Raw genomic sequence first — 115,343 nt, forward strand, 5'->3', positions numbered from 1 at the left:
GACAAGGGCCTGGCAGCTAAGCCGTGGGTCAAGACCTCCGTTGCCCCCGGCTCCAAGGTGGTCACCGACTACTACGAGAAGTCCGGCCTCACTCCGTACCTGGAGAAGCTCGGCTTCTACATCGTGGGCTACGGCTGCGCCACCTGCATCGGCAACTCGGGCCCGCTGGACGCCGAAATCTCCGAGGCTATCCAGGCCAACGACCTTTCCGTCACCGCCGTGCTGTCCGGCAACCGCAACTTCGAAGGCCGGATCAACCCGGACGTGAAGATGAACTACCTGGCCTCCCCGCCGCTGGTCATCGCCTACGCCCTGGCCGGAACCATGGACTTCGACTTCGACACGGATGCGCTCGGACAGGACGAAGCAGGCAACGACGTCTTCCTGAAGGACATCTGGCCGAACCCGGTTGAAGTCCAGCAGGTCATCGACTCGTCGATCGACAAGGAAATGTTTGCCCGCGGCTACGAGGGCGTCTTCGACGGCGATGACCGCTGGAAGGCCCTCTCCACCCCGGCCGGCGACACCTTCGCCTGGGACGAGAAGTCCACGTATGTCCGGAAGCCCCCTTACTTCGAAGGCATGAAGGCCAAGCCTGAGCCCGTCACGGACATCACCGGTGCCCGCGTGCTGCTCAAGCTCGGCGATTCCGTCACCACCGACCACATCTCCCCGGCCGGTTCCTTCAAGTCGGACACCCCTGCAGGCCAGTACCTGCTGGCAAACGGCGTGGAGCGCAAGGACTTCAACTCCTACGGTTCGCGCCGTGGCAACCACGAAGTCATGATCCGCGGCACCTTCGCGAACATCCGCATCAAGAACCAGCTGCTCGACGGCGTCGAGGGTGGCTTCACCCGCGACTTCACCCAGGCGGACGGTCCCCAGGCGTACGTTTACGACGCTGCCCAGAACTACCAGGCAGCCGGCACCCCGCTGGTGGTCCTGGCTGGCAAGGAATACGGCTCCGGCTCGTCCCGTGACTGGGCAGCGAAGGGAACCGCGCTCCTGGGCGTCAAGGCTGTGGTGGCTGAAAGCTACGAGCGCATCCACCGCTCCAACCTGATCGGCATGGGGGTCCTTCCGCTGCAGTACCCGGCCGGCGAATCTGCCGCAACCCTGGGCCTGACGGGCACGGAAACCTTCGCAGTTGAGGGCGTCACCGCCCTCAACGAAGGCACCACTCCGAAGACCCTCAAGGTCACGGCCACGGCTGAAGACGGCTCCGCCAAGTCCTTCGATGCGGTCCTCCGCATCGATACCCCGGGCGAAGCGGACTACTACCGCAACGGCGGCATCCTGCAGTACGTGCTGCGCCAGATCTCCGGCAACTAGCGGCGAAGGTCACAACCGGCACCGCCTAAAGCCCCGGCCTGTCACTGACAGGCCGGGGCTTTTACGTTGCGGCCGGCCGGTCCCTGCGTCCGGCCCGCTTTCGAGGCGTTAGAGTTAAAAGGCATGTCTACCACCCGAAGGAGGCCCCGTTGGGAATTTTGGACACCATCCGGAATCCGCAGGACCTGAGCAAGTTGACCGAAGAACAGCTGTCCCAGCTGGCTGCGGAGGTCAGGAGTTTCCTGATCGGCAACGTGTCACAGACGGGTGGCCACCTCGGACCGAACCTCGGCGTTGTGGAACTGACCATGGCCGTGCACCGTATTTTTGATTCCCCCCGCGACAGCATTGTCTTTGACACCGGGCACCAGTCCTATGTCCACAAGCTCCTCACCGGACGCCAGGACTTCAGCACCCTCCGGCAGGAAGGCGGCATGTCCGGCTATCCGGACCGTGGAGAGTCCGAGCACGACATCGTGGAAAGCTCTCATGCCTCCTCATCGCTGTCCTGGGCCGACGGCATCTCGCGCGCCCGGCAGTTGACCGGCGACGGCGACCGTTATGTCATTGCCGTGGTGGGCGACGGGGCGCTGACCGGCGGTATGGCCTGGGAAGCGATCAACAACATCGCTGCGGACAAACGCCGCCGCGTGGTCATTGTCGTGAACGACAACGGCCGGTCCTATGCCCCCACTGTGGGCGGCTTCGCCGACTATCTCGCATCGCTGCGCCCGACCATCGATTCATTCCGTGCGGCCCCGGCCTACGAGGGCACCCTTGACTGGTGGAAGCGGAAGCTCCAAAACGGCGGACCAGTGGGCCAGTTTACGTACCGCAGCCTGCATGCCATGAAGAAGGGCATCAAGGACTGGTGGGCGCCGCAGGGCATGTTCGAGGACCTCGGCATGAAATACATTGGCCCTGTGGACGGGCACAACCTCCAGGCCATGGAGCACGCGCTCTCCACCGCGAAGAATTACGCCGGCCCGGTTATCGTGCACGCCATGACGGAAAAGGGCCACGGCTACGCGCCGGCGCGCGCCCACGAAGCTGACCAGTTCCATGCCGTGGGCATCATTGATCCCGAAACCGGCGTGCCCACCGAGGCGGGCGGCGCCCAATCGTGGACGTCCGTTTTCGCCGATGAAATCGCAGCCATTGCCGATGAGCGCAAGGACATCGTGGGCATCACCGGTGCCATGCTCATTCCCGTGGGCCTGCACAAGTTTGCCGCACGGCACCCGGAACGCGTCTTCGACGTCGGCATTGCCGAACAGCACGCGCTCACCTCGGCCGCGGGCATGGCTTTCGGCGGGCTCCACCCCGTGGTCGCCGTCTATGCGACGTTCCTGAACCGTGCCTTCGACCAGCTGCTCATGGACGTGGCGCTGCACAAGGCCGGCGTCACCATCGTCCTGGACCGCGCCGGCGTCACCGGTCCTGATGGCGCCAGCCACCACGGCATGTGGGACATGGCCATGGTGCAGATTGTGCCCGGCCTCCACCTGGCTGCCCCCCGGGACGCAACCCGGCTCCGCGAGGAGCTCCGCGAGGCTGTGGCCATCGAGGACGCGCCCACCGTAGTCCGGTATTCCAAGGGCAACGTGGGCGCCGAAGTGGAAGCCCTGGAGCGCCTCAGCGACGGCGTGGATGTGCTGGCCCGCCGCCCTGCCGGCTCCAGCGAAAACGACGTGCTGATCGTGAGCGTCGGCGCCATGTCCGAACTCGCCCTGGACGTTTCCAACCGCCTTGGAGCCCAAGGCATCAGCTCCACCGTAGTGGACCCCCGCTGGCTGTTGCCGGTCCGGAAATCCATTATTGCGCTGGCTGCCCGCCACCGGTTGGTCATCTGCATCGAAGACGGCGTGCGGGCCGGCGGAGTGGGGTCCCGCATCCGCCAGGAAATGCGCGCCGCCGGGGTGGACACCGCCCTTAACGAAGTGGGGCTGCCCGTGGAGTTCCTGGACCACGGCACCCGTGCGCAGGTTCTGGAACGTGTCGGACTGACCGCCCGCCAGATCACGCACGACGTCGTTGCGCAGGTTCTGGGGACGAAGGTGCCTTTCGCCCGTCCCCTGCCCGGCCAGGAACACCCGACTACGGGCAGCCTGCCGAAACTGTGATTTTGCACGAGGCCACACCCCCGGAGAGCCTCAAACCGGGAGACCTGGTGGTGGCGCGGAACCGTAAATGGGACGGCGGCGCCCACTGGGTGGTACCCGGGAACTACCTCGGCGAGGACGTCCACGGCTGGTGGATCTTCCAGCCCAAGGGGTCCTTCATTTCACGGCCCGGGGCAGCCTTCCATGCCAGGTCCGATGCCGTCCTCCTCGTTCCCCGGACGGGCGACTACGTGGCCACGTTCTACGACGACACCTACCCGGGGGACTTCCGGGTGTACGTGGACCTCGCCGTGGGCCACGGCTGGAACGGCATCCGGCCCGGCACCATGGAATTCCACGTCATTGACATGGACCTGGACGTGATCCGGTCCGTGACCCGCGGTGTGTACATCGACGACGAGGACGAATTCGCGGAACACCAGGTGAGCATGAAGTACCCCCGGGACCTCGTGGACCGCATGCTCGCGGAGACAGAACAGCTTTACCAGGCCGTTAAGGCGCAGCAGGCACCGTTCGACGGCACAGACGCCGAGTGGTTCAGGAGAGGACGGGCATGAGCGGAATTATCAGGGTCTACAAACGCGACGACGAAGGGGTCCTGCTGTTCCGGGAGGCCTGGTTCGATGAGGACTACAGCCAGTTCGTGATGAATCACGGCGTGGTGGGGCACCAGAGCAAGACGGACGAAACGGATGTTGCCGACGCTGCGGCCGCAGAGGGCCTCATGGACGCTTTCGCGGTGCAGTGCGCCGAGGACGGCTATGCCGAGCTTGCCGACGAAGACCAGTTCTGGGTGGTGGCGCAGTACGCCTTGAAGACCAAGGACGGCACGGACCGTGACCGCTACCTGGAAGAAAAAGCCAAGGACGCCCTCATCAGCCACCTCGCCTGGCGCGGCCTCGGCACCGTGGAACGAAGTGAATTCAGCGACGCCAAACTCAATATCTTCTGCCTGTGCCCGGACGTCAACAAAGCTGTCAACGCGATCAAGGTCTGCATCCGCGGCGAGGACCTGGACTTCACGAAACTCAGCATCGCGGCGGCACCGTTCGGAGATCCGGCAGCGTTTAAGCTCAAGCACTCGCCGAAACCGGCTTCGGGCTTTACTCTCTAAGAGGGGGCAACCGACTCACTGGGAGGCATCCGTTATGGCGCCAAAATCCGTTCAACCAGGCCACACCCCGATTCCCCGCGGAATCGGCGCGCCTGCCCGCCGGGCCATGGCCCATGCCGGACTGGAAACGCTGGAACAGGTGGTCCAGTTCGGTCAACGGGAATTGTTGAAATTGCACGGAATGGGCGTCAAGACCATGGCCCAGCTTGAGGACGCCATGGACGAGCACGGACTCGAATTCCCTGTTGCCTGACCAGTCCTCCTGACCCTGGCGCTGCCTTTGACTGCCCGGGCAAGAGGGCGTCCGGACCTTCGTCGCGGCCGTTATAGGCTGATTTCATGACTGAATACCGACGCCTTGGAAATTCCGGTTTGACCGTCTCTGTGGTGGGACTCGGCTGCAACAACCTGGGCCGGGCCAATACCGTGACGGAGTCGCAGGAGGGGACAGACGCCGTCGTTCATGCCGCCCTGGACGCGGGCATTACGCTCTTTGACGTCGCGGACACCTACGGCAGGGAGCCCGGCGTCAGTGAAACCATGCTCGGCAAGGCCCTGGCCGGCCGGCGCGGGGACGCAATTGTCGCCACGAAATTCGGCATGGACATGCGCGGAGCCAACGGCAAGGACTTCGGTGCCCGCGGGTCGCGCCGCTACATCGTCCAGGCAGCCGAAGCGTCACTGCGCCGGCTGGGCACCGACTGGATCGACCTCTACCAGTTCCATACCCCTGATCCGCTGACCCCCATCGACGAGACCCTTGCCGCCCTCGACGACCTGGTGACCAGCGGGAAGGTCCGCTACATCGGCCACTCCAACCGGGCCGGCTGGCAGATCGCCGAGGCAGAATTTGTGGCCCGCGCCCGTGGAGGCGTCCGGTTCATCTCCACCCAGAACCACTACAACCTGCTGGACCGCCGCGCTGAACTCGAAGTCACGCCTGCCGCCGAAGCTTACGGCCTGGGAGTGCTGCCGTACTTCCCCCTGGCCAACGGGCTGCTGACCGGAAAATACGCGCCGGGCAAGGCTCCGGAAGGCTCCCGCCTCAGCCACACGCGCACCAACCTGGTCAATGACGCCGACTGGGAGCAGCTGGACAAGTTCAGCAAGTTTGCCGCCAAGCGGAACCTCAGTGAGATCCAGGTGGCGTTCTCCTGGCTGGCGGCCCAGCCGTCGGTCAGCAGCGTCATCGCGGGCGCCACCAGGCCGGAACAGATCCGTGAAAATGCTGCGGCTGTGGCCTGGGTGCCCGACGCGGACGAACGCGCCGAGCTGGATGAGATCTTCCCCCGCACGCCCAAGGTGGCACTTTTCTGATGCATTCGGTCCTGATGGACGTGGACACCGGGATCGACGATGCCCTGGCCCTGGTCTACCTCCTGTCCCGCCCCGACGTCCGGCTGCAGGCCATCACCTGCACCGCCGGAAACGTGGGCGCACGCCAGGTGGCACTGAACAACCTTGCCCTGCTCGAGTTGTGCGGCACATCAGGAGTCGAAGTGGCGATCGGGGCCGAAGTGCCGCTCGAGATCCCGCTGGTCACCACGGAGGAAACCCACGGACCGCAGGGAATCGGCTACGCCGAGCTGCCGGTGCCCGCGCAACAAATCTCGGAGCGGCACGCCGTGGACGTCTGGGTGGACGAGGTGCGCAAGCACCCGGGCGAGATCACGGGCCTTATCACCGGCCCGCTGACCAACTTCGCCCTCGCCCTCCGCCGGGAACCGGAACTGCCGCAGTTGCTCAAGGGGCTGGTGATCATGGGCGGTTGCTTCTACTACCAGGGCAACACCACCCCGACGGCAGAGTGGAACGTCTCGGTCGATCCGCATGCCGCGAAGGAAGTCTTTGCCGCCTACCGGGGCCTCCCGGAGGACAAGCTGCCGGTGGTGTGTGCCCTGGAGACCACCGAACTGGTCGAGATGCGGCCCGAACACCTGCAGCGACTGGCCGAAGCCGCCGGCACTGGTCCGGAACTCGTCCTTCCGGACCAGCCGGAGGGGCTCCGCAGCAGCTCCGGCAACCCCCTGGTGGCGTGCCTGTCCGATGCCATCCGCTTCTACATGGAGTTCCACCGGCTCTACGACCAGGGCTTCGTGGCCCACGTGCACGACGCCTTCGCTGCCTGTGTGGCCGTGGGCCGGACGGAATACACCGCCCGGCTGGCAACGGTTGACGTCGAGACCGGATCCGCGCTGCTGATGGGCACCACCGTCGCCGATTACCGCGGACTGTGGGGGCTGCCGCCGAACGCCCGGATTGTGACGTCGAACAATCCGAAGCAGTGCTTTGATGAGCTCATCAATTCAGTGGGCGCACTGGCCAGGCGGCTGGCCTAAGATGGTAGCTGCGTCGAGGTGACATAGGCGCACGATTGCCGATCCCGGTACGGGTGTACCCGCGGAACGCAACCCACAGCCTAAGGAACAGCCATGTCACAGCAATCCCGGACCCTCCACGCCCCTGGACAGGCGGCGCCCCGCAGCCGCCGCCTGCTCGAAGCGCTCGGCGCGGCATCCATCGCAGCCACCTTCATCTTCCTTGTCCTGACGCAGCCCGCGGACATCACCAACGGGCTGGCGAGCGGTTCCGCCCTGGTGGCCCTGGGCGGTTTCCTGCTGGGAGCCCTCCTCCTGATCGTGGGCGTGCTGCCCACCCTTCCCACCTCCACGCTGGTGCTGATCCCCGTGGCGCTCGTCCTCAACATCGCCCTTGGCCAGATCATGGGATCCACTGGACTGCCGTTCTACTTCGACGCGATCGGCACGGTCCTCATCGCCGTCCTGGCGGGTCCGGCGGCGGGCGCTGCAACAGGCGCCCTCAGCAGCGTTGTCTGGTCCTTCATCAATCCCACGGTGCTGCCCTTCGCCGCCGGCGCGGCGCTCATCGGTTTCCTGGCGGGCCTCGCCGCGCGCTACGGCCTGTTCCGACGCTTCTACCTGGCCCCGGCGGCAGGCTTCGTGACGGGCATCCTGGCCGGCGTCGTCTCCGCACCTATTGCGGCTTTTGTTTTCGGCGGCACCTCCGGCATTGGTACCGGCGCCATTGTCAGCGCCTTCCGGGCCATGGGCGATTCGCTCCTGTCCGCCATTACCAAGCAGGCACTGATTTCGGACCCCATGGACAAGGCCATTGTCTTCGCAGTAGTTGCGCTGCTGGTGTACGCCCTGCCGCGCCGGACCGCGCTGCAGTTCGCTTTTGTGCGGCGCTTCAACGTGCTGGGCGGCAAGAAGCAGGGAACTCCGGACGCCTGATTCCGTGCCTGCCCCGTCGAGTAAACCCGCAGTGCCGAACGCCCCGTCAGCACTCCACCCCCTGACCGCATTGGCAGCGGCCGTATCGGCCGCGGCCATCACGACGGCGGTGTCCAGTTGGGCGGTTTCCCTTGCCGTGGCCCTTGGCAGCGCCTTGCTGGCGGCGCGGGCCGGGGTTGCAGGGCGGATGGCGCCCGCCGCCGCAGTGATCCTGGCGCCCTTTTGGCTGTCGCTGCTGATCATGCACGGGCTGTTCTTCCCGGAAGGTAAGACAGTGCTGGCTGAGAGGGGCGTCGCACGGGTTACTGCTGAGGGTCTAGGTTTCGCGCTGGACATGGGTATGCGGACGGCCGCCTACGTCATGGTATTCCTGCTCTTTTCGTTCACGGTGCGGGTGCCGGACCTGGTGGCGGTGATGTCAGCGCGCCGTGTGCCTGCGCAGCTCGGCTTCGTCCTGGCGTCCACCCTGACGCTGGCGCCGGCCATCACCGGCAGGCTGGCGCGGATCCGGCAGGCCCAGGAGTCCCGGGGACTGGTCCTCGGCGGCGGCCCCTTGCCGCGGCTGGCGGCGGCACGGCTGCAGATGGTGCCGCTGGTCCTGTCGCTCATCCAGGATGCCGGGGAGCGGGCGCAGGCGCTTGATTCGCGGGGCTTCAACGGCGGCAGGGCGCGCACCAGCTACCGGGAGGTGCCGGATACTGCCGGCCAGCGTGGATTCCGGGCCGTGGCCCTGCTGCTGGCCCTGATCCTGGTGGTGCTGCGGATCTCCGGCCATTGGCCGGATGTCCAGGCGATCGACATCGGGTGGTTCGCCGTCAAGTGGTTGGCAGTCAAGCCGTTCGGGGGAGTCCCCGGATGACGGCAGCTGCGCTGTTGGAAGCCAGAATTGAGGCATTCAGCTACCACGGTGAGGACCGGCCCGTTCTCCACGACTTCGCGGTGGCCGCGGGGCCCGGCACGCTCACCGCCGTGTTGGGCGGGTCCGGAAGCGGGAAGTCGACGCTTGGCAGGCTGTTGGCCGGCTGGCTGTCCGGCGGGAACGCAGGCCGCTTCACGGGCAGCCTGCACCTGCCGGCAGCGTCCCGCGGGGCGGCGGGGGACAGCGGGCCCCTCTACTTCCACGGCGGCGCGGACGATCCCCGTATCAATCCCGCGCTTTGGTCGGAGCAGGTGGGCTTCGTTCCACAGGATGCCGCGGCCCTGCTGTCCACCGTGGCGTCCACGGTTGCCGAGGAACTGGCGTTTGGCCTGGAAAACCGGGGGATGGACAGGCAGCTCATGCGCGCTGAAGTGGCACGTGCCGCCGACGCAGCGGGCCTGACGGCCATGCTGGGACGCGATCCCGCCACCCTCTCCGGCGGCGAACTGCGGCGGCTGGCTGTAGCCTGTTCCGCCATTACACGCCCCGGTGTGCTGGTCCTCGATGAACCGTTCGGCTCACTGGACAACGCCGGTGCGGCGTCGGTCCGCGCGCTGGTCCGCGGCCTCCTGGACTCCGGCACCGCCGTCATCGTCCTGAGCCAGGCCGCAGATGAGCTTGCCTTCTCAGCGGGGCACTGGCTCGTGCTCGACGGCGGCACCGTCACCGCCCGGGGCACGCCCGGCGAGCTGGCAGGCGGCCCCGCGCTGCTGCGATCCGGCGTCGTCGTTCCCGCGCTGGCGGGCTTCCGTTCCGGCCCGCGCCTCCCGGCCGCTGGTCCGCTCCCGGCCGCGGCAAGCTGCCGTCCCGGTGGGGCAGACGCCCCTGCTGCTGTCCTGGACCTGGAGAGTGTCACGTTCGGCTATCCGGCCGAACGCCGGGCACGCCGAGGAACCCGGGAAACGCTGCAGGGTGTGCTGGGCGGGTTAAGCCTCGCTGTAACGGCAGGTGAGATCGTGGCGGTGACGGGCCCGAACGGTGCCGGCAAGTCCACCCTGCTCCGGCATTTCAACGGACTGCTTCGACCGGACCTGGGCTCCGTCCGGATCCAGGGCAAGGACATCGCCGGCATTCCCACGGGAAGGGTCGCAGACCTGGTGGGCCTGCTGTTCCAGCATCCGCGGGACCAGCTCTTCGAGCGGACCGTCCTGCGCGAAGTGCTTTTTGGCCTGGACCGCACGTTCGGGGCGGCGGCGGACACGAAGGCACGGGCTGCCCTGGCGGCAGTCGGGCTCGATGATCAGCTTCATATCCATCCGTATGAGCTGCCGTCCTCCCGCCAGCGGCTCCTGGCCCTCGCCACGGTGCTCGCCCGGGAGCCGCGGCTCCTGGCACTGGACGAACCGACCGTGGGGCTGGACCGGCACGGCCTCGAACGCCTCGATGAAGCCGTGTGCGCCGCGGCGAAGCGGGGCGCCGCCGTCGTAATGGTCACGCACGAGCTCGACTATGCCCGTGCCACGGCCCACCGCATCCTGGACCTCAGGAATGGCACGCTGCGGGAACTGTGACCGCCGCTAAACACAGCAGCGCCGCCGCCCGCACCGGAGTGGTGCGGGCGGCGGCGCCGGCTGACAGCGGAGCCTGTCGCTAGGCCGCGGCCGCCGCGGAGGCGACACCCGGAGCCAGGAACCGCTTGCCGTTGACGCGCTCGGAGGCTCCCACCCGGTCCAGGTACGGGGTGATGCCGCCGAGGAACATCGGCCACCCTGCCCCGAGGATCATGCAGAGGTCGATGTCTTCCGGTCCGGCCACCACGCCCTCTTCCAGCATGAGTCCGATTTCCTCGGCCAGCGCATCCTGCGTCCGGCGCAGGACTTCCTCACCCGTCGAGGGGGACGTGCCGAAGGACAGCAGCGCCAGGGTTTCCGCCGGAATGAACGGCTTGCCGTCCGGTCCCCTGTCCGGCGCCCATATGGATGTCACGCCGTTGTCGATCAGCTTCTGCAGGTTCTGGGAAACGGTGAAGCGGTGTCCAAACGCGGCGTGCAGGGATTCCTGGACGTGCTGCGCCACCGGCAGGCCCACCATCGCGCCAAGCGTGAACGGAGTCATGGGCAGCCCCATCGGGCGCAGCGCATTGTCCGCCACCTCGGCCGGAGTCCCCTCGTCGAACGCGGCGGTCACTTCGCCCATCAGGCGCAGCAGTATGCGGTTGACTACGAACGCCGCTGCATCCTTGACCAGCACTGCGGTCTTCTTCAGGCCCTTGGCGAGCTCAAACGCGGTGGCCAGCACGGCGTCGTCGGTCTTGGGGGCGCGGACTATCTCCAGCAGCGGCATCACGGCCACCGGGTTGAAGAAGTGGAATCCCACCAGGCGTTCCGGGTGGGCCAGGTCCGCAGCCATCGCGGTGACGGACAACGAGGACGTGTTGGTGGCGAGGATGCACTCGGGGGAGACAATCGCTTCCACCTCCGCGAACACCTGCTTCTTGACGTTCAGTTCCTCGAACACGGCCTCGATGACGAAGTCCGCATCGGCAAATGCATCCTTGGAAACCGATCCGGTGACCAGCGCCTTGGTGCGGTTGGCGGCGTCGGCACTGATCCGCTTCTTAGCCAGCATTTTGTCCACTTCAGCGTGGACATAGCCCACGCCTTTGTCCACGCGGGCCTGGTCGATGTCAGTCATCACGACGGGGACCTTGAGCTGCCGGGCGAAGAGCAGGGCAAGCTGGCTGGCCATCAGGCCTGCGCCCACCACGCCTACCTTGGTCACAGGCCGGGCCAGTTTGCGGTCAGGTGCACCCGCCGGACGCTTGGAGCGCTTCTGCACGAGGTCCAGGAAGGCGTAGACCGTGGAGCGGAACTCGTCAGTCTGCATGAGGCCGGCCAGGGTCTCGCACTCGAGCTCCGCCGAGTCAGACTGGCTCATGGTCCTGTTGGCCTCCATGATGTCCAGCACCTTTGCCGGCGCCGGCGACGCGTTGGACGTCTTGGACTCCACGAACCCGCGTCCGGCGGCAACGGCCGCCGCCCAGCGTTCGGCAACGGCCGGGTCGGACGGCTCGACGGCGTTGGGCCGTTCCGGGGCTGCCTCACCCGAGATGACGCCTGCGGCCCAGGCCAGGGACTGTTCCACGAAGTCCGCAGGTTCGAAGATGGCGTCGGCAATTCCCAGGCTGAAGGCCTGCGGACCGGTGAGCGTCCGGTTGTTGCTGAGCGGATTCTCGATCATCACCTTGACGGCGTTTTCGGGTCCGATCAGCCGCGGCAGGATGTATACGCCTCCCCAGCCGGGCACCAGGCCGAGGAAGGCTTCGGGAAGTGCCAGTGCGCCGGCGCCTGTGGACACCGTGCGGTAGGTGGACTGCAGGGCGATCTCCAGCCCGCCGCCCAGGGCCACACCGTTGATGAAGGCGAAGCTGGGCACTCCCAGGTTGGCCAGTGTGGCATAGACGTCATGGCCCAGCTGGGCCATCCAGAGGCCGTGGTCACGGTTGTTGAGGGACTTGACGGCGGACAGGTCCGCGCCGGCCACCAGGTAATAAGGCTTCCCGGTGACGCCGACGCCCACGATCTCGCCGCGGGCGGCACGGTCCTTGAGGCCCTCGAGGACCGTCCCCAGCTCCACGAGGGTGTTCGGGCCCAGCGTGGTGGGCTTGGAGTGGTCCAGTCCGTTGTCCAGGGTGATCAGCGCGAAGGTTCCCGGGCTGGGCCTGCCGCCGGATGCCGGCAGCTGGATGTCCTGCACATACGAATGCGTGACCGTCTCGTCGGGGAAAAGATCGGCAAGCTTACGGAAATCTGCGGCGCTCATGCTGCGGCTCCTTCAGTCTCGGTGGTGGAAGATTCTGCGGCGGCATCGTCCGCTGGTGAAGGGACGCCGCTGTTGTCTGTGTATTCCGAGTGACGCGGGTTTTCCCAGATGACGGTGGCGCCCATGCCCAGGCCGATGCACATGGTGGTCATGCCGTAGCGGACCGAGGGGTCCTCTTCGAACTGGCGCGCCAGCTGGTTCATCAGGCGTACTCCGGACGAAGCCAGGGGATGCCCGACGGCGATCGCGCCGCCATAGCGGTTGACGCGGGGATCGTCGTCGGAAATACCGAAATGGTCCAGGAAGCTCAGCACCTGGACGGCGAACGCCTCGTTGATCTCGAACAGCCCGATGTCCGCGATGCCGAGGCCTGCGTTCTTCAGTGCCTTCTCGGTGGCAGGGACCGGACCGATCCCCATGACTTCGGGTTCCACCCCGGCGAAGGCATAGCTGACCAGGCGCATCTTCACCGGCAGTCCAAGCTCGGCGGCGGCATCCGCCGAGGCCAGCAGCGCCGCCGTCGCGCCGTCGTTCAACCCGGCGGCGTTGCCGGCAGTTACCCGGCCGTGGGGGCGGAAGGGCGTGCGCAGCGAGGCGAGGTCCTCGAGCGAAGTTCCCGGCCGGGGCGGCTCATCAACAGTGTTGACCGTCCAGCCCTGTCCCGGCTTCATCGTGGCCACCGGCACCAGGTCCGGCTGGATCTGGCCTTTTCCGTAGGCAGCTGCCAGCTTGTCCTGGGACGCCACCGCGTAGGCATCCGTGCGGTCCTTGGTGATGGCCGGAAAACGGTCGTGCAGGTTTTCCGCGGTATTTCCCATGTTCAGCGCGGCGGGATCCACCAGGCGCTCGGACATAAAGCGCGGATTGGGATCGGCCCCCTCGCCCATCGGGTGGTTGCCCATGTGCTCCACCCCGCCGGCGATGACGACGTCGTAGGCGCCGAAGGCAATGCCGCTGGCAGTGGTGGTCACTGCGGTCATTGCACCGGCGCACATGCGGTCCACGGCGAATCCCGGCACGGTGCGGGGGAGTCCGGCCAGCAGGGCCGCCGTGCGGCCGATGGTAAGCCCCTGGTCGCCGGTTTGCGTAGTGGCGGCGACGGCCACCTCATCGACGCGGTCCGCGGGGAGTGAGGGGTTGCGGCGCATCAGTTCGCGGATGCACTTGACCACAAGGTCATCAGCACGGGTCCCGGCGTAGATGCCCTTCTCGCCCGCGCGCCCGAACGGGGTGCGGACTCCGTCCACAAAGACGACATCGCGGACGGCGCGGGGGATTCTGCTGCTACTTGCTCCGCTGCTGTCTTTTCCGCTGTGGGCTTGGCTCACGTGATACTCCTCATCGAGACATGGGTGCCGGACGCACGCCTATGGCAGCGGCGGTCCGGGCGGCATTGATCTCAATGTTACTCGTGAGTAACTTAGCTGGCAAGGACCCCGGCGGACTGTTTGCCCGGGGGCCGCCGGCACCAGGCGGGGAGGTCCGGGAAGCCTAGCTTCCGGTGCCGGGAGCGGCCTTGGGTTCCTTGGGTTCCTTGGGTTCCTTAGGCGGCAGGGGCTGCGGATTGAGGAACGCGGCAGTAATCAGGGGAGCCGTCAGTTCGATCTGCCACGGCCGGGCACCGAGTTCACCGAGCTCCTCGGCGATCCCTTCTTCGCTGAGCTCGGCGGGCGGACGCCAGGCCACCCGACGCAGGAAATCGGGCGTGAGCAGGTTTTCGACAGGCAGGTTCAGTTCGTCGGCCTTGTCCTGCAGGAGGGGCCGGGCAGTAGCCAGGCGTTCGGCCGCAGCCGGGTCCCTGTCCGCCCAGACCCGCGGCGGCGGCGGCGCGTTGGTCGGCAGGTGCAGCGGCGGCAGCTCCTCCATTGTCCTGGCCGTTGCGATGCACCGCAGCCAGCGCGGAGCCTCGCGCTGTGCGGCCCGGCCGTGGAACCCCTTGGTGCCCAGCAGCTGCGGCACGGTGGAGGGCATGGCCTTCGCGGCCGCCACAAGGGCTGAATCTGGGATGAGCCGGCCCGGGGCAACGTCGCGCTTGCGGGCCAGGGAATCCCGTTCCAGCCACAGTTCGCGGACCGCAGCCAGCTGGCGGCGGTCCCTGATCTGGTGCAGTCCGGAGGTCTTGCGCCAGGGGTCCACGCGGGGAGGGGCGAGGCCGGCCGCGAGGATGGCGGCGAACTCCTGCTCGGCGTATTCCAGCTTCCCGTCGCCCTGGAGCAGCTCGATGAGTTCTTCGCGCAGCTCCGTGAGGACTTCTACGTCCAGGGCCGCGTACCGCAGCCATGGTTCAGGGAGCGGGCGGGTGGACCAGTCGGCGGCGGAATGTTCCTTCGCGAGGCCGAACCCGAGCAGTTGCTCGATGACTGCTGCCAGGCCCACCCTCGGCAGCCCCGCGAGCCGCGCTGCGAGCTCGGTATCGAACAGTTTGTCCGGCCACATGCCCAGTTCCGACAGGCACGGAAGGTCCTGGCTCGCTGCGTGCAGGATCCACTCGACGCCTTCCAGCGCGTCGTTGATGATCTGCAGGTCACCGAAGGGTTCAGGATCGATGAGCCACGTGCCCGAGCCCTCGCGGCGGATCTGGACCAGGAAGGCCCGTTGCCCGTAACGGAAGCCCGACGCCCGTTCCGCGTCCACCCCGGCCGGGCCCGTCCCGGCGGCTATCGCGGCGGCGCAGCGTTCCAGCCCCGCGGGAGTTTCAATGACTAGCGGTACTCCGTCGCGGGGGGAGTCGAGGTCGATGACCTCGGGGACCAGGCTGTCAAAGCCTTCCACCGTGATGTGGGGAGTAATGTCAGCAGCCGGGACGCCGGCTGTGGTGTGTTCCGGATTTTGAGGGGTCATGATGCCTTCAGTTTACCGACATCGCGCTGGAGGGCGCCCCGCCGTAGCCAGCCATGGTCAGTTGCGCCGCCTGCGGGGCAGGGCGGTGACACCCTCCGGCAGCGGAGGGAGTCCGGCGAACGTGCAGACCATGTCCGACCACGCCTCCAGGTGCGACCGGATATCCGGCCCCTCGGGGGTCCACGACGCCCGCAGTTCGATGTCGATGGAACCCGGCCGGTCGGCGAGGGTGCCGAAGCTTTCGGACAGGATCCTGGTGGCTGTTCCGCCCGCCGCACGGTAGGGGGCCCCGTGGTTTTCCAGCGCCTCGACCAGCCAGGTCCAGGCCACCGAGCCGAGCATTTCGTCGTTGCCCATCTCAGCCTCCAGCTGGGCGCGGATGTAGGTGACGATCCGGAACTCCCCGTCCCAAACAGTCGAGCCGTCTGGATCGTAGAGCAGGATGAACCTGCCGGTGGCGAGTTCCTCAGCATCGTCGTCATTGCTTCCCGTAGCGCGGACCAGGGCGGCGGAAACCGGCCCGTGCACGGCGGCGGGGGCCGGCCCCGGGACCGGACCGATGACCTCTGCTCCGAGGGCCACTGCAAAGGGCGCCAGCCGCGAGGGCGCGGGGATCTCGTCCAGATGCAGCTCACTGCGGCACCGTGCTTTTCGAAGGGATCCCAAAGCGGCAAGGAACTCCGCGGGAACCTGGGCGAGTTCGTTCACATTCGCAGGTTACGCAAAATGTGGCGCCGATCCCGGCAGGCTCGCCGCCCCGGCCGCCTCGGTCAACCGGCCGCCAGCTCCCGCTTGATGGCGGCGACGAACGAATCGACGTCCTCTTCGCTCGTGTCGAACGAGCACATCCAGCGGACTTCCCGGGCGGCTTCGTTCCAATCGTAGAAGCGGAAGGATTCCCGCAGCCGGTCCGCAACGCCTTCCGGCAGGATGGCGAACACTCCGTTGGATTCCGTCTTCTGGGTGGGTTCCACGCCGTCGATCCCGTCGACTGCGGCACGCAGCCGGGCAGCCATCGCGTTGGCGTGCCTGGCCGAGCGCAGCCACAGGTCGCCCTCAAGCAGGGCGATGAACTGGGCGGACATGAACCTCATTTTGGAAGCCAGCTGCATGTTCATCTTGCGGAGGTAGACCAACCCCTGTGCGGCGCCGGGGTTCAGCGCCACCACCACCTCGCCGAACAGCAGCCCGTTCTTGGTGCCGCCGAAGGAGAGGATGTCGACTCCGGCGTCGCGGGTGAACGTCCGCAGCGGCACGTCGAGGTGGGCTGCGGCGTTGGCCAGCCGGGCACCGTCCATGTGGAGCTTCATGCCCTTCGCATGGACGTGGTCGGCTATGGCGCGCACCTCCTCGGGCGTGTAGCAGGTGCCCAGTTCGGTGGTCTGGGTGATGGACACGGCCAGGGGCTGGGCCCGGTGCTCGTCGCCCCAGCCCCAGGCCTCCCTGTCGATCAGCTCAGGGGTGAGCTTGCCGTCGGTGGTGGGGACCTGGAGCAGCTTGATGCCGCCGATCCGCTCGGGGGCGCCGTTTTCATCCATGTTGATGTGCGCCGTCGAAGCGCAGATGACGGCGCCCCAGCGGGGGAGCAGGGACTGGAGCGAGAGGACGTTGGCCCCCGTTCCGTTGAAGACGGGGAAGCACTCGATGCCCGCGCCGAAGTGCTCCTCCAGGAGGACCTGCAGCCGTGCCGTGTAGTCGTCTTCGCCGTAGGAGACCTGGTGGCCCTCGTTGGCGGCTGCCAGTGCCGCCAGGACTTCCGGGTGGACGCCCGAATAGTTGTCGGAGGCGAAACCCCGCACGGCAGGGTCATGGAGCCGGCCCGCGGTGGCGGCAGGGGCAGTTTCAACTGTGGTTGTCATCGCTTTGGTCACGCTTTCAGTCTAGGGATGTGCGCCGCTATCGGCTAAGGACCAGCCGCCGGCCGTTCAGTTCCGCTGCGGGAGCGGTGAAAAGTCCGACGGCGGCAGCGGCCAGGTCGGTAACATCGGTAAAGCCGGGGAAGTTGCGGGACGGGGACCGTTCGCGCATCGCATCATCCACGAGTCCCTTCACCACGAAGATGACCGCGGCGCTGTGCGTCCCCCCGCTGAAGCCCTGGGCAACCGCTAGGGTCCATGCTTCGGCGGCAGCCTTTGCCGCAACGTAGCTTGCGCCCGCCGCCGTCGGGGTTCCAGCAGCAGCGGAGGTCACCATGGCGAAACGGCCGGTTTCCGAGGCCGCGAGGTCGTCGTAGAACACCCGCGTAACGTTCCGCAGTGTGGTGACGGCTGACCGCTCCAGGAAATCCCAGTCCTCGTCGCTTTGGTCCGTGATGCCCTTGGCGCCCCGCCAGCCGCCCACCAGGTGGATGACGCCGTCCACCCTTCCGGCAGTGCCGGAGATGGTGGCGTGCAGCGCCCGGACGTCGGGCAGGCTGGCGAGGTCGCAGGCCAGGGGAGTGACGCCGTCGCCCGCTTCCGCGGCGGCAGCCTCGATCCGGGGACCGTCCGAACCGACCAAAAAGACAGTATGGCCGGCTTCGCGCAGCGCTCGTGCGGTGGCGATCCCGGCCGGACCGCTGCCGCCGGTGACCACCACGTTCAGGGGGTGTCCGCCACTCATCCGGCGTTCAGGGCCCGCGTGTCGCCGGCGGCGCCGCTGCCGGTGTCTGACGATCCGGTGATGCCGGCAGTGGACTCGATGACAGGACGCATCTTCTTCTCAAGTGCTTCGTAGAACATGGACAGGGGGAATTCGTCGTCGAGCACCTGGTCGGTGAGGCCGCGCGGCGGTCCGGCCAGCGGCAGCGCGCCCGGGCCCTTGGCCCAGACTGACGCCGGGTTCGGGGTGACGGTCCCGGAGATCAGTTCGTACGCGGCCAGCCAGTGGGCCATTTTCGGCCGGTCGATGGAGCGCCAGTACAGCTCCTCGATCCTGGCGCCGAGCTCCACCACGACGTCGGCGACCTCGGCCCAGTCAATGCTTAGCTTGCTGTCGGTCCAGTGCAGGACGCGGTGCTGGTGCATCCAGGCGAAGAGCAACTGGCCGCCGAGGCCGTCGTAATTACGGACCCGGCTGCCGGTGATGGCGAAGCGGAAGATCCGGTCGAAGATGACGGCATATTGAACAAGCTTGGCGTGCCGGCGCGCTTCGGGGTCAGCCTCTTCGTCCTTTTCGATCTTCACGGATTCGCGGAAGGCCGTCAGGTCACAGCGGAGTTCCTCCAGTGAGTACAGGAAGTACGGCATGCGCTGTTTGATCATGAACGGATCGAAGGGAAGGTCGCCGCGCATGTGGGTGCGGTCATGGATCAGGTCCCACATCACGAACGTTTCCTGGGTGAGTTCCTGGTTCTCCAGGAATTCTGCCGCCTCTGCCGGGAGCTCCAGCCGGGTGATGTCGGCCGCGGCTGCGAGGACGCGGCGGAAACGGGCTGCTTCCCGGTCCGCGAAGATGGCACCCCAGGTGAACGTCGGGGTTTCCCGGACGGCGACTGTTTCCGGGAACAGCACCGCGGAGTTGGTGTCGTAGCCGGGCGTGAAGTCAAGGAACCGGATCGGGACGAAGAGCTTGTTGGAGTACTCGCCGTCCTCGAGGCCGGCAATGAACTCCGGCCAGATGACCTCGATCAGGACCGCCTCCACGAGGCGGCTGCTGCTGCCGTTCTGGGTGTACATCGGGAAGACCACCAGGTGCTGCAACCCGTTGATGCGGTGCTGCTGCGGCTGGAAGGCCAGCAGTGAGTCCAGGAAATCCGGCACGCCGAAGCCGCCGGCGGCCCACCGGCCGAAGTCGCTGACCAGCAGTTCGAGGTACCGGGCGTCGTGCGGAAACGCCGGGGCCAGTGCTTCCACAGCCGTGCAGAGGGTGCTGACGTGCGCGGCAGCCGCTTCATGGTTGGCGGTATCCGGGACGGACCCGTCCTGGACCTGGAGCGCCTGGAGCGCCGTGGCAGCGGCCTTCAGACGCAGCCACTCCGGGTGGTTTTCGGTGAGCCGGGCAGGGGCGGTGAGAGCGGTCGTAGTCATCGCGGCGATCGCCTTTCTGGTTGCTTGGAGCTTCTACGGCGAGCGTAGCAAGCAAACAGATCTCCTAATGCAAAATCAGCCTGAGCATAAGAAAGACTTGTGCAACTGGATCAGCAGCCCTGCCCCAGCCCTAGCGGGCGCAGGGCTGCCGCTCATCTACCTGGCGTCGTCCGCCTTAACCAGCGTCAGGGAGACGGAGTTGATGCAGAAGCGCTGGTCAGTGGGCGTGCCGTAGCCTTCGCCCTCGAAAACGTGGCCCAGGTGCGAATCGCAGCTCGCGCAGCGGACCTCCACGCGGTCCATGCCCATGGTGCGGTCATGGATGTAGCGGACGGTGCCGTCCGCCAGCGGTGCCCAGAACGAGGGCCAACCGCAATGCGAATCGAACTTTTCATTGCTGGTGAACAGTTCCGTACCGCAGGCGCGGCATTTGTAGACACCGGCGGTGTGGGTGTCCCAGTACTCGCCGGTGTAGGGCCGCTCGGTGCCAGCCTGACGGAGCACCCGGTACTCCTCCGGCGTCAGCTCCTGCCGCCATTCCTCGTCGGTCTTTTCAACCCGCGGACTGGCATGTTCCGCAGCGGCGGCCTCCGGCTGGACCTGGACGGGCGATACTTTCGGCTTGTTGCTAAAGATGCTCATGGATTCAACAACGCTCAGGAGTCCCCGATAAATCCCGAGCCGGCGTACAGGTGCAGCACCGGCAGCCCCAGCTGGTCCTGGGCCTTGTTGGCCCAGTCGGTGTGGAGCGTGTCGGCAATGGCGTGCGGGCGCGTGATGACGACGGCCTGGCCGGCACCGACTTCCTTGACCTTGGCCACCAGTCCCTGCACGGCACCGCCGTCCACCACCTCGCCGGTGATTCCGCCGCCGATTCCTGCCAGTGCGTTGAGCGATACCGCAAGGGTTTCCGCGGCGGCAGCGCGCTCGGTTGCAGGATCCGGGGCGTGGGAGGTCAGTTCGCGGAAGGCCTTCGCGACGTCCAGGAGGGACAGGTTTTCGAGGAAGTCCACCAGGAGGTGCCGTTCCGTGTTGGCCGGGACCAGCACGACGAGGGGCGCGTCACCCCCGTCCACCAGGCGTTCGATGTTTACGCGGTCGTCCGCACCCAGCGGCTCTTCTGTCAGAATGACGATTGGATCGCTCATGCCCCCAGCCTAGTCCCGGCCCGGGGGTTCCCGCACGCTGTCCCTTCGCTGATGGCGTGCCCGAATATGTCCCGAGGGCCGCCAGCAGTAAGAATGGATCCATGGCATCCATCCCGGGGCTGCGCCCGGCCACCCCAGCGAATCCGCCCCCTGCCCTGGACAGGGTCCGAACCGCCGCCGGCGACGGCATGTCTTCCAGCGCGAAGTGGGCCGTGGGCGGAGTCATCGCGGGAGGTGCGGCTGCGGGTCTGCTGGGCGCCGGATCCTCGGCCCTTGCCCTCTATTTCGCCCGCCGCGTCATAACGCCGGTGCGGGTCCGGGACGAGAACCAGGAGGTGCTGGCCGTCATCCGTGCCGGGGACGGCCTCCAGGTCATCCTTGCCGCCACCGACGACGCCACCGTGGAAGGCGTGTACGGCTTCTTCTTCGACGGCGGCCGCGGGCACGCCCGGATCGGCAGGATCGTTTCCTACTCACCTGCGGAACGCACCGTGCTGCGCGAGGTCGAGGCCGTCTATGCCGGCGATCTCACCACGGCCCGCCGTGGCTACTGGAGCGGCGCCGCCTATCCGGATGCCGCGTCCATCGGGCTGTCGGCCGAGGACGTGGAAGTCGACGTCGAGGGAGGGACTGCGCCCGCCTGGCTGGTGCGCGCGGCGGCACCGTCGGACGTCTGGGCCATCATGGTCCACGGCCGCGGCGCCAGCCGGCAGGAGTGCCTGCGCGCCCTGCGCCCGGCCCGGGAGCTCGGCCTGACCAGCCTGGTGATCTCCTACCGCAACGACGGGCTGGCGCCCTCGGCCCCCGACGGGCGGTACGGCCTCGGTTCCACCGAATGGCGCGACGTCGAGGCAGCCATCAGTTTTGCCATAGCCAACGGCGCCAGGGAAGTGGTGCTGTTCGGCTGGTCCATGGGCGGGGCGATCTGCCTGCAGACGGCGGACCTTTCACGGCACCACAACCTGATCCGGGCCATGGTGCTTGACGCTCCGGTGGTGGACTGGGTGAACGTGCTGGCGCACCATGCGCAGCTGAACCGGATCCCCTCTGCCGTGGGACGCTACGGACAGCTGATGATGGGCCACCCGCTGGGCAGGCGCCTGACCGGGCTGGCGGCACCGGTGGACCTGAAATCGATGGACTGGGTCTCCCGCGCCGTGGAACTCAGAACGCCCACGCTGATCCTGCACAGCGTCGACGACGAATATGTACCCTACGGACCCTCTGCCAGCATCGCAGAGAAGAACCCCGAGATGGTCACCTTCGAGACGTTCCAGACAGCCCGGCACACCAAGGAATGGAATGTCGATCCGGAGCGCTGGGAAGGCTTGGTCACCGCCTGGCTCCGCCGGCAGCTGGCGCCGCGCGCCAATCCCGGCGCCCGCACCCGGGGCCCCGACCCCGCCCGGCCCGACGTTAACGGTCCGGAGTAGCTTTCGGCCCGGTTCCGATGCGGGCGGTAATGGCGCCGGTCAGCTTCACCAGGTGGTCCGGGTGCAGTTCGATGTCCAGGCCGCGCCGGCCGCCGGACACCAGGATGCTCTCCTGCCCCAGGGCGCTGTCATCCAGGACAGTGGGGGAGGGCTGGCGCTGCCCCAGCGGTGATATTCCGCCCAGGACGTACCCGGTCCTCCGCTGGGCGGTGGCCGGATCCGCCATGGCGGCCTTCTTGCCGCCCAGGGCAGCGGCAATTGCCTTCAGGTCGAGGTTTCCGTGCACGGGAACTATCCCCACCGCGAGCCGGCCGTCCACGTCCACCATCAGCGTCTTGAAGACCCTGGCGGGATCCACGCCCAAAACTTCGGCGGCTTCCATGCCATAGCTGGCAGCCGAGGGGTCGTGGCTGTACGGATGCAGCACGAAGGGAACGCCGGCCGCAGCGAGTGCTGCTGTGGCCGGCGTTCCCTGGGAAACCTGCTTGCGCGCCACGCCGTGCCCGGGCCTAGGCCGTCGGAGCGGCGGTCGCAGCGACCTTGCGCTTGATGCGTCCCAGCATGGCCGTCATTCCCCGCATGCGCAGGGGAGTGATGGCACGGGTGAGCCCCAGGAGCTCCGGCATGTCGTCCGGAACTGCGAGGATCTCCGGTGCCGTGAGGCCGTCGAGCCCCTCGTGCAGGACACCTGCAAACCCACGGGTCGTGGGTGCCTCCGGCGGCGCCTTGAAGTACAGCCGCACGCTGTCCGGCGAACCGGCGTCGTTCTTTTCCGTCTCAATGGTCAGGAACAGCGGCGACTGGCACTCCACTACCTGTTCCAGCAGTTCCGGATGGTCCTTCAACCGGTCCGGCAATTCGGGAAGCCCTTGCGAGAACTCCAGCAGCAGTTGCAGCCGCTCGGGTTCGGTCAGGGCCTGGAAGTCGTCAACTATTTCCGCAAGGGTGGCGGGAAGGGCGTGGGTATTCATCAAGCCCAGTTTACGCCGGTACCGTTCCGCGCTCGGTTCCCCTGGCGATGGGCACCCGTACAGCGTTGCCCCACTCGGTCCAGGAACCGTCGTAGTTGCGGACGGTGTCGAAGCCCAGCAGGTATTTCAGGGCGAACCACGTGTGGCTGGAGCGCTCGCCGATGCGGCAGTACGCCACCACGTCGTCGCCCTCCGTGAGTCCTGCCTCGCCGAGGTAGAGTGCCTCGAGTTCAGCGCGGTTGCGGTACGTGCCGTCCTCGGCCGCCGCGCGCGCCCAGGGGATGGAGACCGCGGTGGGGATGTGGCCGCCGCGCAGGGCGCCTTCCTCCGGGTAGGCCGGCATGTGGGTGCGCTGGCCGGTGTATTCCTCGGTGGAGCGGACGTCGATCAGCGGCTTGCCGAAGTGGGCCAGCACATCCTCCTTGAAAGCTCGGATGGGGGCGTCATTGCGCTCGACCTCAGGGTATTCGGCCGGTGCGGGGACAGTGGCATCCGTGGTGAGTGCACGGCCCTCGGCGATCCACTTGTCGCGGCCGCCGTCGAGGAGCCTGACGTCCTCGTGGCCGAAGAGCGTGAAGACCCACAGTGCGTAGGCAGCCCACCAGTTGGACTTGTCGCCGTAGATCACCACGGTGCTGTCCCGGGAAATGCCCTTGGCCGAGGCCAGTGCGGCAAACGCCTTGCCGTCGACGTAGTCGCGGGTGACCTCGTCGTTCAGGTCGGTGTGCCAGTCGATCTTGACGGCCCCCGGGATGTGGCCGGTTTCGTAGAGCAGGACGTCTTCATCAGACTCCACCACCACGAGTTTGCCGTCGGCCAGGGCTCCGCCGTCGAGCGCTGCCGCCAGCCACTCGGTGGACACGAGGCGCTCCGGGTGCGCGTACGCTGCGAACTTTTCGTTCTCTTCAACTGGGTAGGACATGTGGATGGCCTTTCACTGAAATGGTCATGGGGCCCGCTGCCGGGAGGCGTCGCTGCGGCCGGGCCAGTTCCAACACTAACCACGCCCCGCCGCTAATGGGCCACTGCGTTCACAGAGGGAAATATGGCCTTGGTCACGTGGGCTCGCCGCGTTATGAGGCCGGTGCTGCATTGCCGGTATCCTTTCTGGGGACACGAGACCAGCAGAACGGACCACCTTGGTACAGATCGAACAGCTCTCCGCGCGGACACCGTCGGTTTCCGTGGATGAACTCCTCAAGGGTTTCTATCCCTCCCCGCGGTTCGGAGAGGTTTCCTTTGCCAGCTACCGGCCCGATCTTTCGCAGCCGAGCCAGGCCGCTGCGGTGACGGCCCTGGAATCCTTCGCAACCGGCGTCGGCGCCAATGGAAACTCCGGACTTTTCAAAAAACTGTTTGCAAAGAAGGACACCTCCCGCGCCGGCATCTACCTGGACGGTGGCTTCGGCGTGGGCAAGACGCACCTGCTGGCGTCGCTCTGGCATGCATCACCCGGGCCGAAGGCTTTTGGCACCTTCGTTGAATACACCAATCTGGTTGGCGCACTCTCGTTCCGTAAGACTGTTGAAGCGCTGAGCAATTACAAGCTCGTGTGCATCGACGAATTCGAACTCGACGATCCGGGCGACACGGTCCTGATGTCACGGCTCATGCGGGAACTGGCTGACGCCGGGGTCAAGCTCGCCGCCACGTCCAACACCCTGCCCGGTTCCCTTGGGGACGGGAGGTTCGCTGCCGTCGACTTCCAGCGTGAGATCCAAGTTCTGGCAGATCAGTTCGACGTCGTCAGGATCGACGGCGAGGACTTCCGCCACCGCGGACTCCCGGCGGCGCCGGCGCCGTTGAAGAATGAAGACCTGACGCACCACATGCAGGCCGAATTCCATGGCAAGACCGTGGCGCGGGATGATTTCAAGACCCTTATCAACCACCTCGCCGGCGTCCACCCCAGCCGGTACCGGCAACTCCTGGCCGGCATCGAGGGCGTTGTGTGGCGTGATGTGGAAACCATCACGGAACAGGCTGTCGCCCTCCGCTTCGTGGTGCTGGCGGACCGGCTGTATGACAAGGACGTGCCCATCCTGGCCAGCGGGGTCCCGTTCGATCAGCTTTTCACCGAAGAGATGATGACCGGAGGCTACACCAAGAAGTACTACCGCGCGGTGTCCCGACTCACGGCGCTGGCACGCGAAGGCCAGAACCACGAACCGTCCTAGCCCTTAAACGCCGAAGGTGCCGGCGCCGCCTCACGGCGGGACCGGCACCTCGCTGACGTTCCTGGGTTAGAGGCCCTACGGCCGGGGTTCCCCGGCTACAGGGGGCTCTCCGGCGACGGGAGGTTCTTCGACCGGAGCCGGGTGCGGCTTCGGGTCGACCTTGTCCACGAGGCCGGCTGCGCCTTTCTGGACGGTATCGATCTTGTCGGCGTACTTTCCGCCGGTCTTTGAGTCGATGAAATCACCGGCTTTGCCGATGCCGTCCTTGATGGCCTGTTCATTGCCACCAACCAGTCGCTGAGCCTTGCCCTTTAGATCGTCAAGAATACCCACGGGCACCTCCCTTCTGTCGCGGAGCCAGATCGCTCCTCCGCTTCCGATCCTATCCGGAGTCCCTGTACGTGCCAAGGGCGCGCGCCGCGACTTGTCTAGGGTCCAGGGGCCCTATTTCGCCGATGTCGGCCGGATCCGGGCAACAAAAAAGCAGCTCCGGAGAGCTGCTTCGTGGTGGGCGATACTGGGATCGAACCAGTGACCTCTTCCGTGTCAGGGAAGCGCGCTACCGCTGCGCCAATCGCCCGCAACCGGAAGGATCCGGAGTGGAATTGTAGAAAAGAGAGCGGACGACGAGATTCGAACTCGCGACATCCACCTTGGCAAGGTGGTGCTCTACCAGCTGAGCTACGTCCGCATTCAGTACACGCCAGCCGGGCCGGTGGTACTTCGACAAGCAAGTTACCTTGCTCTGGTGGGCGATACTGGGATCGAACCAGTGACCTCTTCCGTGTCAGGGAAGCGCGCTACCGCTGCGCCAATCGCCCAAATTGTTCTCCGGAATACACCGGATACCAAGGTTTTCACCGAGGTGGGTACGGGATTCGAACCCGTGTATACGGCTTTGCAGGCCGCTGCCTCGCCTCTCGGCCAACCCACCGTGTAAGCCAGGTTCCGAAAAACCTTTGCTATGACAGTGTCCTGCGAGCGGACGACGAGATTCGAACTCGCGACATCCACCTTGGCAAGGTGGTGCTCTACCAGCTGAGCTACGTCCGCATATTGTCAGCATTTCCGTGCCGCATTCGGCATTTCCTCGCGTTCCAACGAGTAAGAACTCTATAGGAGGTTCTGGGAACTTACAAATCGGGAGGTCGTCATCTGCCACAGATGGCCCTGCTTCGTTGAAATCTAGGGGATTTTGCTAATTACAGGCGTGTAATTCACGCCCCCGGCCATGCGGAGGGTGCCGCTCTCGGAAGCGCCGGAGGCCGCCGCCGGGCAGGTGCACCAGCGACGCGATTCGGTGCCGGCGCGGCGTCGAAGGCTTCGATTTCCAAATGCCGCCCGGGTGGGCTAGCATTCAATGGCATTGGGGCGATTGGCGCAGTGGTAGCGCGCTTCGTTCACACCGAAGAGGTCACTGGTTCGAACCCAGTATCGCCCACCCATGAATGGCCCGTTCCGCTGACTCAGCGGGACGGGCCATTTCGCTTTCCGGTCACGGTTCCTGCGCCCTGCAATCCTGTCGGCCCTTCATGAAAGAGTGTTTGCATGACTGATCCACTCCTTGCCCACGCCACGGAATATGGCCGGATGTATGCACGCTCAACCTCCGAGTCGTTTTCCGTTCCGTCCATAACCACCGTCATCGGCCAGCAGCCGCACGGCCTTGACGGGTGGTTCGGGTACATGGGGGCGAACAGCCTTGCCAGCGATCCGCTGCTTCCCGGGATCCTGGGAAGTCCGGCCAAGGTCCGCCAGGCAGTCAGCCGCGCCGCGAAGGCCGCCGAAACCTACCGAGATGACGCCGCCAAGCGCGGAGACCGCGTGCACAACTACTGCGAACAGGTTGCGCTTCGGGCGCTCGGCCGGCCCCACCAGATGAAGGAAATGCGGGAGGCACTGGCAGCAAACGGCGAGGAAGCGTTCGCGGCGCGCTTTGATGAGTGGTGGGAACTCTTTGGCGTGGAGCCCGTTGCCCCGGAAGTCACCGTCTGGAACAAGACCGTGGGCTATGCCGGCACCCTTGACCTCGTGGCAAGGATCAACGGCCGGACCTGCATCATCGACTACAAGACCAAAGGCACCACCCGGGACGGAACTGTCAAGCCGCTGGACGACAAAGTGGTCATGCAGCTGGTGGCCGGAATGAAGGCGGAGGAAAGCCTCGTTGATCCTGTCGCGGGGGAGTGGGAACCCTGGCAGCACGGCGATTCCCCCATCCTGCTGGCGGTGGCAATCGGGCAGACGGAAGTCCGGCCGATGCGTGCCAACCCGGAGGTGCTTAAGCACCACTGGTGGAAGTTCTGCGCCCTGCGGCGGGTCTGGGAGATGTCGGCGGACACCTCCAGCGCCGGGACCGCCCTCCTTCCGGTGGCGCCGCCATCGTTGCCCGTGGCACCGCCCGCACTGCAGGCTGTGCCCGGCAGGTAGCCGGCCAACTAAACTGGACTGGATCCCGTACCGCCGTTTTACCGAAGGACAGATTGCACATGGCCATTTTGAATATCCGCATCATCGGCGACCCTGTGCTGCGCACAGTGGCCGACCCCGTGACGGAATTCGGGCCGGAGCTCGCAAAACTCGTTGCCGACATGACCGAGACCATGGAGGACGTGGACGGCGCGGGCCTGGCCGCCCCGCAGGTTGGCGTCAGCAAGAGGGTTTTCACTTACCGCATCGGCGGGGTGGAAGGCCACATCATCAACCCGGTGCTGGAAAACAGCGAGGACTTCCAGCCGGACGAAGTGGAAGGCTGCCTGTCCATCCCCGGCCTTGGCTTCCCCGTCCGGCGCCGCCGCGCTACCCGGGTCACCGGGGTCGACCTCCATGGACATCCCGTCACCGTGGACGGCGAGGGCATGCTGGCCCGTTGCTTCCAGCACGAAACAGACCACCTCGACGGCATCCTCTTCACGGACAGGCTCGAAGGCGAAGACCGCAAGGCTGCCCTGCGTTCCATCCGCAATGCCAACTACGACGCGATTACCGAACGGACGACGTCGAAGCGGGCGAAGACTGTTGGTTCCAGTTTCGGGGGCGGCAGCTTCGGCGGCGGCAGCTTCGGCGCCGCCGAGTGAGGGTGCTGTTCGCCGGTACGCCGGCTGTCGCGGTACCGTCCCTGGACGCTTTAGTGCAGGCCGGCTTCGACGTCGTTGCCGTCCTGACCCGGCCGGACGCCCCGGTCGGACGCAAGCGCGTGCTCACGCCGTCGCCCGTTGCGGCGCGCGCCGCCGAACTCGGCATTGAGGTGATCCACGCCGCGAAGGTGGACGCTGAAGTGACTGCCAGGATAGCTGCCGCAGCGCCGGACGCAGCCGCCATCGTGGCCTACGGAGGCCTCATCCCGCGCGCAGCGCTGGACGTTCCGCGGCACGGCTGGATCAACCTGCACTTTTCCCTGCTGCCCGCCTGGCGGGGGGCTGCCCCGGTGCAGCGTGCCGTGATGGCCGGCGACGACATCACCGGCGCCGTGACGTTCCTCCTCGAAGAAGGGTTGGACACCGGCCCGGTTTTCGGGACCCTCACCGAGTCGGTCCGGCCCGATGACACCTCCGGTGAACTCCTGGAACGGTTGTCGCACAGCGGTGCGGCGCTGCTCGCCCAGACGCTTTCCGCCATAGAAGCGGGACGGGCCGTAGCCGTTCCGCAGTCGGGGGACGTGTCCCTGGCTCCCAAACTCGGCATCGACGACGGCCGGATCGACTGGCACGAGCCCGCCCTCGCCATCGGGCGCAGGGCGCGCGGCGTCACGCCTGAACCCGGCGCCTGGACAACGTTGGACGGACAGCGGGTCAAACTCGAACCTGTTGCGCTCCGGACCGATGCGCCGGCGCTGCAGCCGGGCCAGGTGCTGCTTGACGGAAAGAGCGTTTTGGTGGGTACGGGTTCCCATCCCGTTGAACTGACGCGGATACAGCCCTCGGGCAAGAAGATGATGGCCGCCGCCGACTGGGCGCGCGGACAAGTGGCACTGGAAGGCGTGGTATTCGAATGAGCGAGTCCGGAACGGGCGGCAGCGGCCGCGGCAGGGGTCCCCGTCAGGGGGGAGCAAGCGGCGGCGGGCAGTCCGGCGGGTCTTCCTCCGGTCGCCGCCAAGGCAGCCAGCGCGACGCCCAGGGCCGGGAGCGCAACCGCGGGCCGAAGCGGAATTTCAGCGAGAACGCCCCTTCGCAGCGTACGCGGCGTGCCGACCCCGCCCGCCTGGTGGCTTTTGAAGTCCTGCGTGCCGTCGCATCGGAAGACGCCTACGCAAACCTCGTCCTGCCGGCCCGGATCCGCCACCACGGCCTGGACAAGCGGGACGCCGGGTTCGCTACCGAACTGAGCTACGGGGCGCTGCGCGGGCAGGGAACCTATGACGCCGTCCTGGCCCGCTGCGTCGACCGGCCGCTGGACCAGCTGGATCCTGCCATCCTGGATGCCCTGCGGATCGGCGCCCACCAGCTGCTGGCCATGCGAGTGCCCGCCCACGCCGCCCTGGACCAGACCGTTGGACTGGCCCGTGCGGTCATCGGCGCCGGCCCATCAGCCTTGATCAACGCCGTCCTGCGCAAGGTCTCGGCCCACACGCTGGACGAGTGGCTGGAGCTGCTGCTCAGCGACGAGCAGGACGAAACCCGGGTGGCCTCCATCCGCTACGCCCACCCGGAGTGGATTGTCCGCGCCCTGCGGCAGTCGCTGGTGGCGCACGGACGCCCGGTCACCGAAATCAACGAACTCCTTGAAGCTGACAACGCTGCGCCGGTAGTGAACCTTGTTGCGCTGCCCGGACTGGGGAGCCTGGACGAAGCCCTGGAGGGCGGGGCCACGGCCGGTGAACTCGTGGAAGGCTCGGCGCTCTCCAGCGGCGGGGACCTCGGCCGGCTGGCGTCGGTGCGTGAAGGCAGCACCAGGGTGCAGGACGTGGGCTCGCAGCTGGTTGCCCGCGCCATGGCTGCCGTGGACCTGAATTCCGGGGATCTGCATGCCCCGGGTCCGGAGAGTGCGGACGGACAGTCCGGCGCCAAGGGCGGCGAAAAATGGCTGGACCTCTGCGCCGGACCGGGCGGCAAGGCCGCCCTGCTGGGTGCCCTCGCCCGGCAGCAGGGCGCAACCCTGCTGGCCAACGAACCCGCCCCGCACCGTGCCAAGCTGGTCCGGCAGGCCCTGGCCGCGGTCCCTCACGAGGTCTGGCATGTCCGGACCGGGGACGGCCGCGACGTCGGAACTGAAATGGCGGGGACTTTCGACCGCGTTCTCGTCGACGTACCCTGCAGCGGACTTGGCGCCTTGCGGCGCAGGCCGGAGTCGCGGTGGCGGCGCACACCCAAGGACCTCGCGGACCTGGGCCCGCTCCAGCGCGAACTGCTTAAGTCAGCCTTGGATGCCGTCAGGCCCGGCGGCGTGGTGGCCTACGTGACGTGCTCGCCGCACCCCGCCGAAACCACCGCCGTCGTGACCGACGCGCTGCGCAAACGCGACGACCTGGAACTGCTCGATGCCGGCGCCGCCTTGGACAAAGTCAGCCTGCCCGGGCATCTTGAGGCCGGCCACGAAATGACGGCCCAGCTGTGGCCGCATGTGCACCGGACTGACGCCATGTTCCTGGCCCTCATCCACAAGAAATCCTGACACCTTCGCGAATCCTGATCCCTCCGCTCGAGTGAAAGGAGCCGACATGGCTCAGTGCTGCATCAACCCCAGCATTCTCTCCGCCGACTTCGTCAACCTGGAGGCGGAGCTGCACAGAATCAGCAACGCCGATGCCGTCCACGTTGACGTCATGGACAACCACTTTGTGCCGAACCTGACCATCGGACTGCCCGTGGTCCAGCGCATCCAGGCCGTCAGCCCGGTGCCGCTGGATGCACACCTGATGATCGCCGACGCGGACCGCTGGGCGCCAGCCTTCGCCGACGCCGGACTCGCCTCCGTCACGTTCCACGTTGAAGCGTCGATCGCGCCCATCAAACTGGCACGGGAGCTTCGCGCACGCGGCGCCAAGGCCGGAATGGCGCTGCGTCCCGGTACGCCGGTGGAACCCTACCTGGACATGCTGTCGGAACTGGACCTCCTGCTGATCATGACCGTGGAACCAGGCTTCGGCGGCCAGTCGTTCCTGGACCTGACCCTCCCGAAGATCAGGCGTGCCCGGGCGGCGATCGACGGTTCCGGCACCGGGGTGGCGCTGCAGGTGGACGGCGGCATCACCGAGGAGACCATTGTCCGGGCGGCCGAGGCAGGAGCCAACGTCTTCGTGGCAGGCTCGGCGGTGTACGGTGCGGAGGACCCGGCGGCAGCGATTGACCGCCTCCGGGCAGCCGGCTCACGCGCGGTTCCGGCCGTGGCACGCTCTGTTTCGGAATCATGACGGAGTCTGACGGGAATACACGGACCAGTGACTCAGTTGTGACAGAATAACAACACACACTACGTGCTCCGGGGTCGGTGTAAGTCCGAACCGGCGGTGACAGTCCGCGACCCGCGAGCCGGCACAGATCCTCTCCAGGAACTGTTCCGGCGGACGGTTGAACCGGTGAAATTCCGGTACCGACAGTTAAAGTCTGGATGAGAGAAGCACGTACAGCTGTTACTGCACTGCCCTTCGGGCGGTGCGGCATTGCGCTGTCGTATACCCCCGGAGCCCACGCGGTTCTCGAGGGAAGGAACGACGAACGCTTTGACGCCGAAGACAACAGCGCCGCAGACTGCCGACCGGTTCAGTGCTGCCGAGACCGATGCCATGGATGCAGCCCTCGACGCTGCGCTCCTGGGGCCGCGCGGGGCAAACCCGCTGGTTGGCGCCGTCGTCATCGGCCCTGATGGCCGGCAACTGGTGACCGGCTATCACCGCGGCGCCGGGACGGCGCATGCCGAGGCTGACGCCATTGCCCAGGCGGGCAGGCAGGGCCTGGACCTGACCGGGTCAACCATGGTGGTCACCCTCGAGCCGTGCAACCACTGCGGACGGACCGGCCCCTGTGCCCAGGCGATCATCGACGCCGGCATTGCTTCGGTGGTGTACGCAGTAGACGACCCCCATGACCCCGCCGCCGGCGGAGCCGCAACGCTGCGGGCCGCCGGAGTCAGCGTACGTTCCGGCCTGTCCGCCCGCGCCGCGTTCGAGCTTAACCGTCGCTGGTTTGAAGCCGTCCTCGGCCAGCGCCCCTTCGTGACACTCCACATCGCCCAGACCCTGGACAGCCGCATCGCGGCAGCGGACGGTACCAGCCAATGGATCTCCAGCCCGGAGTCCCTCGCGGACAACCACGGGCTCCGCAGCCGGGTGGATGCCATCCTGGTGGGTACGCAAACGCTTCTCGTGGACAACCCCCGGCTCACGGCCCGGGACGCGTCCGGCAAGCCGGCCGGGAACCAGCCGTTGCGCGCAGTCATGGGGCTCCGGGGAATTCCCGACGACGCCGCTATCCACGGCGACGACGGCCGCGTCCTGCACCTGCCCACCCGGGATCCGCACGAGGCACTGGAGAGGCTCTTCTCCGCCGGTGTCCGGCACGTCATGGTGGAAGGCGGATCCAGCATCCTGAGCGCCTTCCTCGCCGCCGGCCTCGTGGACGAACTGATCGTCTATCTGGCGCCCACCCTGCTCGGATCCGGGACTGCCGCCCTTGGCGACCTCGGCATCACGACCCTCGCCGACGCCCAGGCCTGGGACTGGGACCAGGCATCCGGGGGAGCCGTGCAGAGCCTGGGCCGGGACCTTAGGCTCCACCTCTTTCCAGGGAGCGTCGAACCGGCAGCAAGAACGGCCGCGTCCACGGACCCGGCCGAAGCAGATCTGCCGGCAGCACCGGCCGCGCCCGAATCCTTTCTATCCTTGACCAGCTCACCCGAATCCTTACCGCACCGCACCGGCGCGGGCACCGCCACAGGAGGCAACTGATGTTTACCGGAATAATTGCCGAACAGGGCAGGGTCCTGTCCGTTGAACGCAACGGCGACGTCAGCGCCACGGTGCGCCTTCATGCGCCCGGCAGCACCGAAGGGCTGGCCCTGGGCGGCTCGATCGCCGTCAACGGAGTATGCCTGACCGCCACCGCGATTGACGGCAAGGACTTCAGCGTGGACGTCATGGGCGAGACGCTGGTCCGGAGCACCATCGGAGAGCTCGATGCGGGCGACACCGTGAACCTGGAGCGCTGCGTTCCTGCAGGCGGACGCCTGGACGGACATGTTGTCCAGGGGCACGTGGACGGCGTCGGGGAACTCCTCGAGCGCGAGGCACTCGGCAACTGGGACCGCCTGCGGTTCGGAGTGCCCGTGCGGCTTGCCCGCTACATCGCTGAAAAGGGCTCGATCGCCGTCGACGGCGTCTCCCTCACCGTGACGGCAGTCAGCGACGCGTCGGAACCGGCGCCGTGGTTCGAAGTGGGCCTCATTCCCACCACACTGGCTGAAACCGGCCTGGGCGCGAAGAGCCTCGGCAGCAGGGTCAACCTCGAAGTTGATGTGCTGGCCAAGTACACCGAACGCCTGCTCGCCTTCGCCGGCGGCTCCACCAGCGGTGCCGGCACCGCCAACGTCACAGCCGGAACGGGGGACTCCAAGTGAGCCAGCTCAAGAACACACCCAAACTGCACACCGATGAACTGAGCCATCATGAATTTAGCGGTGGACTCGACATCCCTGTGGCAGTGACGACGGGCAGGGTGCTGGACCCGATCGAAGACGCCGTCCGGGCCATGGCTGCGGGCCTCCCCGTCCTTGTGGTGGACAACGAGGACCGTGAAAACGAAGGCGACATCATTTTCGCCGCCCAGCACGCCACGCCCGAACTGATGGGCTGGACAGTCCGCTACAGCTCCGGGGTAATCTGCGTACCGCTCGACGGAGCCCGGGCGGATGCCCTGCTGTTGCCGCCCATGGTCGAGGTCAATGAAGACTCCAAGGGCACCGCCTACACGGTTTCCTGCGATGCGGCCGTTGGCGTCAGCACGGGCATTTCGGCAACAGACCGGGCACTCACCGCCCGGGTCTTGGCAGATCCCGCGAGCCGCCCCGGATCGATCACCCGTCCAGGGCATGTTTTTCCGCTCCGGGCCGTTAACGGTGGAGTGCGTGAACGCCCGGGCCACACCGAAGCGGCCGTGGACCTGTGCCGGCTTGCCGGACTGGAGCCGGTGGGCGTGATCGCCGAGGTGGTGTACGACAACGGAGAAATGATGCGTCTGGACGGACTTCGCGGCTTCGCTGCACAGCATGGTTGCCCGCTGATCTCGATCGAGGATCTGGTGGCGTACCTGGATGCGGGGCGGCCCGACGGACAGGCGCCGGTCCCGGCGGGGAATGAGGAGATGCGATGACGGCTTCAGAGGCACGAAAAGACGTGAAGGCCGGACGCCGGCCGCACCCGGTCAGCGGCGGACCTGTTGTCCAGCTGCCCAGTGAATTCGGGGACTTCGTGGCCCAGGCCTGGACTGACCTGGTGACAGGTGCCGAGCACCTCGCCGTGAGTTCACCCATTCCGCCTGTGGATGGCAAAGCGCCGTTGGTGCGGCTCCACTCGGAGTGCCTTACCGGGGACGTCTTCGGCTCCTACCGCTGCGATTGCGGAGAGCAGTTGGCCTACGCCCTCGAGAAGATCAACGAGGAAGGCGGCACGCTGCTGTACCTTCGCGGGCAGGAGGGCCGCGGCATCGGCCTGGCCAACAAGATCAAGGCCTACGCCCTTCAGGAAGCCGGCTTCGATACGGTCGAAGCCAACGAACAGCTGGGCCTTCCCGTCGATGCGCGCTGCTATAACGCCGCTGCGCAGATCCTGGCCGAGCTGGGACTGCACGAAGTGCGCCTGCTGAGCAACAACCCGGACAAGCAGAACCGGCTGGCGGATGCCGGCGTCACCGTCGTCGAGATGGTTCCCACTGAGGTTCCTTCACGCGAACAGAACATCCGGTACCTGCAGACCAAGAAAGACCGGATGGATCACCGGCTCGTCCTGGGCACCCGGGACGGCGAACCGGTGACGGCATTGCCGGCCGCCGGCCAGGGGCCCTACCAGCACGAACAAGACTGAATCAGCACCAATAAGACTGACGAAACAGAACGAAGCAGGAGACTTTAGATGAGTGGACACGGCGCACCGGAGATTGACCTCACAACCCTCAACCCGGCGGAGACGTCGCAGTTGAAGCTGGCCATTGTGGCCGCCAGCTGGCATACCCAGATCATGGACGGGCTGCTGGACGGCGCGCTGCGCGCTGCCAAGGACGCCGGGATCAGCGAACCGACCGTCCTGCGGGTTCCCGGCAGCTTTGAGCTCCCCGTGGCCGCCGCCCGGCTGGCCAAGCACTTCGACGCCGTTGTGGCCCTTGGTGTGGTGATCCGCGGCGGAACCCCGCACTTCGAGTACGTCTGCGAAGCGGCCACGATGGGGCTGACCGACGTCAGCGTCAACACCGGCGTTCCGGTTGGCTTCGGTGTGCTCACCTGCGACACCGAGCAGCAGGGCCTGGACCGCGCGGGCCTGCCCGGGTCCAAGGAGGACAAAGGCCACGAAGCCGTCACCGCCGCGCTGGCCACTGCAGTCACCCTGAAGCAGTACAGCTAGGCGCCCCTTGCTTGCTCCGGTGCCGCGTTGGCTGTGTGTTGCCTCACGTCGACGCCGTCATGGAACGGCCCGAGAGGCGGGGCCAGGCCCGGAGCAAGTAGGCTGGAGGGCGTGAAGAATTTCGAGACGCTGTTCGCAGAACTGAGTGAGAAGGCAGCCACCCGTCCGGCAGGCTCCCGCACCGTCGCAGAATTGGAGTCCGGAGTCCACGGCATCGGCAAAAAGGTCGTGGAGGAAGCCGCCGAAGTATGGATGGCTGCCGAATACGAATCCGATGAGGCCGCCGCCGAGGAAATCTCCCAGCTCCTGTACCACCTGCAGGTTCTGATGCTCGCCAAAGGCCTGACCCTGGAAGACGTCTACAAGCATCTGTAGCCATGCTGAGCGTGGCCGATTGCCTGTAACCAAGACTTCCTAACCCAGAAAGACCCCCATGCTGCGAGTTGCCGTCCCCAACAAGGGATCCCTGTCCGAAGCGGCTTCGGCCATGCTGTCCGAAGCTGGATACCGCCAGCGCCGCGATACCCGCGAACTGGTCATGGTGGACCCGGACAACGACATTGAATTCTTCTTCCTCCGCCCGCGCGACATCGCCGTTTACGTCGGCAGGGGAACGCTCGACGTCGGCATCACCGGCCGTGATCTCCTCCTCGATGCCGAGGTGGAGGCTGAGGAATTGCTGCCGCTGGGCTTTGCCGCCTCAACCTTCCGGTTCGCCGGTCCCGTGGGTGACTTCACCAAGGTGGAAGAGCTCGAAGGCAAGCGCCTGGCCACAAGCTATGACGGCCTCCTGCGCGGCTACCTCGCCGAGCGCGGCATCAATGCCAAGGTGGTCCGCCTGGACGGCGCCGTGGAATCCTCGGTGCGGCTCGGCGTGGCGGACGCGATTGCCGACGTCGTCGAAACCGGCAACACGCTCAAGGCGGCCGGGATGGAAATCTTCGGCGAACCGATCTTGAAATCGGAGGCGGTGCTGATCCGCCGCACCGGACAGGAAGGCGCCGCGAACGGCACGGCCAAGGAGATCGAGGTCCTGATCCGCCGGCTGCAGGGTGTGCTCGTGGCCCGGCAGTACGTCCTGATGGACTACGACATCCGCAAGGAACTCGTGGAGCAGGCCGCGGCGCTCACGCCGGGCCTGGAATCGCCCACGGTCTCCCCGCTGCGCGACTCCGACTGGGTTGCCGTGCGCTCCATGGTCCCGAAGAAGGAAACCAACCGGATCATGGATGAGCTCTACGACCTGGGCGCCCGCGCCATCCTGGTCAGCAGCATCCACGCTTGCCGGATCTGAGCCTGACCGTTTGGGCCCTGCCCGTTTCTGCGGTCTCCACCGCATCTCCCACCAGCGAAACCCTCAGGAGACATCATGGCTGTAGCAGTGCGCGTCATTCCGTGCCTGGACGTTGATGCCGGCCGCGTGGTCAAAGGCATCAACTTCGAGGGCCTCCGGGACGCCGGCGATCCCGTGGAACTGGCTCACCGCTACGACAACGGCGGGGCGGACGAACTGACCTTCCTGGACGTCACCGCCTCCTCAGGCAACCGCGAAACCACCTTCGACGTGGTCCGCCGTACTGCCGAGGAAGTCTTCATTCCGCTCACCGTCGGCGGCGGCGTCCGCGGCGTGGCCGAGGTGGACAAGCTCCTGCGTTACGGCGCGGACAAGGCCTCGATCAACACGGCGGCCGTCGCCCGGCCGGACGTCATTGACGAAATTACCCGGCATTTCGGGTCCCAGGTCCTGGTCCTGTCCGTGGACGCCCGGCGTACCCGCCCCGGATCAGAGCCCACGGCGTCGGGTTTTGAAGTGACCACACACGGCGGCCGGCAGGGGACCGGGATCGACGCCATCGAGTGGGCGCGCGAAGCCGCGGACCGTGGCGTCGGGGAGATCCTGCTCAACTCCATTGATGCCGACGGAACCAAGGACGGCTTCGACATCGAATTGATCCGGCTGGTACGTGCCGCCGTCAGGGTGCCCATCATCGCCTCCGGCGGGGCAGGCAAGCCCGAACACTTTCCGCCTGCCGTCGCTGCCGGAGCGGACGCCGTGCTGGCGGCGTCGATTTTCCACTTCGGTCCCGTGGACATGATCTCGCAGGTTAAGACCGCCATCCGCGAAGCAGGATTCGAGGTCCGCTAGCCACCACTGGTTGAGCTTGGGCTCTCCGGCGGTTGGGCTTGCCGAAACCTTGATTTCGACCAACTCAACCAACGGGCCGCTGCTAGAGTCCGACTTCGGCTGACTGGAGGAGCGCGACGGCGTCCGGCTGACCTTCGAAGGTCACCAGCGCATGGCGGGTGCGTCCATGGGCGTGCATCAGCAGTTCGCCCGGTTCGCCGACTATGGCCACCGACACGGGAGCGCGTTTGGCGACGTGACGCGGACCGGAAGGCCGCACCAGCACGATGCCCAGGTCCACCCCGCGGTACAGAATGGCTGCGCGTTTGATGAGTTCATCCCACAGGGCGTCGGAGTATTCCTCATCCAGGGCACGCGGTGCCCAGCGGTCCACGGCCCGGCGGACGTCCTCGGTGTGCACAAAGTACTCAATGAGGTTGGAGCTCTCGGCCAGGGCCTTGATCCTCAGCGGCGACAGCGCAGGGGGACCGGCCCGGAAGGTGTTGACCAGCCGGGTGTAGTCCTCGGTGGTCTTGAGTTTGGCGGCAAGCTTCGCGGTGGCCTCGTCGGAGGCTTTGGCCAGGCTCTTGATGATCAGGCCAAGCCCGACGCCTGCCTTGCGTTCGCGCAGGTAGAGGTGTGCGGCGAGATCGCGCGTGCGCCAGCCCCTGCAGAGCGTGGGGGAGTCAGGGCCGGCCGCCAGCAGGGTTTCGGCCAGGACTTCTCGGGACGGATCGACGAAATGCATCACTTGTGAAACTAGCACGAGAGGCCGCGAGTTGCGCAGTGGAAGCGCCGCCGATTTTGACCCTGATCGTCACACTTCGGTGAGGCACTAGACTTGGTCTGATGTCTGAGCAGCCCGCCCCCGCCCCCGTACCTGTCCTGCCTGCCGAAGTGGCGGACGCCCTGAAGCGCGACGCCGCCGGGCTTGTAGCCGCCGTCGTCCAGCAGTTCGACACCAACGAGGTGCTCATGCTCGGCTGGATGGACGACGAGGCACTGCGGCGCACCATGACCTCCGGGAGGGTGACGTTCTACTCCCGGTCCCGCCAGGAGTACTGGCGCAAGGGAGACACCTCCGGCCACGTGCAATGGGTCAAATCCGTTGCACTGGACTGCGACGGCGACGCCCTGCTGGTCCGCGTGGACCAGGTCGGAGCGGCCTGCCACACGGGCACGCGCACCTGCTTCGACGGCCGAGGGCTTCCCGTCGTTGCCGGCGACGCCGGCGCCGCCGGGAACGCCAGCTAGCACCGTTCAGGCAGGGTGCGGCGCAGGCGCCGGACCCCCACCACACGATTCAGGCACCACTCAAGAACAGGCGGAAAACCATAGCCATGCAGGACCTTGGAATCATCAGCCCGGGCCTCGAGGAATTCCGGGAGCTCGCCAGCCACAGCCGTGTCATCCCCGTCCGGCTGAAGGTCCTGGCCGACGCCGAGACCCCCATCGGGCTCTACCGCAAGCTGGCGAACGGCCAGCCCGGCACCTTCCTGATGGAGTCCGCGGCCGTGGGCGGTTCGTGGTCCAGGTATTCCTTTATCGGCGCCAAGTCCCGCGCCACCCTGACCACCAAGGACGGGCAGGCGCACTGGCTGGGAAAGCCGCCTGCCGGCGTGCCGGTCGACGGGAACCCCGTGGATGCCATCCGTGACACCGTGGAAGCCCTGCGCACCGACCGCTTCGAAGGCCTGCCGCCGTTCACCTCGGGCCTGGTCGGGTTCCTCGGCTGGGAAACCGTACGGCATTGGGAAAAACTCACCAGCCCGCCCGAGGACGACCTGGAACTTCCGGAACTGGCCCTGAACCTGGTCACGGACATGGCAGTGCACGACAACATGGACGGCACTGTCCTGTTGATCGCGAACGCCATCAACTTCGACAACAGCACGGAACGCGTGGATGAGGCATGGCACGATGCCGTGGCCCGGGTCAAGGCGCTGCTGGCCAAGGTCAGCACTCCCGTGGAACAGCCGATTTCGGTGCTGGAACCGGCCGCCCTGGACTTTGCCTCCAGTGTCCAGGAACGCTGGAATGAGCCCGACTACCTGGCTGCCCTGGACCGCGGCAAGGAAGCGATCGTTGACGGGGAAGTGTTCCAGGTGGTCATCTCCCGCCGCTTCGAAATGGAGTGCGGTGCCGATCCGCTGGATGTGTACCGGGTGTTGCGGAATACCAACCCCAGCCCGTACATGTACATCTTCAGCCTCGAAGACGCCGCCGGCCGGCAGTACTCGATTGTGGGTTCTTCCCCTGAGGCCCTTGTGACGGTCACCGGCGAGGAGGTCATCACCCACCCCATCGCCGGATCACGTCCCCGGGGCAAGACCGTGGAGGCGGACAAGACCTTTGCCGAGGAGCTCCTTGCCGACCAGAAGGAACGCGCCGAGCACCTCATGCTGGTGGACCTGTCCCGCAACGACCTCTCCAAGGTGTGCGTAGCCGGCACGGTGGATGTCACGCAGTTCATGGAGGTGGAGCGCTTCAGCCACATCATGCACCTGGTGTCCACGGTGGTGGGCAAACTCGCCCCGACCGCCAAAGCCTATGACGTGCTGAAGGCAACGTTCCCGGCCGGTACTCTCTCCGGCGCCCCGAAACCCCGTGCCCTGCGGCTCCTCGACGAGTTGGAACCGCACCGCCGCGGCATCTACGGCGGCGTAGTGGGCTACCTGGACTTTGCCGGCGACATGGACATGGCCATCGCCATCCGTTCTGCGCTGCTCCGCGACGGCCGCGCCTACGTCCAGGCCGGCGGCGGCATCGTTGCCGACTCGGTGAACCCGACGGAAGCCCTGGAAACGGTGAACAAGGCTGCCGCGCCGCTGCGGGCCGTCCACACGGCGGGGTCACTGCACAACATCACGGCCGATTCCGTTGCGGAGCCGGGCGATGCTGCCGGCACAGACACAGCGGCCCGTTGATGGGCGTCATGGCAGACAAGGCAAGCCAACCCGCCAGGAAACGGACCGGCGCTCCGGTGTGGGCGCGGAAGTCCACGCTGGTCCTGGTCATCGCCGCGATGGCCCTGGCCGCCTTCGGCACCACAACCCAGACGTGGCTGACCGTCCACCTGGACCCGGCCCAGCTGGGCCAGGCCGTCAACAGCCAGGACGGCCTGCAGGTACAGGGCAGCAAAGCGGCCACCACAGTCACCGCGCTGGCACTCGTGGCGCTGGCCGGCGGCCTCGCCGCCTCGATCGCCGGCCGGATTGCCCGCTGGATCATCACGGCGATCATTGTCCTGGCATCGGTGGGGATCGTGGCAGCAGCCGTGACCGTGATGGCGGACCCCCTCGCAGCAGCCCAGGGGTCCATCGCCGCCGCCACCGGCATCACCGGCAGCAGCGTCCAGGTGAGCGTCTCAGCCTTCCCGGCACTCGCCGTCGTCGCCGGCGTCCTGCTGGGGCTAAGTGCCCTGCTGATCATTCCGGCGGGCCGGCACTGGAAAGCGCGGACCAAATATGACGCCGCAGCGGCCGATGCATCCGATGGCCCCGCGGACGAGATCGACAGCTGGGACAGGCTGTCCCGGGGCGACGATCCCACGTAAGCCGGGACCGCCGGTGTCCCCGGCCGATGTCCAAGGTGCCGCCAAAAAATGGCAGAATGTAAGCAGTATTCATCCTGAGGAGATTTCCATGAGCAAAGCCACTGTTTCCGCATCCAAATCCGCTGCTGCCCAGAACGTCAACACCGGCGTCGACCACAGCGCAGACCTCGGCCACGGCAACAGCCCGGCCGCCTGGACGTGCGTGATCGTTATGCTGGTGGGCGCCCTCATTGCGTCCATCGCCTTTGTCATCGCCAGCACCCCGATCTTCATTGCCGGCGCGGCAGTTATGGTGATCGGCCTGCTGCTCGGCTGGATTATGCGGAAGGCCGGCTACGGCGTGGACGGCAGCAAGCTGAAGAACTCCGGCCACTAGCAGTGACTGTTCTCGATGACATCAATGCCGGTGCACGGGAGGACATGGAGGCCCGCCGGCGCCTGGTGTCCCTCGCCGAACTGAAGGACCGCGCCGCAGCGGCCGCGCCCGCACGTGACGCCTGGGCAGCCCTGGGCGGGGATGACTCGACGCGGAAGCAGCTGAAGGTCATAGCGGAGATCAAGCGACGCAGCCCCTCCAAGGGCGATTTGGCGAGCATCGCCGATCCCGCCGAGCTGGCCGTCCAATACGCCGACGGCGGTGCGTCCGTTATTAGCGTGCTCACCGAGCAGCGCCGGTTCAGCGGGTCACTCGCCGATTTCGACGCCGTCCGGAAAGCCGTCGACGTTCCGCTGCTGCGCAAGGACTTCACCGTCGACGAATACCAGATCTGGGAAGCGCGGGCGCACGGTGCGGACCTGATCCTGCTGATCGTCGCTTCGCTGACCGATGCGGAACTGCGCGACTTCAGCCAGCTCACCCGTGAACTGGGCATGAACGCCCTGGTGGAGACGCACACGGCAGAAGAAATCGAGCGCGCCGTAGCGGCGGACGCCCGGATTATCGGCGTCAACGTCCGCAACCTCAAGACGCTCGACGTCGACCGTTCCGTTTTTGCCTCCCTTTCCGGCGGCATCCCTCCGGAGGCGGTCATCGTTGCCGAGTCCGGTGTCCGCGGCGTGGACGACGTCCGGCATTACGCCGCGAGCGGCGCCAACGCCGTCCTCGTGGGTGAAGCCCTCGTGAGCGACGCAACCCCGCGTGAGCGGATTGCCGAATTTACCGCAGCCGGGGCGGAAGCCATCGCAGCACGGGTCTGACGACCGGGGCGCCCGGCATCAGTCTGCTGACGCCGGGTGCCACCCGATTTTTCTTATGAACAGTGGAACAGGATGGTGAGACCGATGGTCGACGCGCCAACAACCGGCTCTGATGAGGGCACCGCGGACGCATTTCTGCAAGGAGACCGGTCCCTGCGCCACGCGCCGGGTCCGTACTTCGGCTCCTACGGCGGGCGCTGGATGCCCGAATCCCTTATCGCGGCCCTGGATGAGCTGGAAGACACTTTCGAAAAGGCCAAGGCCGACCCGGAATTCGTCGCCCAGATCAAGGACCTGAACAAGAACTACTCCGGCCGTCCGTCCCTGCTGACCGAGGCCAAGCGCTTCGCGGAGCACGCCGGGGGAGTCCGCATCTTCCTCAAACGCGAGGACCTGAACCACACCGGTTCGCACAAGATCAACAACGTCCTGGGCCAGGCCCTGCTGGCCAAGCGCATGGGCAAGACCCGCGTGATCGCCGAGACCGGTGCGGGCCAGCACGGCGTAGCCAGCGCAACGGCCGCCGCCCTGCTGGGCCTCGAGTGTGTGGTGTACATGGGCGCCGAGGACTGCCGGCGCCAGGCCCTGAACGTGGCCCGCATGGAGCTCCTGGGCGCCACGGTCATTCCGGTGACCAGCGGATCGCAGACGCTCAAGGACGCCATCAACGAGGCGCTCCGCGACTGGGTGGCGAACGTGGACCACACCCACTACCTGCTCGGCACGGCCGCCGGTGCCCACCCGTTCCCGGCGATGGTGCGGTACTTCCACGAGGTCATCGGTGAAGAAGCCCGCGCCCAGATCCTGGAACAGGCCGGCAGGCTGCCGGACGCCGTCTGTGCCTGCATCGGCGGCGGCTCCAACGCGATCGGCATCTTCCATGGCTTCCTGGACGATCCTTCCGTGCGGATTTACGGCTTCGAGGCCGGCGGCGACGGCGTGGAAACCGGCCGGCACGCCGCCACCATCAGCCTGGGCAAGCCGGGTGTGCTCCACGGTGCGCGCTCGTACCTGATGCAGGACGACGACGGGCAGACCATCGAGTCGCACTCCATCTCCGCGGGCCTGGACTATCCCGGCGTCGGCCCGGAGCATGCCTACCTTTCGGACATCGGCCGCGTCAGCTACGAACCCATCACGGATGCCGAAGCCATGGATGCCTTCCGGGTCCTGTGCCGGACCGAGGGCATCATTCCGGCCATCGAATCGGCACATGCCCTGGCGGGAGCCATCAAGGTGGGGCAGCGCCTCGCCGCCGAAGCTGCAGCCGAAGGCCAGCCCGCGGACAGCAAGATCGTGATCGTTAACCTCTCCGGCCGCGGGGACAAGGACGTGGCCACGGCCGCCGAATGGTTCGACCTGCTGGACAAGGATTCCGTTGAGGCCGAGATCGGCAAAGAAGGGGAACAGCTGTGACCGGCGTTCAGGACATCACCAGCACCAGCAAATCGGCAGCCGCCATCGACAAGGCACGCGCTGAAGGGCGGGTCGCCCTCATCGGGTACCTGCCCGCCGGCTTCCCCAGCGTGGAGGACACCATCGCCGTCGGCATCGCGCTGGCCGAGAACGGTGCCGACCTGATCGAGATCGGGATCCCGTACTCCGATCCCGTCATGGACGGGCAGGTCATCCAGGCTGCCACCACGGAGGCCCTCGCCAAGGGCTTCCACGTCCGCCAGGTCTTCGACGTGGTCCGCGGCATCACCAGCAAGACCGACGCCGCCGTCCTGGTGATGACCTACTGGAACCCCGTAGTCCGGATGGGCGTGGACGAGTTCTCCCGCCAGCTGGCCGAAGCCGGGGGAGCCGGGCTCATCACCCCCGACCTGATTCCGGACGAAGCCTCCGAATGGATGGCTGCCTCGGACAAGTACGGACTGGACCGTGTGTTCCTTGTCGCCCCGTCCTCTTCCCCGGAGCGTATGAAGCGCACGGTGGATGCCAGCCGCGGCTTCGTCTACGCAGTGTCCATCATGGGCGTCACCGGTGCCCGGACTTCCGTCAGCAGCGCTGCGGAAGGCGTCGTTGCCGCCGCGCATGCTGCAGGAGCCGAACGCGTATGCGTGGGCCTCGGAGTCTCCAATGCCGGCCAGGTCCGCGAGATCGCGGCCTATGCAGACGGCGTAATCGTGGGCACCGCATTGGTCGCCGCCATCCGTGACGGCGGCGTGGACGCTGTCGCCGCCCTGACCAAAGACCTCAGCACCGGCCTGACCAGGGAAGAAGCCTAAACAATGCAGACTGTCCTCCACGCGGCGGCCATGCTCCCCGCCAGCATTCCGAGCCCGGACTGGTCCGGATTCGACATCCCGCTGCCGTGGGGGTCCCTGCGCATCCACGCCTACGCGCTGTGCATCCTTGCCGGAATCGTCGTTGGCCTGTGGCTGACGTCGGTCCGCTGGACCAAGCGCGGTACACCGGAGGGCAGCCTGTGGGACATCGCCATCTGGGCGATCCCGTTCGGCATTATCGGCGGCCGCCTCTACCACGTGTTCTCATCCCCGGACGCCTACTTCGGCCCCGGCTTTGACGGCACCGGTGATCTGTCCCTGATTCCGCAGATCCAGCGAGGCGGTCTGGGGATCTGGGGGGCCGTCCTGCTCGGCGCCGTGGGCGCATGGATCGGCTGCCGCCGCGCAGGCGTCAAGCTGACCGCATTCCTCGATGCCGCCGCTCCCGGGCTGCTGCTCGCCCAGGCGCTGGGGCGCTGGGGCAACTACTTCAACCAGGAGCTCTTCGGCGGTCCCACCACCCTTCCCTGGGGCCTGCAGATCGACGCCGACAACGCGAACTTCCCGGCTGGCATGCCGGCCGATACTCTCTTCCACCCGACGTTCCTCTACGAGTCGCTCTGGAATATCGCAGGCGTGCTGATCCTGCTGGCCCTGGACCGGAAGTTCCACTTCCGCCGCGGGCGGCTGTTCTGGCTCTACGCCATGTACTACACCCTGGGCCGGGTCTGGATCGAAGCCATGCGGATCGACGATGCCGAACAGATCAGCCTGTTCGGCATCACCACCCGGCTCAACGTGTGGACCAGCATCTTCGTCTTCGTTGCGGCGCTGATCGTGTTTATTGCACTGGGGCTCCGCAAGCGCGATGAACCGGACACCCCGTACCTGGCCGGCCATGTCCCGGCCGCCACGGACGGCGACGCAGACAGCGACGGCGCTACAGCGGCCGTCAGCGACGGCGCCACCAAGGCCGGGGACCGCGAAGACGGCGAACTGGCGGCTGTTCCGGCCGACGGCAAAAGCATCCGGCATTCGGACAAGAGTGTCTCAGATAGTGGGTCACGTGATAATCTCCCTGATAACCAAAGCGGTCCGGGGCACACTTCCGCCCCAACTGAAGCGGTGACGGAACCAGCCGTCGGCACCAGGCCCGCCAAGAGCCAGCCGGCGGCCGGCAACTCCGCTCACCAGGACTCCGGATCCGCGCCGGACACTGACCGCACCAAGTAGTCAGGGCCGGCAAACCGGGCAGCAGGGCTACCGCCCGCAGCGCCCGTTCCCACAGCGTCGTGGCACCAGGGCCCCATTCCCGTCAGCACAGAGCTGCCGACGGGTCAAGCCCAGGTCAGGGCCTGCGTAACTGTTAGTTCAGCAGGCCGGGCTGACCTACAATTTCCAGTAAGTAACACTTTGTTGTGCCCATCACACAGGCACTGCGAGTGGGGCCAACGTTGTCCCTTCCATACGCTCGATCAGGAGGAAGGACGTCTCCCATGACCCAAACTCTTCACAGCCCCAGTTGGTCCGAACCGAACCAGCCTGCAGCAGCCATGTCGCCGTTTAAACGGTTCGCGGCGCTGCCGGAGGCCGGTGGGCTCTACAACCCGGAGCAGGAGAAGGACGCCTGCGGCCTGGCCATCATTGCCACGCTCCGCGGGGAGCCCGGCTATGACATCGTCGACGCCGCCCTGACCGCCCTGCGCAACCTTGAGCACCGCGGTGCCGTGGGTGCCGACGAAGGAACGGGCGACGGCGCCGGACTGCTGATGCAGATCCCGGACGAGTTCTTCCGCGCCGTCACCGAGTTTGAGCTTCCGGCGCCCGGACAGTATGTAGCGGGTACGGCTTTCCTGCCGGCCGAGCAGCGTGAAGCAGATGCCGCCAAGGCCGGCATCGAAGGCCTTGCAGCCGACGAAGGCCTTACGGTCCTCGGCTGGCGCGAGGTCCCGATCGTGGCCGATCTTGTCGGTGCCATGGCACGGGCCTGCATGCCGTACTTCTCCCAGCCGTTCTTTGCCTCCAGCACCGGGGAAGTGCTGGAGCGCAACGAACTGGACTCCCGGGCCTGGCGGATCCGCAAGCGCGCGCAGAACAAGTTCGGCGTGTACTTCCCGTCGCTGTCCTCCCGGACCATCGTCTACAAGGGCATGCTGACCACCGCCCAGCTGGAGCCGTTCTACCCGGATCTTTCGGACAAGCGCTTCAAGACCAAGCTCGCGATCGTCCACTCGCGCTTCTCCACCAACACGTTCCCGTCCTGGCCCCTGGCCCAGCCGTTCCGCACCATCGCCCACAACGGTGAAATCAACACCGTCAAGGGCAACCGGAACTGGATGCGCGCCCGCCAGTCCCAGCTCGCAAACCCGCTCCTGGGTGATTCCCCGGAGGAGCTGTACCCCATTTGCACCCCGGGCGCCTCCGACTCGGCGTCGTTCGATGAAGTGGCTGAGCTGCTCTGGCTCTCCGGCCGGCCCATCACGCACTCGATCATGATGATGATCCCCGAGGCCTGGGAAAACCACGCCACAATGGATCCTGCCCGCAAGGCGTTCTACGAATACCACTCCCTGCTGATGGAGCCGTGGGACGGCCCTGCCGCCGTCTCCTTCACCGACGGCAGCCTGGTGGGCGCAACACTTGACCGCAACGGCCTGCGCCCCGGCCGGTACTGGATCACCGAAGACGGGCTGGTGGTGTTCGCCTCCGAGGTGGGCGTCATCGACGTCGAACCTTCCAAGGTGGTCAAAAAGGGCCGGGTTTCCCCGGGCAAGATGTTCCTGGTGGACACCGAGGCCGGCCGGATCATCGACGATGAAGAGGTCAAGGCTGAGGTCGCCGCCGCCAACCCGTGGGCGGAGTGGGTCAAGGACAACCTGATTGACCTTAACGACCTGCCGGAGCGCGAACACGTGGTGCACACCGCTGCGTCCGTGAATATCCGCCAGCGGACCTTCGGCTACACCACCGAAGAACTGAAGATCCTGCTGGGCCCGATGGCCCGCACAGGTGCCGAGCCCCTCGGCGCCATGGGCTCGGACACTCCCGTGGCCGTGCTGTCCAAGCGCCCGCGGCTCCTCTTCGACTACTTCGTGCAGTCCTTCGCACAGGTCACCAATCCGCCGCTGGACGCCATCCGCGAGGAGCTGGTCACGTCCCTGATGTGCGCCATCGGCCCGAACGGCAACCTGCTGGACACCAAGCAGGTCCGGCAGCCGCAGGTTTCGCTGCCGTTCCCGGTGATCAACAATGACCAGCTCGCCAAGATCGCCAACATCGAAACCCCTGACGGCGACAGGATCGCCATGAAGGTCCGCGGCCTGTACCGCCCCGAAGGCGGCGAAAACGCGCTGCGTGCCCGTCTCACGGAAATCTGCGAGCAGGTGTCCGGCGCCATCAACCGCGGCGTGCAGTACGTGGTGCTCTCGGACCGCGACTCGAACGCCCAGTGGGCACCCATCCCGTCGCTGCTGCTGGTCAGCGCCGTGCACCACCACCTGCTGCGCAGCGCCAACCGCACCAAGACCGCCCTGGTGGTCGAAGCCGGCGACGTCCGCGAGACGCACCACGTGGCAGTCCTGATTGGTTACGGTGCCTCCGCCGTGAACCCGTACCTGGCCATGGAGTCCGTGGAGCAGCTCATCAGCAGCGGCGACGTTGTTGGCGTGACCCCGCAGGACGGCGTCTACAACCTGATCAAGGGCCTCGGCAAGGGCGTCCTGAAGATCATGTCCAAGATGGGCATCTCCACGGTTGCCTCCTACACCGGTGCGCAGACGTTCGAAGCCCTTGGCCTCGGCCAGGAACTGGTGGATGAATTCTTCGCCGGCACCCACTCCCAGCTCGGCGGCGTCGGACTCGACGTCATCGCCGCTGAAGTGTCCGCACGGCACCAGATGGCCTACCCGGAGGGCGGCATCGAGCAGCCGCACCGACCGCTGCTCGGCGGCGGCGAGTACCAGTGGCGCCGCGACGGTGAGCCGCACTTGTTCAACCCGGAGACGGTCTTCCGGCTGCAGCACGCGACGCGTGAACGCCGCTACGACATCTTCAAGTCCTACACCCGGGGCGTGGACGACCAGTCCGAAAACCTCATGACCCTGCGCGGGTTGCTGCGGTTCAAGACCGGTGTGCGGCCCGTGGTGCCGCTTGAGGAAGTGGAGCCCGTCTCCAGCATCGTCAAGCGTTTCTCCACCGGCGCCATGAGCTACGGCTCCATCTCCAAGGAAGCCCACGAGACCCTGGCGATCGCCATGAACCGGCTGGGCGGCAAGTCCAACACCGGTGAGGGCGGCGAGGACGTGGACCGCCTGCTGGATCCCGAGCGCCGTTCGGCCGTCAAGCAGATTGCCTCCGGCCGTTTCGGTGTCACGAGCCTGTACCTGAGCAATGCCGACGATATCCAGATCAAGATGGCGCAGGGCGCCAAGCCCGGCGAAGGCGGCCAGCTGATGGCGCAGAAGGTGTACCCCTGGGTTGCCCGGACGCGCCATTCGACCCCCGGCGTCGGACTCATTTCCCCGCCCCCGCACCACGACATCTACTCGATCGAGGACCTCGCCCAGCTGATCTATGACGCGAAGCGTGCCAATCCTTCGGCCCGGGTCCACGTCAAGCTCGTCTCCGAGGTGGGAATCGGCACAGTTGCCGCCGGTGTCACCAAGGCCAAGGCCGACGTCGTACTGGTTTCCGGTCACGACGGCGGTACCGGCGCCTCGCCGCTGAACTCGCTCAAGCACGCCGGTGTCCCGTGGGAGCTGGGGCTCGCAGAGACCCAGCAGACCCTGATGCTCAACGGCCTGCGCGACCGCGTGGTGGTGCAGGTGGACGGCCAGCTCAAGACCGGCCGCGACGTCGTGATCGCCGCGCTGCTCGGCGGCGAGGAATTCGGCTTCGCCACGGCACCGCTGGTGGTTGAAGGCTGCATCATGATGCGCGTCTGCCACCTGGACACCTGTCCGGTGGGTGTGGCCACCCAGAACCCCGAACTGCGCGCCCGCTTCAGCGGCAAGCCCGAGTTCGTGGTCAACTTCTTCGAGTTCCTGGCCGAAGAGGTCCGCGAGATCCTGTCGGAGCTTGGCTTCCGGAGCATCGAAGAGGCAATCGGACACGCCGAAGTGCTGGACACCCGTGAGGCGATCAACCACTGGAAGGCCGAAGGGCTGGACCTGGACCCGATCCTGCACGGACTCGAGTTCGACGACGACGCCCCGCTGCGGAACCTGACCGGCCAGAACCACGAGCTGGACAAGCACTTCGACCAGCGGCTCATCACCATGGCCGCCGAGGCGCTGACCGACCGCACCCCGGTGAAGATCGCCGTGGACGTCATCAACACCGACCGCTCCGTGGGCACCATGCTGGGCCACGTCGTCACCAAGACGTTCAGCACGGACGTGCTGGCCACGGACACGATCGACATCACGCTGACCGGCACCGCGGGCCAGTCGCTGGGCGCCTTCCTGCCTGCCGGCATCACCCTGCGCATGTTCGGCGACTCGAACGACTACGTGGGCAAGGGCCTCTCCGGCGGCCGCATCATCGTCCGGCCGGACCGCACCAACGTGTTCCAGGCCGAGAGCAACGTGATCGCCGGCAACGTGATCGGTTACGGTGCCACCAGCGGCGAGATGTTCCTGCGCGGCCAGGTGGGCGAACGATTCCTGGTCCGCAACTCCGGCGCCACGGCAGTTGTCGAAGGCATCGGCGACCACGGCTGCGAGTACATGACCGGCGGCCAGACGCTCATCATCGGCCGCACGGGCCGCAACTTCGGTGCGGGCATGTCCGGCGGAACGGCCTACGTGCTGGACCTGCGGACCACCCGCGTCAATAAGCAGGCGCTGGAGTCCGGCGAACTGCAGTTGCGCGAACTGGATGCCGAGGACCGCGACATCGTGCACGGTCTCCTGGTCAAGCATGTCGAAGAGACGGAATCGCTGCACGCGCAGCGTCTGCTCGAAAACTTCGACGACACCGCAGCCCGCATTACCAAAGTCCTGCCGCGCGACTACGCGGCCGTATTGCAGACCCGTCTTGACGCGATCGAAGAGGGCCTGGACCCCGATGGCGAAGAAGTATGGTCTCGAATCCTGGAGGTGACCGGTGGCTGATCCACGCGGATTTCTGAAAGTACGTCAGCGTGAAACCCAGCCGCGCCGTCCCGTTCCCGTCCGCATCATGGACTGGAAGGAAGTCTACGAGGCCCAGGAAAAGGGTGTCCTGAAGAGCCAGGCCGGCCGCTGCATGGACTGCGGCGTACCGTTCTGCCATCAGGGCTGCCCGCTGGGCAACCTGATTCCCGAGTGGAACGACCTCGTGTGGCGGGACAAGGGCGAGGAAGCTATTGAGCGGCTGCATGCCACCAACAACTTCCCGGAATTCACCGGCCGCCTGTGTCCGGCACCCTGCGAGGCGTCCTGCGTGCTGGGGATCAACCAGCCCGCGGTGACCATCAAGCAGGTTGAAGTTTCCATCATCGATCAAGCCTTCGACAACGGCTGGGTCAACCCGCTGCCGCCGACCCGCCTGACGGGCAAGACCGTGGCAGTGGTGGGCTCCGGCCCAGCCGGCCTGGCAGTTGCCCAGCAGTTGACGCGCGTGGGTCACACCGTTGCTGTGTACGAACGCGACGACAAGATCGGCGGCCTCCTGCGTTACGGCATCCCCGACTTCAAGATGGAGAAGGAGCAGGTTGACCGCCGCCTTGAGCAGATGAAGGCCGAAGGCACCCGTTTCCGCACCGGAGTGGCCGTGGGCAGCGACGTGACCTGGGAGCAGCTCCGCCGGCGTTACGACGCCGTGGTGGTTGCCACCGGCGCTACCGTGCCGCGCGACCTGCCCATTCCGGGTCGCGAGCTTGAGGGCGTCCACTTCGCCATGGATTACCTTGTTCCCGCCAACCGTGTGGTGGCGGGGGAGCAGGTGGAGAACCAGATCCACGCCAAGGGCAAGCATGTGGTGATCCTGGGCGGCGGTGACACCGGCGCGGACTGCCTCGGCACTGCACACCGCCACGGCGCCGCGTCCGTGACCACGCTGGCGATCGGCAAGCAGCCGTCCGTGGAACGCACCCCGAACCAGCCCTGGCCCACGTTCCCCACGCTTTTCGAGGTGGCGAGTGCGCATGAAGAGGGTGGCGAGCGGACGTATCTGGCCTCCACGGTGGAGTTCGTCGGCGAAAACGGCAAGCTCACCGGCGTGAAGGTTGCCGAGACGGAATTCGTGGACGGCAAGCGACTCCCCAAGGCGGGCACCGAGCGGATCATTCCCGCGGACCTGGTGTTCCTGTCCCTGGGCTTCACCGGTGCGGAGCCGGCTGGCATCACTGATCAGGTCCACGCCGAATTCGACGGCCGCGGCAACGTGGCGCGTGACGGCTACTACATGACGAACACCGAGGGTGTGTTCGTTGCCGGTGACGCCGGCCGCGGACAGTCGCTCATCGTGTGGGCCATCGCCGAAGGCCGCGCCTGTGCTGCGGCGGTAGATAAATTCCTGATGGGAACTACGATCCTGCCTGCCCCGGTTGCCCCAACCGACCGGGCGATCGCCGTTCTCTAGTCGCGACTCTGCAGTCACAATCGGGGGACCACGGAAGTTCACCAGCGGTACAACTTCAATCCAGAAACAGACCAATAGGGTAGGTATATGAGACGCGCAAAAATCGTGGCAACGTTCGGACCGGCTATTTCCAGCTTCGAGAACACCCTCGCAGTTGTTGAAGCCGGCGTGGATGTTGCCCGCATGAACATGAGCCACGGCGACTACTCGGTGCACGACGTGACGTACGAGAACGTCCGCAGGGCATCCAAGCAGCTCGGAAAGCCCGTGGCCATCATGGCTGACCTCCAGGGCCCCAAGATCCGCCTGGGCCGCTTCGTTGACGGCCCGCACGAGCTGGCTGTCGGCGACATCTTCACCATCACCACCGAAGACGTCCCGGGCACGAAGGACATCTGCTCCACCACGCTCAAGAGCCTGACCGACGACGTCAACGTCGGCGATGCGCTGCTGATCGACGACGGCAAGGTGGCCTTGCGCGCCCTCGAGGTCGACGACGTCAAGGTGGTCGCCCAGGTGACTGTCGGCGGCATGGTCTCCAACAACAAGGGCATCAACCTGCCCGGTGTTGCCGTCAACGTCCCCGCGCTGAGCGAAAAGGATGAGGACGATCTGCGCTGGGCCATGCGCCGCGGCGTGGACATGGTTGCCCTCTCCTTCGTGCGTGACGCTTCGGACATCAAGCGCGTCCACGAAATCATGGACGAAGAGGGACGCCGCGTGCCGGTGATCGCCAAGATCGAGAAGCCGCAGGCCGTTGAGCAGCTGCACGAGATCATCGACGCGTTCGACGCCATCATGGTGGCCCGTGGCGACCTCGGCGTGGAGCTGCCGCTCGAAGAGGTGCCGATCGTCCAGAAGCGCGCCATCGAACTGGCCCGCCGCTGGGCCAAGCCGGTCATCGTTGCCACCCAGGTGCTCGAGTCGATGATCGACAACCCGCGCCCCACCCGTGCAGAGGCTTCGGACTGCGCCAACGCAGTGCTCGACGGCGCCGACGCAGTTATGCTTTCCGGCGAGACGAGCGTGGGCAAGTACCCGATCGAGACCGTCAAGGTCATGGCACGGATCATCGAATCCACCGAGGTCCACGGCCTGGAGCGCGTACCCCCGCTGGGCACCAAGCCCAAGACCCGTGGCGGCGCCATCACCCGTGCCGCCGTCGAAATTGCCGACCAGCTGGACGCCAAGTACATCTGTGCGTTCACCCAGTCCGGTGACTCGGCCCGCCGCCTCTCCCGCCTGCGTCCGGTCCGTCCGGTCTTCGCGTTCACTCCGGTGGAGCACGTGTGGAACCAGCTCGCACTGACCTGGGGCATCCAGCCGGTCCTGGTCCCCATGGTGGACCACACCGACGAGATGACCGCGCAGGTGGACCGCAGCCTGCTGGAACTGAACCTGGTGGAAGACGGCGACCTGGTGGTTATCGCTGCCGGTTCCCCTCCCGGAAAGGCCGGTTCAACCAACTCGCTGAAGGTGCACAAGGTGGGCGACCTGTCCGACACCGGCCGCTCCGGCGAAGGTGTTAGCAACAAGGAAAAGCTCGGACCCTGGCCGGAAAAGAAGAAGAAGGCCTAGGTCTAAGGACCAAAAAGGGAGGATCCCCGCCGTATGGCGGGGATCCTCCCTTTTTGTCTCTGCATCTAACTGCCCAGCGCCGGGTGGTGACGGCCGGCAGGCACCCGGCAGGCCGTCGTCGTACTTGCCCTGCCGGGGCCCTGAGGTTAGTTGACCTGGTTGATGATGGTTTCGGCGACCTCGCGCATGCTGAGGCGGCGGTCCATGGAGGTCTTCTGGATCCAGCGGAAGGCCTCGGGTTCGGTAAGGCCCATCTTGGTGGTGAGCAGGCTCTTGGCGCGCTCCACGAGCTTGCGGGTGGCGAACTGCTCCTGGAGGTCCGAGACCTCGTTTTCCAGGGCCTTGATCTCCTCATGGCGGGAGAGTGCGATTTCCAGGGCGGGGATCAGGTCCGCGGGGGTGAACGGCTTGACCACGTAGGCCATGGCACCGGCGTCCCGGGCCCGCTCCACGAGTTCCTTCTGGCTGAAGGCCGTGAGGAGGACTACGGGGGCGATGCGGGCCTTGACGATCTTCTCGGCGGCGGAGATGCCGTCCATGACCGGCATCTTGACGTCCATCAGGACGAGGTCAGGCTTGAGTTCCTCGGCGAGCTGGACGGCCTTCTCGCCGTTGTCCGCTTCGCCGATGACGTCATAGCCCTCGCCCCGGAGGATTTCGATGATGTCCAGGCGGATAAGGGTCTCGTCCTCGGCGACAATAACGCGGCGCGCCGGCTGGGTGTTGGGGTTTGACTCCGTCTGTTCTGACACGGGAACTCCTTGAAAGGTACGGCGGGAACTAGTCCATCTTAGTTGTGCCCGCCGCTGTACTTGGAACTGCTTGGGTTCGTTGCGGCTTCACTGGCGCGATTCTGGAATTCAGCCTATCTGCATGTAGAGTAATTTCGCGCACTGGAAGCGATCGCGTTGCTCACAACGTAGCTGTGAGCATAAGATTGTTACTCCGTGTAATCCGCGCCCGAGTGGCGGAATTGGCAGACGCGCCGCACTCAAAATGCGGTATCGAAAGGTGTGTGGGTTCGAGTCCCACCTCGGGCACGCATAACCCCTCGTCAGAGGGGTTTTTGCTTTAATGTGTGGACATTGACCCTCTGCGGGTCCCTCTGATACTGACCGCGGACTGTGCCTGGCGCCGCGGTGTCTGTTCGGTTGTGGGGTGGCGGGGTCAGGGTCCTGGCTGGTGGCCCTCCGGCTGGAATATCTGTGGCTATGTGTCGTCCTATCAGGCTGTTCCGGTGGTCAGTTGTTGGCCCGCATCCATTCATGTACATAGGTTGTGGTGACGACATGACGAAGAGGATTTGTCTTCGAGGATCTTCCGCGGATGGCTGCTTCTGCGAGCCAGGCAGCGTGCGCTCATCGCAGGTTTGTCCGGCCAAAGGGGTGTGGACATTGTCCACACTTTTGTCCACGAGCGGCTTTTCGACCCGCATTTTGGTCCCTCCCTCCTGGTTCTGCCTTCACTAGTTCATGGAGTTCTCTATTGCAGGCGACATGACTTTGCTGCTTGGATCGTCGGTGTCGTTGAACGTTCCGGGTTCAGCGGGAATGTCTTTGGGGGTATCTGTGACTGTGGCGCCCGATCCGTCGACAGGGGGCAGGTGTGTGGGATACGGACTCTTCTTCCGCAGGCGGTCCTGGTTTTGTTGATCCGTAAGGCCTGTCCATAGCTGGTCGCGGCTATCGTTTTGGCCGCCGCATGGTCGAGGAACCTTACGCCGTCCAGGTATGCCAATCCTCGGAGTTTGGTCTTAGACAGCATTCGCCGCCCGACGCGTCACTGGAAGGATACTCTCGATTGAAAGGTATCCCCATGTCCGTATCGGTGGAAACTTTCCACAAGCCCTGGCGGCATTCCCGGGCGCGCAAGAGTCCCCGTCCGACAGCAGCACGTAGCCCAGCGCACCCTCGCCGCGCGCCCCTCGGTTTGAGTCTGCGCACGCCTAGCTCGACCGGGAGACGACGAGGATAAGGACTGCCCCTACGAATGCCCCGCCAATGGCCAGAATCGGCAAAATGAGCGGCATCGGCAGAGGGATTTGTCGACGCATGGCGCGTTCGACGTTAAGCCATCGAAAGAAGGATCCACCGGCAATCAGGAGCCCGAGAACAAGCAGGATCACGGCGACGGCCTTCCGGATGTCGACTGTGAAAAGGTCGCCCGCGAAAGCCTCCACGGCGATTCCGCCACCCAACATCGCCAGCGACGTGCGGATCCATGCGAGGAACGTGCGTTCGTTGGCCAGCGTAAAACGAGGGTCCGGCTCGTTTCCTCCTCCTAAGATACGGCTGGCGAATGTCCTTCTGACTGGGTCAGGACGCGACCTTGCTGTGTCAGGGTCGGAGCGTGCCTTTGAGGACCTCATGATGCTCACAGAGTACCGTTTCGTCTCGCTCCGGCGGCTGAGCCTGGCCGCCGCGGGCTGCCGGAGAGGGCGGCGTCGCTTTCCGGGCGTCCGAGTAGAGTCTTGAAGGCTATAAGAGCTTCCGGGAGTCCGGGAAGTTCCGGATGCCAGGCCTTTTCCCACTCCAGCGAGATCCAGGGTTCTTCGGTTGTTGGAGTTCGGGCCACTACCAGATCAAGAATCCGTTGCAGCGGTATGTCCCCGGCGCCGGGGAGGGTCATCGTCAGATTCCCTGTCTGCCGGTCCATGGTCGCATCCTTGAACTGGACGTACTGGTAATGACTGCCCAGCTGATGTGCTGTTTGGACCGGGTCTTCTCCGAACCGCCATGGATGCATCACGTCCCAGATCGCTCCCACTGGATCCTCGGCGCGGAACGGGGCGAGAATTCTGGAAATATCGACACCCCGGGGATGCGAATCATGTGTCTCTAAAAGCAGCCGAAGACCCAGACGCTCAGCTATCGGGGCCGCCGCGGCCAAACGTGACGAGCCCCGCATGTCCAGCTCAGTCACTGCGATGCCGTAGTGATCCGTCGTCGGCCCGGTCCCGGCGCCGGGGAACACCCTGACGGCCTCGGCGCCCACGTCCGCGGCAAGCTCCAGTGCGGTGCGGAGTTGCCGGACAACTGTTTCGTCCGGGCCCGGCTGGCAAACTTTAATGTAACTTCCCAGGCTCAGCACGGTTAGCCCGGTACGTGAGATCGAGGCTCGCACCTGCTCCCGGCGCGACCGATCCATGTGATCGCTGACGATACCGTCGTCATGGATCCTGAGCTCCAGTCCATCGACGCGATGCTCACGGGCCAGGGCTGTCACTTCGTGCAGGGGTGCCTGAGGGCAGCCCAGTGTTGAAAACGCGATACGCATTTGGCTCCCTGAATCGTGGCGGTGTGCTCCATTGTTGAGCATTGCAGGCGCCGGGTGCTACTTCTTTATTCCTTCTTTCCGGCTGCCGTTGAGTGGTTCCTGCAGCGCTCCGGCAATGATGACGGAGCCTCAACGGACTGAGGAGACCAGACAATGACTCGAGAATTTTCCCGCAGGACTGCTCTCAAAGGAGCAGCGCTGTCCGGCCTGCTCCTGGCTATGGTCCACGGGCCCGCCCATGCCGCGGCGACCGCAAACGCAACTCTGACCCCGGCGGACTTCGCCGGGCTCAGACAGAGGTGGGTGGATCAGATCACGGGCCGGAAGGTGCTGGTGGCCGGTGATAATGACTTCGTCACAGCACTGGCCGCGTTGGACAAGAAAGCCCGGACAGCTATCGACCTTCTTGAACGCTCCGCCGGACGTCTCACCGTCTTCTCCGATCTCAGTCTTGCCAAGGACACCGACTTGGTGACGACGCACACCAGGCTGGCAACCATGGCGACAGCCTGGGCCACACCCGGCTCAGAGCATTTCGCCGATGCTGGTTTACTGGCCGCGATCCGGGCCGGGCTCGCCGACGCGAACTCCCTTTGCTACAACGCTTCAAAGGAAGAACAGGGCAACTGGTGGTCCTGGGAGATTGGCACCCCCAAGGCCCTCGCAGACACCATGGTGCTGCTCCATGCAGAGTTGACGGCGGCCGAGCGGGCCGCGTACTGCGCCGCCATTGACCACTTCGTTCCCGACCCGTGGCAGCAGTTCCCGCCCAAACGCGGCAAGATCACTTCCGTCGGGGCGAACCGGGTGGACCTCTGTCAGGCGGTTACCATCCGGTCGCTGGTGGATGAAGACGCCGAGAAACTGACCCACGCCGTCGCCGGGCTCAGCGAGGTGTGGCAATACGTTTCTGCCGGCAACGGCTTCTTTACCGACGGTTCCTTCATCCAGCACAGCACAACCCCGTACACCGGCTCCTACGGTGTCGTGCTGTTGACCGGCTTGTCCAAACTGTTCGCCCTCCTGGGCGGGACCGGGGCAGAAGTGTCGGACCCCAGCCGCGACATTCTCTTCAAGACGGTCGAAGGCTCCTTCGCGCCATTCATGGTGGCCGGTGCCATGGCAGATTCAGTGCGCGGCAGAAGCATCAGCAGGGAATCCAACACGGGCTTTGACCTCGGGGCAAGCACCATCGAGTCCATTCTGCTCCTTGCCCGCGCGGTGGATCCCGTGACGGCCCGCCGATGGCGGAGCCTATGCCTTGCCTGGATCAACCAGAACCGGAAGGCTCCCATCCTGGCGGACGCCGGCGTGGGCAGAACCGCCCTGGTCAAAGAACTTCTCGCCATGGGACTCACCGAGACGGACCTGCCGGGCGGACACTACCTGTTCCCGGCCATGGACCGCACGATGCACCACAGTCAGGGGTGGACTTTGTCCACGGCGATGGCCAGCAGCAGGATCGCCTGGTATGAGTGCGGCAACGGCGAAAACAACCGCGGTTACCACACTGGCTCCGGCATGACCTACGTTTACGACGGGGATCTCGGCCAGTACGATGACGCGTTTTGGGCCACCGCCAACCATTGCCGGCTTCCCGGCATCACCGTGGACACCTCCTCGCTGCCGGACAAAGTAGAGGGCGAATGGGGTGCCGCCACACCTGCGAACGAATGGACCGGATCTACCGCTTACGGCGATGTCGCAGCAGTCGGCCAGCACCTCATCGGCCCGGGCGGAACCGGTCTCACCGCCAGGAAATCGTGGTTTGTCAGCAAAGACGTGATCGTCTGCCTCGGCGCCGACATCCGGACCGGATCAGGCTCGAGGATCGAAACGGTGGTCGATCACAGGAACCTCCACGCCGGTTTCAACGCTATGGGGACTGCGGCAGGGACGGTCGCCGCCACTCCCGGACATCCGGAAGTACTAACGGTTGACCGGTGGGTCCACCTCGAAGGTTTCGGCGGCTACGTAGTGCTCGACGCAGCGCCGCTGCAGGTGCTGCGGGAACAGCGGGAAGGGTCTTGGTCCGAAGTCAATGTCAAGGGCAGCGCCGCCAGGCAAACCCGGAATTATGCCACCCTGTACTTCGATCACGGGCACGAACCCGAAGCGGCGTCCTACGCGTACTTGGTAGCCCCCGGCGCTTCGGCCAGCATGACATCCTCACTCTCAGGACAGTCCTTCCACACCGTCCTCCGAAACGACGAAGTGGCGCAAGCCGTCAAATTCAAAAAAGAGAAGACAACGGCAGCAACCTTCTGGCGCCCCGGAACAGTGGGGGACCTGGCACTCTCCGGACCGGCGTGCGTAGTTGTTAAAGAAGTCGGAGACCGGCTGAGCATCGCAGTCAGCGATCCAACGCAGAACGCGTCCACGCTCACCCTCAGACTGAAGACCAAACGGTTCTTCCGGATCATCGAGGGCCAGGGCGCCTCCCTTTCCCACGGGGCGGACGGCTTCACTGTCCTTGAGGTGGACATCGCCAACCATGCCGGGAGAACAAAGCAGATTGAGCTGTCGGCCGAATAGTTCCTCTGTACTGGCAGGAGGGCCGACCGGACCTCTGGCGGCACTCCTGCCGTTGGCTACCGCTAGCGCTTGCCGGCCTTCCTGCCGCCGCACGATTCCCGAACTACAATGCGCGGGCGCAGGCGCACCTGATAGATCGGACAGGCGTCGCCCTCCTTCAACCGCCGAAGCAACACCTCAGCGGCCATCACCCCCAACCGGTGCTTGGCCGGCGACACCGCCGTCAGCGGAACCGGGGCAATGTCGGCCATCTCGTCGTCGTAGGAGACCAGCGCCAAATCCTGCGGCACCTTTAGGCCCGCCCGTGCAGCCGCACCCTGGAGCAACGTCGCTTCCCGGTCCCCGAACACCAGCGCGGCCGAAGCGCCACTGCTGCGCAGCAGAGCGAACATCGCCTCTGCCTGGTCCGTTTCCCAGTCCGGTTTCGTCGCACTAAATACAGGCACATCCACGCCGGACGTGTACAAGCCAAGATCCGCCACAGCATTCCTAAAACCGGCAATGACCGCAGCTTGAGTAGGATTACTGCTCTTTCCACGCTGATTGGCCCGGGTCAGCAGTGCAATACGCCGATGGCCCAGGCCAGCCAGGTACTTGACTGCATCATAGGCGCCGCCCTGATGATCAGAACAAACATGTTCGGTCCTATCGGCCGCGCCCAGATCGTTCAGGCTGCGCTCCAAGAGCACCACGGGCACGGGCAAAGCCGACAATTCGGCCACACGCTGCTGCGGGTCGGGAATACCCGTCAGTGTCGGGACCAACAGCAGACCATCCACCCCTGCATTTAAGAGAAAATCGATGCTGGAATTCTCCCGGGACAAATCATAGTGATACGTCGAAAGCTGCAAGTTGGCACCCTGAGACGTTAGGTACTCTTCTATCCCTTGAAGCACCGTCGGGTAATACAGCTGCGTGTCCGGCAGCAGCACACCAATCGTGTGGCGGGCCTTCTTCGCAGTCCGCGCCGGCGGCGTGGCGACAAAGCTCCCCGCTCCCTGACGCCTGACGACCAGGCCCTTGCTGACCAGGTCCTCAAAAGCCCGGCGCACGGTCGTCAGAGAAAGTCCGGTTTCCAAAGAGAGCTGCTGCTCGGTGGGCAGCTTGGTCCCAACCGCCCAGGTTCCCGCCAGAATCTCCCGCCTCAACTCCTCACTCAGGTCCTGAAACTTCAGGGCCTGCTTCGGAACGTCCCGAAGCAGGCCCTGATCCGATAAAAACTTCCGCCGGGTGCTCGTCATCCCTCTATAATGCCCGATGATTAAGGAATGATTAAGAGAGGAATAGTTGTATTGCGGTGATTATCTTCCGCAAATCGCCTGTTTTGTGAAGTGGACGGTTCCACCGATCGGTCATTCAGTCTTTATTCCTCATCTGAGAAGGCGATAGGAAGAGTGGATTGAACCTACTCTCTTCACTCTCAGGAGCGCCATGAGCCACCACCCCGGACCAAATATCCTGCTCATCCTCAGCGACGACCAGGGCGCATGGGCCTTGGGATGCTCCGGCAATACCGAAATCCAGACGCCCCATCTGGACAACCTGGCCTCAGGCGGAACGCGATTGGATAACTTCTTCTGCGTCTCACCCGTCTGTTCCCCCGCGCGGGCCAGCCTGATGACCGGCACCATCCCCTCCAAACATGGAGTGCACGACTATCTTCATGGCGTCGAGACCGGCCCCGAGGCTCCCGACTATCTGCAGGGCCAGCGCCTCTTCACGGATGACTTGGCAGCTGCGGGCTATTACATGGGACTATCCGGAAAATGGCACTTGGGAGCCAACGACCGGGCACGGGAGGGATTCAGTCACTGGTTCTCGCTGGCCGGCGGCGGCAGCCCCTACGATGCGGCGACCATGTACAGGAACGGCGTGAAGGAAACAGTGTACGGCTATCTCACTGATGCCATTACAGCTGATTCGACCGGCTTCATGGAACGTGCCGCCGGGCAAGATTCCCCGTTCTTCCTGGCGCTGAATTACACCGCACCGCATAAGCCCTGGAAGGACCAGCATCCTGCTGAATTTACGGCTCTCTATGATGATTGTGCGTTTGAGAGCTGCCCCCAGGAGCCCACGCATCCCTGGACGCCTACAGTCGACGGGGTACCGATTGGAGGTGAAGCTGACGTCCGGGCGGCTTTGGTGGGCTACTTCGCCGCCGTCAGCGCGATGGACGCGGGGATAGGTCAGGTGCTCCAGAAGCTCGATGAGCTCGGATTGAGAGAAGACACACTCGTGATCTTCAGTAGCGACAACGGGTTCAACTGCGGGCAACACGGCGTGTGGGGCAAGGGAAACGGCACGTTCCCCTTGAATGTCTTCGATTCCTCGATCAAAGTGCCCGCCATATTTTCTTTCCCCGGCAGAATTGCCCGCGGGAAAGTGCGGGAAGAACTGCTGTCGGCATACGACCTTCCGGCCACCATCCTGGAGCTGGCCGGGCTTGACCCGCTCGAATTCGAACAAGGGCCCGGGAAATCCTTCGCCGATGTTCTCCGCGGAAAGCCCCTCGCACCCGCCAGGCCCCGGCCGGTAGTTGTCTTCGATGAATACGGTCCGGTACGCATGATCCGCAGCGACTCATGGAAATACGTCCACCGCTACCCCCAGGGTCCCCATGAACTGTACGACCTGGCCACCGACCCGGGGGAGCGGCATAACCTGGTTCGGGAGGTCCGGCATGAAGAGCGCGTCGCCGGAATGCGCCGGGATATGCAGCTCTGGTTTGAGCAGTACCAGGAAGAGGAGGCAGACGGCCGCAAATTCCCCGTCGTCGGGGCAGGACAGACGCTCCCGGTCCGGGCCGATCCCCTAGGCGCATTCACGCCGCCAAGCTGGGACGGGATCTCTACTGCCGGAGGCCGATGATGACTGCTGAACGCCCTAATATCCTGTTCATCATCGCCGATCAGTTCCGCAACAGTGCTTTGGGATTCAGGGGCCAGGATCCCACCTACACCCCATCCTTGAACTCCTTCGCAGCCGAATCAAAGGACATCCTCCACGCCGTCAGTAACTATCCGGTCTGCAGTCCGCACCGGGCAATGCTCATGACAGGGCAACACCCCCACCGTAACGGCGTGCCTCTGAACATCAATTCCAACACCGGTGCCGGTCTCGAACCCGGCATAGGCACATGGTCACAGGTACTCCGGGATGCGGGCTACGGGACCGGATACATCGGCAAATGGCATCTGGAAGCAGTCACCGAAGAGGACGCAATCTGGGGCGAAGGATTTCGCGAAGGAGCTGTCTGGGATGCCTACTCGCCTGTGGACAGGCGGCACGGTTTCTCCTTCTGGTACTCGTACGGAGCCGCCCACGACCACATGCACCCCCACTATTGGGTAGGGGACGCACCCCGCGAAGAGAAAATCGTCGTGGATCAATGGTCGGCAGAACACGAAACCGACATTGCCATCGGCTTTTTGCGCGAAACAACAGACGCTGCCGAGTCCTTCGCGCTGGTGGTGTCCTACAACCCGCCGCACCAACCGTTCGAGCTGGCACCTGCAACCTACCGCCCCAGGTACGCTCAACTCTCCGCACGGGAACTATTGACCAGACCCAACGTCGACGTCACGGGCCCGGCCGGAGCGGAAGCAGCGCAGGCAGCCCCGTTGTATTTCGCCGCCATTTCCGCCATCGATCACCAAATCGGCCGGCTGCTCGTCGCCTTGGAAGCCAGCGGTCACCACAAAAACACGATCGTGATCTTCACCTCGGACCATGGCATGCAGCTGGGAAGCCACGGTCTTATGTTCAAAAATGTTCCTTGGGAAGAATCGATGTCGTTACCATTTCTCATCCGTTGGCCGGGCCGGATAGCGTCCGGTCCCGACGACAAGGTTTTGATCAGCTCCGTTGATGTCGGTCCCACCCTCCTGGGCCTGGCGGGGCTATCTACCAGCCGGCCGCCGGCCATGCAGGGCGCTGATCTCTCGTCCCGGCTGATCGGCGCGACAACGACGCCGGTCCCTGGTCCCGCCATCTACTACGGGCCCCCGGCGCGGGACGGCGGGCCGGGGATGCGAGGCCTGAGGACCCTGAGTCACAAGTTGCTCTTCAGCTGTATCCCCGATCCGGCCCAACGATCCGGGTTCCTTCTCTCCGCGCAGCTCTACGACCTGAAGTCCGACCCCTACGAAATGAGTGACCAGGCTGCCTCCCGCCCTGCTGAGGTTCAGCTGATGGGGCGTGAACTGGTACGGCAGCTGGAGATCGTGGAGGATCCCTGGGCGGCAAGGGATCAGCTCCGGGAACACTTGGACGGGGAAACGTGCAGCTGGAAATAGCCGTCGTGGACATCGCGGGCGTCGCAATCGCTGCCGATGAAGCGGCCGACCGGATCGAACTATGCACGCGCCTGGATCTCGGCGGGCTCACTGCTTCCCGCGATCTGTTTCAAGAAAGCCTCTGCGGGGCCGCCCGGCTTTTACAGGTGCATCCGTTGGTCCGGTGCAGGCCGGGTGATTTCGTGTATTCGGCAGGGGAAATCAGCACGATGGCAAGGCAGATCGCCACCTTCGTCACGGAAGGGGCAGCCGGGGTGGTGTTCGGGGCTCTGACATGTGAAGGAGCAATCGACGGTGATGGCATGACCCGGCTTATTGACTCCGCCAGAGAGGCCAATCCGCAGGTTGAGATTACCTGCCACCGCGCCATCGACCAATGCCGTGATCCCTTGAGCGCACTGCTGGAACTGGCAGAGCTTGGCGTCTCCAGAGTGATGAGCTCCGGCGGCGCCAAGACCGCGGGAGCTGGACGGGTAACGCTCGCGGCCATGCACCGTATTGCGGACGGCCGTCTGGAGATCATGGCTGGCGGCGGACTGAAAATCGCTGATATCCCGGCATTGAAGACTGCAGGAGTAAACGCGGTCTCCTCTCGGCCAGACGGACGAGCCGGGGATCCGCCGCCACGGACAGGAGCCTGGTCAGAGCAGCCCGTAAGGCATCAGCCTGAGAGGGCTATCCTCCGAAGATCCCCTGATTGATGCTGTCCGCCGGCCACTTATCGTGCCGCATCCACGGCAGAGACCGTGCGGTGTTTCCAATCGACGCGTGCAGGCACTGGTTGGACCAGTTAAGCTCCAATCCGGCGGCAATGGCTGAGAGGTCCACCTCCCGACGTGAGAGGGAGACAAGCCAGGCGATGCGTATCTCGGTACTTCTTGCTGGTGAGATTCTGACCGCCGGAACAGCCACCTTTTCACCCAGGATTGACTCCGGTGCATACCGGATCTGCGCAGCAGGGGCGGAACTGGCGTCCGCCTGGATACTGACCAGGGCAATGGACGAAGAGAGTCCGTCGTGGGTTGTGGCCCGGGCGCAGCCGCCCCGGACACCAGTGTCCATCGGCTGATCTGAGGAGAGCGCGTATCCGCTGACAGTGAGCGGCAGCGCAACTGCGCCGCGGACTCTTGCCGCTCTCAGCTCGACAGAACCATCAAGGATGGTGGTGGCATAATCGACAGACACTCCTCGTCCGGCAGCATCCAGGAGGAACCGAAGGCTTCCTCCATGCGGGCGGGCGACTCCTCCCAGCGGGCCACGGTGGGTGCTCGTGGCGTCCTGCAGGGGAATATAGATGTCGTTGTCCCTAAGGTCCCCGTACTGGACCGGCGCAGTGGCCGTACTGAACGCTAAACGTCTGTACAGGTGGGAGTCGTAGCGCGGATGCCCTCCCGAGCCGAAATTGGCGACGCGAACTATATCGTCCCGCTGGGTGGCGTGGACCAGCCACTGCGGACCGGAGAGCACTTCCCTGACGTCCCGGCGTTCGATCTCCAGCCCGGTCTCGTCGTGGGACCAGGCCGGGTGTTCAACCGGAAGGAGCAGGCCCAGGAACCCTTTGCTTGACCACAACGGTGATCCCGGGGCGTTGTAAGACTGAAGAATCCCGGTGTTCTCTTTCCACCAGCCCAACGACAGGACACCGTCAGCGCCTACACCATGGTCCACAAAATGCTTGGCTACGCCGGAGGCGAGCCGCCGGGTCCGGCCGGCAGGCAGAGGGGAGACGCCCTGGATTTCGCCCATCCAGAACGGCGCAACGACACCCCAACGGTAAATGAGGGACCGCCCCTGAATCAGGGGACTGCCTGCGGCGGAGAACAAGTGTTCATACCCGCGAAGAAACTCCCGCAGACGGCTTCTATACAGTCGGAGGCGTTCGGACGATCCGGTTGCCTGTCCTGCGGTCCCGGAAAGCATGTCCACGATGAAGAAGGGGTATAAGTGAAAAGTCCAGGCGTTGTAATGATCGAAGCGGCGGCCCTCCCCGTCGGAATACCAGCCGTCCCCGGCGTACCAGTCCTCAATCCGGTCCAATGCCCCCTCAATTTCGAGAACATCAAAGGGCGCGCCCACTGAGGCGAGAAAAGCCTGGATGGTTGCCCCGAACAACACATGGTTGTTGTCTGCTCCGTACCTGCCCCTCGATCCGGAGAGCCAGAGCACAACCCGATTTTTGACACCGTCGTCCAATGATTCCCAGAGCCATGCTCTGGACAAGTGAAGGGCAAGAGCGATCGCTGTCGCTTCAACGGTGGGCTGCCCGTGGTCACGCAAAACGGGCCAGGCTTCGACACCGCCGGCCTGTGTCCCTGCAGCCAGCGCATCCGCGTACCACCCGATGAGGTCAGGCCGCGCACCGGGGGATCCTGCGATCCGGAGTGATGCAAGCAGAAAGGATCTTGCGAATCCCTCGAGCTGGGCAGTGTCGTTCTGCCCCGTCGCTGAAGGAAATGCCACCCGGGCGCCTCGGGGTGAGGAGTGGGTCAGGGCCCCTGCGATGAGCTTATCTGCAAGGTCTTCCCACGATGCGCGGTCCCAGCCCGTTAGTGATCCCTCAGTCGAAGTGGCTGTTGGCATCAGGTGCTCGTGGCGGGTCATCGTCCGAGTGCGTTTTCCAGGTTCGCCGGTGCCGCCGGTTCCGGCAAGGCGACGACTCGACGGGTCAAGGCGGAGCGGTAGGCGGCAAGGACGGTCTCCACGACGCTGCGGGCGTGGGAGTTGCTGACTTTGGGGTGTGAACCATGCAGAGTTTCCACGAAATCGGAGAGCTGAGCCGTGAAGCCGTCCTGAATGCCGGTCGGGGAAGGCTCACAGAGGGTCGTACTTGACCCGTTGTGTCGGACGACCGTTCCCCTGTCCGGGGTACAGGAGATGCTCCCCTGTTCGCAGATGAGGAGTATCTCATCTGCTCGGTGCGGGGGATCGGACACGATCACAATGTTCACCTCCACCCCGTTACGCAGGAGCAGGCGAACAGATCCGTCCGTCTCAACCGGGACGCCGAAACGGTTGAGCATCCGTGCGTCAACAGTATCGACAGGCGAATCTCCCAGCCAGAGTGAACGGTCAATGCAGTGGCCGCCGATATTCATCAGGGCACCCCCTCCGGCCACTGAAGGGTCAAAGAACCAATCCGGCCGTGTCCCCGGCCGGTAGTCCGTGCTGCGGTAATCCCTGATCATCAGAAGCTGTCCCAGCGCTCCGGACCGGAGAAACGTTTCTGCTGCGGCCTTCTCCGGCAGAAAATGCTGGATATGTCCCACCACCAGGGTGATGCCTGCCCTGCTGCAGGATTCCGTCATCAGCCGGCAGTCCTCCAAGGAAGTGGCCATCGGCTTTTCGACCAAAACGTGAATCCCCGCCTCGGCCGCCGCAAGAACCATCTCCAAGTGAAGGGAGTGCGGAGTATTGACAATGACAGCGTCCAGCGCGGCCTGCTCGTACATGGAGCGGTAGTCCGTGTAGACGGCGGCGCCGAGGGGTTCAGCAACCATTTGCGCTGCATCAAGCAGCAAATCGCAGACGGCCACCATCTCCGCACCCGGCAGAGCGGCGGCCGCCCGTGCATGAAACTGCGCGACCGCGCCTGCCCCAATGATTCCAAGACGGATCAACGCATACCTCTTCACTCGATGGAACTCCCAGGCGCCAGGCGGCGACAGGGACAAGTATTCAGCCACTAAAAGACATGAATCCAGACCTAATCCCGCCCTTGGACCCCATTTTTAGACCCCAAACCTCCTTGATTCGGGCGCGTCAGCTCTCCGGCGGGTACTCCGGGAATGGAACCCTCTTGTAGTACCACTTGAATCCTTCTTTTTGCGGCTGTGATAGTCATCTCAGTCGAACCGTCGCACTCGAACGGTTCCCCCTACACGAAAGGTGAATACCCATGGGCAATGCCCGGATTTTTCGCCCTCTAGCCCTGCTTCTTGGTTCGACCCTGGCCCTTTCGGCCACCGCCTGCGGTGGCCCGGGCGAGTCCAGCACCGAAGCCAAGACCACCGACATCACCAGCTCCGTCGCGGGCCAGGAACTGACGTACTGGTCGATGTGGAAGGAGGGGGAACCCCAGCAGAAAATCATCGCGGCGGCAATCGCGGACTTCGAAAAGGAATCCGGCGCCTCCGTCAAGGTGCAATGGCAGGGACGCAGCAGCACGGAAAAGCTCGTGCCCGCGCTCAACACGAACAACGTCCCCGACATCGTGGACGGCGCTTTCGCCAAATTGGCCCCCGTCATCGGTGACACGGACCAGGGTCTGGGGCTCGGCGCCACCTACGAAGCAAGCGTTGACGGGAAGAAGGTCTCGGACCTGATCCCGGCGAAGTACCTTGCGAACGCCGCTATTGACGGTAAGGACGGCCAGCCCTGGATGCTGCCGTACAGCTTCAGTTCGGACGGATTGTGGTTCAACGAAGCCAGCCACCCGGAGCTTGCCTCGGCACCGCCCAAAACATGGGATGAGTTCCTCGCTACTCTCGATGTCCTGAAGAAATCCGGGGAAGTTCCGCTGGCCGCCGACGGTGACATCGCGGGATACAACTCCGCCTGGTTCATTACCCTGATGCAGCGATACGGCGGCCCGGGTGCCTTCAAGGAGCTCGCATCAGACAAAACAGGCAGCGCCTGGGATGACCCGCAGGTCCTGGAAGCAGCCAAAAAAGTCGAATCGCTGGTCAAAGGCGGTTACCTCATCAACGGCTACGATTCCAGTAAGTGGCCGGCGCAGCAGCAACTCTGGGCCACCGGAAAAGCAGCCCTGCTGCTGAATGGGTCGTGGCTGCCCACCGAAACCGCCCCGTACGCGACCCCGGGCTTCAAATACTCCTCCTTCCAGTTCCCGGCAGTCGGCGACAAGCCCGCCAGTGTACGCGCAGACTTCGTCGGATTCGCGATTCCCAAGAAGGCGAAGAACGCCGCCGCGGCCCAGCAGCTGGCAGTCTTCATGCTGAAAAAGAAATATCAGGACGCCTACGGAACACAGGCGAAGGTACTTCCCATCCGGACAGACGCAGCCACGTCCCCGGAGATGGCATCGATCAAGAGCGCCCTTGACTCTGCGCCGCAGATCCACCAAGCGTTCGACGCTGTCGTCTTCCCCGGGTACCTGGACAAAGTCTTCAACCCCAAAAATGACCAACTCTTCCTCGGAAAAATTTCAGCTGAGACATTCCTGAAAGAGATGAAACAGGCGCAGAGCCAGTATTGGAAGGACAACGGCTAATGACGTTGACCCCAACGAAAGACGCGGCAGGGCTCCCAACACGGCCGTCGCGCCCGGTGCCCCGTAAACCGCCACGTGAAGAAGGCAGCTCCATCGAGCGCCAGCGACGCAAGCTCCTGATCCCGTTTGTGGGACCGGCCTTCCTGTTCTATACCCTCCTGTTCGTTCTTCCCGCTGCCGGCGCCTTGTGGATCAGCCTCCACAAGTGGTCCGGCGCCGGGCCCATGAAGTTCGTAGGGCTCGACAACTACTTCCTCGTCCTCCGGGATGAGCTTTTCCTCAAAGCATTCGGCAACACACTGTTGCTGCTCTTCGTTGTCGGCATCGCCATCTTCGTGATCGCTTTCGGGCTGTGCCTCATCCTCCGCGACATGGTGGGAAAGAAGATAGCCCGTTCAGTCATCTTCTTTCCACACTTGATAAACGCGCTGGTCTTCGGTGTCCTTGCCGGGTTCATCTTCAACCCCGGCGGCTTGGTCAACACCCTGCTGAAACCCTTCGGGGTGACCGACCCGCCGAAATGGCTCGCGCAGGACAACCTGTTCCCCTTGATCATGGTGACGTTGATCTGCACCACCACGGGCTATTTCACCACCATCCTGATGGCCGGAGTGGACCGGATTCCGCCCTACTACTACGAGGACTGTGCCCTGGCCGGTGCAACGCCGTTTCAGCGTCTTCGCTATGTCGTTCTCCCGTTGACGTGGGATGTGTTTGGAACCTGTGCAGTCCTGTGGACCATCTCGTCCATCAAGATCTTCGAAGTTGTTTGGGTTTTCGGAGGCAGCAGCGGCGCGGGCATTCCCCCGACCCAGAGCTGGACCACGGCGGTCTACACCTATGTCACCGCTTTCTCCGCGCAGTCGACGCCGGCCTACGGTGCGGCCACAGCGTCCGCCATCATTTCGCTGGCACTCATCTCCGTACTCGTTGTCATTCTGCGCAGGGCTATGCGCCGTGACGCCGTCGAATTTTAAGAGGACTGATGTCTGAAGATTTGGATATCCCCGTGGCCATCGCCCCGAAGCGCCGCCCCCGCAACAGGCCCACCAGCCCGGCAATGCGCGGTGAGCGGTCATTTCTAAGAAGTAGCGGCGTCGGCCTTCTTTGGATCATCGTCGCCGTGAGCATCCTCATGCTGGGCTGGATGGTAATGCAGGCGTTCAGAGACACCCGCTCGATTCTGGGTGACCCGTGGGGTCTTCCTGAGACCCTCGACTTTGGCAACTTCGTCAGGGCCTGGACAGTGGGGGACTTTGCCCAGGCCACATGGAACAGCGCTGTGACTACAATCGTCTCATCCGTATTGACCGTCGCCATCGCAGCGCCGTGCGCCTACTATCTGGGGCGGGTGGAGAACCGTTTCACCCGGTCCATCAGCCTTTACTTCATCCTGGGACTGGGCATCCCTGCCCAGGTCATACTGATCCCGCTGTTCGTGATGCTGAACCAGGTGTACCTCACTGACAGCCTCCTTGGACTGAACCTCGTCTACATCGGTGTATCCATGCCGTTCACCGTCTTCCTCCTGACCGCGTTCTTCCGATCGTTGCCGCTGGAGATGGAGGAGGCAGCCGCACTGGACGGCACCACTGCCGTCGGCACGTTCTTCCTGATCACCCTGCCGCTGGCAAAAGGTGGAATCCTCACCGCCTTCGTGCTTCAGGTGATCTCCCATTGGAACGAGACCCTGCTGTCGCTGACCCTGATGCAGTCCACAGAGAAATACACGCTGCCGGTAGCCCTGATCTCCTTCGTCCAACAGCAGACGTACTCAGGTGCCGACTGGGGCGGCCTGTTCGCCGGGCTCGTCATCGTCGTCATGCCCATGCTGGTCATCTACATCTGGCTCGGACGCAGACTGACGGAAGGCCTCACGTTGGGCATGGGCAAGTAATGTCGCATCCCGCCCCGGCTCAGCCGAACATCCTGATCATCATGGCCGACCAGTGGGCGGCGCACGCCATGGGGTGCGCCGGATCGACTGTGGTGAACACACCCAACCTGGACAATCTCGCCGCGGCCGGCACCCGCTTCGACCGCGCCTACACGACTTTCCCGCTGTGCGTACCTGCACGCAGTTCGCTGGTCTCCGGGCGCTATCCCCACGAACTAGGAATCGACGGTAATGCCGTACCAGCAGGCAGCGGGCCGGGGCGGACGCCGGGGAGTCTGGGTCACTGGTTCAAGGCGGCCGGCTACGACTGCGCCTACGCCGGCAAATGGCACGCCCCGGAGGCAAGCGCCCAGCCCGAGGACGGCTTCGACGTCATCCATCCCTTCGGCGATGAGGGGCTAACGGCCTCGGCGATCGACTGGCTCGGCGCCCGCCATGACACCGGCACGCCTTTCCTGCTGTTGGTCTCCTTCGATAACCCCCATACCATCTGCGAATATGCCCGAGGCCAGCATCTGCCGTACGGGGACGTCCAGCGGCCAGCAGACATCCGAGACGCGCCTCCGCTGCCCTCGAATTTCGCCACAACGCCCTATAGTCCCCAGGCGTTGACTCACGAACGGGCCCAGGCCGAACAGGCTTACGGGACGGCGGACTTCAGCCACGATGACTGGCGGCTTTACAGGCACGCATACGCGCAGCTCATCGAAAGGACTGACGAACAGATCGGAGTCATCCTGGGTGAACTTGACCGTCAAGGCCTGAGGGAGACTACCGTAGTGCTCTTCACCAGCGATCATGGCGACGGAGACGCCGCCCATGGCTGGAACCAGAAGACCTCGTTACAGGAAGAAGCCATACGGGTTCCGCTGCTGATGAGGGGCCCCGGTGTCGGCTACAGCCAGGTAGGCAGCCAGTTAATCTCCCTCGGCCTGGACCTCATTCCGACGCTCTGCAGCCTGGCAGGCATTGATGCCCCTGCCACCGCCACCGGGGTGGACTGGATCACCGAACCGCGCGCGCCCGGGGAAGGGATTACCGTCGAAACGGCTTTCAGCGCAGGACAGCGGGCCACCACTCTGGGGCGCGCCTTAATCACTGGACGGTACAAATACACCGTCTACAGCTGGGGTAAACACCGGGAACAGCTGGTGGACCTCACGGCCGATCCCGGCGAGCTCCGTAATCTCGCGGAAGAGTCCGCTTTCGATGAGGTCCTGGAGGAATTCCGGCGACGGCTTCTGGATTGGTGTTGGGAAACCGGCGATCAGGCGTTTCTGAAGAAACTCGTCCTGCCCCATTCCGGGAGCAGCCTGGCCCGCAAGGAAATCTACGCCGTGCCTTACTAGGCACCCAGCGCCCGCAATTTATTGTCACCCCACGGGACGGCCCGGACAGCGGCCGTCCCCCTCCTCCATCCTTCACTAGGAGACGAAATATCATGAGCAATGCCCTGACTGCTGCCCGGGACCTGGGTGCGCACATGCAACGCGAACTCGATTCACAGCCCCAGGTATGGGCCACAGCCGCTGACCAGGCACGCCGCGAAGCGGCGATGCTGTTGCCTGACAAAGGCAAGAAGATCGCCGTCGTAGGTTGCGGCACATCCTGGTTCATGGCCCAGGCCTACGCCACGCTCCGGGAGACCGCCGGGCTGGGCGTCACGGACGCCTACGCCGCCTCGGAATCGGCCTTGAACAGAGACTATGACGCGATTATCGCGATCACCAGGTCAGGGACAACCACCGAAGTGCTCGAAATCCTCGACCATGTTCGAGGCACCGTTCCCACCGTCGTCATCGTCGGCGATACCGGCTCGCCGGCTGTCACGACGGCCGACAACGTCATCGCGCTGCCGTTCGCCGATGAGAAATCCGTAGTACAGACCCGCTTCGCCACCACTGCGCTTGCCTACCTCCGGACCTCACTGGGGCACAATCTGGACACGGCCATCCACGACGCACAGAAGGCCATCGCCGAGACGGTCGAGGCGGAACTCCTGGAGGCGGAGCAATTCACCTTCCTCGGCCGCGGGTGGACGGTAGGACTCGCCCACGAAGCCGCCCTGAAAATGCGTGAGGCCTCCCAGTCCTGGACGGAGTCATATCCCGCGATGGAATACCGCCACGGTCCGATCTCCATTGCCGCAGCAGGTCGCGTGACCTGGCTTTTCGGTAACGAACCGCAGGGTCTCCGCACCGACGTTGAACGTACCGGCGGACACTTCCTCGCCAACGGACGGGACGCCATGCCAGAACTGGTCCGGGCCCAAAAGGTATCTCTGGAACGGGCCCGGCTGAGGGGACTTAACCCGGATCTGCCGCGCAACCTGACCCGGTCAGTCATCCTCGAAGGCTGATAGTGCACACGACAGGGGGGCCGGCGCCAAACGCGGAACGAGCGCCGGTCCTCGCCTTCGACGTGGGCGGAACCGACCTTAAATCAGGAATTGTCCGCCCCGACGGACAAATAATCGGCCTACGCCGGACCAGGACGCCGCTGTCTGCCTCCGCCCCGGGCGACGCCATAGTGGAAGTCATCGGATCCTTGACCCGCTCCTATCGGCACGCCTACCCTTCCCTGGCCATCACCGCCATAGGCCTCTCCGTGCCGGGAATCGTCGACGAACGGACCGGGACAGGGGTCATCTCCTCCAACCTCGGCTGGCGCGACTACCCTTTCGTCCAGAGGACTGAAACCGCACTCGGAATACCAGTGGCTTTCGGCCATGACGTCGGGGCCGCCGGGGACGCAGAATTCCGGCTGGGGCGGGCCAGGGACTCAACCAACGGGATGTTCCTGGCCATAGGCACCGGTATCGCCGGAGTCATCTATGCCGACGGAATGCGCATCCACGGAGAAGGAGTGGCGGGGGAAGTGGGCCAAGTCCCCGTGCCCGACCCTGACCACCCACGGGGCACGACAATTCTGGAAAACGTGGCTTCAGCCGGGGCGATTGTCAAGCGCTACAACGCCGCCACACACCGGCAGGTTGCAGGCGCCAAGGACGTCCTGAACGCGGCCGCCGCCGGTGACCCGGCAGCTCAGAACGTCTGGAGCCAGGCCGTGGAGTCGCTGGCATTCAGTCTTGCGCATTGCGTGGCACTTCTCGGGTCCAGGACAGTCATCATCGGCGGCGGCCTGTCACAAGCCGGAGACGCCCTGTTCGACCCTCTGGCCAGAGAGATAACGAAACACCTCACCGTCCACACAGCACCGGCAATCGTGCCCGCCAGCCTGGGCGAAAACGCCGGCCTGATCGGCTCCGCACTCAACACATTCGACCTTCTCGACGCAAAGGAGGCCGCCCGCCATGACCTCTGATAGCGGCAAACACGTACTCGCCATCACCGCCAACCCGGCGATTGACGTGACCTATTGCGTGAACGACCTCAGGCCAGGGGAAACCAACCGGATCCCCGCCCCGCACCGCCGAGCCGGAGGTAAGGGCATCAACGTCGCCCGGGTCGCGCACTCCCAAGGACACCCGGCGTTCGTCATCACCACCGCGGGCGGACATGACGGCACGAGCCTCCGCCACGACCTTGAGCTCAGCGGCATTCCGCACCGCATCGTGCCGGTGGCCGCCGAAACCCGGCGAAGCATCGCCTTCGTCGACAGGACCACCAAATTGACGACCATCTTCAATGAGACCGGAACCGCACTGGGGCACGATGAATGGCAGGAACTCCGGGACACCGCCAACCGGTGTCTGACCGGAGCATCGGGATTCCCCAGTATCGGTGTCCTGGTCGGTTCAGGCAGCCTCCCGCCGAACGCCCCACCGGGCTTTTACGGCGATCTGGTCCGCTCCGCACATTCCAACGGAGTCCCCGCGATCATCGACACCACAGGGCACGAGCTGATAGCAGCCGCCCGGTCGGGAGCAGACCTCCTCAAACCAAACCACCACGAGCTGACGTCCACCATGAACGACCCCGATCTGCAATCAGCGGCCAGAAAACTCATCCAGGCAGGCGCGAAAACAGTACTGGTCAGCGCCGGGGCGGAGGGAATGCACGCCTTCACAGCGGATGAACCCCACCGCCACTGGACGGCACGACTGCCGCAGGCCCTGGACGGCAACCCCACCGGAGCCGGAGATGCGTCCGTAGCCGCGGCGGCCGTTGCGTTCTGTGCCGGGACCAGCGACCCCCGCACGATACTCCGGGCGGCCGCGGCATGGGGATCCGCAGCAGTTTTGATGCCGCTAGCCGGCGAAATCTCACCACGCCATCAGGCGATCGCCAACCAACTTCACATCACGTTAAAGGACGACCTCCCATGCCCCTGAGCCCCACCTCGGACCTGATGGCCGACGCAGCACGCCGAGAAGGCGGAGTTGCGGCATTCAACATCATCCACCTCGAAACAGCCGAAGCCCTGATTTCCGGCGCCGAAAAGGCCGGGCTGCCGCTCATCCTCCAAATCTCAGAGAACTGTGCCAAATACCACGGCGGACTGGTGCCGCTGACCCTGGCGACCAAAGCCCTTGCCGCCTGTGCAACCGTGCCCATTGCGCTCCACCTGGACCATGCCGAAGACGAAAACCTTGCCATGGAAGCAGTGGATCTGGGCTACGGTTCGGTGATGTACGACGGATCCCATCTTGCCTACGAGGACAACGTCAAGGCGACCGCGCGAATTGCCCGCTACGCTCACGCCAGAGGCGTGTACGTCGAAGCCGAATTAGGCAAAGTAGGCGGAAAGGACGGCGCGCACGCACCCGGCGTCCGAACCGACCCCCAGGAAGCCGCCGCTTTCGTGGCCGCCACCAACGTCGATGCACTGGCCGTCGCCGTGGGCTCATCCCACGCCATGACGACCAGAACATCGACCGTGGACATTAGCCTTATCGCCGCCCTACGCCAGGAACTCGATGTGCCGCTGGTTCTGCACGGGTCCTCCGGAGTCCCGGAAGAGGACCTCGTATCCGCGGTTAGATCCGGGATGACCAAAATCAACGTCTCCACCCATCTGAACAGCGTTTTCACAGGCGCCGTTCGCGCGTATCTTGATGCCAACCGGGCCGCGGTGGACTCCCGTAAATACTTCGGCGCCGGCCGAGAAGCTTTGGTCCCGGAAGTCGCACGCCTGATCTCACTCATCAATGGCAAGCGCTAGGCCCTCAGCGGCGCCCATGTCCTACGGCTGCCCGGGATACGTGCTGCGGGGCACCGTGATTACCGACGGATCAGTAAGAACAGACAATGTCGTGGCGGTGCGGGGAGACCGGATCGTCTACGCCGGTCCTTCGAACAGCTATGATGCCGGCCAGTTCAAGGATGCCAGCGAGTTCACGGTCCCCGACGGCGGAGCAATCCTCCCGGGCCTCGTCGACGTACACTGCCACGGTGCGGCGGGCGCCGAATTCCCCACAGGGAATACGGACACCTCCCGGACCGCCGTCGATTTCCTTCATGACAGCGGGACAACCACCCTGCTCGCGAGCCTGGTGACCGCGTCAGAAAGTGACCTCATCCGGGCGATTCAGGCGCTGAAACCGCTGGTCGCTGAAGGCCTTGTCGCGGGTCTTCACCTGGAAGGTCCGTTCCTTTCCCGAACCCGCTGTGGGGCCCAGAATCCGATTTGGCTGAAGGACCCGGATCTTGAGATGCTCAACGCGCTGCTCCAATCCGCGGAAGGCACCGTGAAAACCATGACCTACGCCCCGGAACTTTCCGGCGTTGACGAGCTGCTCGAGATACTCATCGACCACGGAGTCACCCCCTCGTTAGGTCACACGGATTGCTCCGCCGAAGTGGCCGCCCGATCCCTTCTGACGGCGGAAACTGCCATGAAGCGCGCCCGGCCGACAGGACTTGCGCGGCCCACAGTCACGCACCTCTTCAACGGAATGGCGCCCATGCACCACCGTCTGCTGGGCCCGGCGGGCGCGTGCCTTCGGGTTGCCAACGAAGGCCGGGCCGCCGTGGAGCTGATCGCCGACGGCGTCCACCTGGACGCCCAAACCGTTTTGATGACTTTCGGGCTGGTCGGTGCGGAGAATATCCTGCTGGTCACGGATTCCATGGCAGCGACAGGGCTCGCCGACGGCAACTATGACCTGGGCCCGTCGCAGGTCTCGGTACGCCAAGGCATCGCCCGGCTCAGGGACGGCGGTTCACTCGCCGGTGGTACCGCAACGCTCCTGGACGTCGTACGACAAACCATTGCTGCGGGCGTGGCCCCTGGCGACGCCGTACTCGCCGCGACAGCAGTACCTGCCCGCGTGTTGGGCGCCAGCGCGCACATCGGAAGTGTCCAACGCGGGATGAAGGCGGACCTGGTAGTCGTGGACGCCGACTTCCGGCCGCACGCTGTCATGAGATCCGGCCTCTTCCGACCGGGGCTGCCGGCTTCCTGACGAATCGCCGGCCGCCTCAACTAGGGGGTACCGACTGCCACCGTCCGAAATCCACAGTTTCCGCTTGAAGACTCAGGGGTGTTGGAACTGCGCGCCGCCACCCGGTACCTGCTGCAGTAGGAACTGTGACACAGATAAGAACCACCACGCATGACCCGGGATGCGCCCTTCTCCGGCCCTGAAGGGTTCGCTTCGGGGGAGTCGGCATAATAGGCCGGGTCAAACCAGTCGCTGCACCATTCCCAGACATTCCCGGAGACCTCGTACAGACCAAACCCGTTCGGTGGAAAACTACGGACCGGAGCGGTGCCCAAATAGCCGTCCTCGGAAGTGTTGGAGACAGGAAACTGACCCTGCCAGATGTTACATAGATGCTGACCGGCAGAACCCAGCAGTTCATTTCCCCACACGTACCGTCGTCCGCCCAGACCCCCGCGGGCCGCGTACTCCCACTCAGCCTCGGTTGGCAGCCGCCTGCCGGCCCAACGGCAGTACGCCAGAGCGTCGTTGTGCGAAACATGGACGACCGGGTGGCCCCGCAGGGACTCCCAGTTCGTGTTTCTGCCGCCCGGATGCGCCCAATCGGCGCCGCGCACATTAACCCACCAAGGAGCGCCTGCTGCCAAGCCGAGGACGTCCTCCTTCGGTGCGTCAAGCAGCAAATGAAAAACTGCTGACGAGCCGTACAATTCCGCCTCAGTGCGATAACCGGAAGCGGCAATGAAAGCCGCGAACATCTCATTCGTCACAGCCGTGGCGTCAATATGAAACGAATCCAGCCTCACCCGGTGCACCGGGACTTCCCCGTCGGCCGGGTAACCTTCCCCATACGCGTCACCCATGGAAAACGCGCCAGCCGGAATGGGAACGTCCGGGTGTGTTACCGAGGCCGCGGACACGCTATGGGGCGGACTCCATGAGTCCATCGGACGCACCGAACCGGCGCGCTCTCCAGCCGGGCCGCAGCAAGGGCTCCCACCGGTGATGCCCTCATCAGCCACAGAGCCCAACTCCTGCCAACCGACCGGCCAAAACCGCTAACTGGATCGGCATTCCGAGCAGTCTCTTCAAAACTATTCTCCTCATCAGGGTGCGGCGGGAACCCGCTCCCCGGGGCCAAGAGCCGGGGAACCGTGAACCACTCAAAACTTATGTAAACGTACTTTACCTATTTTAGCCCGTCGTGGCTATCCCATTTTGCGTCAGCATTCCCATGAAACCGGGGCCCCACCGCCTAAGCGCCGTCAGCGCGGCACCGTGGCTGGAGTCGAAAGGCGACCCGATCTCGGCCACGACGTCGGGTACCCCTAAAGTGACCGCCATTCGCCGGATCCGTAGTTCCTCCGTGGCCGCCGAGACCAGCGCCGGACCCAGGCTAAGGAGAGGACCCGTGAGAATGATGCGGCGAGGGTCGACCAACATCGCAGCATTGTTAAGACCGATGCCAAGCATCCGACCAACTAGCCCGATCACGGCCAGCGCATCGGCATCACCTGACTGGACAACGGCGGCCAGTTCCTCGAGGTCTGCGACAGTGGCACCCTTGCCCCGGGCCGACCGGAGGACGGCCTCCACGCCCACGTAGGCCTCGAGACACCCCCTTGAACCGCACCCGCATACGGGGCCTTCGGGGTCGAGGCAGACATGCCCCAGCTCACCGGCGGCGCCTCGGCCTCGAAGGACCTCCCCGCCGTCCACAATGCCCGCGCTGACCCCAGCGGAAAGGACAACATAGAGAACGGCACCGGGGGAGTCGAGCCCGGAACCGCCAAGGTGGCGAAAGGTGGCCATCCGGGTGTTGTTGTCCCAGACGACCGGGGCGGCAAGGAGTGTTCTCAGCTTGTCAAGCTTCGCGCCGGGCGGATCAACGAGAGCGGAGCCACCGGCCGGCCGGGCATCGGGATGAAGGCCGGATACCCCCACGCCCACACCCAGAACAGACTCGGGGTTGAGAATATTGGAGCTGATGAAAGTGCCGACGGAGCCCAGCGCGATATTGAGCCGTCGCTGCAGCGTCGTCCCCGGTGACGTCGAGGTGACCTTTTGGGCGTGAACCGTCCCGTCGATCGCGAGGATAGTGACCGCAACCTGAGCTTTGCCCAGTTCGATACCTACCGCCGCTCCCATAGCCCTGTTCGGCGCGAGCAATGCTTGGGGGCGGCCGTTTCTTCCGGCACCGTATGCTGCCGTTCCCTGTTCCTGGAGAAGTCCCAGGCTCAACAGTTTGTTCACAGCAGACGAAAGGGTCGGGCGCGAAACCCCCAGCTTGGCTTGAAGTTCCAGGCGGGTGGACGGACCTTCGGCCAGCAGGAGCTCGACAAGCGATCGTTCCGTGGTTCCTGGTTCGGTGGCGTCGGGCATCTCTGAATCATAGTCCGTCACCGACAGGCCCATGAGGGTGAGTGCCTGACCGACTCGCGAGCCGGGCAACAGAAACCATAAGGACGGCATCACCCTTTGACGTTCTCATCAACTGCGGTCGGGAATGGGCGTGCGTCGGAAAGGCCGAGGCACAGGAAAATCCTCTCAAGATCTCCCGTTATGCTATTAACGTAAATACATTTATCATTAGTCAGGTGTCGGGTTCTGTGAGATGGGACGTCTCCAGGCTGCGGCGCTCAGACCAGACTGACGGCCGACTGGCCGCGTTTAGGAAGTGTGAGGGTATGGCAGTAGAAGGCGCACCAAGGACAAACATTCTGTTTCTCATGACAGACCAACAACGCATCGATACAATGGGCTGCTACGGAAATAGGTCCCGTCACACCCCCTACCTTGACGGGCTGGCAGCCCGGGGCACTGTGTACGACCGCGCTTACACTCCCACGGCCATCTGCACGCCCGCCCGCGCATCCCTCCTGACAGGGCTTCATCCCTTCGAGCACGGGCTGCTGTCAAATTTCGAGTGGAACTCCGGTCACCGGGACGAACTGCCCGACGGTACTCCCACTTTTGCCGACGAACTCAGGAAGCAGGGATACCGGTTGGGGCACGTCGGCAAATGGCACGTCGGGCGGGAGCGCGGTCCGGATTTCTACGGCTTTGAAGGGGAGCACCTGCCCGGGGCCCTGAACACCTTCGATAACCCGGCATACACGTCCTGGCTTGCGGAGAAAGGGTTCCCCTCATTCCGCATAGTGGACCCGGTGTACACCGTTCAAAAAGACGGATCGCAGGGGCACCTCATCGCAGGGATCACTGACCAGCCCACAGAAGCGACGTTCGAAGCCTGGCTGGCGGACCAGACCATCGCCAAGCTCCGCGAGTTTGCCCAGACCCACCCGGCTGGAGGCGCCCCAGGCACCGAAACAGCCGTCGCACCCTTCTACCTGTCCTGCCACATCTTCGGACCCCATTTGCCGTATCTCATTCCGAGGCAATGGTATGACTTGGTGGATCCAGCAACGGTGCAGCTGCCCAAGTCCTTCGCTGAAACTTTTAACGGCAAACCTCTGGTCCAACAGACCTACGCCGAATACTGGTCCACCGATTCATTCACGGTAGAGGAATGGAAGAAACTGACCGCGGTCTACTGGGGCTACGTTTCCATGATCGACCACGAGATCGGACGCATCCTCCAGACCGTCGAGGAACTGGGGCTCAACGATTCGACCGTGATCATGTTCACCGCGGATCACGGCGAGTTCACCGGCGCACACAGGCTCAACGACAAGGGGCCTGCAATGTACGAGGATATTTACCGTATCCCCGCTATTGTCGCTGCGCCCGGCCAGGAACCCAGACGGGAATCAAAATTCGTCTCCCTCCAGGACTTCACCGCCACGTTCATCGACATCGCCGACGGCTATGCCGGAAATATTCGCGGGAGTTCATTGATGCCCTCCACGACCGCTCCACTGCCCGCTGACTGGCGAACAGAGATGGTGTGCGAATTCCACGGACACCATTTTCCTTACGCGCAACGGATGATCCGTAATGAACGATACAAGTACATCGCCAACCCGGAAGGGATTGACGAGTTCTACGATCTGGTCAGCGACCCCGACGAACTCCATAACGTGGTAACTGTGCCCGCCTACGCGACGCAGCTCAAGACGATGCGGCTGAGTCTCTACAAGGAACTCGTCTCCAGAGGTGACAAGTTCTATCAGTGGCTGGCATTCGCAGGGGACATCGAACCCGAAGATCGACTCAGGCCCGACACCGCCCTCGAACGCTTCGTAACCCAATGAACTCCGGCGGGGCATTCGCTCATTTCGGGGGCGCCGTCGCCAGATACGGGAAAGGACGGTAAGGGATTTGCGAGCTTTTAAGGTGGCCGTTGTTGAACGCGTATGACCGTGAATCTTCGGGCGTGGCCAGCTCGGGCATGCCATTCCCGCGCTGCGATGGTCCGACCCTCCGCGACATGGTTCAGGATTGGGACGCTCTGGACCCGGGAGACCTGATTGTGGTTTCGGTTCCGGGGCTCCCACCACGCCTGGGATCGTTTGAAGACTGTACGTATGACAGGACGATCGTATGGGTGAATGATTTCGGCGCGGGCCGGCGCATGTTTTTTCAAGCCGATAGTGTCGATCTCTACCGAATCCTGGGAGCTCCGCCGACTCCGTCTTAGTGTCCTGTTTTTCGGACCGGCACGGCTGGTCGTAAATGGTCAGCTAGGGAACGGGTTGCCGAGCCCGAGTCCAGCCTGGCAGGCTAACAAGTGGGACTGACCCGCAGCCGCCACATCCCGAGCGCTGCCTTGGTATGGATTTCGGATAGGTGGAGTATGTCGGTCAGCTGTGTCCGTCCTTCGAATCGCGGACTGCGCCTGGGAGCAGGGATGATCGGGATCCTGCTCATCGCGGTAAACCTCAGAGTGGGTTTTGTCACCGTAGGCCCGCTGCTGGAGGGCATCACCAGGCGCTTTTCCCCATGTTTCCGAGGATTTCTAAAACACCGATTATGAACCATATGTCGGCTTAGCTGGTTTGACGGGCCGCCGGGGGAGGGCGCTCCATCCGCACCCACTGCTCTTTCAACATGAGGGCTGAAAGACGTTGTTCCGATACAAGGGGAATCGGACGAGATGTCTCGTTGCTCTGTCTCGTGACCTGCGCTCGACCTCCGTGTCCCGCAGTCTTACGAGACGCCCTTGGCTGAAGGGCAGATTAATCTCGCTACCTGAAGCTCTGGATCGTCGATGAAATTCCAGATGTCGCGCTGCCGATAAGAGGGAATCAGTTGTGTCAAGTTGCGATCTGAGAGCTTCTCGGACCTTTGTGAGAAAACGAAGAATTTGACCCTATCCTGACATCCCTTCGGCCTCCTGCCTGACGTCAGCTTGGGGTGTACTTCAAGTGGGTGTCGGAGTGGCGCATTCGGGCTATTGTCTGTCGGCGACCGATAGCTGCTTTCTTCAGCTGGATACGCACGGCTCGTCCACCGGGGCCTGCCTAACCTCGAGGTCATTTCTCAACAGGGATGAGCAAGACGGTGCAGATTCCCAGGGAGGCAAGGACGATGACGCTGGCCGCTACGGCGGCGATCGAAGCGGCGTCGGGTGTAATTGCTTCTTGGTTGATGCCGTGGATGGCGCGGTGAAATCTCTGCTTGCGAGTGAGGTTGATAGTCAGGGCCATAACGGCGGCGACCGCTACGAGTGTGCCCGCGAACCAGCCGTGGTGCGGCATCCAGCGAAGGAATACAGCGGCTGCGACCGTCAGGGACAGCGTAGTGCGTCCCCATGCCATGTCTGTGCGTTCCGGCTGGAGTCCGGGGTCGCCATGGGTTGGTGTGTTCGTTGATGGAGGCATGGATTAGGCGGGGCGGACGAGGACGAAGACCGCCATAATGGCGGCGACGAGGCCCCCGCCGATTGCCAAGACCGGAGCGATCCAGGGCAGTGGCAGCGGGTCTTTGCGGCGCATGGAGCGTTCGACATTCAGCCAGCGGAAGAATGAGCCTCCACCGATGAGGAGCGCGAGAACGAGGAGCAGGACAGCGACCGTTTTACTCAGTTCGTGGCCGAATAGATCGGCCATGAAGGCTTCGACGGCGACACCGCCTGCGAGTAATGCCAAGGAGGTTCGGATCCAGGCCAGGAATGTGCGTTCATTCGCCAGGGTGAACCTAGGGTCCGGTTCGGTTCCGCCGCCCAGGATCCGGCCGGATACGCCTGCTCTTCCACCGCCGCTGGCGTTGAAATTCTCCATGGGTGATCCTTCCGTGTCCGTTGTTTGTTCTTCGGTTCAGCAGATAGCGAAGGCCGCGTCTGCGGCCCCCGCTATCTGCCTTCTGGGTGTGATGTTTTAGGCCTTAGTGACTGCCGCTATTGCAGCCGTCTCGGATCCGGCAGCGGGGGTGGATGCCTCGAGCGGGAAGCCTGCGGTTACGTCAAGGCCAAGCCTGCGGCGGTCACGCTGCTGGTTGACGAACACCAGGGCCAGGGCGCCGAACGTCAGCATCAGCCCTCCGGCCAGGGCGAACGCGGCACGGTAACCATCTGCCGGGGTGGCCGCACCGCCGATCAGGAATCCGGACACTGCGGGTGCGAACACACCTCCGGTGGTGAGGACGGCGTTGGCGATGGAGAGGTTAGCGCCGCGCTGGCCGATGGTGGTCAGCTCGGCCACCACCAGGTAGGTGATGGCAAAGAGCGCGGGTGCGGTGCCAAAGCCGAAGACCATCAAGGCGATGGACAGGACGGGGGACGTGGTCATGGTCGCCCCTACCAGGCACGCTCCGGCGAAGGCGCCGGCACTGCCGAGTACCCAGCCGCGTGCCTTTCTGGTGGGAACGCCCTTGAGGTGGAGGCGCTGGGTGAGTGCACTGAGGCCGACAGTGGCAATGGTTCCCCAGGCGGCGGGCAGGGCGATCATGGTGCCGGCCTGTTGTCCGCTGAAGCCGAGGACGTTTTGGAAATAGGCCGGGCCCCATGACATGGCGAGGGTGAAGGTCCAGTAGCCGAAGAAGGAGGCCAGGACTGAGAAGATCCAGCTGGGGGACAGGATGGTGCGCCAGTAGCGGACCTTGGCTTCGGCCACGACAGGTGCCTCTTCCGGGGCAATGCCGTCAAGTTCCTGTTCAGCCTTCCGGCTCGTGTACGGGCCTTCCTTGCCCACGATGAACCAGAAGATGGACCAAACCAGTCCGACAATGGCCAGCACGGCGAAGGCGGTCTGCCAGCCGAATTGACCGATGACCCAGGCCAAAACGGGAGCGAACGCCACAATGCCCAAGGTCACGCCGGAGGATGCCAGCGCGGCAGGGGTGGCGCCCTTCTTTGCGGGGAACCACTTGTAGATGCCGTGCATCAGGACGGGCGCCAGCGGGCCCTCGCCGGCCCCGAGCAGCAAGCGGCTTGCCCAAAGCGCGGGGAGGGAAGCGAACAGCAGGATTGGAACCTGCGCCACTGACCACAGCAGGCACAGGACCAGCAGGATCCACTTGCTCGATACCTTGTTGGCGATGGGGGCAGCAACGATCTGGGCAACGCCGAAGGTCAGGAACATGGCACTGCCCACCAGGCCAAACTGTTCGGGCGTGATGCCCAGCTGTTTCATCAGGGGGACGGCGGCAATGCCCAGGACTGCTTTGTCCGCCCAGCTGAGCATCATCAGGAAAAGCAGGCTGAACGTCATGAACCAGCCGTAGCGGTTGCGCTTGGCCCGGGGCCAGGTCCGGGGATCGCGGGAGGTCGCAGAGCCCGGCGTTATATGGGGAGTTTCAGACACAGTTTGCCCAATCGTTGAAGGGGAGTCTTTGCCGGTTTCACCGGCGTTTCCTCGACTCTAGGCTTGTGTGACCGGCCTTACATTTGAGCTTTCCGTTGGGCGGAAAGCCACTTTTGCGGCGTCGCACACCGCCGATGCTCGCGCCGTCGGCCCGTCCCAGGAATACCAGCAGAGCCATCCCCAGAGAGCTCAACCCACATGTTAGCCACCAAGTGGTGCCCCAGCCGCCGGTGGTGGTGGCGAGCAGGGCAAACAACATGGGCCCCAGAAAGTTTCCCACGTTAAAGATCTGCTGCGTCAGCCCCAGCACGGCGGTGACAGAACCGTCGGCGGGTGCGATGCGCACCGAGTAGCTGGTCACCGCGGCAGGGATGAGGCCCCCCACAGCTGAAAACAGGGCTATGAAGACGACCTGGACGAGGACACCGTTCGCGAGACTTTCCCAGCCGATGGCAAACGTGGCCACGGAAGCGGCGGACATCGACAGGAAGGTCCAAAAGATAATTCTCCGCTCCGACAGGCCACGCTGGATCAGCGGACCGGCGCTGAGGGCCCCGATGGCGTTTACTCCTCCGACCATGGCGCTGAGGATGCCCGGCCACGGACCGCCGAGCCCCGCTGACCGGTAAATTGAGGGCAGGAAGCCGAGCACCGCCATCCACTGCGCCGTATAGCAGGCGAAGACCAGACCTATGATCCATGGCCTGCGGGTGGCAACGGTGCGGCCCACCCTGCGGAGTGCGGAGCGCAGCCCGGCGTCGGCGGGGGCCACGTCCCTCGGCACCCGGCGCAGCAGCAGCGGCACGGGGACAAGCGTGAGAATGGCCATGACCAGCCACCATTCGCGCCAGCCGACGGCCTGCAGGAACAAGGCACCGGAGGACAGGCCAATCAGCGTGGCCGTTCCCTGGAACGTGGCCCAGCTTGCCAGTGCAACGTTCAACCGCTGGGGCGGGACCACTTTGCGGATGAGGGCAGGGGCGGCGACGACGGCCAGCAGGAAGCCGACACCCTCAAGCGTGCGTGCAGCCATCAGCCATTCGGTGCTGGGGGCGGCTGCGCCCAGGATGGAGGCAGCGCTGAGCAGGACCAGGCCGGAGATAAGGAGCCGGCGCAGGCCGGCCATTTCACCGCCCACGGCTGTGGCGAGGCCGCCCACAACGCTGGCCAACTGGATGATGCCGAGCAGCAGTCCGGCCTGGATCAGTGAGGTGCCGAGATCCGCCTGGATGCCGGCCAGGGCAGCCGGAAGTTTCCAGATGTGCATCGCCGCCGCGATGCCTGCAGCGAGGACAGCTAGCCAGGCCCCGTCCGCCGTCGACTTTGTGTCATCCATTGCTGCGGTGTGCGATGGCAGTGCCAAGAGTGGTCCTTGCTGCAGGGTGACAGTGCGGGCTTCCTGAGAACAGATCCTGTCAGGCGGGGGCGAGGACGGGGCTGCCGATGCGGAACCGCTGGCCGCTGACGGCTACATCCACAGGGCCATCAAAGGTTGAGGCGGAACGGCCGCGCCACCAATCCGGCTCCGCACGCCCGGCCAGGTGTGAAAGGACAAGGCGCCCCACGCCAGCGGCCGCGGCAACCCGGCCCGCTCCCTCCGGCGGGGTGTGAGCGATCCGCTGATGGTTCAGGAACTCCGGCGCGAAACCCTTGTCTGCATAAAAGTCCAAATTGACCGCTTCGTGCACCAGGACGTCCGCTCCGCTGGCGAGCACCACCATGGCCTCGCATTCGGCCGTGTCGCCGGAGAACACCACGGAGCCGGCGTCGGTCTCAAAGCGGAACGCCAGGGCAGGCCGCACGGGCGGGTGCTCCACCAGGATGCCGGTGACCTTGACCCTGTCATCCTCGTAGACGTCAAAGGGTAGGGCCCCCTCCGGTGACTTATGCGCTGGGGTGGCCAGGTCCACAGTGCGGACCAAAGAGGCAAGGTCCGGGCGGGCCTCATCATGGACCCGGATATCGATGTCATAGGAGAAGGCTTTCAGAGAGTGGGACACCAGCTCACCTGTGCCAGAGAGCCCAGTGCCGCCGGCGCGGGTTGCATCCTTGCCCGGGCCAACAACGGAAACAGGGCCGGTGAAGCCCTCCACCGGGTTCCCCCAGTTCCACAGGAGGAAGCCGGGAAGTTCCACCACGTGGTCCGAGTGCAGGTGGGTGACAAAGCCCGCCACGAAGTCCTTGCCCCGGAGTCCTGCCTCGTGGGCGGCGCGGGAGCAGCCGAGGCCGAAGTCCACCATGTAGAAGGCGTCGCCCACCACCAGTGCGCTGGAGATGCCGTTTTCGGGTCCTCGGATGGCTGGGCCGGCGGCGGTGCCTAGAGTGATCAGTTCGACGCTCACAGGAATGTCCTTCTGCAGAGTTGGGGGGTCAGGAGTGGGGACGGGCATTGATGACGCGGGTTTCCAGGTATTCCTCCAGGCCCCAGCGGCCGCGTTCGCGGCCGACGCCGGAAGCCTTCCAGCCGCCGAACGGGGCGTCCGGTTCCACCAGGGTGTGCTGGTTGACCCAGACGGTTCCGGCCTCAATGCGTGAGGCGGTGGCGTAGGCCCGTTCCTGGTCGGGGCTCCAGACGGATGCGCCCAGGCCGAACTCTCCGGCGTTAATTCCGGCGATGGTTTCGTCGAGGTTGTCGTAGGCCACGATGGGCAGTGCTGCCCCGAACTGTTCCTGTTCGACAAGGTCCATGCCCGGCTCGGCGTCGATCACTACAGTGGGGGAGAGGAAGTAGCCGGGCAGGTCGCAGCCGGGGGTGCCGCCGGTGAGGATGCGGGCGCCGGCGCCCACCGCGGATTCAACCAGGCCGTGGATCAGCTTGAGCTGGGACTCGTTGTGCATCGGGCCCATGGTGGTGCCGTCAGCGATGCCGTGGCCCAGCACATAGCGGGCCGCCTCGGCGGCTATGGCCTCAGCCAGTTCCGCGCCGCGGCTGCGCGGGACGTACACGCGCTTGACCGCCATGCAGACCTGGCCGGCGTTGCGGAAGGCGCTGCCCACAATACCGCGGGCGGTGACAGCGATGTCCGCGTCGTCCAGGACGATAGCAGGATCGTTACCGCCCAGTTCCATGGTGACGCGCTTGACGGTTGAAGCAGCCTGCTGGGCGACGGAGATGCCCACCTCCGTGGAACCCGTAAAGGAGATCTTGCGGATGCCAGGTGAGGTGCTCAGGGCAACGTTTACCGTCCGCCGCGAACTGGTGCGGGCCTGCAGCACACCGGCCGGGAGGACCTCGTTGAGCAGGTTAATCAGGGCAATCGTGGACAGGGGTGTGGACGGCGAGGGTTTGGCGATCACGGTGCAGCCGGCCACCAGGGCAGGGGCGAGTTTTACGCCGAGCAGGGAGATGGGGAAGTTCCACGGGGTGATGGTGCCGACGATTCCCACAGGCCGGTACTGGACCTCCAGGCTGCGGTCGGCCCGCGGGGTGAGTTGCTGGGCTTCGTCCCAGTCGAGGTCCGCATAGTATTCGAAAAGGTTGGCGGCCACCGAGAACTCACCTGCGGCGTCGGCCTTGGGCTTGCCCTGTTCCAGGGAGAGCAGGGTGGCCAGCTCGTCCAGGTCGCGGCGGATCAGTGCGGCACCTGCGCGCAGGGCGTTGCGGCGCGCTTCCCTGTCCGCGGCCCAGCCAAGTGCGGCGGCACGGGCGGACGCAACCGCGAACTCAACGTCCTCCGCTGTGTTTTCCGGAGCGTGTCCAACGAGCTCAAAGGTGGCCGGGTCATGGACCTCGTACTGGGCTGCCGTCATGGTTTGTCCTTTCGGCCGGGAGGGAATTCTTATCCCAGTGTCATGGCACCGGTCACAATCCGTGGGCAGCCTTTCCATCCAACGGAAAGTGCGCGCCAAGGACGATCGCCCGCTTGCCAATATGGAGTGAAGCACGTCACGCACTAACGAGGAGTCTGCATGTCCCAGGAGCAACTGCCCATCGTACTCACCGGAATTTCGTCCGGCATCGGGGCCCGGACGGCCCAGATCCTCGCCAGCCGGGGTGTCCCGTTGATCGGCATTGACCGTAACGCGCCAACGGACTTCAGCGGCACCTTCGTCCAGGCGGACCTTTCCAGCCAGGCAGGCGTGGACGCCGCCGCAGCAGCAGTCGCGGCCGCAGCGCCTAACGGCATCGGTGGTCTGGCGAACATCGCCGGAGTCCCCGGCACCGCACCCTGGCGGAGCGTGCTGTCCGTCAACGTCTTCGGTGTCCGGGGGCTGGTCCGGGTGCTCGCACACCTGCTTGGCGAGGGGGCTGCCGTGGTGAACCTCGCCTCCAGCGTTGCCGTGAACTGGCGCGACGTGAAAGCGAAATGTTCCGCCTTCGCACTCGCCGATGATGAGGCAGCAGCGCTGGAGGCAGTAGCTAGCGACGAGGAGATCACCGGCGAGTCCTACCTCTTCTCCAAGCAGTGCGTCCGGGTCCTCACCGAGCACCTGGCCGCCGAGCTGCTGCCGCAGCGCATCCGCGTCAACAGCGTCAGCCCGGGCCCGGTCGCCACACCCATCCTCGAGGACTTCAAGAAAGACCATGGCCGCGACAAGGTAGAGGGCGCCAGCGCTCTGCTGGGCCGCTTCGGCGACCCGGACGACATCGCCCCCGTCATCGACTTCCTCCTCCGGCCCGAATCGGGCTGGGTGAACGGTTCGGATATCCGCGTGGACGGCGGCCTGGGTGCATACCGCGGCTCCGGCCTCGCCGCAGTGGCCGGCTGAACGCCGTCGACGCACGGCGGGTGCATTAATGCACGACGCCGGTGCCTCACCTTTCGCACCCGGGGGCACCGGCGTCGGGCCTAAAATGGCAGGACGCAGCGCTGCGCCACGTGCAGCGCTCTCGAGCACACAGAAGGGTGACCATGGCAAACCCTGCCCCGCCAGGCCGGACCACCCGGCGCCCGGGTACGACGGCCGCACCCAAGCTTCCGGCCGCGCCCGGCGGTGCTGCCACCCCTCAGGCGGCCAGCGTCACCTCACGCGCCCTGGCCCTGTTGGGCACCTTCGATACCGAGCACTCCGTCCAAAGCCTCAGTTCCATGGCCCGGCGTGCAGGATTACCGGTAGCCACCGCGCACCGCCTTGCCGGTGATTTGGTGGCCTGGGGCGGACTGGAAAAGCTGAACGGCGAATACCGCGTGGGCCAGCGGATCTGGCGACTTGGCCTGCTGGCCCCCGCGCAGCAGAACATCGCCGAGGTGGCGGCTCCCTTCATGCAGGACGTCCTTTTCGTCACCCACAACGTGGTGAACCTGTTCATCCTGGACGGGGAAGAGGTCCTGCTGGTAGAGCGCATGTCCGGCACCGGCGCCGGCCAGCCGTTCCGGCGAGTGGGCGCACGCCTGCCGCTGCACGTAAGTGCAGCGGGCAAAATTATGCTTGCTTACGGGGCAAAGGACCTGTTTTCCTCCGCTGTCCAGCGGCTAGAGCCCCATACGCCCCGGACCATCACGAACCCCGGACTGCTCGCCGCCGAGATCGAACGGGTCCGGGCCAATGGCTACGCCACCACGGAAGAAGAGGCGGGGCCTGACAACTACGGCCTGGCTGTCCCGGTATTTCTTCCGAACAAGCAGGTGGTGGCAGCGCTGGGCATCGTCACCCGCGGTCGCCCCGCGCCCGTGGGCAGCGTGGTTCCCGTGCTCAACATCGCATCGCGGGGAATCGCGCGGCGGCTGGGTGTGGAGCACCTGCCGCGGTAGGCCGGGTTCTCTCCGCTCGTGTCAGGCCAGTCTTTCCGTTGGATGGAAAGCCGCGCACAGCCTGTGGCCTGGAACACCTAACCTCAAGTAAGTCCTTAATGCGGCCGGATCTCCGGCCCAAGCCTGCTTGGCAGGCACCCCGTTCCAAAGGAAGTGAAGACCCCATGACTGCATCTGCAGGAGCTACCATCGACGCCGTCGTCGATCAGGTGGACATTGTGGCCGACCAGGTGGTCTCCCTGGTGCTACGCCGGGCCGACGGGCAGCGATTCCAGCCGTGGCAGCCCGGGGCACACATTGATGTTCACGTAGGCGACGGCCTGGTGCGACAATACTCCCTGTGTTCCTCGCCGGACGAACTGGACCATCTGCGCATCGGTGTGCTGCACGTGCCGGATTCCCGTGGCGGGTCAAAAGCAGTGCACGCGCTGCTGGCCGGCACGCCGCTGACCATCTCCGAACCGCGCAACAACTTCCCCATGCGTGAATCGCGGCGTTACCTCTTCATCGCCGGCGGAATCGGCATCACCCCGCTCATTCCGATGTTGGAGGCAGCCCAGGCCTCCGGCAAGGAATGGACCCTGATTTACGGCGGGCGGAGCCGGAACACCATGGCCTTCGCCCAGCAGCTGGAGGACCGGTATGGCACTGACCGCATCCGGATCATCGCCGAGGACGAGGTAGGCCGGCTCGACCTGGACCAGATCCTCGGCATGCCCCGGGCGCACATGCTGGTGTACGCGTGCGGCCCCGGCGGGCTGCTCGGCGCCGTTGAAGAACGCTGCATGGGCTGGCCTCCGGGCGCCCTGCACACCGAGCGTTTCGTTGCCTCCACACTGGGTGCCGCCGCCGCCAACGCACCGTTCGAGGTGGAGTTGGCCCGGACCGGGACCACCGTAACAGTGCCAAATGACAAGACCATCCTCGAGGCCGTGGAGGAGGTGGGCGTCCGCGTCCTGTCCTCCTGCCGCGGCGGATTGTGCGGCACCTGCGAAACCCAGATCATCTCGGGTGAGCCTGAGCACCGCGACGCTGTGTTGTCGGAAGGGGATCGTGAAGCAGGCGAAGTGATGCTGGTCTGCGTTTCCCGCGCCGCTGCGGGCTGCCCGCGCCTCGTCCTGGATCTCTAGCACACCATCTATCCACCCAAGATTTCTCACCAGGAGTGTTCCCATGACCGTTACCACCCATGAAGCCAACGTACTGGGCGAAGACCCGTTCGACACGGCGAACCTCCTGGACCCGTACCCGTTCCTGGGGCGGCTCCGCGATGCCGGCGCCGTCTCCTATCTGGAGAGCACCGGCAGCTACGCAGTGGCCGGCTACCAGGAGGTTTATGAGGTCCTGACGGACTTCGAAACCTACATTTCCTCCGGTGGCCTGGGCCCGCGGGACATCCGCAAGGACTCTGGCTGGCGCCCGCCCAGCATCCTCGAATCGGATCCGCCCATCCACACCGTGATGCGCCGGGCGCTGACCGGCGTCATCAACCCCAGTACAGTCCGCGCCCTTCGCGAGCCATTCACGCCACCGGCTGTGGAGTTGACGGAGCAGCTGGCGCAGCGCAAGACCTTCGACGCCATCACCGACCTCGCCGAAAAGTACCCCCTGCGTGTCTTCCCGGACGCGGTGGGAATTCCCGACGTCGGCCGTGAACATCTGCTGCCCTACGGCAACATGGTGTTCAACGCCTTCGGCCCGGAGAACTACATCTTCAAACAGGCTTTCGCCCAGGGCGATGAGCACGCTGCCGCGGTGATGCGGAACTGCCAGCGCGAAAACCTGGACGACACCGGGTTCGGCGCCCAGATCTGGAAGCGCGTGGAGGACGGTTTGATCACCGAGCAGCAGGCCACGCTACTGGTCCGCGCCCTGTTGTCCGCCGGAGTAGACACCACCATCTTCGGGATAGGCAATACGCTCTCGGTGCTGGCGCGCTACCCGGAAGCCTGGGCCCAGCTGCGGGAGAACCCGAAGATGGCGAAATTTGCCGTGGATGAGGCGCTGCGCCTGGAATCGCCGTTCCAGAAGTTCCACCGGACCGTTGCCGTGGACACCGTCCTCGGCGGTGTGCACCTGCCGGCCGGCGCCAAGGTTTTGGTGTTCCTCGGTGCTGCGAACCGTGACCCGCGCAAGTGGGGCGAGAACGCTGATGACTTCGATCTCAACCGCAATGCGTCGGGCCACGTCGCGTTCGGCATGGGCCTGCACCAGTGTGTGGGGCAGCCGATCGCCAGACTCGAAATGGAAATCGTGTTGCAGCAGCTACTCCAACGGGTAGCCACCATCGAGCCGGATGGCGCGCCGGTGCCGATCCTGCACAACGTTCTCCGAGGATTCGAGTCCCTGCCCGTGCGGATCACGGCGGCTTAGGCTTCGATTCGGTGCAAACATGGGCCTGCTCAGGGATTGAAGTTCGGCACCAGTCCGGCTAACAACAGGGCCGCTTGAAGTCGACGCAGCCGCAGTGCTGGCACCTGCGTCAACCGCCAAGATTCCGGGGACAAGATACGCGAGGTCGTGTCTCCCATATCGACCTTTCTGCCACTGTCAACTCCCCGCCATGTGCAAATGGCGGAGACGGAACGGCTTGTGACTCGGACTGAAAGGACAAACATGAATTGCCTGGTTCGCTACCTGGGGCTGATGTTCCAGCTGTCCCGCATCCAGGACCTGGCGTTGTGGGAGGCGGAGATGACGGAACCCGCGAGGGCATTGACGTCGTCCGCTTAGATAGGCTGGTAAAAGGAGGACGTTGCGGGCCGACCTGCTTCAGGGATCGAGATTGTCGCTGTGCGCAAGCGTCACGGAAGATCATCTCACCGAAGATTCGTTTCAACGGTGGGGTGTGTGGGCTTTTCAGACGAAGGTGCCAACAGCACCTGGACCTGCTGATGCTGCAGAAGTGGTTTGAGAATGTCAATCTGATTTGGGTCCAGTGGGGGAGCCCCGAGTCCTTGATGCGGTGGCCGCAGTGCTCTAGCGTGTGGACCCAGGCTAACTCCTGTCAGCCTCGCTTTCGACCTTCCGAGGGGACCTGCCTCAACAGCCCCTGAGCTTCCTCGGCGGCGGCATGGATCGATTCGGCCAACGTCTGGTCGTGGCGCGAGATGAAGTAATGCGCCGCAGCCGCCAGGCTTGCCCCTATGAACCACGAGAATGCTGAGAGAGCGCCAATTACGGGAGTAAGCGCGAAGACCACCGCGGGGATGGCGGAGACGAGAAACGAGACGATGGCTTTGGGGTTCCAGCCGCGTGAATAGGTGTAGTACCCCTGTTCTCTGAAAAGGTCTTGGACTACTACACGCTGTTTGCGGAGCACGTAGTAGTCGATCATGATGATCCCGAAGAGCGGTCCCACAGCGCTCCAAGTCCTCCCAGGAACAGGTTGATCACAACGGGACTGTTGAATAAGTTCCAAGGCGTTATAACGAGCGCGACCATTGCGGAGATTAGGCCACCGCGTTTGAAGTCGATCTTGGAGGGATAGGCGTTCGCGAGGTCGTAGGCCGGCGATACGAAATTCGCCACGACATTGATTCCCAGCGTTGCGACAGCGAAAGTGACCGCCCCGAGCAGAAGGGCCCAGATACTGTCGATGCGCCCGACGATCTCGACGGGGTCGTAGATGTGCTCCCCGTAGACCTTGAATGTTCCGGCCGTCACCACGACAGATACCATGGAGAAGGCTATGAAGTTCACCGGCAACCCCCAGAGATTCGCCGTGCGCACCGCTTTGCGAGATGGTGCAAAACGCGAGAAGTCGCAGAAGTTGAGCATCAGGGTGGAGAAGTAGGTCACCGTCAGCGCGATGGCGGCAAAGAAAGCATGCATGACCCCCCATTCCGCTTTCCCGCCCGGCAAATCAAACGAAATGTTCCAGCCAGCGTTGATCAGGATATACACGACCAGCAGAGCCATCACCACCCACACGGCCGGTCCTGCCCAGTCCTGGAACCTCCTGATTGTCTCCATCCCGTTTCGAAGCAGCAGAAGCTGGAGCGACCACATCAGAAGGAAGGCCAGCCACCCCAAAGTAGATTCGCCGAGAAAGTTGTTATCCGTCAGCCCCTCTAGCTCGGGCCAGATCCTCAGCGCGATGATGACGACTGCCCGGGACGCGAGCCAGGTCTGAATGCCATACCAGGCGATGGCCACCAGTGCCCGAATCAGGGCGGGCAGGTTGGCGCCGAACGTTCCAAACGCGACCCTCGCGAGCACGGGGTAGGGAACGCCTGTCTTCTGGCCAGCGAAGCCCGAAAGGTTCATTAGGAAGAAAACGACGAAGATCCCCACGACGAGTGCCAGAAAAACCTGCCAGGCTCCGAGGCCTAGCGCGAAGAGGCCGGCCGCAAAGGTGTAGCCCCCCAGCGAATGGATATCAGACATCCACATCGCGAACAGCGAGTAGAAGCCCCATGTTCGGTGTTCAGCCGGCGCGAGGTCTTCGTTGTAGAGGCGTTTGCTGGCTCCTGTGGGAATTGCTTGCGGCATTAGAGCCTACTTTCCCCAATTTCCAAACGGATACTCAATTTTTTTGTCCCACGACTATGAGGGATGTTGAATGCGTCCTGTAGTGCCAATGTACTCAGCTTGGCGATTGCAGGGTAGACCGCTCTGTCGACTCCGTCCCCGTCATCGAGCTGCAATCTCAGAGCCACCTCACCTCGGCGAACAGCGCGTTCTGGGGGCGGGGCCAGTTGACGCCAGCCAGTCGAACATGTCTTCGCCGGGGAAAGTCTGGACGTTGCGGTCGGCTTCGATGCCGCGGTGGCGGCCCGGGTTCACTTCCTGGAGGCCGGCCTGTCGGTTGGTCAGGTAGGTCGCTCTTCGCTTCTCCATGAGACGTTAGGAGAGGAGAGACCCGCCCCCATGATGTTCGTCGGTTTTCAGCAAAAGGGCACCGTAGATGCTTTGCCGGGGTCGGTCCCGTTCGGAGGCCTGCTCATCAAATTCCAACGAATCGCGCCGTCCGGGGTGGCCGCTCAAGCGAGCCCGGTTTGGGGTCGCCGAAGTAGGCAAAATAGGGTGTGCACAATGTGCACACCCTGGGCTTCGGATCGGTTCGTACTGGTGGCGGATCGGCCGGATTGCGGAGGTTTTCGGGGGAGTGGCGGAAACTCAAGGGCCGGAACCCGGTTCGAGTCCCACCTCGGGCACGCATAACCCCTCGTCAGAGGGGTTTTTGCTTTAGTGTGTGGACATTGTGCCCCGACTGATCCCTCTGATGCTGTCCGCGGTCTGTGCCTGGCGCCGCGGTCGCCTATTCGGTTATGTGGGTGGCGGGATCAGGGTCCTGGCTTGTGGGCCTTCCGCCTGCTGGGATCTAGGGCTGCTGTCGTACCTTCTTGCTGTTTATGGTGGCCAGTTGTTGGCCGTCACTCATTCATGGCCAGTAGTTGTGGTGACGACATGACGAAGACGATTTTTCTTCGAGGATCTCCCGCGGATGGCTGCTTATGCGAGCCAGGCAGAGTGCGCTCATCGCGGGTTTGTCCGGCCAAAGGGGGTGTGCACATTGTGCACACTTTCGTGCACGGGCGGCTTTTCGACCCCCATTTTGGTCCCTCCCTCCTGGTTCTGCCTTCACTAGTTCATGGAGTTCTCTATTGCCGGCGACATAACTTTGCGGCTTGGATCGTCGGTGTCGTTGAACGTTCCGGGTTCAGCGGGAACGTCTTTGGGGATATCTGTGGCTGGCGTACAAGTCGTCGACAGAGTGCAGGTGTGTGGGATCCGGACTCTCCTTCCGGGCAGCCTTGGTTTGGTTGATCCGCCTGACTTTGGTGCCCCGGGCTGGCAACGCTGCTCATTTTCCCGTCCGCGGAGCACACGCAGGAGTGAAATTCCGATCCGGGCGGGTGGGACGCGGCGGTGGAGGAGTGGCTTCGGAAGGTTCCGCCGTCGTCGTCCGTGTCCCTATGACTGCGGGCCTAGGAGGCTTCGAGTCCCCAGGGCCGGAAGGCCCGGTCTTTGTCCATGTTCCAGCCGGCGACCATTCCGGAGCCGATCATGAGGTCGCTGAGCTTGGCTAGGCGGTAGGCGGGGTCGGCTTCGAGGGCGAGTTGCAGGAACTGGTGTGCTTTGCTGCCTCGGCCTTCCCACCAATTGACGAAGGCGATGGCGGTGAGGATGGGGGCCGAGTGTTTGGTGCAGCTGTGCGTGTACGCGTGGAGCAGCAGCTGTTGTGCCCATTCGACCCGGGACCATTGAGGCCCGCCGTGTGTTTGGGCCAGGAGAACCCGGTCCATCGGTTCGTCGATTCCCGGGATGTCGGCCAAAGCTGGTCCCGGATGGCGGGGGCCTGGAAGTTGGCAATCAGGTCGATGGTCTGGTCGTCGTTGGGATAGGAGATCGCGTCCAGCATGGCTTCCCAGAGTGTTCTGGCTTGCTCGAGGGCTTCGCCCGGGTTCATCCTGTGGATGGTGTTCACGCGGTCGTCGACGGCGTCGGCTGTGCGGGATTCTTTTGTGGAGGCTGGCAGGGTGATGTGGTTTGTTGGTTTGTTGGTGCGATGGTGCGGCCGCGGTAGACGAATTCGGCGTTGATCTGGCTGGACTGGGTCGCCTTCAGTGGCAGGGATAGTCCGTCCCGGGGGTCGCCGTCGTACGGGGAGACGGTGTGGTCTCCGACGAGCAGTCCGTCGCGGATGGTCATGCCGCGTTCGGCCAGCGCGCACGTTAGTGCTGCGATGGTTGCTGCGTGCGGTTTGGGCTGACCGGGTTTCTGGGGTTCGGAGGTGTAAACGGCGAAGAGGACGCTGGCGGCGCCCGTGTCGTGGGCGAGGTAGTCGCCACTGTGCGCGCGTACCTGAGTTCGCCCTCGCGGTTGGGAAGGTCAACCCTGAGCGTTGCGCCGACGCGGTTGGCGTCCAGGGTGATGCAGACGAAGCTCTCGTGCGGCCAGAACCCGAGGGTGTGCCCGACGAAACTGAGGACGTCGGCCGGGGTTTTGATGGTGAGCGGTTCCATGTTCCTTCTCCTTCAACGACTGGCGGGCACCGGATGTGTCTGTCAGATTCAGTGCGTCGTTCTGATACACGGAGTCACCGCTGGGTTCGAGGGGCCGAAGTGCAACTTGGGGAACCGGGAACGGTTCAAAGTTCCGCGAGGATATAAGCGACGCCAGGAGCGCCGAACGAAACTTTGGATCGAGCCCGGCGCACGGCGCCCTGGTTGCGTGGAGGACCCGCCCAGCGATGATGGGGCTCAGTATGACAAACAGCGATGTTGCTTCTGGTGGTTCATGGAGGTGGGGGAGCGAGGCGGCATGACGCCAAGAGATTCTGTGGCATGCCGCAATCAAGGCTCTGCGTCCGGCGAGACGCAACCCTGCGGTTTTCCGGCCTCTTGGCCTTAGCGTCCAGGGCACTTCCGGCGAACAGGCCGAGGGTGGGGAGCTTCTCATCCATGACCGCGCCGATCGGCTGCGCGCCGTGCCAGTTCGTTGGAGAGCGGGTTATGCCGGTCCTACTGGCCGCCGGTGACGGAGACTCATTCGCGCGATGTCAGTTCTGCGGCGATGAGCTTGTCGAAGGTTTCTGAGTTGGAGACGTCGGCGCCGTGCACGACCGGCCACAGCTCATTGCCTGTTGGGATGGTTTTGGAGGTGAGCGGGAGATGCCGCGGCGGGCCAAGTGTCGGGGCCTACTTCGCGATCCTGCCCACGATCTGGCGGGCCACCAGCCGGTCGATTCCCGGCAGATGGGTGGCCCGTATGATCCACCGGCGCAGGAAGCGCTGGGTCCGGTTGGAGGGGAGGAACGAGGACGCGGCGCGCCTCCCGGCTGCCTGGGCCTCCTCGACCACGGGGCGCCAGCGTCGCTCGAACTCGGCGAGGGCTGAACTGATCCCGTCAGGCGAGGCCACGGGTCCGAGGATGTCCCCCAGCAGAGCGGCACCGGCGATTGCCAGTGAGCCGCCCTGACCCGCGAGGAGCGATACCGCCCCGCAGGCATCCCCCACGAGAACAGTCCGCGCCCGCTGCCAGCCCGGCATGACAATCTGCGCGACGACGTCGTCGTACGGACGCTCCGGGCACAGTTCAAGCAGCCGGTCGACTGCGCGGCCGAGTCCGGCGAACTCGCGACGCAGCCGGTCGCGCGGCGTACCCGGTCGCTGCCGCCCACTTGAGACGGCGCCGTCCCGGTATACCATGAAGGCCGCCACCTCGTCCGACCGGAGGCTGTAGAGCCCGGCCATCCGGTCGATGCTGTCGGTGAGGACGAACCGATTCCGGAATCGGGCATTCAGGAGCGGTTCAGTCACGATGAAGGCGGCCGCACGCATGCCTAAGGGGCGCAGGTACTCCTCTTCGGGGCCGAACACCTGGGCTCGCACTGCGGAATGAATGCCGTCAGCGCCCACGAGTACGTCCGCGGCGAACGTGACGTCCGGCGAGCCGTCGACGGCGACCCGCACGCCGTCGTCATCACTCCATACCCGGGAAACCGGCGCCCCGTAGCGGACCCGCACCCGGCCGGGGGCCACATCGTCGAGCGCGGCAAGGGCCGCGCGCTCCATATCGGGGCGCAGCAGGCTCAGGACCTTCCCGCCGGCGAGCCGCGCGAACTGGTCGTAATCGATACTGGACGTGGGGCGTCCTGCTGCATCGACATACTCGGCTGCCTCGACATGGTAGGCGACCGCTGCAAGCCGCCGGTAGAGGCCGATCCGCTCCGACGCCTCCACTCCCGGGCCAAAGAAGTCCATCATGTAGCCATCGGGGCGCGGAGCAGCCGACTTCTCAAGGATCTCAACGTCCCAGCCGGCCAAACCGAGCTGACGGGCCGCGACCAGGCCCGCAATGCCCGCTCCTACAACCACGGCCTTCATGTCCTGCCTCCAACGATCGGATCAGCCGAGCTCAAGGCCTGCCGGGGAGCCCCGGAATCCTGCCGACAGGCGCTGGCTCATTCCTAACTCGTGCCTCGCGGCCTGCCGGTGCCCGAGGCTCCCTGGTGCACCGCGCCTGCAGTTCTGTCTGGGAGAGGGACGACAAAATATCGCCCCGGAATGGGTTCCGAACCAGTGCCTTGGGGATCGTTGGTCCTTTACGCCGCTTGGCGCACGGATAGTCGATTTCGTCCTCACGATCGCCGTCGGCGTCAGAGCGGGAGCGTCGTGCAACCTCGCCGGCCGCACGCCGGCCGGGTCAGTCCGGCTGTTGATCGAAACTAAACCCACACGCGCACTTGTAGGTCAGCAGGTCGCGGCCGTTCCTTCCTGCGTACCCCTCATTCGGCAGCGATTGGTTCACACTTAACAGTTGCATGGGCTCGCCGCAGTGAATGTGTGAGGCCAGCATCCGGTGCAATTGCGGATCACCTGAGGGTCCTCCGCGTACTTCGCCCCTTGGCTGTTCGTTGTGCCGTGCACGCCGAGCGGTCCGGGATGTCTGTGGATGTGTCATCATCGTTCGTTCCTGCTCAGCGACGCGAGGAGTTCGGTGCAGGCTTGCTCACACCGCCGGCAGGCTTCAGCGCACACCTCGCAGTGGCGGTGCATGGAAGCATGCTGCCCGCATTCATCGGCGCAAATCTTGCAGGCGGCCCGGCAAGCAACCAGCACTGCACGGGTGATTTCGGCGTCGTAACTGCCGTGGCGGGAGAGGATCTTTCCGGTCGACGCGCAGATGTCTACGCAGTCAAGGTTGGCGCGGATGCACTTAGTGAGCTCGGCGACCATATCTTCACTCAGACAGGCGTCGGCGCACGCGGTGCAAGTTTGGGCGCAGTCGAAGCACGCCTGGATGCATTCGACGAGCTTAGTCTTATCGACGCTGCCCAAATCCTTGGGGTAGGCGTCCAGCATGGACTGTACATATGTCATTGGATTCTCTTTCCATGTCTAAACAGCAGGTCTTAATGAATGAAACGGCGAATCGTTTCTACGTCCTGCTGATGGAAAGCCTGACAACCGTAAGCGCCGACAGATCCGGTTCCGGAGGTACGACGCTGGAAAGAATTCCGTCACCGGGCTGCCGGTGGGTCAAAACCGGTGGGTCCACCGCGCTAGTTTTCAAAGGGGCCGGTTCACTGCGCGGTGCCTGGCGCCGCTGGCAGCAGTCCTTCGCTAGGGCCTCAGGCTCCATGGACGGGACGGCCTCGACAACGCTGATAGCCTGCGAAGCGGATGCTGCAGTGCCGGGAGTACTGGCTGGGGTTACCGCCTGAGGCGGCACTTCCTCCACGCCTCTTGACTGGACCGGGCCGTGACCGGGAACGATTGCGTACCGGCTGCCTTGAGTGTATGAAGCGGCTCCCGCGAAGAGGAGGGCCAGAAGGAGCCACACGAAAACGCTTCGTACCGAAACGGGACAACGAAGCATTCCTAGCGAAGACCAACTCAGCGCGGCCATTCCCGCTTCCTGGTGGATACCATACGACCAGCCTAGCCTCGGGTAGTCGTTCGGATGATCACATATGTATTACTTTTGGCCGTCGACTTAGGGGGTAGGAGTCACCCTGTCCCTGCTGGTGCACGGCTTTATCTGGTTCGACTAACGTTTTCTGTTCGCTGCCCTGTTAGGCCGTGTGCCTCATTGGTTCTCCTTGGTTCCTGGGTGCAGATCCTTTCCCGGAAAAGGGTCCATGGAGTCTGCCTGTTCCAGCAGGCTTCGTCGTTCTGCCGGCGAATAATCGGCGGCGACGATGGCGCTACGCATGCGGTCCAGGTGGTCCAGTATCTCCGACCGGTACTGGTTCTTACGGTCGCACCAGGTGAGCTCTTGGAGCAGCGCCAGGAGGCGTCCTGCGACGACAGGGTCTGACGCTCCGTATTGTCTGGGCTGGTTCATCGCCATATCGAGTAAGTCCTTGAGCTTTGGAAGCGAAACCACCACTCTCACCCGCCCGTCTTTGTCGGTGAAGTGGTCGGGCCCGGGGTTTCTTTCCGCCAGCCGGCACAGGAGGACGGAAAGGTGCCCAATGACGTGGACCGCAGTGGTCGGGTCGTTGATGCCCGGGGACAGCGCACGCACGGCCACATCGACCAGCTGGCGGAATCCGAAGCCTACGTCCTGGACATTCGTGCGTTCAAACCCGGTGGACACAGCAGCGTTGACGTCGTCAGTCAGCTTTTCGATGACTGCCGGAGTGAGTGCTGTTCCCGGTTCGGCGGGCCAGGCGGTTGCGAACGGAACACCCTCCACGAGGGAGCTGCCAGGTTCCCGGTCTATCCGAATCAGGGCGCCGGAATTTTCCGCGGCCTGCATCAGGCCGTCCTTGTCAAAGGTGTTCAGGAACCCCGAGCTGGTGGAGTTGATGAGGAATGTTTCGGACACAGGATCTGGCCCCGGTCCCGGCACGGGGCGTGCCCCAGGAAATACCCTGTCGATGGTCTCCTGGGTTTCCACGTTAACCCTGCGCATCATGGTTTCCACACGGATCTCCCGGGTGAGGTGTGCCAGGAACAACACCAGTCCGATGACACTTGCTATCGCGAGCACGAATGCGACGGTGACGGATATTTCAGGTACAAACAGACGGGTTCCGTCACTTTCGCCGCGAACGCTGCGAAGGACTGTCAACGCAAAGGCGAAGGCAGCCAGAAAGAGGGCCAGCGTGCCGTGGACAAACCGGTCGGAGCTAAAGGTCCGCAGCAGCCGCGGGGAGAACTGGCTGCTGGCCAGCTGCAGCGTGACAACGGTGAGTGAGAAAGTCAGGGACGTCACAGTGATGAGGGAGCCAGAGATCGCCTGCAGGACGGACCTGGCCGCTTCCGGTCCTCCACTGAAGAGAAAAACCGCGACGCTTTCGGGCAGCTGGCCGTCAACTGCAGCGTCCAGCGCCGGCAACACCGTCCCCAGGATCACAGCCAGGGCAACCGCCAACGTCGGAACAGGCCACAGCTGAGTCCGTAAAGCGTCCATCCAGTAAGCACCACGCCACGTCATCGGGAACGATTCACCGGCTTCACAAGTGCTTCAGTCATTGTTCCTGCTCTCATGGGAAAGATTCGACGCTGACAGGCTTTTCGTGTTAACTGTCCTCCGCCCGTGTTGGGTTGAAGTTAAATGGACCGGAAATACTCAGCGTACTGTCAAGAACGGTCCCCTGTACGTGGCATCAGCGCAAAACCTTCAACGTCGAAGAACTCTGGTCGTGTTCAGGGAGCTTCGGGATGCCCTTCTGCGCCGGAACCGCCTCAGCGGTTCCGGGGTGTGCAGCCGGTGCCTTCCACCGGATCCGTCGATCTTCCAAGCGGTGCTGGAAACCAGCGGGAGCAAGAGCGTGATCCCCAAGAAGAAGTTAGGGAACGAATCAGCCCTCAAAGGTATCCGGGCCGCCCTGGCCCAAACGGTCCATGGCAGACGCAGGACAAGGCCCGGGTCCGGCGGCAGCGCCCTGGAGGCGACCGGCTTGGCGTTTTATGCGTTGTCCCGCCGCACGGGCGCACGCATCACCGTTACCAGCATCCTTTCCTACGTGATCCAGGTGCTTCTCGACGCCTTTCCGTAGCCGTCTTTGCAACCGTCAGCGAAGGCAGCACGACTCGGGCAGGAACCAGGGGGAGGCTGGGTGGGAGCTTACTGTGCGGGTGGGCCATGGCGACGTCGGTGGCGCACCACGAACCACTGGGTGATGCTGATCACTGCGCCCACGAAAATAGTGATCAACACGGTAAGTGGATCCGACTGGGACTTCACGAGCACGAAGGGCGCCAGCACAGCGGTATCAAGCACGATGGCAGTCCAAGGGATCCAGGCCTTGGCCTCGATTTCACGTCTTAGGTGGCGGATCACACCGATGTGGATGACGATGTCCATGGCCAGGTACAGGATCGCGCCGAGGGAAGCGATCCGGGACAGGTCGAAAAACGCGGCCATCACCATGGCCAGACCCGCGGTGATGTACAGCGACTGGCGGCCCACCTGCCAGGGCAGTCCGGGAGCCTGCCCCATGTCCCGGAGCATGTCATAGAGCTTAGAGACGGAGAACAGGCTGGCTACCAAGCCTGAAAGCGTGGCGACCACGGCGATCACCACGGTGAGTATCACACCCCAGGAGCCGAAGGTTGGCACGGCGGCCTCGGCCAGGGCATAGTCCCGGGCCCCGACGATCTGGTTGACCGTGAGGCTGCCGGTGACCGCTACGGTGATTAGCAGGTAGAGCGCTGTACACAGGCCGATGGCAATCATGATCGACCGCCCGATGTTGCGCTCTGGGTTGCGCAGATCAGCGCCCTGGTTGGTGATCGTGGTGAAGCCCTTGTACGCCAGGATGCACAGCGTGACCCCGGCCATGTAGCCCAGCCAGCCCTGGTCCGGCGGGGTGCGGTCCGCTGCCGTGAACAGCCGGCCGAGGGACGACACGCCGGCCGCGAGGATGCCGGCGATGGCCAGCACTGCAATCCCGACGATCTTGATCGCCGCCGTCACCGTGGCGGAGCCCTCTACCCACGGGTTGCCCACCAGGTTGACAAGGGCAGCGGCTGCGATCGCGGCCACTGCCAGGACCGGCACCCAAACGTTCGATCCCTGCAGACCGAAGGGGCGCAGCAGGTAGGTTGCGAAGGTGCGGCCCAGCAAGGACTCGGCCAAGACCATGGACACATACATGAACAGCGAGAAGGAACCGGCAACCACTCCGGGTCCGTAGGCTGCCTTTAGCAGCATGGCGATCCCGCCTGAGGACGGGTTCTTGGCGGAGTAACGGATGTACGAATAGGAACTGAAAGCCACGACTACGGCCCCGGCGAAGAACGCCCAAGGCATCCAGCCCCCGGCCAACTCGGCGACCTGGCCGACAAGTGCGAATATCCCTGCCCCGATCATTACCCCCGTCCCGAGTGCCACGGACCCGGTCAGTGATAGCTTCTTTCGCTTCTGTGCTGTGGAGTGCTCATTCATGAAATAGTCCTTTCCGTCGGTCGTGACTGCAACCAAAGTATCCGGTCTCCTCCTGAAGTGCCGTGGGCGGGAGTGACAGGCCAAGTCCGCGCCTGATCACGGCCCTCAAGCAGCAGCGATGACGAACAAACCGGGCCGCCGGCGATAATGGCTGACCAGGGGGCGAGGTTCATCACAAATCCAAGAATCGAAAGACGAGCCCAAACGACAAACGGAGCAGGTCAGAGCCAATGGATGTTTTACACCAGCGGTCCCCTCGGCCTCGGGCCACTTTCTGGGTCGTGTTGGACTTTCAGTTTCTCCGAAGGACGCGGTATTTCACGCCGACGATCGATGTGTAGTGCAGGAGAACGACTTCTGACCCATCATCAGGGACGATGATGCCGAGGCCCTTCTCCGCGTGGAAGCGCAGCACTGCGCCTATTGCATCTGCTTGCCTCCTCATCGAGTTCTCAGCGCTTTCCCGTAAGTATCCTGCCCTGACCGGGCTGCGAAGATTTGTGTCCGGGTGTCCGGGTGTCCGACGCCGGCCAGAGACAAGGCTTCCGGTCAGGAGGGAGTTGTTGATCTCGGCGACCATCACTGCGAAGGTGATGCAGAAAACGATGACGAGTTTTCCCGCGCTGCCAGTTTTTGCAGCTTGTGCTGAGACGAGGTCACCGTAACTAAAATCCAATCGCCATGACCTTAGTTTCGAGCTACTGGCTGCCCGCCGCTTTAGCGAAGCACGAGGGACGACTCTGGATGCGGCCGCATGGCGTGCGCATCCCCGCCCGACGGCACCCGACAAAAATGCCTTGCACGTCCGATTATTCGGCTCGGATGCCATTCACCGGCATTGCTGCCAGACCTTGGCCGCGGGCGTTCTTCCCGAATGACAAGGTGCGGGCCCAAGGGCTTCGCCTCCGTCGTCTACGGCCTGATTGTCCTGGAATCCGGGATAGAACTGGCTGATCAGTACTTACATCTGACCGGGCTGGTAGAAGTCATCTCGATCCTGACGCAATCCTCCACAATGTCGTGATCGCCCGCGGGTTCGACGAACAGCCGTGATCCGCCCCCATGAGCACATAGCTCTGCCGGACAAGGTCTCAGAATGCGTGCGCAGGGGCCAGACCGGCAGCGTGGAGCTCCTCGGGCAAGGTTGCGTCCGACAAGCGGCCGGTGCCAGGAAGCCGGCACGCCTTGGCTATATCGCCTAGAGGGTTCCGGCGGACGCAAGGATGCTTCGGGCCGCGTTCCACTGGCTGATTCCGCACCCGTCACGAAGGTTGAACGACACGTCGACCGGCACGTTATCGACAATTCCGGTGACGACGGCCGTCGCCGGACCGCCGTATTGCAGGGTGCAGACCTCATCTTTGCGGCGGGGCGGGGGAGTGAGTACTGCGGGATTGTTTTTCAAAATCTCGCAGGCCTGAACTGCAAGAGGGTGCTGGCTTTCCTTTGTTGGAGCCCCTTCCTGACAGGTCAGGGTGTAACTTACCGCTGGTTCCGAGTCGGACGGTTTTACCATGATGGCGAGTTCGGCCTTCCCCGCACCCGGCCCCGGAGGCAGGAATGACGGATGAGGAGCAGGTGCCGGGGCAGTTGTTTCCACGTCTGTCCACGGGGTCTCCGTCGCCGGGCGGGAGCTGGACGATGTCGTCTCCGAGGTCGTAGGTGTTGTGCTTTCCCCGCCCGCCGTGCATGCGCAGAGAGTAAGAACGACTACCAACCCGAACGTGCGAACTCCTGCCTGTGTCATCGCTGACCTCCTGAGAGGCTCCAACTCTATCGGAGCAGCTCTTTTCTGCGCGGGGAATTTGAAGCGAAGTGCGCGTGGACTAACCCAGCGATTGGTCGGAAAATGGATCACGACGACGGACCTTGGCTATTGGGTTAGCCCGAGGCACCCGATGAAAACCCACTGATTTTCGTTGCCGCACGGACCCTGTGCGGGCAATTCCGGGCGTCCACTATGGCCGGAACTCCGGGAAGCGCGGCCTGCGAATAGCTTCCCGGCCTGCATGGATCACAGCCGCGGTAGTAGGCTTTCGGCCGTGGCCCTCCGGGCAGATAATAAAGGAAATGCTCAGCCTACGCACCTTGCCGGACGCGGCTCGGGCGCAGCCGGGAGTGAGGAGATGGCGGTGCCGCTGTCGGATGATGAGCGTCGCCGGCTCGAAAAGCTTGAAAGGGATCTGGCTGCGACGGATCCGGAGCTGGATCTCCAATTGCAGTCCGGATCACCCACAAATGCCGCTGCCCGCACCGTCTATGGCGTCTTGATCATTTTGGCCGGATTCGCGGTGGTCATCGCGGGAATCATCACGCAGCTGCCGATCCTAGGCGGCACTGGATTTCTAATCATGGTTGGGGGCGCCCACTGGTTCCTGATGGGCTTGCAGTGGCACCCCGGAGCCAAGTAGAGCGTCCCTCATGAAGCGAGCATTCGTGATCAGCGCACAGGCTACGGGCACATTTTCGGGCGGCCCTTTTGCCCGCGGGGATTCTCTTGGCGGAGTGGCGTTCCGCGTCGGGGACATGGACCCTGTAAGGGGTGTGCTGCGAGTCTTGGTACTTGGTACTTGGTACTTGGTACTGGCATTGGTATAGGGACGGGACGGGACAGGGATGGTATCCCAGCCGCGGATGGTTTATGACAGACTCTGCGAGGCACGGTGGACCCCGTGACCTTCGCAAGGCCGAGGACGTGGGCCAGCTTAAGGAGTACCCTATGAGATATCCGTCCGGCACGAACGGAAGACTCCGGATTCAGGAGGATGAAACCGTGACTGTAGACCCGTCGCCGAGTCCATCAACCGGCCCGCACCCCGTCTCGCATCCGGTAATAATATCCGTGCCTTCCAAGCCGAAGCGCCCTCCCCGGAAACCCTCTCCGGCCCGGGCCCGGGACGCGGCAGTGACGCGGGCCGGGATGATTTGGGTCGCCGTCAGTGCCGGACTGGTTCTTCTGGTATTGCTCATTATTTTCATTTTGCAGAACCAGGATCGTGTGACGGTGCACTACCTTGGCGTCGCAGGAGAGCTTTCTTTGGGCATGGCGCTGTTGATAGCGGCAGTGGCGGGCGGCATCCTGGTCGCCATCGCCGGAGCGGCCCGCATCCTTCAGCTTAGAAGCCAGCGCCGCCAGCCGCCGGCCCCCAGACCGGGGACCAGCGGACAAACCGGACCTGCCCCTCGGCCGTGAGAGCCCGCCGCGAACTGCCCTTCATTTGGGTGGTTCTGCCGCGTGCTTTCCGTTCGGGATTCTGCCGATAACGGGCGAGGGGCCAGCGTCGAAGAACCGGTATTCCGCTGCCGGGACACAAGTGCATAAGCACCAGATTGTGTCCCCACCATGTGCCCATCAGATCGTCAAAGACCGGTGTGAAATACAGACCGTACAGGCTCACGATGAACAGGCCAAAAGTCCCCGATGACCAGTCACAGCGCATTCACGATTGTGTGGGGTTTGACGGTTCCGAACATGCTCAAACAGCACTGGACTGGGCCGTGGGGGAGGCCGGACAGCGCGACGGTCAACTCCGCCTGATCACAGCCTGGAACAAAGCGCCGATGGCCTGGTATCCGGCTGTCCTCGAAACGGCGGCCGGTGAAATCGCCGCCGAAGAGTCCCCGGAGCAGATCGCAGGCACGATTCAGGCTGAGGCGCTGAAGTCCGCTGCAGGCGAGGGCGTGACCGCCACGGGAAAGGTCGTTGAGAATGAGTCACCGGCATCAGCAATACTCGACGCTGCCGAGGACGCGGATCCTGTGGTCGTTGGCTCCCGAGGGCATGGGGGATTTCCCGGTTTGCACCTGGGCTCGGTCACCACCCAGGTCATCAACCACGCACCATGTCCCGTCCTGGTGGTCCGACCCAAGGCCACTTGAGTTGTGAACCCCCGGCCGTCTACTGCGGTGTCGGGGGAGGGCGGCTGTCGAATTGCCGGGCGACAAGGACGTCTGTCGAGGAGTGGGCAAGGATCGACAGCACAATCACCAGTGCCACGAGGTGAAAGAGCTCATCGGAGCGTTCCACGCTTGATTCGAGAACGAGGAGCCCGTAGACAACAGAGGCGAATCCTTTCGGGCCGAACCACATGGCTGCCAGCTGTTCCTTGGCGGGCAGCCGTGTGCCGAGGAAGGAAACCAGCAGAGCCAGCGGGCGGGCCACGACAATAGCCAGGACTGCAAAGATCCACCCTGTCCAGGCAATCTCACCGAAGAGGAACGTTGGCGTGATCAGCGCGCCAAACACCAGGATGGCCGCCAGCTTCAGCAGTTCGGAGACCAGTTCACCGAACTGCTCGAATTCCTCCCGGAAGCCTGGTCCCGCGGTAGCGACCGTGATGCCGGCCGAGAACGCCGCGAGGAAGAGGTTGGCCCCTGTCACCAGGCAGATGGCAAGCACCAGCAACCCAATGGAAACCGCCACCAGCGGTTGCAGCCCCTTCGTCGCCATCAAGAACGGAAGCCGCTCCAACCAGATGACTGCCAGTGGGACCAGGACACCAACAAGCAGGCCCAGAGCGATTTCTTCGGCCAGAACCCAGGTGCTGACGTCCGTTCCGCCACCAAGGGCCAGCAGCACGAGAACCACGGGAAGGGCGAGCCCGTCATTGAGCCCTGACTCGACGTTGAGGAGATGGCGTAAGCGTCCCGGCACTTCCTTGCGCCCCACAATGGCGGCCGCAAACACCGGATCGGTCGGCGCGAGCACCGCACCGAGCAAGAAACACTGAAGCCAGGGGAGCCCGGTCAGGTAACGGGCCAGCAGGGCGGTGGCAAGAAGTGTCAGCGGCAGCCCGAGCAGAAGCGCCCGGCCTGGCAGGCGCCACGCCCTCCGAAGGTCGGATAGCCCCACTTTCATGCCGTCCGTGTACAGGACCGAGAACAGAGCCAGCTGGGCCAGAACCCCGACGACAGGACTGCCGGGTGTTATGGGGACAACGCCGAGTACACCCTGGCCCAGGACAAAGCCGCCGAGCAGAAACAACACCGCGGTGGACAGAACCGTCCGGCTGGCACGTTCGGAGATAAGGACACCCAAGAGGAGCAGCACCGCAAAAGCGAGCGTAAGCATCGGTACCATCCGCTTCCCCCATGTACTCGCGTGCGTCAGAATTCAGGAGCTGAACTGCCCTGGCGCCAGGAATCAGGCGCGGTTTCCGGGCCGGACGATCAGGACGGGGCAGGAGGCATGGTGGGCGACGTGGCTGGAGACTGAACCGAGTAGAAGCCCGGCGAATCCTCCGTGTCCCCGGGATCCCACGATGAGCAGGTCCGCGTCTTTGGCGGCGTCCATCAGTGCGGTGGCGGGGGCATCCCGAACGAGCATTCCCGTGATGTCCGTGCCTTCAGCAGCGACGGCTGCCAGCGCGTCGGACTGGAGGCGTTCAGCGGCATGAAAGGAGTCGTTACTGCCGCTGTCTTCTACGGTTGATGGCACAGGAGGATAGTGCCAGGCCGTGATGACGCGGACCTTTCCGCCGCGCAGCTTTGCTTCGTCCACGGCCCACTGCAAGGCGGCCAGCGACGGCTCGGAACCGTCGACGCCCACCACGATCAGGAACCTGCTGGTAGCGTCCATTGTTCTGTCCTTTCACGCGCCGCCTCGGCCCTGAGCATAGCCAGTCTGTGCCCGTCATGGGCGTCCGGTCAAGGACGCGCGCTGACTCAAAGACGCCCGCGTAGCAGGATTCAAGAAATCATTTAGGAATGCCCGCGTGGGGGTGTGTCCGCCGGCCCGGCACTCTGAGCCATGGAGCTTTCGAGGAGTCAGAGTCAAGACTGTGCGTCATCCTCCCGGGGAGTTAGGCAGGCCGTGCGTTGTTCCGGCGGGACCAGCGCCGGACAGCCTTTTCGGCCTCCACAATGACTAAGACAGTAGACCCCACAGCAACGCACAGCAGCCACTCCCATGCGTTCAGCGGGGTGAGTTCCAGCAGACCGGCGGTCACCGGCCAGTTCATCACCGCCCAGTGCAGGGCCAAGGCTCCGAGGGAGGTGTAAAGGAGTGGCTTGTTGGCCAGCAGCCTGAGCTCGAAGAGGGACTTGTTCTCGGCCCGTGAACTGAACACCTGGAAGAAACTCAGCATCACGAACATGGTCAGCGCCATAGTCCGTGCGTGGATTTCCGGGTAGCCGGCATGCAGTTCCACGATGAACGCTAGGATGACCGCCAGCGCCATCCAGGCACCTGTGATGCCGGCACGGAACCACAGCGTGCGAGACAGCAGGCCTTCCGACGCCGGCCGGGGCGGGCGGCTGAGTTCATCACCTTCCGCCGGTTCGAAGGCCAAGGCGATGTCCTGCACGCCGTTGGTCACCACGTTCATCCACAGCATCTGAACGGGAAGGAACAGCAGGGGCGTATCCGCGAACACGCTTAGGGTCACCGCCACGAGGGCCGCGGCGCCAGTGGACAGCAGGAAGTAGGTGGTCTTCCTGATCGCCGCGAAGGTGACCCTGCCCTCTTCCACGGCGTGCACAATGGTGACGAAGTTGTCATCCGTTAGCACTATGTCCGCCGCCTCACGCGCTACGTCCGTTCCGGCCCTTCCCATAGCGACGCCGATTGACGCAGCCTTAAGCGCCGGAGCATCATTGACGCCGTCGCCCGTTACTGCCACCACCCTGCCCGCCCCTTTCAGGACGTCCACAATCCTCAACTTGTCTACCGGCGACACCCGGGCGGCAACACTGGTCTGTTCCAGGCGGGCGGCTAGCATGTGGTCGTCCAGGTCCGCCATCTCTGCGCCGGTCAGGGCGGGCTTTTCCGTTGGCAGGCCCAGCCGCTCCGCGATGGCTACGGCGGTGACCGGGTGGTCGCCGGTGATCATCATGACCTTGATGCCCGCGCGCCGGCACTTCTCTACGGCCGCCGCCACCCCGGCCCGTGGCGGATCGGTCATTCCTTCCATGCCCAGGAATGTCAGGCCGGACGGCGGCGGCAGCGGCACGGTGACGTCCTCGTCGTCGGGCAGTACCCGGGAACCGGTGGCGATGACGCGGAGTCCGTCCCTGCCCATTTCCTCGTTGGCCGCGTGAATCCGGGCAGCATCCAGCGGAATGCTGCCATCCGGGTCCGCCAGGTCCGCAGATGCGTGCAGCAGGGCCTCGGGAGAACCTTTGACATAGAGAGTCCGGCGGCCGGCGGCCTCCCGGTGGACTGTCTGCGAATACCTCAGGTGCGGTTCGTACGGCTGGTGTGCCACCGGTTCCGCCGTCCGCTCCTGTTCTGTGATAGCGCCGCGGGCGACGGCGGTCTTCGCCATGGCGGCGTCCACAGCGTCGCCGGAATACTCGAGGTCTTCCTCGTCCTCGGCCGACAGCGTGGCCTCATTCGTGAGCGCACCCGCGCGCAGCACCGCCCGAACCAGCGGCGGGTCCGCCGAGCCGCCGTCGTCCTCCCCATCCGAAATATCCAGCACCGCCGCGGTGGTCCAGATCCTTTCCACGGTGAGCCGGTTCTCGGTGAGCGTCCCGGTCTTGTCCGAGCCGATCACATCGGTTGAGCCGAGTGTTTCGACGGCGGGCAGCGTGCGGACGATCGCGTTCCGCCTGGCCATCCGGGACACACCGAGGCTCAGCACCACGGTCAGGACGATGGGCAGCGACTCGGGGATGGTGGCCACGGCCAGCCCGACGGCTGTACGGAACATCGTGGAGACATCATTTCCCAGCACCAGGCCCGCAATGAAAATGAAGACCAGGGCGCCGAGCACAATCATCCCGATGCGGCGTTCCAGACTGTGGGTGAGCAACTGCAGCGGCGACTTGACCGGTGGTCCCTGGATGAGCGCGTTGATCTCACCCAGTGCGGTCCCGGCCCCGGTGGCCGTGACAACACCCCGGCCGCGGCCACTGCCCACGAACGTTCCGCTGAACGCCACGTTCGCCTTGTCGGCATCGCCGACATCCTCCGGCAGTGGACCGGTGTGCTTGGTGGCGGCGAAGGACTCACCCGTGAGCATCGACTCGTCCACTTGGAGGCCGTTCGCGTCGAACAGCCGCAGATCGGCGGGCACCCGTTCGCCACTCTCCAGCAGGACCACATCCCCGGGGACGACATCGCGCCCGGCGATCACCTGCTCGGTGCCGTCGCGCAGCACCCGGCACGACGTCGTCGAGAGCGACTGCAGCGCACGCACGTCCGCCTCCGCTTTGCGCTCCTGGACAAACCCCAAGGCGGCGTTGAGGGACAGCACCAGGAAGATGGCGCCGGAGTCCACCCAGTGCTGCTGCATTAAGGTGACGACGGCGGCGACCAGCAGGATTCCGATCAGCGGACTGATGAACTGCCGCAACAGGACCCTCCACCACGGCGTGGCGCCCGCAAAGCTCAGCTCATTGGGCCCGGCCTCAGCCAACCGCCGCGCAGCCTCCGCCGAGCTGATTCCCTCCGGGCCGGAGGACAATGCCTCGAAGGCAGCGTCAGTGGGGAGGGCGTGCCAGGCGACGGGTCGTGGGGCTGCGGCGGGCTTTGTAGCTGTACCTGGCTGGGCCGTCGGGGAGGCGGACGCTGGCTTGTGGGCCATAAGGAGTCCCAACGGTTGGCTCGACGAAAACGATGCCGACCAGACTTCCCGGCTCACCTCTCTTGAGTGTAGACCCGGTCCCGGCCAGTTCAGCCCGTCGCGTCAGGAGGAGAATTCTGGCAGTGTCGTAGGATGTGGCCATGACCGACTTCAGTGTGGAGCAAGCGTGGTGGGGAAGACTGTCCGGAAATACGCGCCGTCGGCTGGCGGAGGACCCCCGAGGCAAAGTGCCCGGGGACCTTGTCGCCGAGGTTGTGGCCGCCGGCGGTTCGGTTGCGGGCGCGTATTGGGTGGAAACTGAGATCGGGCCTGACGGTCAGCCATGAGCCGGTGAGGGTTTATCTACTTCAGGGAGCACACCTCAGCCGGACACCGGTTCCGCTGGTAATAAAGTCAGATGGCATCCAGGGCGATTTCCCGGGATGGCCAATCATAATGCGGCCCTAGGGACTGGTGGTGATTGCTGACAATAAGTCTCCAGTTGCTGGGTTCGCCCTTGGCTGAGGGCATGATGCTCCCCTCCGCAATGAAGCGGTGGTTCCCAGTATCACCGAGGGGGGCCCACCATCCGTCTGCAGGGCAGTGGTCGCCGGTCCGCGCACTGCGGGACATGCGGACGTTACGCTCCACGGGGGACTTTAGTTGGATTCGCTTTTTCATGTTTTTCCTTATGAGTATCTTTCTATGACTGAGTTGGGTAGCGGGGGGGGGGGGGGGGGGCTAGGCGGAGACGAGTTCCCGCCAGTCGGTGACGAGGGGCAGGTTGCGCGCCTCCGAGACCGAGTGGTGGGCGACCTGCCCGGCGGCGATGTTGAGGCCGGCTGCGAGGGCGGGGTCCTTCTCGAACGCGGCCTTGACGCCGAGGTTGGCCAGGGCCACGCCGTAGCGCAGGGTCACGTTGGTCAGGGCGTAGGTGGACGTGTTCGGAACCGCGCCGGGCATGTTGGCTACGCAGTAGAAGATCGTGTTGTGGACCTTGTACGTGGGTTCCTGGTGCGTGGTGGGGTGGGTGTCCTCGAAGCAGCCGCCCTGGTCCACTGCGATGTCTACGAGCACGGAGCCGGGCTTCATCCGGGAGACGAGCTCGTTGGTGACCAGCTTGGGGGCCTTTGCGCCCGGGATCAGCACGGAGCCGATGACCAGGTCCGCGTCCACGACGGACTTTTCGATTTCGTACTTGTTGGACGCGACCGTCTTCAGCCGGCCCTGGTACTGGGCGTCGAGTTCGCGCAGGCGGTTGATGTTGATGTCCAGGATGGTCACGTCCGCGCCGAGGCCCAGGGCCATGGCTGCGGCGTTGGTGCCGGCGACGCCGGCGCCGAGGACAACAACCTTGGCCGGGCGGACGCCCGGGACGCCGCCGAGGAGGACGCCCTTGCCGCCGGCGGGGGCCATCAGGGAGGTGGCGCCGACCTGGACGGACAGGCGTCCTGCAACCTCTGACATCGGGGCCAGAAGGGGCAGGGTGCGGCCTTCCTGGACCGTCTCGTAGGCGATCGCGGTAACGCCGGAGTTGATGAGCTCCCGGGTCAGTTCGGGCTCGGCGGCCAGGTGCAGGTAGGTGAAGAGGATCAGGCCCTTGCGGAAGCGGTGGTATTCCGCGGCGATGGGCTCCTTGACCTTCATGACCATGTCGGCGCGGGCCCAGACGTCATCGGCTTCGGTGACGATCTCGGCGCCGGCGATGGCGTATTCCTCGTCCGTGATGCCTGAGCCCAGGCCTGCGCCGCGTTCCACCAGGACGGTGTGGCCGTGGGTGCGGAATTCGTGGACACCGGCGGCGGTGATGGCCACGCGGAATTCGTTGTTCTTGATCTCTCTGGGGACACCGATGATCATCTTAAGGCTTCCAATCTTGGGGTTTTTCTGTGGACCCCCACGGGGCCGGACCGGTCCGGAATGCCGGGGTGGCTCAGCATGGATTCACATTGGCCATATAATCGCACATTCGGATTGTTGACAATACTACATGCTTATCTTAGTTTTGTGTTACATGGATCACAGGGACGCGATTCCTGCTTAGTGCCGGCGACGATGCCGGTCGAATGGAGTTCAAAATGTCAAGTCACATTTCACGGCGGAACCTCCTGCGCGGCGCCGGTGCGGCAG

At 64.5% G+C, this 115,343-nt stretch carries 102 protein-coding genes, 7 tRNA genes, 1 pseudogene and 1 riboswitch (2 of these 111 cut by a window edge); of the genes and pseudogenes, 62 read left to right on the plus strand and 48 right to left on the minus strand.

Annotation, left to right across the window (positions count from 1 at the left end):
• From acnA to ARTH_RS08390, 10 genes are all read left to right on the plus strand, one after another.
• Positions 1-1,332, plus strand: the 3' end of a protein-coding gene (acnA, locus tag ARTH_RS08345; RefSeq protein WP_011691504.1) for an aconitate hydratase AcnA. Its footprint begins 1,479 nt before the window's first position; 1,332 of the gene's 2,811 nt are visible here — the last part of the coding sequence; the start codon falls outside the window, past its left edge; it ends in the stop codon at positions 1,330-1,332.
• A gap of 149 nt (positions 1,333-1,481) precedes the next feature.
• Positions 1,482-3,455, plus strand: a complete 1,974-nt coding sequence (gene dxs, locus ARTH_RS08350; RefSeq protein WP_011691505.1) for a 1-deoxy-D-xylulose-5-phosphate synthase — start codon at positions 1,482-1,484, stop codon at positions 3,453-3,455.
• A 2-nt stretch (positions 3,456-3,457) separates the two neighbouring features.
• Positions 3,458-4,012 carry a DUF402 domain-containing protein gene (locus tag ARTH_RS08355; protein ID WP_043430545.1) on the plus strand — a complete coding sequence of 185 codons (555 nt, stop codon included), beginning with the start codon at positions 3,458-3,460 and terminating at the stop codon, positions 4,010-4,012.
• Positions 4,009-4,569: a hypothetical protein gene (locus ARTH_RS08360; RefSeq protein WP_011691507.1), complete on the plus strand. Its 561-nt coding sequence runs from the start codon at positions 4,009-4,011 to the stop codon at positions 4,567-4,569. The genes ARTH_RS08355 and ARTH_RS08360 overlap by 4 nt, the downstream gene beginning before the upstream one ends.
• A gap of 34 nt (positions 4,570-4,603) precedes the next feature.
• Positions 4,604-4,822 (plus strand): hypothetical protein, encoded by a 219-nt coding sequence (locus ARTH_RS08365; protein WP_011691508.1) that lies wholly within the window; start codon positions 4,604-4,606, stop codon positions 4,820-4,822.
• 86 nt (positions 4,823-4,908) lie between these two features.
• Positions 4,909-5,886, plus strand: coding sequence for an aldo/keto reductase (locus ARTH_RS08370; RefSeq protein ID WP_011691509.1), 978 nt, complete (start codon positions 4,909-4,911; stop codon positions 5,884-5,886).
• On the plus strand, positions 5,886-6,908 hold the full coding sequence (locus ARTH_RS08375) for a nucleoside hydrolase (RefSeq protein ID WP_011691510.1): 1,023 nt from the start codon (positions 5,886-5,888) through the stop codon (positions 6,906-6,908). The genes ARTH_RS08370 and ARTH_RS08375 overlap by 1 nt, the downstream gene beginning before the upstream one ends.
• Positions 6,909-7,001: 93 nt before the next feature.
• Positions 7,002-7,823 carry a hypothetical protein gene (locus ARTH_RS08380; RefSeq protein ID WP_011691511.1) on the plus strand — a complete coding sequence of 274 codons (822 nt, stop codon included), beginning with the start codon at positions 7,002-7,004 and terminating at the stop codon, positions 7,821-7,823.
• 31 nt (positions 7,824-7,854) lie between these two features.
• Positions 7,855-8,682 (plus strand): energy-coupling factor transporter transmembrane component T, encoded by an 828-nt coding sequence (locus ARTH_RS08385; protein WP_011691512.1) that lies wholly within the window; start codon positions 7,855-7,857, stop codon positions 8,680-8,682.
• Entirely contained in the window at positions 8,679-10,253 is a 1,575-nt protein-coding gene (locus ARTH_RS08390) for an ABC transporter ATP-binding protein (protein ID WP_011691513.1), read from the plus strand. The genes ARTH_RS08385 and ARTH_RS08390 overlap by 4 nt, the downstream gene beginning before the upstream one ends.
• A 79-nt stretch (positions 10,254-10,332) precedes the next feature.
• On the opposite strand, the gene ARTH_RS08395 is transcribed toward ARTH_RS08390, so the two are convergent.
• From ARTH_RS08395 to ARTH_RS08435, 9 genes are all read right to left on the minus strand, one after another.
• Positions 10,333-12,504: a 3-hydroxyacyl-CoA dehydrogenase NAD-binding domain-containing protein gene (locus ARTH_RS08395; RefSeq protein ID WP_011691514.1), complete on the minus strand. Its 2,172-nt coding sequence runs from the start codon at positions 12,502-12,504 to the stop codon at positions 10,333-10,335.
• A complete protein-coding gene (locus tag ARTH_RS08400) occupies positions 12,501-13,832 on the minus strand; it encodes a thiolase family protein (RefSeq protein ID WP_011691515.1) in 1,332 nt (443 codons plus the stop codon). The genes ARTH_RS08395 and ARTH_RS08400 overlap by 4 nt, the downstream gene beginning before the upstream one ends.
• A gap of 163 nt (positions 13,833-13,995) precedes the next feature.
• Positions 13,996-15,345: an HRDC domain-containing protein gene (locus ARTH_RS08405; protein ID WP_011691516.1), complete on the minus strand. Its 1,350-nt coding sequence runs from the start codon at positions 15,343-15,345 to the stop codon at positions 13,996-13,998.
• 57 nt (positions 15,346-15,402) lie between these two features.
• A complete protein-coding gene (locus tag ARTH_RS08410; RefSeq protein WP_011691517.1) occupies positions 15,403-16,053 on the minus strand; it encodes a DUF3000 domain-containing protein in 651 nt (216 codons plus the stop codon).
• Between the two features lie 62 nt (positions 16,054-16,115).
• Positions 16,116-17,204 carry a threonine aldolase family protein gene (locus ARTH_RS08415; RefSeq protein ID WP_043429657.1) on the minus strand — a complete coding sequence of 363 codons (1,089 nt, stop codon included), beginning with the start codon at positions 17,202-17,204 and terminating at the stop codon, positions 16,116-16,118.
• A 37-nt stretch (positions 17,205-17,241) separates the two neighbouring features.
• A complete protein-coding gene (locus tag ARTH_RS08420; RefSeq protein WP_011691519.1) occupies positions 17,242-17,946 on the minus strand; it encodes an SDR family oxidoreductase in 705 nt (234 codons plus the stop codon).
• On the minus strand, positions 17,943-19,352 hold the full coding sequence (locus tag ARTH_RS08425) for a DUF6421 family protein (RefSeq protein WP_011691520.1): 1,410 nt from the start codon (positions 19,350-19,352) through the stop codon (positions 17,943-17,945). The genes ARTH_RS08420 and ARTH_RS08425 overlap by 4 nt, the downstream gene beginning before the upstream one ends.
• Before the next feature lie 156 nt (positions 19,353-19,508).
• A complete protein-coding gene (msrB, locus tag ARTH_RS08430) occupies positions 19,509-19,994 on the minus strand; it encodes a peptide-methionine (R)-S-oxide reductase MsrB (protein WP_011691521.1) in 486 nt (161 codons plus the stop codon).
• Between the two features lie 14 nt (positions 19,995-20,008).
• Positions 20,009-20,500 (minus strand): hypothetical protein, encoded by a 492-nt coding sequence (locus tag ARTH_RS08435; protein WP_011691522.1) that lies wholly within the window; start codon positions 20,498-20,500, stop codon positions 20,009-20,011.
• 101 nt (positions 20,501-20,601) lie between these two features.
• Here ARTH_RS08435 and ARTH_RS08440 point away from each other — a divergent pair, with 101 nt between their 5' ends.
• Complete coding sequence (locus ARTH_RS08440) at positions 20,602-21,933, plus strand: alpha/beta hydrolase family protein (RefSeq protein WP_011691523.1); 1,332 nt, start codon at positions 20,602-20,604, stop codon at positions 21,931-21,933.
• On the opposite strand, the gene ybaK is transcribed toward ARTH_RS08440, so the two are convergent.
• From ybaK to ARTH_RS08455, 3 genes are read right to left on the minus strand one after another with little or no spacing between them, the layout of a single operon-like run.
• Complete coding sequence (gene ybaK, locus ARTH_RS08445) at positions 21,917-22,429, minus strand: Cys-tRNA(Pro) deacylase (protein ID WP_011691524.1); 513 nt, start codon at positions 22,427-22,429, stop codon at positions 21,917-21,919. The genes ARTH_RS08440 and ybaK overlap by 17 nt on opposite strands.
• Positions 22,430-22,442: 13 nt before the next feature.
• Positions 22,443-22,904, minus strand: a complete 462-nt coding sequence (locus ARTH_RS08450; protein ID WP_011691525.1) for a SufE family protein — start codon at positions 22,902-22,904, stop codon at positions 22,443-22,445.
• 10 nt (positions 22,905-22,914) lie between these two features.
• Positions 22,915-23,826, minus strand: a complete 912-nt coding sequence (locus ARTH_RS08455; protein ID WP_011691526.1) for a sulfurtransferase — start codon at positions 23,824-23,826, stop codon at positions 22,915-22,917.
• A 217-nt stretch (positions 23,827-24,043) separates the two neighbouring features.
• On the opposite strand from ARTH_RS08455, the gene zapE reads away from it, so the two are divergent.
• On the plus strand, positions 24,044-25,081 hold the full coding sequence (zapE, locus tag ARTH_RS08460; RefSeq protein ID WP_011691527.1) for a cell division protein ZapE: 1,038 nt from the start codon (positions 24,044-24,046) through the stop codon (positions 25,079-25,081).
• Positions 25,082-25,156: 75 nt separating this feature from the next.
• Here the strand turns inward: zapE and ARTH_RS08465 are convergent, their stop codons facing one another.
• The 6 genes from ARTH_RS08465 to ARTH_RS08490 form a co-directional block, all read right to left on the minus strand.
• The gene (locus ARTH_RS08465) at positions 25,157-25,414 is read right to left on the minus strand and encodes an antitoxin (RefSeq protein ID WP_011691528.1); all 258 of its coding nucleotides are present in this window, start codon (positions 25,412-25,414) and stop codon (positions 25,157-25,159) included.
• Positions 25,415-25,586: 172 nt separating this feature from the next.
• Positions 25,587-25,661, minus strand: a tRNA-Val gene (locus tag ARTH_RS08470).
• A 38-nt stretch (positions 25,662-25,699) separates the two neighbouring features.
• Positions 25,700-25,772: transfer RNA gene (locus tag ARTH_RS08475), tRNA-Gly, on the minus strand.
• A gap of 55 nt (positions 25,773-25,827) precedes the next feature.
• A tRNA-Val gene (locus tag ARTH_RS08480) sits at positions 25,828-25,902 on the minus strand.
• 42 nt (positions 25,903-25,944) lie between these two features.
• A tRNA-Cys gene (locus tag ARTH_RS08485) sits at positions 25,945-26,015 on the minus strand.
• Positions 26,016-26,061: 46 nt separating this feature from the next.
• Positions 26,062-26,134, minus strand: a tRNA-Gly gene (locus ARTH_RS08490).
• A gap of 316 nt (positions 26,135-26,450) precedes the next feature.
• Here ARTH_RS08490 and ARTH_RS08495 point away from each other — a divergent pair.
• From ARTH_RS08495 to hisF, 14 genes are all read left to right on the plus strand, one after another.
• A tRNA-Val gene (locus tag ARTH_RS08495) sits at positions 26,451-26,522 on the plus strand.
• Positions 26,523-26,629: 107 nt separating this feature from the next.
• On the plus strand, positions 26,630-27,511 hold the full coding sequence (locus ARTH_RS08500) for a PD-(D/E)XK nuclease family protein (RefSeq protein WP_011691529.1): 882 nt from the start codon (positions 26,630-26,632) through the stop codon (positions 27,509-27,511).
• A gap of 59 nt (positions 27,512-27,570) precedes the next feature.
• Positions 27,571-28,158 (plus strand): peptide deformylase, encoded by a 588-nt coding sequence (gene def, locus ARTH_RS08505; protein WP_043429660.1) that lies wholly within the window; start codon positions 27,571-27,573, stop codon positions 28,156-28,158.
• Positions 28,155-29,075: a methionyl-tRNA formyltransferase gene (gene fmt, locus ARTH_RS08510; protein WP_011691531.1), complete on the plus strand. Its 921-nt coding sequence runs from the start codon at positions 28,155-28,157 to the stop codon at positions 29,073-29,075. The genes def and fmt overlap by 4 nt, the downstream gene beginning before the upstream one ends.
• The gene (locus ARTH_RS08515; protein ID WP_011691532.1) at positions 29,072-30,691 is read left to right on the plus strand and encodes an RsmB/NOP family class I SAM-dependent RNA methyltransferase; all 1,620 of its coding nucleotides are present in this window, start codon (positions 29,072-29,074) and stop codon (positions 30,689-30,691) included. The genes fmt and ARTH_RS08515 overlap by 4 nt, the downstream gene beginning before the upstream one ends.
• Positions 30,692-30,737: 46 nt before the next feature.
• Complete coding sequence (gene rpe, locus ARTH_RS08520) at positions 30,738-31,430, plus strand: ribulose-phosphate 3-epimerase (protein WP_011691533.1); 693 nt, start codon at positions 30,738-30,740, stop codon at positions 31,428-31,430.
• A gap of 60 nt (positions 31,431-31,490) precedes the next feature.
• A riboswitch (FMN riboswitch) is annotated at positions 31,491-31,643 on the plus strand.
• Between the two features lie 159 nt (positions 31,644-31,802).
• Positions 31,803-32,963, plus strand: a complete 1,161-nt coding sequence (ribD, locus tag ARTH_RS08525) for a bifunctional diaminohydroxyphosphoribosylaminopyrimidine deaminase/5-amino-6-(5-phosphoribosylamino)uracil reductase RibD (RefSeq protein WP_052309769.1) — start codon at positions 31,803-31,805, stop codon at positions 32,961-32,963.
• Positions 32,963-33,631, plus strand: a complete 669-nt coding sequence (locus ARTH_RS08530; protein WP_011691535.1) for a riboflavin synthase — start codon at positions 32,963-32,965, stop codon at positions 33,629-33,631. Before ribD ends, ARTH_RS08530 begins: the two co-directional genes overlap by 1 nt.
• A gap of 71 nt (positions 33,632-33,702) precedes the next feature.
• Complete coding sequence (ribB, locus tag ARTH_RS08535) at positions 33,703-34,383, plus strand: 3,4-dihydroxy-2-butanone-4-phosphate synthase (protein ID WP_083812747.1); 681 nt, start codon at positions 33,703-33,705, stop codon at positions 34,381-34,383.
• The gene (gene ribA / locus ARTH_RS08540; RefSeq protein ID WP_011691537.1) at positions 34,380-35,093 is read left to right on the plus strand and encodes a GTP cyclohydrolase II; all 714 of its coding nucleotides are present in this window, start codon (positions 34,380-34,382) and stop codon (positions 35,091-35,093) included. Before ribB ends, ribA begins: the two co-directional genes overlap by 4 nt.
• A gap of 48 nt (positions 35,094-35,141) precedes the next feature.
• On the plus strand, positions 35,142-35,627 hold the full coding sequence (gene ribH, locus ARTH_RS08545; RefSeq protein WP_011691538.1) for a 6,7-dimethyl-8-ribityllumazine synthase: 486 nt from the start codon (positions 35,142-35,144) through the stop codon (positions 35,625-35,627).
• A 111-nt stretch (positions 35,628-35,738) separates the two neighbouring features.
• Positions 35,739-36,002 (plus strand): phosphoribosyl-ATP diphosphatase, encoded by a 264-nt coding sequence (locus tag ARTH_RS08550; RefSeq protein ID WP_028270786.1) that lies wholly within the window; start codon positions 35,739-35,741, stop codon positions 36,000-36,002.
• A gap of 58 nt (positions 36,003-36,060) precedes the next feature.
• Complete coding sequence (gene hisG / locus ARTH_RS08555; RefSeq protein WP_011691540.1) at positions 36,061-36,921, plus strand: ATP phosphoribosyltransferase; 861 nt, start codon at positions 36,061-36,063, stop codon at positions 36,919-36,921.
• 75 nt (positions 36,922-36,996) lie between these two features.
• A complete protein-coding gene (hisF, locus tag ARTH_RS08560) occupies positions 36,997-37,773 on the plus strand; it encodes an imidazole glycerol phosphate synthase subunit HisF (RefSeq protein WP_011691541.1) in 777 nt (258 codons plus the stop codon).
• Between the two features lie 82 nt (positions 37,774-37,855).
• Here the strand turns inward: hisF and ARTH_RS08565 are convergent, their stop codons facing one another.
• On the minus strand, positions 37,856-38,500 hold the full coding sequence (locus ARTH_RS08565) for a TIGR03085 family metal-binding protein (RefSeq protein ID WP_011691542.1): 645 nt from the start codon (positions 38,498-38,500) through the stop codon (positions 37,856-37,858).
• A 101-nt stretch (positions 38,501-38,601) separates the two neighbouring features.
• On the opposite strand from ARTH_RS08565, the gene hisI reads away from it, so the two are divergent.
• From hisI to pyk, 11 genes are all read left to right on the plus strand, one after another.
• Complete coding sequence (gene hisI, locus ARTH_RS08570) at positions 38,602-39,006, plus strand: phosphoribosyl-AMP cyclohydrolase (protein WP_011691543.1); 405 nt, start codon at positions 38,602-38,604, stop codon at positions 39,004-39,006.
• An 86-nt stretch (positions 39,007-39,092) separates the two neighbouring features.
• Complete coding sequence (locus tag ARTH_RS08575) at positions 39,093-40,679, plus strand: anthranilate synthase component I (protein WP_011691544.1); 1,587 nt, start codon at positions 39,093-39,095, stop codon at positions 40,677-40,679.
• Positions 40,679-41,308 (plus strand): Trp biosynthesis-associated membrane protein, encoded by a 630-nt coding sequence (locus ARTH_RS08580; RefSeq protein ID WP_011691545.1) that lies wholly within the window; start codon positions 40,679-40,681, stop codon positions 41,306-41,308. Before ARTH_RS08575 ends, ARTH_RS08580 begins: the two co-directional genes overlap by 1 nt.
• 88 nt (positions 41,309-41,396) lie before the next feature.
• A complete protein-coding gene (locus ARTH_RS08585) occupies positions 41,397-41,684 on the plus strand; it encodes an HGxxPAAW family protein (RefSeq protein ID WP_011691546.1) in 288 nt (95 codons plus the stop codon).
• Positions 41,685-41,686: 2 nt separating this feature from the next.
• Positions 41,687-42,505, plus strand: a complete 819-nt coding sequence (trpC, locus tag ARTH_RS08590; protein WP_011691547.1) for an indole-3-glycerol phosphate synthase TrpC — start codon at positions 41,687-41,689, stop codon at positions 42,503-42,505.
• Positions 42,506-42,589: 84 nt separating this feature from the next.
• A complete protein-coding gene (gene trpB / locus ARTH_RS08595) occupies positions 42,590-43,921 on the plus strand; it encodes a tryptophan synthase subunit beta (protein WP_011691548.1) in 1,332 nt (443 codons plus the stop codon).
• Complete coding sequence (trpA, locus tag ARTH_RS08600) at positions 43,918-44,736, plus strand: tryptophan synthase subunit alpha (RefSeq protein ID WP_011691549.1); 819 nt, start codon at positions 43,918-43,920, stop codon at positions 44,734-44,736. Before trpB ends, trpA begins: the two co-directional genes overlap by 4 nt.
• 3 nt (positions 44,737-44,739) lie before the next feature.
• Positions 44,740-45,969 carry a prolipoprotein diacylglyceryl transferase gene (gene lgt / locus ARTH_RS08605; RefSeq protein WP_011691550.1) on the plus strand — a complete coding sequence of 410 codons (1,230 nt, stop codon included), beginning with the start codon at positions 44,740-44,742 and terminating at the stop codon, positions 45,967-45,969.
• Positions 45,970-46,232: 263 nt separating this feature from the next.
• Positions 46,233-50,849, plus strand: a complete 4,617-nt coding sequence (gene gltB, locus ARTH_RS08610; RefSeq protein ID WP_043429663.1) for a glutamate synthase large subunit — start codon at positions 46,233-46,235, stop codon at positions 50,847-50,849.
• The gene (locus ARTH_RS08615; protein ID WP_011691552.1) at positions 50,842-52,299 is read left to right on the plus strand and encodes a glutamate synthase subunit beta; all 1,458 of its coding nucleotides are present in this window, start codon (positions 50,842-50,844) and stop codon (positions 52,297-52,299) included. The genes gltB and ARTH_RS08615 overlap by 8 nt, the downstream gene beginning before the upstream one ends.
• Before the next feature lie 87 nt (positions 52,300-52,386).
• Positions 52,387-53,877 carry a pyruvate kinase gene (pyk, locus tag ARTH_RS08620; RefSeq protein ID WP_011691553.1) on the plus strand — a complete coding sequence of 497 codons (1,491 nt, stop codon included), beginning with the start codon at positions 52,387-52,389 and terminating at the stop codon, positions 53,875-53,877.
• 146 nt (positions 53,878-54,023) lie between these two features.
• On the opposite strand, the gene ARTH_RS08625 is transcribed toward pyk, so the two are convergent.
• The gene (locus ARTH_RS08625; protein ID WP_011691554.1) at positions 54,024-54,629 is read right to left on the minus strand and encodes an ANTAR domain-containing response regulator; all 606 of its coding nucleotides are present in this window, start codon (positions 54,627-54,629) and stop codon (positions 54,024-54,026) included.
• Between the two features lie 206 nt (positions 54,630-54,835).
• Between ARTH_RS08625 and ARTH_RS08630 the strand changes: the two genes are divergently transcribed.
• Positions 54,836-54,917, plus strand: a tRNA-Leu gene (locus tag ARTH_RS08630).
• A 905-nt stretch (positions 54,918-55,822) separates the two neighbouring features.
• On the opposite strand, the gene ARTH_RS08635 is transcribed toward ARTH_RS08630, so the two are convergent.
• Both ARTH_RS08635 and ARTH_RS08640 read right to left on the minus strand, forming a co-directional pair.
• Positions 55,823-56,245: a YidH family protein gene (locus tag ARTH_RS08635; RefSeq protein ID WP_011691556.1), complete on the minus strand. Its 423-nt coding sequence runs from the start codon at positions 56,243-56,245 to the stop codon at positions 55,823-55,825.
• A gap of 5 nt (positions 56,246-56,250) precedes the next feature.
• The gene (locus ARTH_RS08640; RefSeq protein ID WP_198011543.1) at positions 56,251-57,102 is read right to left on the minus strand and encodes a sugar phosphate isomerase/epimerase family protein; all 852 of its coding nucleotides are present in this window, start codon (positions 57,100-57,102) and stop codon (positions 56,251-56,253) included.
• A gap of 204 nt (positions 57,103-57,306) precedes the next feature.
• On the opposite strand from ARTH_RS08640, the gene ARTH_RS08645 reads away from it, so the two are divergent.
• Positions 57,307-59,688, plus strand: coding sequence for a polysaccharide lyase 8 family protein (locus ARTH_RS08645; RefSeq protein WP_011691558.1), 2,382 nt, complete (start codon positions 57,307-57,309; stop codon positions 59,686-59,688).
• Positions 59,689-59,750: 62 nt separating this feature from the next.
• Here ARTH_RS08645 and ARTH_RS08650 read toward each other — a convergent pair whose 3' ends face one another.
• Positions 59,751-60,929, minus strand: coding sequence for a GntR family transcriptional regulator (locus ARTH_RS08650; RefSeq protein ID WP_011691559.1), 1,179 nt, complete (start codon positions 60,927-60,929; stop codon positions 59,751-59,753).
• A gap of 190 nt (positions 60,930-61,119) precedes the next feature.
• Between ARTH_RS08650 and ARTH_RS08655 the strand changes: the two genes are divergently transcribed.
• The 3 genes from ARTH_RS08655 to ARTH_RS08665 are packed head-to-tail and all read left to right on the plus strand — an operon-like array spanning position 61,120 to position 64,687.
• On the plus strand, positions 61,120-62,559 hold the full coding sequence (locus ARTH_RS08655) for a sulfatase-like hydrolase/transferase (protein ID WP_011691560.1): 1,440 nt from the start codon (positions 61,120-61,122) through the stop codon (positions 62,557-62,559).
• On the plus strand, positions 62,559-63,986 hold the full coding sequence (locus ARTH_RS08660; protein ID WP_011691561.1) for a sulfatase family protein: 1,428 nt from the start codon (positions 62,559-62,561) through the stop codon (positions 63,984-63,986). The genes ARTH_RS08655 and ARTH_RS08660 overlap by 1 nt, the downstream gene beginning before the upstream one ends.
• A gap of 5 nt (positions 63,987-63,991) precedes the next feature.
• Positions 63,992-64,687 (plus strand): copper homeostasis protein CutC, encoded by a 696-nt coding sequence (locus ARTH_RS08665; protein WP_198011544.1) that lies wholly within the window; start codon positions 63,992-63,994, stop codon positions 64,685-64,687.
• Here the strand turns inward: ARTH_RS08665 and ARTH_RS08670 are convergent.
• Together ARTH_RS08670 and ARTH_RS08675 are read right to left on the minus strand one after the other, a co-directional pair.
• Positions 64,662-66,587 (minus strand): DUF2264 domain-containing protein, encoded by a 1,926-nt coding sequence (locus ARTH_RS08670; RefSeq protein WP_011691563.1) that lies wholly within the window; start codon positions 66,585-66,587, stop codon positions 64,662-64,664. The genes ARTH_RS08665 and ARTH_RS08670 overlap by 26 nt on opposite strands.
• Positions 66,584-67,669: a Gfo/Idh/MocA family protein gene (locus ARTH_RS08675; protein ID WP_442852993.1), complete on the minus strand. Its 1,086-nt coding sequence runs from the start codon at positions 67,667-67,669 to the stop codon at positions 66,584-66,586. The genes ARTH_RS08670 and ARTH_RS08675 overlap by 4 nt, the downstream gene beginning before the upstream one ends.
• 212 nt (positions 67,670-67,881) lie before the next feature.
• Between ARTH_RS08675 and ARTH_RS08680 the strand changes: the two genes are divergently transcribed.
• The 9 genes from ARTH_RS08680 (at position 67,882) to ARTH_RS08720 (ending at position 77,480) form a co-directional block, all read left to right on the plus strand.
• Complete coding sequence (locus ARTH_RS08680; protein ID WP_011691565.1) at positions 67,882-69,216, plus strand: ABC transporter substrate-binding protein; 1,335 nt, start codon at positions 67,882-67,884, stop codon at positions 69,214-69,216.
• Positions 69,216-70,193 (plus strand): carbohydrate ABC transporter permease, encoded by a 978-nt coding sequence (locus tag ARTH_RS08685; protein WP_011691566.1) that lies wholly within the window; start codon positions 69,216-69,218, stop codon positions 70,191-70,193. Before ARTH_RS08680 ends, ARTH_RS08685 begins: the two co-directional genes overlap by 1 nt.
• A gap of 8 nt (positions 70,194-70,201) precedes the next feature.
• On the plus strand, positions 70,202-71,113 hold the full coding sequence (locus ARTH_RS08690) for a carbohydrate ABC transporter permease (RefSeq protein WP_011691567.1): 912 nt from the start codon (positions 70,202-70,204) through the stop codon (positions 71,111-71,113).
• Complete coding sequence (locus ARTH_RS08695; protein ID WP_011691568.1) at positions 71,113-72,462, plus strand: sulfatase family protein; 1,350 nt, start codon at positions 71,113-71,115, stop codon at positions 72,460-72,462. Before ARTH_RS08690 ends, ARTH_RS08695 begins: the two co-directional genes overlap by 1 nt.
• Positions 72,463-72,554: 92 nt before the next feature.
• Positions 72,555-73,472, plus strand: a complete 918-nt coding sequence (locus ARTH_RS08700) for an SIS domain-containing protein (RefSeq protein ID WP_011691569.1) — start codon at positions 72,555-72,557, stop codon at positions 73,470-73,472.
• 2 nt (positions 73,473-73,474) lie between these two features.
• Positions 73,475-74,437 (plus strand): ROK family protein, encoded by a 963-nt coding sequence (locus tag ARTH_RS08705; RefSeq protein ID WP_011691570.1) that lies wholly within the window; start codon positions 73,475-73,477, stop codon positions 74,435-74,437.
• A complete protein-coding gene (locus tag ARTH_RS08710; RefSeq protein WP_011691571.1) occupies positions 74,427-75,407 on the plus strand; it encodes a 1-phosphofructokinase family hexose kinase in 981 nt (326 codons plus the stop codon). Before ARTH_RS08705 ends, ARTH_RS08710 begins: the two co-directional genes overlap by 11 nt.
• The gene (locus ARTH_RS08715) at positions 75,398-76,237 is read left to right on the plus strand and encodes a class II fructose-bisphosphate aldolase (RefSeq protein ID WP_011691572.1); all 840 of its coding nucleotides are present in this window, start codon (positions 75,398-75,400) and stop codon (positions 76,235-76,237) included. Before ARTH_RS08710 ends, ARTH_RS08715 begins: the two co-directional genes overlap by 10 nt.
• Entirely contained in the window at positions 76,224-77,480 is a 1,257-nt protein-coding gene (locus ARTH_RS08720) for an N-acetylglucosamine-6-phosphate deacetylase (protein WP_011691573.1), read from the plus strand. Before ARTH_RS08715 ends, ARTH_RS08720 begins: the two co-directional genes overlap by 14 nt.
• Before the next feature lie 20 nt (positions 77,481-77,500).
• Here ARTH_RS08720 and ARTH_RS23475 read toward each other — a convergent pair whose 3' ends face one another.
• Together ARTH_RS23475 and ARTH_RS08725 are read right to left on the minus strand one after the other, a co-directional pair.
• Positions 77,501-78,406 carry a formylglycine-generating enzyme family protein gene (locus tag ARTH_RS23475; protein ID WP_011691574.1) on the minus strand — a complete coding sequence of 302 codons (906 nt, stop codon included), beginning with the start codon at positions 78,404-78,406 and terminating at the stop codon, positions 77,501-77,503.
• A gap of 247 nt (positions 78,407-78,653) precedes the next feature.
• Positions 78,654-79,841, minus strand: coding sequence for an ROK family transcriptional regulator (locus ARTH_RS08725; RefSeq protein ID WP_156810642.1), 1,188 nt, complete (start codon positions 79,839-79,841; stop codon positions 78,654-78,656).
• A 305-nt stretch (positions 79,842-80,146) separates the two neighbouring features.
• Here ARTH_RS08725 and ARTH_RS08730 point away from each other — a divergent pair, with 305 nt between their 5' ends.
• Complete coding sequence (locus ARTH_RS08730) at positions 80,147-81,673, plus strand: sulfatase-like hydrolase/transferase (protein WP_011691576.1); 1,527 nt, start codon at positions 80,147-80,149, stop codon at positions 81,671-81,673.
• 1,221 nt (positions 81,674-82,894) lie between these two features.
• On the opposite strand, the gene ARTH_RS08735 is transcribed toward ARTH_RS08730, so the two are convergent.
• The 6 genes from ARTH_RS08735 to ARTH_RS08760 all read right to left on the minus strand — a co-directional run bounded on the left by ARTH_RS08735 (position 82,895) and on the right by ARTH_RS08760 (position 88,912).
• Positions 82,895-83,242, minus strand: a complete 348-nt coding sequence (locus ARTH_RS08735) for a DUF202 domain-containing protein (protein ID WP_011691578.1) — start codon at positions 83,240-83,242, stop codon at positions 82,895-82,897.
• Between the two features lie 3 nt (positions 83,243-83,245).
• Entirely contained in the window at positions 83,246-83,641 is a 396-nt protein-coding gene (locus ARTH_RS08740) for a YidH family protein (RefSeq protein ID WP_011691579.1), read from the minus strand.
• A 96-nt stretch (positions 83,642-83,737) separates the two neighbouring features.
• Positions 83,738-85,162: an MFS transporter gene (locus ARTH_RS08745; protein ID WP_011691580.1), complete on the minus strand. Its 1,425-nt coding sequence runs from the start codon at positions 85,160-85,162 to the stop codon at positions 83,738-83,740.
• 37 nt (positions 85,163-85,199) lie between these two features.
• Entirely contained in the window at positions 85,200-86,498 is a 1,299-nt protein-coding gene (locus ARTH_RS08750) for an MFS transporter (protein ID WP_011691581.1), read from the minus strand.
• 79 nt (positions 86,499-86,577) lie between these two features.
• On the minus strand, positions 86,578-87,504 hold the full coding sequence (locus ARTH_RS08755; RefSeq protein ID WP_232223605.1) for an MBL fold metallo-hydrolase: 927 nt from the start codon (positions 87,502-87,504) through the stop codon (positions 86,578-86,580).
• A 28-nt stretch (positions 87,505-87,532) separates the two neighbouring features.
• Positions 87,533-88,912, minus strand: coding sequence for an aldehyde dehydrogenase family protein (locus ARTH_RS08760; protein WP_011691583.1), 1,380 nt, complete (start codon positions 88,910-88,912; stop codon positions 87,533-87,535).
• 159 nt (positions 88,913-89,071) lie between these two features.
• Here ARTH_RS08760 and ARTH_RS08765 point away from each other — a divergent pair, with 159 nt between their 5' ends.
• The 4 genes from ARTH_RS08765 to ARTH_RS08780 all read left to right on the plus strand — a co-directional run bounded on the left by ARTH_RS08765 (position 89,072) and on the right by ARTH_RS08780 (position 93,228).
• Positions 89,072-89,872, plus strand: a complete 801-nt coding sequence (locus ARTH_RS08765; RefSeq protein WP_011691584.1) for an SDR family oxidoreductase — start codon at positions 89,072-89,074, stop codon at positions 89,870-89,872.
• 143 nt (positions 89,873-90,015) lie between these two features.
• A complete protein-coding gene (locus ARTH_RS08770; protein ID WP_011691585.1) occupies positions 90,016-90,855 on the plus strand; it encodes an IclR family transcriptional regulator in 840 nt (279 codons plus the stop codon).
• 164 nt (positions 90,856-91,019) lie between these two features.
• Positions 91,020-91,985: a PDR/VanB family oxidoreductase gene (locus ARTH_RS08775; protein WP_011691586.1), complete on the plus strand. Its 966-nt coding sequence runs from the start codon at positions 91,020-91,022 to the stop codon at positions 91,983-91,985.
• A gap of 43 nt (positions 91,986-92,028) precedes the next feature.
• Entirely contained in the window at positions 92,029-93,228 is a 1,200-nt protein-coding gene (locus tag ARTH_RS08780; protein WP_011691587.1) for a cytochrome P450, read from the plus strand.
• Between the two features lie 634 nt (positions 93,229-93,862).
• On the opposite strand, the gene ARTH_RS24395 is transcribed toward ARTH_RS08780, so the two are convergent.
• From ARTH_RS24395 to ARTH_RS08810, 8 genes and pseudogenes are all read right to left on the minus strand, one after another.
• Complete coding sequence (locus tag ARTH_RS24395) at positions 93,863-94,192, minus strand: cytosine permease (protein ID WP_198011545.1); 330 nt, start codon at positions 94,190-94,192, stop codon at positions 93,863-93,865.
• Positions 94,189-95,349, minus strand: coding sequence for an NCS1 family nucleobase:cation symporter-1 (locus ARTH_RS08785; RefSeq protein ID WP_198011546.1), 1,161 nt, complete (start codon positions 95,347-95,349; stop codon positions 94,189-94,191). The genes ARTH_RS24395 and ARTH_RS08785 overlap by 4 nt, the downstream gene beginning before the upstream one ends.
• Positions 95,350-95,517: 168 nt before the next feature.
• Positions 95,518-95,697, minus strand: a complete 180-nt coding sequence (locus ARTH_RS24080) for a hypothetical protein (RefSeq protein WP_198011547.1) — start codon at positions 95,695-95,697, stop codon at positions 95,518-95,520.
• A gap of 1,091 nt (positions 95,698-96,788) precedes the next feature.
• Positions 96,789-97,136 carry a DUF4192 family protein gene (locus ARTH_RS08790; RefSeq protein ID WP_043429667.1) on the minus strand — a complete coding sequence of 116 codons (348 nt, stop codon included), beginning with the start codon at positions 97,134-97,136 and terminating at the stop codon, positions 96,789-96,791.
• A 148-nt stretch (positions 97,137-97,284) separates the two neighbouring features.
• Positions 97,285-97,826: pseudogene (locus ARTH_RS24525) on the minus strand (DUF4192 family protein).
• Between the two features lie 675 nt (positions 97,827-98,501).
• Positions 98,502-99,689, minus strand: a complete 1,188-nt coding sequence (locus ARTH_RS08800; RefSeq protein WP_011691588.1) for an FAD-dependent monooxygenase — start codon at positions 99,687-99,689, stop codon at positions 98,502-98,504.
• Between the two features lie 576 nt (positions 99,690-100,265).
• The gene (locus tag ARTH_RS08805; protein ID WP_011691589.1) at positions 100,266-100,685 is read right to left on the minus strand and encodes a four-helix bundle copper-binding protein; all 420 of its coding nucleotides are present in this window, start codon (positions 100,683-100,685) and stop codon (positions 100,266-100,268) included.
• A gap of 709 nt (positions 100,686-101,394) precedes the next feature.
• Positions 101,395-102,726: a DUF2254 domain-containing protein gene (locus ARTH_RS08810; protein WP_232223606.1), complete on the minus strand. Its 1,332-nt coding sequence runs from the start codon at positions 102,724-102,726 to the stop codon at positions 101,395-101,397.
• Positions 102,727-103,060: 334 nt separating this feature from the next.
• Between ARTH_RS08810 and ARTH_RS08815 the strand changes: the two genes are divergently transcribed.
• A complete protein-coding gene (locus ARTH_RS08815) occupies positions 103,061-103,315 on the plus strand; it encodes a hypothetical protein (protein WP_156810644.1) in 255 nt (84 codons plus the stop codon).
• Between the two features lie 68 nt (positions 103,316-103,383).
• On the opposite strand, the gene ARTH_RS08820 is transcribed toward ARTH_RS08815, so the two are convergent.
• The 3 genes from ARTH_RS08820 to ARTH_RS24225 all read right to left on the minus strand — a co-directional run bounded on the left by ARTH_RS08820 (position 103,384) and on the right by ARTH_RS24225 (position 106,111).
• Positions 103,384-104,706: an APC family permease gene (locus ARTH_RS08820; RefSeq protein ID WP_043430576.1), complete on the minus strand. Its 1,323-nt coding sequence runs from the start codon at positions 104,704-104,706 to the stop codon at positions 103,384-103,386.
• 292 nt (positions 104,707-104,998) lie between these two features.
• Entirely contained in the window at positions 104,999-105,382 is a 384-nt protein-coding gene (locus ARTH_RS24400; RefSeq protein ID WP_269534795.1) for a cold shock domain-containing protein, read from the minus strand.
• A gap of 522 nt (positions 105,383-105,904) precedes the next feature.
• Positions 105,905-106,111, minus strand: a complete 207-nt coding sequence (locus ARTH_RS24225; protein ID WP_232223607.1) for a hypothetical protein — start codon at positions 106,109-106,111, stop codon at positions 105,905-105,907.
• 721 nt (positions 106,112-106,832) lie between these two features.
• On the opposite strand from ARTH_RS24225, the gene ARTH_RS08830 reads away from it, so the two are divergent.
• The 3 genes from ARTH_RS08830 (at position 106,833) to ARTH_RS08840 (ending at position 108,585) form a co-directional block, all read left to right on the plus strand.
• Positions 106,833-107,117: a DUF3040 domain-containing protein gene (locus tag ARTH_RS08830; protein ID WP_232223608.1), complete on the plus strand. Its 285-nt coding sequence runs from the start codon at positions 106,833-106,835 to the stop codon at positions 107,115-107,117.
• Positions 107,118-107,626: 509 nt separating this feature from the next.
• On the plus strand, positions 107,627-107,899 hold the full coding sequence (locus ARTH_RS23480) for a LapA family protein (protein WP_332248823.1): 273 nt from the start codon (positions 107,627-107,629) through the stop codon (positions 107,897-107,899).
• A 206-nt stretch (positions 107,900-108,105) separates the two neighbouring features.
• The gene (locus ARTH_RS08840) at positions 108,106-108,585 is read left to right on the plus strand and encodes a universal stress protein (protein ID WP_011691598.1); all 480 of its coding nucleotides are present in this window, start codon (positions 108,106-108,108) and stop codon (positions 108,583-108,585) included.
• 19 nt (positions 108,586-108,604) lie between these two features.
• On the opposite strand, the gene ARTH_RS08845 is transcribed toward ARTH_RS08840, so the two are convergent.
• The 3 genes from ARTH_RS08845 to ARTH_RS08855 form a co-directional block, all read right to left on the minus strand.
• Positions 108,605-109,777, minus strand: coding sequence for a cation:proton antiporter domain-containing protein (locus tag ARTH_RS08845; RefSeq protein WP_156810646.1), 1,173 nt, complete (start codon positions 109,775-109,777; stop codon positions 108,605-108,607).
• A gap of 72 nt (positions 109,778-109,849) precedes the next feature.
• Positions 109,850-110,284: a universal stress protein gene (locus tag ARTH_RS08850; protein ID WP_011691600.1), complete on the minus strand. Its 435-nt coding sequence runs from the start codon at positions 110,282-110,284 to the stop codon at positions 109,850-109,852.
• Positions 110,285-110,507: 223 nt separating this feature from the next.
• The gene (locus tag ARTH_RS08855; protein WP_011691601.1) at positions 110,508-113,234 is read right to left on the minus strand and encodes a cation-translocating P-type ATPase; all 2,727 of its coding nucleotides are present in this window, start codon (positions 113,232-113,234) and stop codon (positions 110,508-110,510) included.
• A gap of 140 nt (positions 113,235-113,374) precedes the next feature.
• Between ARTH_RS08855 and ARTH_RS08860 the strand changes: the two genes are divergently transcribed.
• Positions 113,375-113,560, plus strand: a complete 186-nt coding sequence (locus ARTH_RS08860; RefSeq protein WP_043429672.1) for a hypothetical protein — start codon at positions 113,375-113,377, stop codon at positions 113,558-113,560.
• Positions 113,561-113,954: 394 nt separating this feature from the next.
• Here ARTH_RS08860 and ald read toward each other — a convergent pair whose 3' ends face one another.
• Positions 113,955-115,073 (minus strand): alanine dehydrogenase, encoded by a 1,119-nt coding sequence (ald, locus tag ARTH_RS08870; RefSeq protein WP_011691602.1) that lies wholly within the window; start codon positions 115,071-115,073, stop codon positions 113,955-113,957.
• 218 nt (positions 115,074-115,291) lie between these two features.
• Between ald and ehuB the strand changes: the two genes are divergently transcribed.
• A protein-coding gene (gene ehuB / locus ARTH_RS08875) for an ectoine/hydroxyectoine ABC transporter substrate-binding protein EhuB (RefSeq protein ID WP_011691603.1) crosses the window boundary here: on the plus strand, positions 115,292-115,343 show its start. 842 nt of this gene lie beyond the right edge of the window; 52 of the gene's 894 nt are visible here — the first part of the coding sequence; the start codon lies at positions 115,292-115,294; the stop codon falls past the right edge of the window.

This window comes from Arthrobacter sp. FB24, from assembly GCF_000196235.1.
Taxonomy (GTDB): domain Bacteria; phylum Actinomycetota; class Actinomycetes; order Actinomycetales; family Micrococcaceae; genus Arthrobacter.

What these genes read in the sequence shown, in the direction of transcription:
- ARTH_RS08515 (WP_011691532.1), top strand. Translation starts at nt 29,072, where the DNA reads ATGAGCGAGTCCGGAACGGGCGGCAGCGGCCGCGGCAGGGGTCCCCGT.
- ARTH_RS08375 (WP_011691510.1), top strand. Translation starts at nt 5,886, where the DNA reads ATGCATTCGGTCCTGATGGACGTGGACACCGGGATCGACGATGCCCTG.
- ARTH_RS08360 (WP_011691507.1), top strand. Translation starts at nt 4,009, where the DNA reads ATGAGCGGAATTATCAGGGTCTACAAACGCGACGACGAAGGGGTCCTG.
- ARTH_RS08760 (WP_011691583.1), bottom strand. Translation starts at nt 88,912, where the DNA reads ATGACGGCAGCCCAGTACGAGGTCCATGACCCGGCCACCTTTGAGCTC.
- ARTH_RS08395 (WP_011691514.1), bottom strand. Translation starts at nt 12,504, where the DNA reads ATGAGCGCCGCAGATTTCCGTAAGCTTGCCGATCTTTTCCCCGACGAG.
- ARTH_RS08750 (WP_011691581.1), bottom strand. Translation starts at nt 86,498, where the DNA reads ATGGATGACACAAAGTCGACGGCGGACGGGGCCTGGCTAGCTGTCCTC.
- hisG (WP_011691540.1), top strand. Translation starts at nt 36,061, where the DNA reads ATGCTGCGAGTTGCCGTCCCCAACAAGGGATCCCTGTCCGAAGCGGCT.
- ARTH_RS08415 (WP_043429657.1), bottom strand. Translation starts at nt 17,204, where the DNA reads ATGACAACCACAGTTGAAACTGCCCCTGCCGCCACCGCGGGCCGGCTC.
- trpB (WP_011691548.1), top strand. Translation starts at nt 42,590, where the DNA reads ATGGTCGACGCGCCAACAACCGGCTCTGATGAGGGCACCGCGGACGCA.
- ribA (WP_011691537.1), top strand. Translation starts at nt 34,380, where the DNA reads ATGACGGCTTCAGAGGCACGAAAAGACGTGAAGGCCGGACGCCGGCCG.
- hisI (WP_011691543.1), top strand. Translation starts at nt 38,602, where the DNA reads ATGTCTGAGCAGCCCGCCCCCGCCCCCGTACCTGTCCTGCCTGCCGAA.
- ARTH_RS08850 (WP_011691600.1), bottom strand. Translation starts at nt 110,284, where the DNA reads ATGGACGCTACCAGCAGGTTCCTGATCGTGGTGGGCGTCGACGGTTCC.
- ARTH_RS08855 (WP_011691601.1), bottom strand. Translation starts at nt 113,234, where the DNA reads ATGGCCCACAAGCCAGCGTCCGCCTCCCCGACGGCCCAGCCAGGTACA.
- ARTH_RS08455 (WP_011691526.1), bottom strand. Translation starts at nt 23,826, where the DNA reads ATGTCCTACCCAGTTGAAGAGAACGAAAAGTTCGCAGCGTACGCGCAC.
- ARTH_RS08660 (WP_011691561.1), top strand. Translation starts at nt 62,559, where the DNA reads ATGACTGCTGAACGCCCTAATATCCTGTTCATCATCGCCGATCAGTTC.
- ribH (WP_011691538.1), top strand. Translation starts at nt 35,142, where the DNA reads ATGAGTGGACACGGCGCACCGGAGATTGACCTCACAACCCTCAACCCG.
- ARTH_RS08635 (WP_011691556.1), bottom strand. Translation starts at nt 56,245, where the DNA reads ATGAGGTCCTCAAAGGCACGCTCCGACCCTGACACAGCAAGGTCGCGT.
- ARTH_RS08715 (WP_011691572.1), top strand. Translation starts at nt 75,398, where the DNA reads ATGCCCCTGAGCCCCACCTCGGACCTGATGGCCGACGCAGCACGCCGA.
- ARTH_RS08775 (WP_011691586.1), top strand. Translation starts at nt 91,020, where the DNA reads ATGACTGCATCTGCAGGAGCTACCATCGACGCCGTCGTCGATCAGGTG.
- ARTH_RS08720 (WP_011691573.1), top strand. Translation starts at nt 76,224, where the DNA reads ATGGCAAGCGCTAGGCCCTCAGCGGCGCCCATGTCCTACGGCTGCCCG.
- ARTH_RS24395 (WP_198011545.1), bottom strand. Translation starts at nt 94,192, where the DNA reads ATGATCGACTACTACGTGCTCCGCAAACAGCGTGTAGTAGTCCAAGAC.
- ARTH_RS08655 (WP_011691560.1), top strand. Translation starts at nt 61,120, where the DNA reads ATGAGCCACCACCCCGGACCAAATATCCTGCTCATCCTCAGCGACGAC.
- ARTH_RS08800 (WP_011691588.1), bottom strand. Translation starts at nt 99,689, where the DNA reads ATGAAGGCCGTGGTTGTAGGAGCGGGCATTGCGGGCCTGGTCGCGGCC.
- rpe (WP_011691533.1), top strand. Translation starts at nt 30,738, where the DNA reads ATGGCTCAGTGCTGCATCAACCCCAGCATTCTCTCCGCCGACTTCGTC.
- gltB (WP_043429663.1), top strand. Translation starts at nt 46,233, where the DNA reads ATGACCCAAACTCTTCACAGCCCCAGTTGGTCCGAACCGAACCAGCCT.
- ARTH_RS08770 (WP_011691585.1), top strand. Translation starts at nt 90,016, where the DNA reads ATGGCAAACCCTGCCCCGCCAGGCCGGACCACCCGGCGCCCGGGTACG.
- ARTH_RS08425 (WP_011691520.1), bottom strand. Translation starts at nt 19,352, where the DNA reads ATGACTACGACCGCTCTCACCGCCCCTGCCCGGCTCACCGAAAACCAC.
- ARTH_RS08830 (WP_232223608.1), top strand. Translation starts at nt 106,833, where the DNA reads ATGGCGGTGCCGCTGTCGGATGATGAGCGTCGCCGGCTCGAAAAGCTT.
- ARTH_RS08840 (WP_011691598.1), top strand. Translation starts at nt 108,106, where the DNA reads ATGAACAGGCCAAAAGTCCCCGATGACCAGTCACAGCGCATTCACGAT.
- ARTH_RS08575 (WP_011691544.1), top strand. Translation starts at nt 39,093, where the DNA reads ATGCAGGACCTTGGAATCATCAGCCCGGGCCTCGAGGAATTCCGGGAG.
- msrB (WP_011691521.1), bottom strand. Translation starts at nt 19,994, where the DNA reads ATGAGCATCTTTAGCAACAAGCCGAAAGTATCGCCCGTCCAGGTCCAG.
- ald (WP_011691602.1), bottom strand. Translation starts at nt 115,073, where the DNA reads ATGATCATCGGTGTCCCCAGAGAGATCAAGAACAACGAATTCCGCGTG.
- ARTH_RS08710 (WP_011691571.1), top strand. Translation starts at nt 74,427, where the DNA reads ATGACCTCTGATAGCGGCAAACACGTACTCGCCATCACCGCCAACCCG.
- ARTH_RS08845 (WP_156810646.1), bottom strand. Translation starts at nt 109,777, where the DNA reads ATGCTTACGCTCGCTTTTGCGGTGCTGCTCCTCTTGGGTGTCCTTATC.
- ARTH_RS08530 (WP_011691535.1), top strand. Translation starts at nt 32,963, where the DNA reads ATGTTTACCGGAATAATTGCCGAACAGGGCAGGGTCCTGTCCGTTGAA.
- ARTH_RS08730 (WP_011691576.1), top strand. Translation starts at nt 80,147, where the DNA reads ATGGCAGTAGAAGGCGCACCAAGGACAAACATTCTGTTTCTCATGACA.
- ARTH_RS08370 (WP_011691509.1), top strand. Translation starts at nt 4,909, where the DNA reads ATGACTGAATACCGACGCCTTGGAAATTCCGGTTTGACCGTCTCTGTG.
- ARTH_RS08650 (WP_011691559.1), bottom strand. Translation starts at nt 60,929, where the DNA reads ATGACGAGCACCCGGCGGAAGTTTTTATCGGATCAGGGCCTGCTTCGG.
- ARTH_RS08645 (WP_011691558.1), top strand. Translation starts at nt 57,307, where the DNA reads ATGACTCGAGAATTTTCCCGCAGGACTGCTCTCAAAGGAGCAGCGCTG.
- ARTH_RS23475 (WP_011691574.1), bottom strand. Translation starts at nt 78,406, where the DNA reads ATGGACTCATGGAGTCCGCCCCATAGCGTGTCCGCGGCCTCGGTAACA.
- ARTH_RS08735 (WP_011691578.1), bottom strand. Translation starts at nt 83,242, where the DNA reads ATGCCTCCATCAACGAACACACCAACCCATGGCGACCCCGGACTCCAG.
- def (WP_043429660.1), top strand. Translation starts at nt 27,571, where the DNA reads ATGGCCATTTTGAATATCCGCATCATCGGCGACCCTGTGCTGCGCACA.
- ARTH_RS08860 (WP_043429672.1), top strand. Translation starts at nt 113,375, where the DNA reads ATGACCGACTTCAGTGTGGAGCAAGCGTGGTGGGGAAGACTGTCCGGA.
- ARTH_RS08695 (WP_011691568.1), top strand. Translation starts at nt 71,113, where the DNA reads ATGTCGCATCCCGCCCCGGCTCAGCCGAACATCCTGATCATCATGGCC.
- ARTH_RS08685 (WP_011691566.1), top strand. Translation starts at nt 69,216, where the DNA reads ATGACGTTGACCCCAACGAAAGACGCGGCAGGGCTCCCAACACGGCCG.
- ribD (WP_052309769.1), top strand. Translation starts at nt 31,803, where the DNA reads ATGGATGCAGCCCTCGACGCTGCGCTCCTGGGGCCGCGCGGGGCAAAC.
- ARTH_RS08810 (WP_232223606.1), bottom strand. Translation starts at nt 102,726, where the DNA reads ATGGACGCTTTACGGACTCAGCTGTGGCCTGTTCCGACGTTGGCGGTT.
- ARTH_RS08405 (WP_011691516.1), bottom strand. Translation starts at nt 15,345, where the DNA reads ATGACCCCTCAAAATCCGGAACACACCACAGCCGGCGTCCCGGCTGCT.
- lgt (WP_011691550.1), top strand. Translation starts at nt 44,740, where the DNA reads ATGCAGACTGTCCTCCACGCGGCGGCCATGCTCCCCGCCAGCATTCCG.
- ARTH_RS08565 (WP_011691542.1), bottom strand. Translation starts at nt 38,500, where the DNA reads ATGCATTTCGTCGATCCGTCCCGAGAAGTCCTGGCCGAAACCCTGCTG.
- ARTH_RS08365 (WP_011691508.1), top strand. Translation starts at nt 4,604, where the DNA reads ATGGCGCCAAAATCCGTTCAACCAGGCCACACCCCGATTCCCCGCGGA.
- ARTH_RS08740 (WP_011691579.1), bottom strand. Translation starts at nt 83,641, where the DNA reads ATGGAGAATTTCAACGCCAGCGGCGGTGGAAGAGCAGGCGTATCCGGC.
- ARTH_RS08435 (WP_011691522.1), bottom strand. Translation starts at nt 20,500, where the DNA reads ATGAGCGATCCAATCGTCATTCTGACAGAAGAGCCGCTGGGTGCGGAC.
- ARTH_RS08500 (WP_011691529.1), top strand. Translation starts at nt 26,630, where the DNA reads ATGACTGATCCACTCCTTGCCCACGCCACGGAATATGGCCGGATGTAT.
- ARTH_RS08725 (WP_156810642.1), bottom strand. Translation starts at nt 79,841, where the DNA reads ATGCCCGACGCCACCGAACCAGGAACCACGGAACGATCGCTTGTCGAG.
- ARTH_RS08585 (WP_011691546.1), top strand. Translation starts at nt 41,397, where the DNA reads ATGAGCAAAGCCACTGTTTCCGCATCCAAATCCGCTGCTGCCCAGAAC.
- ARTH_RS08450 (WP_011691525.1), bottom strand. Translation starts at nt 22,904, where the DNA reads ATGAATACCCACGCCCTTCCCGCCACCCTTGCGGAAATAGTTGACGAC.
- ARTH_RS08805 (WP_011691589.1), bottom strand. Translation starts at nt 100,685, where the DNA reads ATGACATATGTACAGTCCATGCTGGACGCCTACCCCAAGGATTTGGGC.
- ARTH_RS24080 (WP_198011547.1), bottom strand. Translation starts at nt 95,697, where the DNA reads ATGGAGAAGCGAAGAGCGACCTACCTGACCAACCGACAGGCCGGCCTC.
- ARTH_RS08820 (WP_043430576.1), bottom strand. Translation starts at nt 104,706, where the DNA reads ATGAATGAGCACTCCACAGCACAGAAGCGAAAGAAGCTATCACTGACC.
- ARTH_RS08390 (WP_011691513.1), top strand. Translation starts at nt 8,679, where the DNA reads ATGACGGCAGCTGCGCTGTTGGAAGCCAGAATTGAGGCATTCAGCTAC.
- hisF (WP_011691541.1), top strand. Translation starts at nt 36,997, where the DNA reads ATGGCTGTAGCAGTGCGCGTCATTCCGTGCCTGGACGTTGATGCCGGC.
- ARTH_RS08780 (WP_011691587.1), top strand. Translation starts at nt 92,029, where the DNA reads ATGACCGTTACCACCCATGAAGCCAACGTACTGGGCGAAGACCCGTTC.
- ARTH_RS08420 (WP_011691519.1), bottom strand. Translation starts at nt 17,946, where the DNA reads ATGAGTGGCGGACACCCCCTGAACGTGGTGGTCACCGGCGGCAGCGGT.
- pyk (WP_011691553.1), top strand. Translation starts at nt 52,387, where the DNA reads ATGAGACGCGCAAAAATCGTGGCAACGTTCGGACCGGCTATTTCCAGC.
- ARTH_RS08580 (WP_011691545.1), top strand. Translation starts at nt 40,679, where the DNA reads ATGGGCGTCATGGCAGACAAGGCAAGCCAACCCGCCAGGAAACGGACC.
- ARTH_RS08440 (WP_011691523.1), top strand. Translation starts at nt 20,602, where the DNA reads ATGGCATCCATCCCGGGGCTGCGCCCGGCCACCCCAGCGAATCCGCCC.
- ARTH_RS08670 (WP_011691563.1), bottom strand. Translation starts at nt 66,587, where the DNA reads ATGACCCGCCACGAGCACCTGATGCCAACAGCCACTTCGACTGAGGGA.
- ARTH_RS08680 (WP_011691565.1), top strand. Translation starts at nt 67,882, where the DNA reads ATGGGCAATGCCCGGATTTTTCGCCCTCTAGCCCTGCTTCTTGGTTCG.
- ARTH_RS23480 (WP_332248823.1), top strand. Translation starts at nt 107,627, where the DNA reads ATGATTTGGGTCGCCGTCAGTGCCGGACTGGTTCTTCTGGTATTGCTC.
- ARTH_RS08765 (WP_011691584.1), top strand. Translation starts at nt 89,072, where the DNA reads ATGTCCCAGGAGCAACTGCCCATCGTACTCACCGGAATTTCGTCCGGC.
- ARTH_RS08700 (WP_011691569.1), top strand. Translation starts at nt 72,555, where the DNA reads ATGAGCAATGCCCTGACTGCTGCCCGGGACCTGGGTGCGCACATGCAA.
- ARTH_RS08785 (WP_198011546.1), bottom strand. Translation starts at nt 95,349, where the DNA reads ATGCCGCAAGCAATTCCCACAGGAGCCAGCAAACGCCTCTACAACGAA.
- ARTH_RS08380 (WP_011691511.1), top strand. Translation starts at nt 7,002, where the DNA reads ATGTCACAGCAATCCCGGACCCTCCACGCCCCTGGACAGGCGGCGCCC.
- ARTH_RS08690 (WP_011691567.1), top strand. Translation starts at nt 70,202, where the DNA reads ATGTCTGAAGATTTGGATATCCCCGTGGCCATCGCCCCGAAGCGCCGC.